The organism is Erwinia piriflorinigrans CFBP 5888, assembly GCF_001050515.1.
GTDB classification, from domain to species: domain Bacteria; phylum Pseudomonadota; class Gammaproteobacteria; order Enterobacterales; family Enterobacteriaceae; genus Erwinia; species Erwinia piriflorinigrans.
The window spans coordinates 288,358-403,291 of sequence record NZ_CAHS01000015.1 but is presented as its reverse complement, the minus strand read 5'-3'; the positions used below and the strand labels follow the sequence as shown (position 1 = coordinate 403,291).

The 114,934-nt window shown below is 51.8% G+C and carries 107 protein-coding genes, 1 tRNA gene, 2 other RNA genes, 1 pseudogene and 1 other annotated feature (1 of these 112 cut by a window edge); of the genes and pseudogenes, 57 read left to right on the top strand and 54 right to left on the bottom strand.

What is annotated here, in order from left to right; translation table 11 throughout:
- Positions 1-26: 26 nt before the first annotated feature.
- Positions 27-2,090: a S9 family peptidase gene (locus EPIR_RS10065; RefSeq protein ID WP_023655280.1), complete on the top strand. Its 2,064-nt coding sequence runs from the start codon at positions 27-29 to the stop codon at positions 2,088-2,090.
- Here EPIR_RS10065 and exoX read toward each other — a convergent pair.
- Both exoX and EPIR_RS10055 read right to left on the bottom strand, forming a co-directional pair.
- Positions 2,087-2,752: an exodeoxyribonuclease X gene (exoX, locus tag EPIR_RS10060; RefSeq protein ID WP_023655279.1), complete on the bottom strand. Its 666-nt coding sequence runs from the start codon at positions 2,750-2,752 to the stop codon at positions 2,087-2,089. The two genes, EPIR_RS10065 and exoX, sit on opposite strands and share 4 nt — an antisense overlap.
- 144 nt (positions 2,753-2,896) lie before the next feature.
- Positions 2,897-3,127 carry a DNA polymerase III subunit theta gene (locus EPIR_RS10055; RefSeq protein WP_012441245.1) on the bottom strand — a complete coding sequence of 77 codons (231 nt, stop codon included), beginning with the start codon at positions 3,125-3,127 and terminating at the stop codon, positions 2,897-2,899.
- Positions 3,128-3,292: 165 nt separating this feature from the next.
- On the opposite strand from EPIR_RS10055, the gene copC reads away from it, so the two are divergent.
- The 4 genes from copC (at position 3,293) to EPIR_RS10035 (ending at position 6,524) form a co-directional block, all read left to right on the top strand.
- The gene (gene copC, locus EPIR_RS10050) at positions 3,293-3,655 is read left to right on the top strand and encodes a copper homeostasis periplasmic binding protein CopC (RefSeq protein WP_023655278.1); all 363 of its coding nucleotides are present in this window, start codon (positions 3,293-3,295) and stop codon (positions 3,653-3,655) included.
- A 1-nt stretch (position 3,656) separates the two neighbouring features.
- Positions 3,657-4,592 carry a copper homeostasis membrane protein CopD gene (gene copD / locus EPIR_RS10045; protein ID WP_023655277.1) on the top strand — a complete coding sequence of 312 codons (936 nt, stop codon included), beginning with the start codon at positions 3,657-3,659 and terminating at the stop codon, positions 4,590-4,592.
- A gap of 13 nt (positions 4,593-4,605) precedes the next feature.
- A complete protein-coding gene (locus EPIR_RS10040) occupies positions 4,606-4,941 on the top strand; it encodes a YebY family protein (protein ID WP_023655276.1) in 336 nt (111 codons plus the stop codon).
- A gap of 548 nt (positions 4,942-5,489) precedes the next feature.
- Positions 5,490-6,524: a TIGR04086 family membrane protein gene (locus EPIR_RS10035; RefSeq protein ID WP_023655275.1), complete on the top strand. Its 1,035-nt coding sequence runs from the start codon at positions 5,490-5,492 to the stop codon at positions 6,522-6,524.
- A 129-nt stretch (positions 6,525-6,653) separates the two neighbouring features.
- On the opposite strand, the gene EPIR_RS10030 is transcribed toward EPIR_RS10035, so the two are convergent.
- Positions 6,654-7,772: an AI-2E family transporter gene (locus tag EPIR_RS10030; protein ID WP_023655274.1), complete on the bottom strand. Its 1,119-nt coding sequence runs from the start codon at positions 7,770-7,772 to the stop codon at positions 6,654-6,656.
- 108 nt (positions 7,773-7,880) lie between these two features.
- Positions 7,881-8,681 (bottom strand): spermidine synthase, encoded by an 801-nt coding sequence (locus EPIR_RS10025; protein WP_023655273.1) that lies wholly within the window; start codon positions 8,679-8,681, stop codon positions 7,881-7,883.
- A gap of 214 nt (positions 8,682-8,895) precedes the next feature.
- Here EPIR_RS10025 and EPIR_RS10020 point away from each other — a divergent pair, with 214 nt between their 5' ends.
- Positions 8,896-9,189: a hypothetical protein gene (locus tag EPIR_RS10020; RefSeq protein ID WP_023655272.1), complete on the top strand. Its 294-nt coding sequence runs from the start codon at positions 8,896-8,898 to the stop codon at positions 9,187-9,189.
- Between the two features lie 64 nt (positions 9,190-9,253).
- Here the strand turns inward: EPIR_RS10020 and rsmF are convergent, their stop codons facing one another.
- The 3 genes from rsmF to yebS form a co-directional block, all read right to left on the bottom strand.
- Positions 9,254-10,690, bottom strand: a complete 1,437-nt coding sequence (rsmF, locus tag EPIR_RS10015; RefSeq protein ID WP_023655271.1) for a 16S rRNA (cytosine(1407)-C(5))-methyltransferase RsmF — start codon at positions 10,688-10,690, stop codon at positions 9,254-9,256.
- A gap of 127 nt (positions 10,691-10,817) precedes the next feature.
- On the bottom strand, positions 10,818-13,451 hold the full coding sequence (locus EPIR_RS10010; RefSeq protein ID WP_023655270.1) for a PqiB family protein: 2,634 nt from the start codon (positions 13,449-13,451) through the stop codon (positions 10,818-10,820).
- Complete coding sequence (yebS, locus tag EPIR_RS10005; RefSeq protein ID WP_048697474.1) at positions 13,420-14,664, bottom strand: membrane integrity lipid transport subunit YebS; 1,245 nt, start codon at positions 14,662-14,664, stop codon at positions 13,420-13,422. Before yebS ends, EPIR_RS10010 begins: the two co-directional genes overlap by 32 nt.
- A 213-nt stretch (positions 14,665-14,877) precedes the next feature.
- Between yebS and EPIR_RS10000 the strand changes: the two genes are divergently transcribed.
- The 4 genes from EPIR_RS10000 to htpX all read left to right on the top strand — a co-directional run bounded on the left by EPIR_RS10000 (position 14,878) and on the right by htpX (position 19,303).
- Complete coding sequence (locus EPIR_RS10000) at positions 14,878-15,378, top strand: GAF domain-containing protein (RefSeq protein WP_023655268.1); 501 nt, start codon at positions 14,878-14,880, stop codon at positions 15,376-15,378.
- A gap of 96 nt (positions 15,379-15,474) precedes the next feature.
- Positions 15,475-16,167: an RNA chaperone ProQ gene (gene proQ, locus EPIR_RS09995; RefSeq protein ID WP_023655267.1), complete on the top strand. Its 693-nt coding sequence runs from the start codon at positions 15,475-15,477 to the stop codon at positions 16,165-16,167.
- A gap of 19 nt (positions 16,168-16,186) precedes the next feature.
- A complete protein-coding gene (gene prc / locus EPIR_RS09990) occupies positions 16,187-18,202 on the top strand; it encodes a carboxy terminal-processing peptidase (protein ID WP_023655266.1) in 2,016 nt (671 codons plus the stop codon).
- A 219-nt stretch (positions 18,203-18,421) separates the two neighbouring features.
- On the top strand, positions 18,422-19,303 hold the full coding sequence (gene htpX, locus EPIR_RS09985; protein WP_023655265.1) for a protease HtpX: 882 nt from the start codon (positions 18,422-18,424) through the stop codon (positions 19,301-19,303).
- Positions 19,304-19,438: 135 nt separating this feature from the next.
- Here htpX and EPIR_RS09980 read toward each other — a convergent pair whose 3' ends face one another.
- On the bottom strand, positions 19,439-19,675 hold the full coding sequence (locus tag EPIR_RS09980) for a YobH family protein (RefSeq protein ID WP_023655264.1): 237 nt from the start codon (positions 19,673-19,675) through the stop codon (positions 19,439-19,441).
- 229 nt (positions 19,676-19,904) lie between these two features.
- Between EPIR_RS09980 and EPIR_RS09975 the strand changes: the two genes are divergently transcribed.
- The 6 genes from EPIR_RS09975 to EPIR_RS09955 all read left to right on the top strand — a co-directional run bounded on the left by EPIR_RS09975 (position 19,905) and on the right by EPIR_RS09955 (position 24,923).
- The gene (locus EPIR_RS09975) at positions 19,905-20,180 is read left to right on the top strand and encodes a YebO family protein (protein WP_023655263.1); all 276 of its coding nucleotides are present in this window, start codon (positions 19,905-19,907) and stop codon (positions 20,178-20,180) included.
- Positions 20,181-20,200: 20 nt separating this feature from the next.
- The gene (locus EPIR_RS09970) at positions 20,201-21,211 is read left to right on the top strand and encodes an MBL fold metallo-hydrolase (RefSeq protein WP_023655262.1); all 1,011 of its coding nucleotides are present in this window, start codon (positions 20,201-20,203) and stop codon (positions 21,209-21,211) included.
- 395 nt (positions 21,212-21,606) lie between these two features.
- Positions 21,607-21,798 carry a DUF2627 domain-containing protein gene (locus EPIR_RS19285; RefSeq protein WP_072066028.1) on the top strand — a complete coding sequence of 64 codons (192 nt, stop codon included), beginning with the start codon at positions 21,607-21,609 and terminating at the stop codon, positions 21,796-21,798.
- Between the two features lie 81 nt (positions 21,799-21,879).
- On the top strand, positions 21,880-22,089 hold the full coding sequence (cspE, locus tag EPIR_RS09965; protein WP_001062678.1) for a transcription antiterminator/RNA stability regulator CspE: 210 nt from the start codon (positions 21,880-21,882) through the stop codon (positions 22,087-22,089).
- A gap of 173 nt (positions 22,090-22,262) precedes the next feature.
- Complete coding sequence (rlmA, locus tag EPIR_RS09960; RefSeq protein WP_023655261.1) at positions 22,263-23,081, top strand: 23S rRNA (guanine(745)-N(1))-methyltransferase; 819 nt, start codon at positions 22,263-22,265, stop codon at positions 23,079-23,081.
- Positions 23,082-23,369: 288 nt separating this feature from the next.
- Positions 23,370-24,923 carry a TerC family protein gene (locus tag EPIR_RS09955; protein WP_023655260.1) on the top strand — a complete coding sequence of 518 codons (1,554 nt, stop codon included), beginning with the start codon at positions 23,370-23,372 and terminating at the stop codon, positions 24,921-24,923.
- Between the two features lie 48 nt (positions 24,924-24,971).
- Here EPIR_RS09955 and EPIR_RS09950 read toward each other — a convergent pair whose 3' ends face one another.
- The 3 genes from EPIR_RS09950 to pabB all read right to left on the bottom strand — a co-directional run bounded on the left by EPIR_RS09950 (position 24,972) and on the right by pabB (position 28,459).
- Positions 24,972-26,339: an L-serine ammonia-lyase gene (locus EPIR_RS09950; protein WP_023655259.1), complete on the bottom strand. Its 1,368-nt coding sequence runs from the start codon at positions 26,337-26,339 to the stop codon at positions 24,972-24,974.
- Between the two features lie 187 nt (positions 26,340-26,526).
- Complete coding sequence (locus tag EPIR_RS09945; RefSeq protein ID WP_023655258.1) at positions 26,527-27,102, bottom strand: CoA pyrophosphatase; 576 nt, start codon at positions 27,100-27,102, stop codon at positions 26,527-26,529.
- A gap of 1 nt (position 27,103) precedes the next feature.
- Entirely contained in the window at positions 27,104-28,459 is a 1,356-nt protein-coding gene (pabB, locus tag EPIR_RS09940) for an aminodeoxychorismate synthase component 1 (protein WP_023655257.1), read from the bottom strand.
- A gap of 123 nt (positions 28,460-28,582) precedes the next feature.
- Here pabB and EPIR_RS09935 point away from each other — a divergent pair, with 123 nt between their 5' ends.
- Positions 28,583-28,810, top strand: a complete 228-nt coding sequence (locus EPIR_RS09935) for a YoaH family protein (protein WP_012441267.1) — start codon at positions 28,583-28,585, stop codon at positions 28,808-28,810.
- Between the two features lie 37 nt (positions 28,811-28,847).
- Here EPIR_RS09935 and EPIR_RS09930 read toward each other — a convergent pair whose 3' ends face one another.
- Together EPIR_RS09930 and EPIR_RS09925 are read right to left on the bottom strand one after the other, a co-directional pair.
- Complete coding sequence (locus EPIR_RS09930) at positions 28,848-29,192, bottom strand: RidA family protein (RefSeq protein WP_023655256.1); 345 nt, start codon at positions 29,190-29,192, stop codon at positions 28,848-28,850.
- A gap of 482 nt (positions 29,193-29,674) precedes the next feature.
- Positions 29,675-30,310: a DUF1796 family putative cysteine peptidase gene (locus EPIR_RS09925; RefSeq protein WP_023655255.1), complete on the bottom strand. Its 636-nt coding sequence runs from the start codon at positions 30,308-30,310 to the stop codon at positions 29,675-29,677.
- 761 nt (positions 30,311-31,071) lie between these two features.
- On the opposite strand from EPIR_RS09925, the gene EPIR_RS09920 reads away from it, so the two are divergent.
- The 5 genes from EPIR_RS09920 (at position 31,072) to rnd (ending at position 37,512) form a co-directional block, all read left to right on the top strand.
- Positions 31,072-32,982: a DNA repair helicase YoaA gene (locus EPIR_RS09920; RefSeq protein ID WP_023655254.1), complete on the top strand. Its 1,911-nt coding sequence runs from the start codon at positions 31,072-31,074 to the stop codon at positions 32,980-32,982.
- A gap of 60 nt (positions 32,983-33,042) precedes the next feature.
- Entirely contained in the window at positions 33,043-33,744 is a 702-nt protein-coding gene (gene tsaB, locus EPIR_RS09915) for a tRNA (adenosine(37)-N6)-threonylcarbamoyltransferase complex dimerization subunit type 1 TsaB (protein WP_193387541.1), read from the top strand.
- Between the two features lie 56 nt (positions 33,745-33,800).
- Positions 33,801-34,391 carry a Slp family lipoprotein gene (locus EPIR_RS09910; RefSeq protein ID WP_023655252.1) on the top strand — a complete coding sequence of 197 codons (591 nt, stop codon included), beginning with the start codon at positions 33,801-33,803 and terminating at the stop codon, positions 34,389-34,391.
- A 205-nt stretch (positions 34,392-34,596) separates the two neighbouring features.
- A complete protein-coding gene (gene fadD, locus EPIR_RS09905) occupies positions 34,597-36,282 on the top strand; it encodes a long-chain-fatty-acid--CoA ligase FadD (protein WP_157037527.1) in 1,686 nt (561 codons plus the stop codon).
- Between the two features lie 120 nt (positions 36,283-36,402).
- Positions 36,403-37,512, top strand: a complete 1,110-nt coding sequence (rnd, locus tag EPIR_RS09900; protein WP_023655250.1) for a ribonuclease D — start codon at positions 36,403-36,405, stop codon at positions 37,510-37,512.
- 51 nt (positions 37,513-37,563) lie between these two features.
- Here rnd and minE read toward each other — a convergent pair whose 3' ends face one another.
- Genes minE through minC form a run of 3 tightly spaced genes read right to left on the bottom strand, consistent with a single transcriptional unit; the run spans position 37,564 to position 39,392 of the window.
- Complete coding sequence (gene minE / locus EPIR_RS09895) at positions 37,564-37,839, bottom strand: cell division topological specificity factor MinE (protein ID WP_023655249.1); 276 nt, start codon at positions 37,837-37,839, stop codon at positions 37,564-37,566.
- A 3-nt stretch (positions 37,840-37,842) separates the two neighbouring features.
- The gene (gene minD, locus EPIR_RS09890; protein ID WP_023655248.1) at positions 37,843-38,655 is read right to left on the bottom strand and encodes a septum site-determining protein MinD; all 813 of its coding nucleotides are present in this window, start codon (positions 38,653-38,655) and stop codon (positions 37,843-37,845) included.
- A 41-nt stretch (positions 38,656-38,696) separates the two neighbouring features.
- On the bottom strand, positions 38,697-39,392 hold the full coding sequence (gene minC, locus EPIR_RS09885) for a septum site-determining protein MinC (protein ID WP_023655247.1): 696 nt from the start codon (positions 39,390-39,392) through the stop codon (positions 38,697-38,699).
- Positions 39,393-39,544: 152 nt separating this feature from the next.
- On the opposite strand from minC, the gene EPIR_RS09880 reads away from it, so the two are divergent.
- From EPIR_RS09880 to EPIR_RS09870, 3 genes are all read left to right on the top strand, one after another.
- A complete protein-coding gene (locus EPIR_RS09880; protein ID WP_023655245.1) occupies positions 39,545-39,820 on the top strand; it encodes a YcgL domain-containing protein in 276 nt (91 codons plus the stop codon).
- Positions 39,821-39,967: 147 nt separating this feature from the next.
- Positions 39,968-40,627 carry a fumarylacetoacetate hydrolase family protein gene (locus EPIR_RS09875; RefSeq protein WP_023655244.1) on the top strand — a complete coding sequence of 220 codons (660 nt, stop codon included), beginning with the start codon at positions 39,968-39,970 and terminating at the stop codon, positions 40,625-40,627.
- 64 nt (positions 40,628-40,691) lie between these two features.
- The gene (locus tag EPIR_RS09870) at positions 40,692-41,141 is read left to right on the top strand and encodes a YcgN family cysteine cluster protein (protein ID WP_023655243.1); all 450 of its coding nucleotides are present in this window, start codon (positions 40,692-40,694) and stop codon (positions 41,139-41,141) included.
- 89 nt (positions 41,142-41,230) lie between these two features.
- Here the strand turns inward: EPIR_RS09870 and dsbB are convergent, their stop codons facing one another.
- A complete protein-coding gene (gene dsbB / locus EPIR_RS09865; RefSeq protein WP_023655242.1) occupies positions 41,231-41,761 on the bottom strand; it encodes a disulfide bond formation protein DsbB in 531 nt (176 codons plus the stop codon).
- A 305-nt stretch (positions 41,762-42,066) separates the two neighbouring features.
- On the opposite strand from dsbB, the gene fadR reads away from it, so the two are divergent.
- The gene (fadR, locus tag EPIR_RS09860; RefSeq protein WP_023655240.1) at positions 42,067-42,783 is read left to right on the top strand and encodes a fatty acid metabolism transcriptional regulator FadR; all 717 of its coding nucleotides are present in this window, start codon (positions 42,067-42,069) and stop codon (positions 42,781-42,783) included.
- A gap of 45 nt (positions 42,784-42,828) precedes the next feature.
- On the opposite strand, the gene EPIR_RS09855 is transcribed toward fadR, so the two are convergent.
- On the bottom strand, positions 42,829-44,364 hold the full coding sequence (locus EPIR_RS09855) for a SpoVR family protein (protein ID WP_023655239.1): 1,536 nt from the start codon (positions 44,362-44,364) through the stop codon (positions 42,829-42,831).
- Between the two features lie 511 nt (positions 44,365-44,875).
- Here EPIR_RS09855 and EPIR_RS09850 point away from each other — a divergent pair.
- Positions 44,876-46,177 carry a D-amino acid dehydrogenase gene (locus EPIR_RS09850; protein ID WP_023655238.1) on the top strand — a complete coding sequence of 434 codons (1,302 nt, stop codon included), beginning with the start codon at positions 44,876-44,878 and terminating at the stop codon, positions 46,175-46,177.
- Positions 46,178-46,206: 29 nt separating this feature from the next.
- Positions 46,207-47,278, top strand: a pseudogene (gene dadX / locus EPIR_RS09845) (catabolic alanine racemase DadX).
- A gap of 1 nt (position 47,279) precedes the next feature.
- Here the strand turns inward: dadX and EPIR_RS09840 are convergent.
- The 7 genes from EPIR_RS09840 to EPIR_RS09810 all read right to left on the bottom strand — a co-directional run bounded on the left by EPIR_RS09840 (position 47,280) and on the right by EPIR_RS09810 (position 55,969).
- On the bottom strand, positions 47,280-48,470 hold the full coding sequence (locus EPIR_RS09840) for a multidrug effflux MFS transporter (RefSeq protein ID WP_023655236.1): 1,191 nt from the start codon (positions 48,468-48,470) through the stop codon (positions 47,280-47,282).
- Positions 48,471-48,632: 162 nt separating this feature from the next.
- Positions 48,633-50,102, bottom strand: a complete 1,470-nt coding sequence (wbaP, locus tag EPIR_RS09835; RefSeq protein ID WP_023655235.1) for an undecaprenyl-phosphate galactose phosphotransferase WbaP — start codon at positions 50,100-50,102, stop codon at positions 48,633-48,635.
- Between the two features lie 404 nt (positions 50,103-50,506).
- The gene (locus tag EPIR_RS09830; protein ID WP_023655233.1) at positions 50,507-52,228 is read right to left on the bottom strand and encodes a potassium/proton antiporter; all 1,722 of its coding nucleotides are present in this window, start codon (positions 52,226-52,228) and stop codon (positions 50,507-50,509) included.
- Between the two features lie 442 nt (positions 52,229-52,670).
- Positions 52,671-53,429: a carboxymuconolactone decarboxylase family protein gene (locus EPIR_RS09825; RefSeq protein ID WP_023655231.1), complete on the bottom strand. Its 759-nt coding sequence runs from the start codon at positions 53,427-53,429 to the stop codon at positions 52,671-52,673.
- Entirely contained in the window at positions 53,407-53,886 is a 480-nt protein-coding gene (locus EPIR_RS09820; RefSeq protein WP_023655230.1) for a (R)-mandelonitrile lyase, read from the bottom strand. The genes EPIR_RS09825 and EPIR_RS09820 overlap by 23 nt, the downstream gene beginning before the upstream one ends.
- A 48-nt stretch (positions 53,887-53,934) precedes the next feature.
- On the bottom strand, positions 53,935-54,945 hold the full coding sequence (locus EPIR_RS09815) for an alpha/beta hydrolase (protein ID WP_157037526.1): 1,011 nt from the start codon (positions 54,943-54,945) through the stop codon (positions 53,935-53,937).
- A 178-nt stretch (positions 54,946-55,123) separates the two neighbouring features.
- Positions 55,124-55,969: an oxidoreductase gene (locus EPIR_RS09810; RefSeq protein ID WP_023655228.1), complete on the bottom strand. Its 846-nt coding sequence runs from the start codon at positions 55,967-55,969 to the stop codon at positions 55,124-55,126.
- A 172-nt stretch (positions 55,970-56,141) separates the two neighbouring features.
- Between EPIR_RS09810 and EPIR_RS09805 the strand changes: the two genes are divergently transcribed.
- Positions 56,142-57,101 carry a LysR family transcriptional regulator gene (locus EPIR_RS09805; RefSeq protein ID WP_023655227.1) on the top strand — a complete coding sequence of 320 codons (960 nt, stop codon included), beginning with the start codon at positions 56,142-56,144 and terminating at the stop codon, positions 57,099-57,101.
- Between the two features lies 1 nt (position 57,102).
- Here the strand turns inward: EPIR_RS09805 and EPIR_RS09800 are convergent, their stop codons facing one another.
- Together EPIR_RS09800 and yeaG are read right to left on the bottom strand one after the other, a co-directional pair.
- The gene (locus EPIR_RS09800; protein WP_023655226.1) at positions 57,103-58,380 is read right to left on the bottom strand and encodes a YeaH/YhbH family protein; all 1,278 of its coding nucleotides are present in this window, start codon (positions 58,378-58,380) and stop codon (positions 57,103-57,105) included.
- A 72-nt stretch (positions 58,381-58,452) separates the two neighbouring features.
- A complete protein-coding gene (gene yeaG / locus EPIR_RS09795) occupies positions 58,453-60,387 on the bottom strand; it encodes a protein kinase YeaG (RefSeq protein ID WP_023655225.1) in 1,935 nt (644 codons plus the stop codon).
- Between the two features lie 546 nt (positions 60,388-60,933).
- On the opposite strand from yeaG, the gene EPIR_RS09790 reads away from it, so the two are divergent.
- Positions 60,934-61,683 carry a MipA/OmpV family protein gene (locus EPIR_RS09790; protein WP_048697296.1) on the top strand — a complete coding sequence of 250 codons (750 nt, stop codon included), beginning with the start codon at positions 60,934-60,936 and terminating at the stop codon, positions 61,681-61,683.
- A 121-nt stretch (positions 61,684-61,804) separates the two neighbouring features.
- On the opposite strand, the gene EPIR_RS09785 is transcribed toward EPIR_RS09790, so the two are convergent.
- Together EPIR_RS09785 and gapA are read right to left on the bottom strand one after the other, a co-directional pair.
- Positions 61,805-62,683: a D-hexose-6-phosphate mutarotase gene (locus tag EPIR_RS09785; RefSeq protein ID WP_048697293.1), complete on the bottom strand. Its 879-nt coding sequence runs from the start codon at positions 62,681-62,683 to the stop codon at positions 61,805-61,807.
- Positions 62,684-62,805: 122 nt separating this feature from the next.
- On the bottom strand, positions 62,806-63,801 hold the full coding sequence (gapA, locus tag EPIR_RS09780) for a glyceraldehyde-3-phosphate dehydrogenase (RefSeq protein WP_023655220.1): 996 nt from the start codon (positions 63,799-63,801) through the stop codon (positions 62,806-62,808).
- Positions 63,802-64,141: 340 nt separating this feature from the next.
- Here gapA and msrB point away from each other — a divergent pair, with 340 nt between their 5' ends.
- Both msrB and EPIR_RS09770 read left to right on the top strand, forming a co-directional pair.
- Positions 64,142-64,552 (top strand): peptide-methionine (R)-S-oxide reductase MsrB, encoded by a 411-nt coding sequence (gene msrB, locus EPIR_RS09775; RefSeq protein ID WP_023655219.1) that lies wholly within the window; start codon positions 64,142-64,144, stop codon positions 64,550-64,552.
- A gap of 9 nt (positions 64,553-64,561) precedes the next feature.
- The gene (locus EPIR_RS09770) at positions 64,562-64,840 is read left to right on the top strand and encodes a YeaC family protein (RefSeq protein WP_023655218.1); all 279 of its coding nucleotides are present in this window, start codon (positions 64,562-64,564) and stop codon (positions 64,838-64,840) included.
- A gap of 68 nt (positions 64,841-64,908) precedes the next feature.
- Here the strand turns inward: EPIR_RS09770 and pncA are convergent, their stop codons facing one another.
- From pncA to sppA, 3 genes are all read right to left on the bottom strand, one after another.
- Positions 64,909-65,523, bottom strand: coding sequence for a bifunctional nicotinamidase/pyrazinamidase (pncA, locus tag EPIR_RS09765; RefSeq protein ID WP_048697291.1), 615 nt, complete (start codon positions 65,521-65,523; stop codon positions 64,909-64,911).
- Positions 65,524-65,538: 15 nt separating this feature from the next.
- Positions 65,539-66,552, bottom strand: coding sequence for an asparaginase (ansA, locus tag EPIR_RS09760; protein ID WP_048697288.1), 1,014 nt, complete (start codon positions 66,550-66,552; stop codon positions 65,539-65,541).
- Between the two features lie 122 nt (positions 66,553-66,674).
- On the bottom strand, positions 66,675-68,531 hold the full coding sequence (gene sppA / locus EPIR_RS09755; RefSeq protein WP_023655215.1) for a signal peptide peptidase SppA: 1,857 nt from the start codon (positions 68,529-68,531) through the stop codon (positions 66,675-66,677).
- A gap of 193 nt (positions 68,532-68,724) precedes the next feature.
- Between sppA and EPIR_RS09750 the strand changes: the two genes are divergently transcribed.
- The 3 genes from EPIR_RS09750 to EPIR_RS09740 all read left to right on the top strand — a co-directional run bounded on the left by EPIR_RS09750 (position 68,725) and on the right by EPIR_RS09740 (position 71,635).
- Positions 68,725-69,276, top strand: coding sequence for an NAD(P)H nitroreductase (locus EPIR_RS09750; protein ID WP_023655214.1), 552 nt, complete (start codon positions 68,725-68,727; stop codon positions 69,274-69,276).
- 161 nt (positions 69,277-69,437) lie between these two features.
- Positions 69,438-71,363 (top strand): DNA topoisomerase III, encoded by a 1,926-nt coding sequence (locus EPIR_RS09745; protein ID WP_023655212.1) that lies wholly within the window; start codon positions 69,438-69,440, stop codon positions 71,361-71,363.
- On the top strand, positions 71,360-71,635 hold the full coding sequence (locus tag EPIR_RS09740) for a YnjH family protein (RefSeq protein ID WP_023655211.1): 276 nt from the start codon (positions 71,360-71,362) through the stop codon (positions 71,633-71,635). Before EPIR_RS09745 ends, EPIR_RS09740 begins: the two co-directional genes overlap by 4 nt.
- A 73-nt stretch (positions 71,636-71,708) precedes the next feature.
- Here EPIR_RS09740 and xthA read toward each other — a convergent pair whose 3' ends face one another.
- On the bottom strand, positions 71,709-72,515 hold the full coding sequence (xthA, locus tag EPIR_RS09735) for an exodeoxyribonuclease III (RefSeq protein ID WP_048697472.1): 807 nt from the start codon (positions 72,513-72,515) through the stop codon (positions 71,709-71,711).
- Positions 72,516-72,769: 254 nt separating this feature from the next.
- On the opposite strand from xthA, the gene EPIR_RS09730 reads away from it, so the two are divergent.
- Positions 72,770-73,183: a hypothetical protein gene (locus tag EPIR_RS09730; RefSeq protein ID WP_023655209.1), complete on the top strand. Its 414-nt coding sequence runs from the start codon at positions 72,770-72,772 to the stop codon at positions 73,181-73,183.
- A 117-nt stretch (positions 73,184-73,300) separates the two neighbouring features.
- Here EPIR_RS09730 and EPIR_RS18260 read toward each other — a convergent pair.
- From EPIR_RS18260 to EPIR_RS09715, 5 genes are all read right to left on the bottom strand, one after another.
- Positions 73,301-73,431: non-coding RNA, RtT sRNA (locus EPIR_RS18260), on the bottom strand.
- Positions 73,432-73,469: 38 nt separating this feature from the next.
- A non-coding RNA gene (locus EPIR_RS18255) (RtT sRNA) lies at positions 73,470-73,600 on the bottom strand.
- Positions 73,601-73,638: 38 nt separating this feature from the next.
- Positions 73,639-73,723 (bottom strand) — tRNA-Tyr (locus EPIR_RS09725).
- 145 nt (positions 73,724-73,868) lie between these two features.
- On the bottom strand, positions 73,869-74,717 hold the full coding sequence (purU, locus tag EPIR_RS09720; RefSeq protein WP_023655208.1) for a formyltetrahydrofolate deformylase: 849 nt from the start codon (positions 74,715-74,717) through the stop codon (positions 73,869-73,871).
- Positions 74,718-74,755: 38 nt separating this feature from the next.
- The gene (locus EPIR_RS09715) at positions 74,756-75,217 is read right to left on the bottom strand and encodes a YchJ family protein (protein ID WP_023655207.1); all 462 of its coding nucleotides are present in this window, start codon (positions 75,215-75,217) and stop codon (positions 74,756-74,758) included.
- Between the two features lie 520 nt (positions 75,218-75,737).
- Between EPIR_RS09715 and rssB the strand changes: the two genes are divergently transcribed.
- The 4 genes from rssB to EPIR_RS09695 all read left to right on the top strand — a co-directional run bounded on the left by rssB (position 75,738) and on the right by EPIR_RS09695 (position 80,247).
- Positions 75,738-76,751 (top strand): two-component system response regulator RssB, encoded by a 1,014-nt coding sequence (gene rssB, locus EPIR_RS09710; protein WP_023655206.1) that lies wholly within the window; start codon positions 75,738-75,740, stop codon positions 76,749-76,751.
- A gap of 198 nt (positions 76,752-76,949) precedes the next feature.
- Positions 76,950-77,858, top strand: coding sequence for a UTP--glucose-1-phosphate uridylyltransferase GalU (gene galU, locus EPIR_RS09705; RefSeq protein ID WP_023655205.1), 909 nt, complete (start codon positions 76,950-76,952; stop codon positions 77,856-77,858).
- Between the two features lie 26 nt (positions 77,859-77,884).
- Complete coding sequence (locus EPIR_RS09700) at positions 77,885-79,225, top strand: UDP-glucose dehydrogenase family protein (protein ID WP_023655204.1); 1,341 nt, start codon at positions 77,885-77,887, stop codon at positions 79,223-79,225.
- A gap of 14 nt (positions 79,226-79,239) precedes the next feature.
- A complete protein-coding gene (locus tag EPIR_RS09695; protein WP_023655203.1) occupies positions 79,240-80,247 on the top strand; it encodes an NAD-dependent epimerase in 1,008 nt (335 codons plus the stop codon).
- Between the two features lie 126 nt (positions 80,248-80,373).
- On the opposite strand, the gene hns is transcribed toward EPIR_RS09695, so the two are convergent.
- The gene (hns, locus tag EPIR_RS09690; RefSeq protein ID WP_023655202.1) at positions 80,374-80,781 is read right to left on the bottom strand and encodes a histone-like nucleoid-structuring protein H-NS; all 408 of its coding nucleotides are present in this window, start codon (positions 80,779-80,781) and stop codon (positions 80,374-80,376) included.
- A gap of 347 nt (positions 80,782-81,128) precedes the next feature.
- On the opposite strand from hns, the gene tdk reads away from it, so the two are divergent.
- Entirely contained in the window at positions 81,129-81,746 is a 618-nt protein-coding gene (gene tdk, locus EPIR_RS09685; protein WP_023655201.1) for a thymidine kinase, read from the top strand.
- Positions 81,747-82,288: 542 nt separating this feature from the next.
- Here tdk and adhE read toward each other — a convergent pair.
- Positions 82,289-84,982, bottom strand: coding sequence for a bifunctional acetaldehyde-CoA/alcohol dehydrogenase (gene adhE / locus EPIR_RS09680; protein ID WP_023655200.1), 2,694 nt, complete (start codon positions 84,980-84,982; stop codon positions 82,289-82,291).
- 593 nt (positions 84,983-85,575) lie between these two features.
- On the opposite strand from adhE, the gene EPIR_RS18715 reads away from it, so the two are divergent.
- The 8 genes from EPIR_RS18715 to oppF all read left to right on the top strand — a co-directional run bounded on the left by EPIR_RS18715 (position 85,576) and on the right by oppF (position 94,863).
- A complete protein-coding gene (locus tag EPIR_RS18715; RefSeq protein WP_157037516.1) occupies positions 85,576-85,842 on the top strand; it encodes a hypothetical protein in 267 nt (88 codons plus the stop codon).
- Positions 85,843-86,189: 347 nt separating this feature from the next.
- On the top strand, positions 86,190-86,837 hold the full coding sequence (locus EPIR_RS09675) for a YchE family NAAT transporter (protein WP_023655198.1): 648 nt from the start codon (positions 86,190-86,192) through the stop codon (positions 86,835-86,837).
- Positions 86,838-87,467: 630 nt separating this feature from the next.
- Positions 87,468-89,102: an ABC transporter substrate-binding protein gene (locus EPIR_RS09670; protein ID WP_048697284.1), complete on the top strand. Its 1,635-nt coding sequence runs from the start codon at positions 87,468-87,470 to the stop codon at positions 89,100-89,102.
- A gap of 174 nt (positions 89,103-89,276) precedes the next feature.
- Positions 89,277-90,908 (top strand): oligopeptide ABC transporter substrate-binding protein OppA, encoded by a 1,632-nt coding sequence (oppA, locus tag EPIR_RS09665; protein ID WP_023655195.1) that lies wholly within the window; start codon positions 89,277-89,279, stop codon positions 90,906-90,908.
- 85 nt (positions 90,909-90,993) lie between these two features.
- Positions 90,994-91,914: an oligopeptide ABC transporter permease OppB gene (gene oppB / locus EPIR_RS09660; protein WP_023655194.1), complete on the top strand. Its 921-nt coding sequence runs from the start codon at positions 90,994-90,996 to the stop codon at positions 91,912-91,914.
- 14 nt (positions 91,915-91,928) lie between these two features.
- On the top strand, positions 91,929-92,837 hold the full coding sequence (gene oppC, locus EPIR_RS09655; RefSeq protein ID WP_023655193.1) for an oligopeptide ABC transporter permease OppC: 909 nt from the start codon (positions 91,929-91,931) through the stop codon (positions 92,835-92,837).
- A gap of 11 nt (positions 92,838-92,848) precedes the next feature.
- On the top strand, positions 92,849-93,865 hold the full coding sequence (gene oppD, locus EPIR_RS09650; protein ID WP_023655192.1) for an ABC transporter ATP-binding protein: 1,017 nt from the start codon (positions 92,849-92,851) through the stop codon (positions 93,863-93,865).
- Positions 93,862-94,863, top strand: coding sequence for a murein tripeptide/oligopeptide ABC transporter ATP binding protein OppF (gene oppF, locus EPIR_RS09645; protein ID WP_023655191.1), 1,002 nt, complete (start codon positions 93,862-93,864; stop codon positions 94,861-94,863). The genes oppD and oppF overlap by 4 nt, the downstream gene beginning before the upstream one ends.
- A gap of 61 nt (positions 94,864-94,924) precedes the next feature.
- Here oppF and EPIR_RS09640 read toward each other — a convergent pair whose 3' ends face one another.
- Positions 94,925-95,248 carry an HI1450 family dsDNA-mimic protein gene (locus tag EPIR_RS09640; RefSeq protein WP_023655190.1) on the bottom strand — a complete coding sequence of 108 codons (324 nt, stop codon included), beginning with the start codon at positions 95,246-95,248 and terminating at the stop codon, positions 94,925-94,927.
- A gap of 45 nt (positions 95,249-95,293) precedes the next feature.
- Positions 95,294-96,754 (bottom strand): cardiolipin synthase, encoded by a 1,461-nt coding sequence (gene cls / locus EPIR_RS09635; RefSeq protein ID WP_023655189.1) that lies wholly within the window; start codon positions 96,752-96,754, stop codon positions 95,294-95,296.
- Between the two features lie 169 nt (positions 96,755-96,923).
- Between cls and EPIR_RS09630 the strand changes: the two genes are divergently transcribed.
- A complete protein-coding gene (locus tag EPIR_RS09630; protein ID WP_023655188.1) occupies positions 96,924-97,097 on the top strand; it encodes a YciY family protein in 174 nt (57 codons plus the stop codon).
- 42 nt (positions 97,098-97,139) lie between these two features.
- On the opposite strand, the gene EPIR_RS09625 is transcribed toward EPIR_RS09630, so the two are convergent.
- Complete coding sequence (locus EPIR_RS09625) at positions 97,140-97,436, bottom strand: YciI family protein (RefSeq protein WP_023655187.1); 297 nt, start codon at positions 97,434-97,436, stop codon at positions 97,140-97,142.
- Between the two features lie 202 nt (positions 97,437-97,638).
- On the opposite strand from EPIR_RS09625, the gene tonB reads away from it, so the two are divergent.
- Positions 97,639-98,370: a TonB system transport protein TonB gene (gene tonB, locus EPIR_RS09620; RefSeq protein WP_202813331.1), complete on the top strand. Its 732-nt coding sequence runs from the start codon at positions 97,639-97,641 to the stop codon at positions 98,368-98,370.
- Positions 98,371-98,425: 55 nt separating this feature from the next.
- On the opposite strand, the gene yciA is transcribed toward tonB, so the two are convergent.
- The 3 genes from yciA to EPIR_RS09605 form a co-directional block, all read right to left on the bottom strand.
- On the bottom strand, positions 98,426-98,854 hold the full coding sequence (gene yciA / locus EPIR_RS09615) for an acyl-CoA thioester hydrolase YciA (RefSeq protein WP_023655185.1): 429 nt from the start codon (positions 98,852-98,854) through the stop codon (positions 98,426-98,428).
- Positions 98,855-98,928: 74 nt separating this feature from the next.
- Positions 98,929-99,465 (bottom strand): septation protein A, encoded by a 537-nt coding sequence (locus EPIR_RS09610; RefSeq protein ID WP_023655184.1) that lies wholly within the window; start codon positions 99,463-99,465, stop codon positions 98,929-98,931.
- A 76-nt stretch (positions 99,466-99,541) separates the two neighbouring features.
- Positions 99,542-100,279, bottom strand: a complete 738-nt coding sequence (locus tag EPIR_RS09605; RefSeq protein ID WP_023655183.1) for a YciC family protein — start codon at positions 100,277-100,279, stop codon at positions 99,542-99,544.
- A gap of 384 nt (positions 100,280-100,663) precedes the next feature.
- On the opposite strand from EPIR_RS09605, the gene ompW reads away from it, so the two are divergent.
- Positions 100,664-101,296, top strand: a complete 633-nt coding sequence (gene ompW, locus EPIR_RS09600) for an outer membrane protein OmpW (RefSeq protein ID WP_023655182.1) — start codon at positions 100,664-100,666, stop codon at positions 101,294-101,296.
- Positions 101,297-101,347: 51 nt separating this feature from the next.
- Here ompW and EPIR_RS09595 read toward each other — a convergent pair whose 3' ends face one another.
- The 7 genes from EPIR_RS09595 to EPIR_RS09565 all read right to left on the bottom strand — a co-directional run bounded on the left by EPIR_RS09595 (position 101,348) and on the right by EPIR_RS09565 (position 108,341).
- Positions 101,348-101,662: a BON domain-containing protein gene (locus tag EPIR_RS09595; RefSeq protein WP_023655181.1), complete on the bottom strand. Its 315-nt coding sequence runs from the start codon at positions 101,660-101,662 to the stop codon at positions 101,348-101,350.
- Between the two features lie 150 nt (positions 101,663-101,812).
- Positions 101,813-102,619 (bottom strand): tryptophan synthase subunit alpha, encoded by an 807-nt coding sequence (trpA, locus tag EPIR_RS09590; protein WP_023655179.1) that lies wholly within the window; start codon positions 102,617-102,619, stop codon positions 101,813-101,815.
- A complete protein-coding gene (gene trpB / locus EPIR_RS09585) occupies positions 102,619-103,809 on the bottom strand; it encodes a tryptophan synthase subunit beta (protein ID WP_023655178.1) in 1,191 nt (396 codons plus the stop codon). Before trpB ends, trpA begins: the two co-directional genes overlap by 1 nt.
- Before the next feature lie 14 nt (positions 103,810-103,823).
- Positions 103,824-105,185, bottom strand: coding sequence for a bifunctional indole-3-glycerol-phosphate synthase TrpC/phosphoribosylanthranilate isomerase TrpF (trpCF, locus tag EPIR_RS09580; protein WP_023655177.1), 1,362 nt, complete (start codon positions 105,183-105,185; stop codon positions 103,824-103,826).
- A gap of 2 nt (positions 105,186-105,187) precedes the next feature.
- A complete protein-coding gene (trpD, locus tag EPIR_RS09575) occupies positions 105,188-106,186 on the bottom strand; it encodes an anthranilate phosphoribosyltransferase (RefSeq protein ID WP_023655176.1) in 999 nt (332 codons plus the stop codon).
- Positions 106,187-106,200: 14 nt separating this feature from the next.
- Positions 106,201-106,779 carry a glutamine amidotransferase-related protein gene (locus EPIR_RS09570; protein ID WP_023655175.1) on the bottom strand — a complete coding sequence of 193 codons (579 nt, stop codon included), beginning with the start codon at positions 106,777-106,779 and terminating at the stop codon, positions 106,201-106,203.
- Positions 106,779-108,341 (bottom strand): anthranilate synthase component 1, encoded by a 1,563-nt coding sequence (locus EPIR_RS09565; RefSeq protein ID WP_048697275.1) that lies wholly within the window; start codon positions 108,339-108,341, stop codon positions 106,779-106,781. Before EPIR_RS09565 ends, EPIR_RS09570 begins: the two co-directional genes overlap by 1 nt.
- Before the next feature lie 25 nt (positions 108,342-108,366).
- Positions 108,367-108,464, bottom strand: a sequence feature (Trp leader region).
- Positions 108,465-108,618: 154 nt separating this feature from the next.
- Between EPIR_RS09565 and rnm the strand changes: the two genes are divergently transcribed.
- From rnm to rluB, 3 genes are all read left to right on the top strand, one after another.
- Positions 108,619-109,530, top strand: a complete 912-nt coding sequence (gene rnm, locus EPIR_RS09560; RefSeq protein ID WP_048697273.1) for an RNase RNM — start codon at positions 108,619-108,621, stop codon at positions 109,528-109,530.
- Positions 109,530-110,150, top strand: a complete 621-nt coding sequence (locus EPIR_RS09555; RefSeq protein ID WP_023655172.1) for an L-threonylcarbamoyladenylate synthase — start codon at positions 109,530-109,532, stop codon at positions 110,148-110,150. The genes rnm and EPIR_RS09555 overlap by 1 nt, the downstream gene beginning before the upstream one ends.
- Before the next feature lie 784 nt (positions 110,151-110,934).
- Complete coding sequence (rluB, locus tag EPIR_RS09550) at positions 110,935-111,822, top strand: 23S rRNA pseudouridine(2605) synthase RluB (protein ID WP_023655171.1); 888 nt, start codon at positions 110,935-110,937, stop codon at positions 111,820-111,822.
- Positions 111,823-111,921: 99 nt separating this feature from the next.
- On the opposite strand, the gene EPIR_RS09545 is transcribed toward rluB, so the two are convergent.
- The gene (locus tag EPIR_RS09545) at positions 111,922-112,689 is read right to left on the bottom strand and encodes a YciK family oxidoreductase (protein WP_023655170.1); all 768 of its coding nucleotides are present in this window, start codon (positions 112,687-112,689) and stop codon (positions 111,922-111,924) included.
- A 222-nt stretch (positions 112,690-112,911) separates the two neighbouring features.
- Here EPIR_RS09545 and sohB point away from each other — a divergent pair, with 222 nt between their 5' ends.
- The gene (gene sohB / locus EPIR_RS09540) at positions 112,912-113,961 is read left to right on the top strand and encodes a protease SohB (protein ID WP_023655169.1); all 1,050 of its coding nucleotides are present in this window, start codon (positions 112,912-112,914) and stop codon (positions 113,959-113,961) included.
- A gap of 525 nt (positions 113,962-114,486) precedes the next feature.
- On the top strand, positions 114,487-114,934 hold the 5' end (the start) of the coding sequence (gene topA, locus EPIR_RS09535) for a type I DNA topoisomerase (RefSeq protein ID WP_048697270.1). Its footprint extends 2,150 nt past the window's final position; the window shows 448 of its 2,598 coding nt (coding positions 1-448); its start codon is at positions 114,487-114,489; its stop codon lies off the right edge, out of view.

Sequence of the window (114,934 nt, the reverse complement as noted above, 5' to 3'; positions counted from 1 at the left end):
ATCAACCCATCAACTGCGAACCTGATATGACACCACCAGAAGCAAAGAAAATACCCCACGTTATGAACTTGCACGGTGATACGCGCACTGACAATTATTACTGGCTGCGTGACGATAGGCGCGAAGATCCCCAGGTGCTGGCGCATTTACGTGCTGAAAACGATTTTTGTCAGCAGCAGCTTGAACCGCAACAGGCGCTTCAGGCGCAGTTGTTGACAGAAATTATTGAGCGTATCCCTGCGCGTGACCATTCGGTACCCTATGTGAAAAATGGTTACCGTTATCTGAGTCGCTATGAAGAGGGTAATGAATATACGCTCTATACCCGTCAGCCCGCTGAGACCAGTACACCGGAAGTCTGGGATACCTTGCTGGATGGCAACCAGCGTGCCGCTGATAGCGAGTTTTATACGCTCGGCGGCGTGGCCATTAGTCCGGATAATCAGACCATGGCAGTGGCAGAAGACTTTTTGTCGCGCAGAGTCTATGCCATTCGTCTGCGTAATTTAGACAGCGGCGAGTGGTATCCAGAGGTGCTCGAAGGCGTATCTTCAGGCATGGTATGGGCGGGTGATTCGCAGACGCTTTATTACGTGTTGAAGGATAAACAAACGTTACTGCCGTACCAGGTATGGCGGCATACGCTCGGCACCTCACAGCAGCAGGACCAGCTGGTTTATGAAGAGCAGGATGATACTTTTTATGTCGGTCTCGATAAAACCACCTCTGAGCAGTTTGTGGCCATCGTGCTGGGAAGCAGTACCACCACGGAGATTATGCTGCTGGATGCGCAGCAGGCCAATGCACAGCCACAGCTGTTTTGCCCACGTCGTAAAGATCATGAATACAGCGTCGATCACTATCAGGGCCATTTTTATATACGATCTAATCGCGAAGGGAAGAATTTCGCTCTGTATCGCAGCGCGGAGCCTGATGAACAGCAGTGGCAGACGGTGATCCCGGCCCGAGACGACATCGTGCTGGAAGGTTTTTCCCTGTTCCGCGACTGGCTGGTGGTTGAAGAGCGCCAGCGCGGATTGACCAGCCTGCGCCAGATCCACTGGCAGAGCGGCAGGAGTCGTGCCATTGCCTTTGACGACCCGGCCTATGTCACCTGGATTGGTTATAACCCCAGCCCTGAAAGCAGTAAGCTGCGCTATGGCTATTCGTCAATGACCACTCCCGACACCTTATATGAACTGGATCTCGACAGCGGCGAGCGTCAGATCTTGAAACAAACTGAAGTGAAAGGATTTGATGCATCGCTGTACCGCAGTGAGCATCACTGGATGACCATGCGCGACGGGGTTGAAGTGCCGGTATCTCTGGTTTATCGCCTTGACTGTTATCAGCCGGGAAGTAATCCACTGCTGGTTTATGGGTACGGCTCTTACGGAAGCAGTATGGATGCTGACTTCAGCGCCAGCCGTCTTAGCCTGCTCGACCGTGGGTTTGTCTATGCCCTGACACATATTCGTGGCGGGGGAGAAATGGGGCAGCAGTGGTACGACGACGGCCGTCTGTTAAACAAGATGAATACCTTCCACGACTTCATCGATATTACCGATGAACTGGTGGCGAGAAAATACGGTGATGCGCAAAAAGTCTACGCGATGGGCGGCAGCGCCGGGGGACTGCTGATGGGGGCGGTAATCAACATGGCGCCCGAACGCTTCCACGGTGTCGTTGCGCAAGTGCCCTTTGTTGATGTGCTCACCACGATGCTGGACGAAACCATACCGCTGACCACCGGTGAATATGATGAGTGGGGGAATCCAGCGGAAGAACACTATTACCGCTATATCCGTCAGTACAGCCCCTATGACAACGTGTCGGCGCAGTCCTACCCGCACCTGCTGGTCACTACCGGGCTACATGATTCCCAGGTACAGTATTGGGAGCCGGCAAAATGGGTGGCGAAGCTGCGCGAGCTCAGAACCGGAGACCATTTGCTGCTGCTTCACACCGATATGGACTCTGGACATGGCGGCAAATCCGGGCGCTTCAAAGCTTATGAAGGATTAGTGCTGGAATATGCCTTTCTGATTGCGTTGTCGACGGGCCTGCTGGGGCGTCCGGTGGCGGCTTAATCAGATTCGCTTAACGCCCGCTGTATCGCGCTGCGTAAGTCAGGCTTTAAATCCGGGATTTTTTTCAGCATCCACTGTAAATAGCCCGGATCTTTTTTAGCGATATCATCGACCTTTTGGCCACGATATTTGCCGAAGGGAAAACAGCTGCTGGAGCCTTTGATCTGCATCCGTCGCAGCATTTCTGCGGCATCCCAGCCGCTAAATGTCATAATTCGTATCAGTAACGCCGCAGTTACGTAACAGTCATATAACGCGCGGTGCGCATGTAGCTCAGGCGGTGGCGTTACTTCCAGCTGTAAAGCCTGACGTAGCGCCTCGTTGCCATATTTGAGCCCAGGCCACAGACGGCGAGATAAGGTCATGGTACAAATCCACTCCCCATTCATCTCCGGCAACATACGGCGGTCAAAGCTGGCGTTATGTGCCACGTAGTAAGGGCTACCGTGATAGCGAGCAATGGCCTGTTCGATGGTCGGTTTCCCCCTCACCATCGCTTCGGTAATTTTATGCACGTCCATTGCCTGACGGCTGATGGGGCGGTCAGGTGAGATCAGATCGCTCATCGGATTGACCATCTGCCCATTGATCACATCAACCGAAGCCACCTCGACGATCCCACCCTGTAAGCCGCAGGTTTCCGTGTCTATAACCCTTAACATAGCTTCTCCCGATGAAAAAATTGACGTGCAGGTTAACGAAAAGGCCTCTGCTTGCCAATGCCGATCATCAAATCAGGCAACCAGGACATGCTCAACCATCCCAACTTATTTTGTCCGGTGAATAAGTGAGTCCGGCAGATACGGCTACTTTTGTTTAGGTTCGTACGGCAATCGCGAGAGCGACAGCGAAGCCTGGCGATAGTGCATCAGGCGTTGGCGAAACCAGTCACGTAGCGCTTCCGGCTGTTCGCGTTCGACAATTTCGGCAACGACAGGCATATTGTAACGCTCTTTGAAAGCCACCCCGGCGGCGGCCAGATCGACGTTAATCTTATCTTTTTCTTCTTGTGGCAGCGTGGCCAGATTGCAGGTCATGGTGTTCTCCCGTAGTTTGAGGCAGAAAATAATGCACCGGGCGCGGATTAGCAAGTGTGCTGACGACCAGATAGTCTGGCCACCTCGACACGGCTTTTTAAGCGGAGTATTCTTTCGCCCTCTGACAGCAAACCGCTGCATCGCATACAAGGAGCATTGCGGATTATGCGTAATTTCTTCAGGATTTTCGGCCTCTTGATTGTCGCACTGTTTGCTCGTCAGGCCTGCGCGCATGCTCATCTGAACACGTATTATCACGCGGTTAACCCTCCGGGCAGCCCTTGGCCCGAAGCGCTTACGCTGGTTTTCAGTGAAGATGTTGAGCCAGCCTTCAGTGCGATTGAGGTAACAGGTAGCGATAAACAACAGGTTGATCGTTCACCTGCTGAAACCGATCCGCAACGGCACAACCTGCTACGTGTTCAATTTAAGCAGCCACTGGCCCGGGGTGAGTATCAGGTTAAGTGGCGGGTGCTGTCGGTCGATGGTCACAAGACCAAAGGAAACGACAGCTTCACCGTGAAATAGCATGTTGCTAATCAGCTGCTACATCCTTTGCCGTTTTCTGCATTTTACCTCGCTGATGTCGCTGGCCGGGGCGGGGATATACACCACATTGCTGGCCCCCGAGCGCCTGCGCGCCAGTCTCATCCAGAGTCTGCTGCCGCTGATCATGCTCACATGTTGGCTAACGCTGGTAACGGCGTTGCTGCTGCTGTTACTCACATGCGGGCTGATGGGTGATGGCTGGGCTGACACCCTGAAAGGGGATATCTGGCTGGCCGTATGGCAAACCCGGTTTGGTCGCGTCTGGCAGTGGCAGTTAATATTTGCAACGGCTGGCTGCCTGGCACTCGCATTGCGTGGACAAAGGCGTCAGAAGGTACTGCTACTCTGTGCACTGGCTCAACTCGGTGGGATGAGTTTTACCGGTCATGCCCTGATGCTGGATGGTTGGCAGGGTGCCCTGCAACGCATTAATCAGCTTGTGCATCTGCTTGCCGCCACCTTCTGGGCCGGAGGGCTGCTACCGCTGGTGTTGCTGATGCGCGCAGCGCGTGATATTACCCTGCGTGATGATGCGGTACGTACCATGATGCGCTTTTCGCGCTATGGTCATATCGCGGTAGGATTGGTGCTGATAAGCGGGATGCTGAATGCCTTACTCCTGCTCGGTTGGCCTGTTGCCAGCTTCACACTCTACAGCCAGCTGCTGGCAGTAAAAATCGTATTGGTCGCCATAATGATCGCGATGGCACTGTTTAACCGCTATTGGCTGGTACCCGGTTTTCAGCGCGGAGGAGAGCGTGTGCGGCATAAATTTATTACGGTCAGCATAGTGGAAATTTTCCTCGCCGCAGCGGTGCTGCTGATCGTTAGCGGGTTTGCCACGTTGGAACCCGGTCCGGCTGATAGCCGTACCGGGGCAATTATTGATCTTTCAAAGATGAGTCATATCGTTTGAGGTACAGAACAAGATGAAAAAATTGGTATTAGTATGCCTGGCGCTGGGCATCAGCAGCAGCGCAGTGGCTGGTATTGAAACCGTAAGTCGTTTTGATATGGGTAAAAACGACTGGCCGTTCAAGCGCGAAGAGATGATGTTGAGCTGTGAGAAGGGCAATGTGCTGTTTGCTATCAACGATGGCACGCTGGTGCAGTATCCGCTGAATGCCGCAGCCGAAGCCAAAGTGCAGGCGGGGCAGATGAAGGGCGTATCCATAACGACAGTTCTGGCAGACGATCCCAATAACCCGGGTCAGAAAAAGAGTCTGGCGCCGATCGTGGCCCGTGCCGAGAAGCTCTGCAACTGATAGTTTCAGCGTGCATGCCCGTAACGGTTAACGCTTGTGGTAAGCAATTGTGTCGCAGCGATCACAATCTGAAAAACAGCATGCCATCTTATTCTCCACCGGTTGGATTTCCTCCACGGCTGATACTATCTTTTAAGTACCGGGCGACAACGCCTACAATAATACCCATGTTTAGCGCACGGCTCTGCAAAGAGCCATTTACCTGGACTGAAGACAGGATTTGTCTTCAGTCTTTTTTTCTCTATTTTTTGACATTCATTTGCTTTAAAAGCCATTGCTAAGCCCCATCGAATCTCTGTCACTCTACCCGCAGAAAGCGTTATCTCATTTGTTCGTACACCGTGGCTAAAGACAACTGTTGAACTGCAAATTCGTCTCGGCCCTATACGGTGGCAGCTGCGCCTTTAGAGCGGATCGGAGGATGCCTGAGTGTAGCGGGCTGAAAAATTTAGAATTAATTTAGCTGATTCCAGGAAGAAACCGAATTGACATCTATACTGTAATCGCGAAATGAAGTTACTGATTGTTATATAAACCGGAGTGTAGAAATGGAACTTAGAAACGAACTTGCAATGACGAAACGTGTTTCCTGGGGCAGCATTATTGCTGGCGTGGTTACTGCAATAGCCGTATCACTTCTGCTAACCACCCTCGGTACAAGTCTTGGCTTATCCATGCTGTCTCCGAAATCTGACGATATTGTTAATGGCGCAGATACGGCCGTATTGGCATGGTCGGTCATTGGGGTGATTATCAGTCTTGCCTGCGGTGGTTTTATTACTGGGCGACTGGCAGGTGCTGATGGTGCCATTCATGGTTTTCTGATTTGGGCGACTTCATTATTGGTTGCCACCATTCTCGGCTTTGCAGCCGTAGGTGGAGTATTAAATACTGCGGGTAACGCGCTAGGCGGTATCGCTTCTGCAACCGGAAGCATGGCAAGCGGAATTGGCAGTGCTGCGGGGCAAGCTGCGCAGGGCACGGCCAATATTAGCGAGAAGGTTTATAACCGTCTCGGTCTTGATACAAAGCTACAGTCACAGGATGCTGATGGGCAGGTTATGCAAGCCCTGAAAAAAAGCGGCATCAAAGAACTTCAGCCGGAGTATCTGCAATCGCAGCTGGAAGCGGCCGGTGACGATCTGTCTGGCGCGGCGAAAGACCTTGCGATGAATCCAGAAAACAGTGATGCAATTACCCGTTCTCTTACCGACAAATTGAAAAGTCGTGCGGAAACTATCGGTAACGCCGTAGACAAAAATGACGTGAAAAAGGCGCTGGCGGAAAATACCTCTATGACGCCTGAGCAAGCCGACAAAGCGGTAGATAACTTTATTCAGACTCGTGATAAAGCGGTTGAGCAAGTTAAACAGCGTTTCTCCCAGCTGGAAGACAATCTCAACCAGGCTAAGGCACAGTACGCTGAATTGAAACAGCAGGCTAAAGAGAAAGCAGATGCAGCAGCCAAAGTGGGTGCTAAGGTTGCTCTGTGGTCATTCTTTGGTTTATTGATTGGGGCTGTCGTCAGTACGCTGAGCGGTTTATGGGGTGTCAATACCCTGCCTGGTCGTAAAAAAATGTAAGCCTGACGTCTGGCTAACCAAAGGCCCCGTGATTGGGGCCTTTTTTTTTATGGCATCAGCACAATATCAAATTAAACCACGGACGCTGCCGCAACAGGTTTGCGTGACTCACTCATTAGCATGATGAGTTTATTGCACGTCATTATTGGGATGATTCTGGCTTTCTTCCATAAAGTCACTGTCAATCTCATCAGTATTGCCTTTATGATCTCGACCAGAAAGCAGGTTCCAGCAGGAAATAAACAGTGCGGCGATCAGCGGTCCAATCACAAAACCATTAATGCCATAGATTTCCATGCCGCCGAGCGTTGAAATCAGGATCAGGTAATCGGGCATTTTGGTGTCTTTGCCGACCAGAAGAGGGCGCAGAATATTATCCACCAGCCCAATCACCACCACGAAGAAGAATGTCAGCACCAATCCTTTGACCACTGCGCCGGAGAAGAAGAAGTAAAGCACCACCGGTAACCAGATAATTGCCGAACCCACCGCCGGGATCAGCGACAGGAATGCCATCAACGAACCCCACAAAATACTGCCCTGAATGCCCGCAAACCAGAAAGCAATACCGCCCAGTGTCCCCTGTACCACCGCGACGACGACCGTTCCTTTTACCGTGGCGCGCGAAACTGCGGCGAATTTAACGAACAGATGATGTTTGACAAAACGTGACAGCGGGATGGCATCCAGCGCCATACCGACCAGATAAGCGCCATCTTTCAGCAGGAAGAACAGCAGGTAAAGCATGATGCCGAAACCGATGGTAAAGCTGAAGGTGCTTTTCCCTATCATCATCAGACTACCGGCAAAAAACTGTCCGCCTTTCATCGCTACGCCTGACAGCTTTTGCTGGATTGCATTGGCGTCATTCAGGTTATTCTCGGCGAGGAAATGGCGTAGCCAGTCAGGCAGATGATTGACGACGCTGGCAGCCACCGTCGTCAGCTCAGTCTGATTACCTTGAATACGGCTATAGAGCGCATTGAACTCCACCGCCAGTGAGGAGGCAACCACGGCCAGGGGGATAAACACAATCAGGCAGATGATTAAAAGCGTAATCATGGATGCCAGACCGTTTTTATCACGGCAGTATTTCCTGATTTTGCTTTTCAGCGGGTGGAAAATGATAGCCAGAATAGCGGCCCAAAGAATGGCGGAAAAATAGGGCCCCAGTATGTGAAGAAAACCCAGCGTGGTTGCCGCCAGAATAAAAATAAAAAATCCCTTACTTATGCCCTGAATAATCATTTTATCGTCTCTGCAATGAACTAATAATTTCCGTGCGCTAAAAGTAGACCACTGGCGGGTTGCCAGCAATATCAACTGGCGTTACGCCAGCAAAAATGTAGCGACTGGTCAGGTGCGCGCAATGCTACCCGGCCAGCGGCTAAGCTTTTGTGCCAGCGGGGTAAAGTCGCTGGCAAAATCGGCTCCGCTGTTTGTCATCATCTGTTTCAACTGCTGCAATGGATGGGGATAAGGTGATTGGCTGGCGAAGATCACCACATTACCGCTGGGGGCGATGGTGTAAAAAAGGCTGCTAAAAATGTCCATCAGTGTATGTGAGAAGGATGGATTCTGCGGCGGTAATTGAGGATGGTTCAGCACCAACCAGCCCCCGGGTTGCAGGCGGGTGGCACAGTCGTGCAGAAATTCCGCCGCAGACTGTATCGGAGCAAGGGCGTTGGCATTATACAGGTCGGAGAAGATCAGCTGATAGTTGCGCGGGCTACCCTCGTCGGCGACAAACCGAGCGGCATCGTCAATGAAGTAGCGAATTTTTTCACTTTGCGGCAGGTAAAAATAGTCCTGCGCCACGCTCATCACTGCCTGACGCAGCTCGACAACATCCACAGCTATTCCTGTATCGCGCGCATACAACGATCGTAGCAGACTGCCGCCGCCCAATCCCAGTAGCAGGATATCTTTCGCCTCAGTCAACGCCACCGCCATCAACATAGCGCGGATATAGTTATGGACTGGGAGTGTCGGTTGGCTTTTCAGCATTTTACTCTGCTCAAAAATCCGGTCGAAGCTCATGCTGCGGAAATCGCGATTATCAATCACCGTCACAGGGCCGTGCTCATCCTGCAGTGACGCAACCACTTTTCCACGGAGTTTAAACAATGGGGAGGAATCGAAATCAACATCGGACATATTATACTCCTGAAACGCCCAGACGGTGCCGTGGGCCGGTACAGCGGCCGGTGCGGGTTTTCTCCCTTTTATGGCAGCGCTCTATTTTGCATTCCCAGTTGATTACGGGCAATGACTATCTCAGCTTGTGCATATACGCCTGGCGTTCTACGATAGATAATGGCCCATTGCAGTAGATACCTGTTGCAATGAAAACTGGCCAGGAGCCTGTTGCATGAGAAGCGAGAAAGAGATTTCCATAGATCAGTTTACCGCAGACGAAAAAATTTTGGTGGAGCAGCGGGTAAAGCAGCTGACCGGCAAACTCAGTCATCTTGCCAGTAAAAAAGAAGAAAAAGAGATCCTCAAGGAAGCGAAGCGTTTGGTCATGAAAGAACGGGTTGTGCGCGAAAGCAGTAAAGCCCTGATGGCTAAAAAGCCGCGTAAACCCCCGGCAGCCAAAGAAAGTGAAATCAAAGATTTTAGCTGGACCGCATCGCTGCGCAAAAACCCTCGCGCATTAAAGTAATTTCCCGGAGTGGGCCGTAACAGCCTGGTTGAACCAGCGCGGCCCACATCAGGCCGCTCCAGGTTTACCGGGTAAATAACTTGCCGTCGCGTACCAGATCGCGCGGATAGTTGTTTTTGATGCGGCTTCCCACCTTCTTGGCAATACCAATCGGCTGCTGCTGGTGGCAGATAATCAGCTCGCTGGCGGGCAGGTCGCGCTCTGGATAGATATCGCGTCCGCGATACCACTCCTCTGCTTCGTTGTTGTTAAGCTCAAAAGCGTTAGCGCTACGGGTATCCGCCAGCGCCACGGCGGCATGATGCTGCCAGCGAAAGCCTTTAGGAAAGGTTTCCGCCAGTTTCAGACCAATGCGCGAGAAACGTACTCGCCCCAACAGTGGTTCTATCTCGGAAGGAAACAGCCACAGCTCTTTATCTCGCTGCCAGAGCTTGAGATCTGTTTTCCAATGCAGGCCAGCGTTAGCCGCAGCGGCAAGGACTTCCTGCTGCTGCAACCGATTCAGCGGCGTGAAGGGCGGTTTACCCACCTTGTAGCCGGGGTGTGGCATTTGCGGCACGCTCGCGGTCTTTCGCAGACGGGCAACGAAGAAGCCTTCGCTGTCGAAAATATGTGGAAACACATGCAGAAAACCTTCTGCGGTAGCGACCTGTTCAGCACCGCTGAACAACCGGTCTAAAGGCTCGATTTCAACCGCATCCGGATATTGCTCAAGCAACCAACTGACCACCTGCTGATTTTCGCGAGTATTGAGCGTGCAGGTCGAATAGACCAGCGTGCCGCCGGGGCGCAGGGCGTGGAATGCGCTGTTGATGAGATCTCGCTGGGTTGCGGCAATCTCTTCCGTGCTGTTTTCAGACCAGTTGCGCAGGGCATCAGCATCTTTGCGCACCACCCCTTCACCAGAGCAGGGCGCGTCGAGAAGCACAGCATCGAAGCATTCCGGCAGCGCCGGACCAAATACCCGACCGTCAAAATGGGTCATGGCGGTATTACTCACGCCGCAGCGGCTGAGATTAGCATGTAGTACTTTTACCCGGCTGGCTGAATACTCATTAGCGAGGATGGCACCGCGATTACCCATCAGTGCGGCTATCTGCGTGGTCTTGGAGCCGGGAGCCGCCGCCATATCCATGACCCGTTGCGGGAGGTCCCCGCCGTCAAACAGGGCACTGACCGGCAGCATGGAGCTGGCTTCCTGAATATAGAACAGTCCAGCCAGATGTTCGGCGGTGCTCCCCAGCGGCAGCGTGTCGGCATCATCGCGGCTGATCCAGAACCCTTGCGGGCACCAGGGGATTGGCGTCAACGCCCACTGATAAGGCTCAACCAGGCTGAGAAAATCATCAACGCTGATTTTTAGCGTGTTGACCCGCAGACTGCGGCGCAACGGCTGTTGGCTGATGGCGATGAAACGCTGAAACTGATTAGCATCGGGCAGCAGCTGCTGCATTTGCTCGATAAAGGCTGGCGGAAAAAACACGCGGGAGGTGTGAGACACAGGCTGGATCCACTAAAAAAAAGTGGAACCAGTTTAGCACAACTGTCCTGTCGGGCCGAGATCCCTGAGCTGACGTACCCGTAAAGCCAGCTGAGATGCAGCGGGGCATTGCCCCGCTGCCGGAGTATTACTGCGGCAGGGCGGTTCCCCATTGACGCCAGCCTGCGGGCTCCTCCTCCTCTAACAGGAAGTGTTTGCCGGAAGAGGCTTGCGGTGCCAGTGGCACGGTGGGAGGGGTAGCAAAGGCAATGCCTCCCTGAATAAACTGCTGGAAAGTGCCGGTTTTCACCACGCCGCCCGTCAGGCCAAACTTCAGGTTATAACCCGATGCTAACCAGAACACGGTATTGTTACGGATCAGGTGCTGATACTTTTTACTGATGCGCAGGGTGATTTGAACGCGATCTGCCATTGAACCCAGCGCTGTACCGGTTACGGTCCCCACTTCCACGCCACGGAACAATACCGGTGTCCCGACCGACAGTGAGCCACCTTCCGGTGCATCCACCACCACGTTCAGCCCGTCGAGATAACGCGCATCGGTAATCGTCGATTCCTGAAGCTCAAAGTTGCGCACGGCGCTACCTTTACCCGGATCGACGTTGATATAGGGCTGTAACAGTGTGTCCAGATGGTTAACCCCGGCGGCGGATATTTGAGGAGAGACCACCGAGAAGCGCGAGCCGGTGCGGGCAAAATCCTGTACATACTCAGGATACAGCACCGCCTTCGCGATGACCTGATTGTTGCCTTCCCCTAATGCCAACGACTCAAGCTGACCAATATCAATGCCCAGATAGCGGATCGGCATACCTGAAGAGAGCTTGCTGGCATCATAGGTGCGCAGCGTGATCTGGCTGCCCACGGCGCGTGCGGCCGTTTGTGATTCATACAGCACGCGTTTATCCCGTTGGCTCAAGCCGACGCCGGCACCATTCAGATTATCAAAGCTGATAGCCCCCTTCAACGCGCGATTCAGCGGGGAAGCCTGAACCGTCAGGCCGCTGCCGTTTAACTGAACGCGAGCTCCGCCTTCCGCCCAGAACACGCTTCCCGGCGTGAGCAGGCGACGGTATTCAGGTTTAATATGAACGTTCACATCAAAAGAATCAGCGCGTGGCGTGACGTTGACGATCTCACCCACCTGAAATTTACGGAACAGCACCACTGAACCGCTCTGGATATCGGGCAGGCTGTTGGCCGTCAGGGTGAGGGTGGTCGGCAGGCGATCGCCGGTGACACCTTCTGCGGCCTTTTCGGCATTGGCATACAGCGGATAGCTGCTCTTCGAAGCCCCTGTACTGCCGGGATCAAGGCGAACCCCGCCATCCACCCATTCCCGGGCGCTGGCACCCAGTACTTCCATACCATCAATACCCAACTTCACATCCAGGCGGCTATTGATGATGAATTTACTGTCAGCGTGCACCAGATGGCGATAGTCGGCAGCGACCACCACTTTGAAAGCGACCCCTTTTTCCGTCAGAGTGCGGCTAATGACCTGGCCAATGCGCATGCCGTGCAGCATCAGCGGCTGACCGGCATCAATGCCGTAGCTCTCGGCAGCGGTCAGAGAGAGCTCCAGTGAGCCAGGCTGCTGAAGTGGGGTCTCGTTGTCTGGCAGCACAACAAAGTGCGTCTGCGCATCCCCTTCTCCCGGGATCAGTTCGAGCGTATTGCCGGTTAACAGGCTGCTCAGGCTGGTGTCAGTGAGGCTGATTTTCGGGCCGCGCATCTCAATGCGCGTACCTGCACGCATCAAGCTGGTCACAGAAGGATCAAGAGTCAGTTCCCCACTGACTTTACCCTTAGGCAGCAGGGTCATTTTAGTCAGGGTGCCAACTTCCAGCCCCTGATACATTAATGGCGTGCTGCCTTCTTTGAGGTTCTTTCCGTCCGGTAAATCGAGCGAAATCATCACGCCACGTTGGCTTTGCGCCAGGTCGGGAAAGAGTTGGTAGCTATCGTCGGAGCTGGCGGGCTGCGAATCATTGGGAGAATCAAACGCAATCGCACCATTGACCAGCGCAGGCAGGCTTTCCAGCTCGACCTTTGCCCCTGCGAGCCCAACATTGGCCTTGATACCGGAAACATTCCAGAAACGGCTCTCTTTTTTTACCAGATTGGTGAAACGACGCTCGATGAGTACATCAACCGTCACGCCCTTGTTACCGGGATTAATGCTGTAGTCATAGACACGGCCGACCGGTATTTTACGGAAATAGACCAGTGAACCACTGCTCAACGCGGCGAGATCCGGGGTATTCAGATGGATAAGCATCTCGCCGGAATTCACGCGGTATTTAGGCTGGGTGTCGAGCGCCACGAAGTTTTCCTGTGGTTTACCTTCGCCCGGCATCATGCCGATGTAGTTTCCGCCCACCAACGCATCCAGCCCGGAAACTCCGGCTAACGAAGCTTTAGGTGTCACTAACCAGAACTGCGTATGGTCGCGCAGCGCGTCTCTCATATCGCTTTTGATGCTAGCTTTGATTTTAATGGTGCGGAGATCGTCCGTCATGCTGATCCCCTCCACCAGGCCCACTTCCACCCCCTGGTAGCGCACCGGGGTACGACCCGGCACAATGCCGTCCGCCGTGGCGAAATCAATGGTAACGGTGGTGCCACGCTGCTGATAATTGGTCCAGATAAGCCAGCCGGCAATCATCAGGGCAATAAATGGCAGCAGCCAAAACGGCGATATTCTGCGCCGATTTTTTAGGCGAGCGCTAGTCGGTGTAGTCGGCGTTTCCTGTTGCATGAGCATCCCAAAGTAAACGGCTATCCAGCCACTCAACGGCAAGAATAGTCAGTACGACCGCGCTGCCGAAATAGAAAGCAGCGGGCCCCATAGTAAAGGCCAGTAGCTGATCGCGATTGACCAGCGACATGGTTAATGAAATCACAAAGAGATCGAGCATTGACCAGCGCCCAACCCATTTCACCAGGCGCAGCAGGCGGATGCGGGTTTTAAGCCCCTGTTCACAGTTAAAATGAATGCTGAGCAGCAGAGTGGTCAGCACGATAATCTTAGTGAATGGCACCAGGATACTGGCGATAAACACCACCACCGCCACCGGGATATTCTCAGAGCCCAGCGAAAGAATGCCGGACAGGATCGTATCTTCTTTACGCGCGCCATTTAACCAGATCACCGATATCGGTAGCAGATTAGCGGGGATAAGAAAAATAATCGATGCAATCAATGCAGACCATGACTTTTGCAGGCTGAGGGGGCTGCGTGAAAATAACGGCGTATGGCAGCGTGGGCAGCGTCCGCTTTCGTCCGGCGTACCGGTATGGTGACAGTTAAGGCAGACCTGCAATTTAGTCAGCGCGACGGTGGGCACCGGCTGTGGATAGAAACGGTGCCAAAGCTGCTCGACGTTGAGATGGATCATTGTCACCACGCTCAGCAGCGTTAGCGCAATAAATGCCGTCAGTCCGATCCCGGGAGTGATAGCGGCATAATCCTGAACTTTAATAGAGGCAACGGCGATGCCGACCAGATAAATATCCAGCATTATCCACTCTTTCAGCCGGTCGAGCATGAGCAGTATGGGGCGAAGATTCATGTCGAGTTTGTGGCCAATAAAAAGTCCGCCAATGGCGAGCACCAGAGAGACCGGTGCGCCTATGGTGCAAAACGCGACCATTGCTGCGGTAATCACGTCACCTTGCTGCGCCATCTGCAGGATCCCCCCCGTCAGACTGGCGTAAATATTAGTCCCCAGCAGCCGGATGGACATAATCGATTCATTGAATGCGAACGGCATTAGTAACACCATAGTGACCGCCATGGCGGTTAAACGCGTCATTGACCAGTCACGTCCATTAAGTATCCGCGCATTGCACCGTGGGCAGTGTGCGGACTGGTTGGACTTCACATCAGGTAAGCAAAAAAGGGTATCGCATTCGTGACATCGCTGATAACGTGCCTGCGGCAGAGCATGACGGATAGCGTGTATTTTCATATTACCGATCGAACTTAGCCCAGGGCAGGGCGGGATTAGGCTGATTAATGCCATGCTGAGCAAGACTGACTGTGGCCATGCTTTCGTGTGCAGGTCAATCTAAGCTTATATTAAATAAAAAGAAATTCCACCTTGCCCGTAAAGCTTTTTACGCCTGATACTATCAGGTGAGGCAAAAGGCGGCATAAGCACATTTTCAACTATGGTTAAACGATGACTAAAGCAGAATTTTATACAGACCTCAATCGAGATATGCACGCGCTACTGAACGGCGAAACCAGCTTTTTGGCGGTGATGGGTAATTGTAGCGCGCTTTTGTATGAACGTCTTGAAGGGGTGAACTGGGCGGGTTTCTATCTGTTAACGGAAGAGAACACGCTGGTGCTTGGGCCTTTTCAGGGGAAGATAGCCTGCGTGCGTATTCCCGTCGGACGCGGTGTGTGCGGCACCGCCGTGTCGGAGAATAGTGTACAGCGTATAGATGATGTGCATGCGTTTCCTGGGCATATTGCTTGCGATGCCACCAGTAATGCAGAAATTGTGCTGCCGCTGTTGGTAAATGGCCATGTAATTGGCGTGCTGGATATCGACAGCGTGGAATATAACCGCTTCGATAGTGAGGATGAAAAGGGGTTAAAAGCGTTGACTGACGGGCTTTGCGCAGTGCTTTCCGGGTCGGATGTGGAAAAATTTATTCACATGAATCGCACCTAAAGTGTTTGATCACGTAGCAATTGCTGAAGGGCGCATTATAATGTCGCCTGTTCATGCCTGCGCTGTTTGGCAAACCCGTTGTAATCAGGAAATTTCATGGAAAATCAACCCAAGTTGAATAGCACTAAAGAAGTCATCGCCTTTCTGGCAGAGCGTTTTCCACAATGCTTTAGCGCCGAAGGCGAAGCACGCCCCCTGAAGATCGGCATCTTTCAGGATTTAGTCGAACGTGTGCAGGGCGAAACGAGCCTGAGTAAAACTCAGCTCCGCTCGGCACTCCGTCTTTATACCTCCAGCTGGCGCTATCTGTACGGCATCAAGGCTGGAGCGGCTCGTGTTGACCTTGATGGCAATGCCTGTGGTCAACTGGACGAGCAGCATGTTGAGCATGCGCGCAAACAGCTTGAAGAAGCGAAGGCCCGCGTGCAGGCCCAACGTGAACAGCAGCAAGCGAAAAAGCGTGAAGCCGGTGAAGAGACCACACCTCGCCGTCCGCGTAAGCCAGCGCGTAAACCTGCCGTTGCAGGTGAGCAGCCACGTAACGTGCGCAGCAAACCCGCACGTCCGCAGGCAGAACGTTCTTCTCCCGCACCGCGTGTTGAGCCGCAACCGGAGCAACGTAAGCCAGTTACTGACACCGCAGCATTGCAGGTGGGTCAAAGCATCAAAGTCACCGCGGGTAAAAATGCGATGGATGCCACTATTCTTGAGATCTCTAAAGATGGCGTCCGGGTTCAGCTTGCTTCCGGCCTGGCAATGATAGTACGCGCAGAACACTTGCAGTTCTGATACGGAGGCTAAACAGGGCATGAACACTCTTCTTAAAAGCACTATCGTGGCGGGCCTGCTGCTGGCAGGTAACGTATTCGCAGCTGAATTGATTACCCGCGCTGACCAGATCCCCCAGCTGCATCAGGAAGCACAGCATGCGACCGTCAGTGAACGCGTGACTTCGCGTTTTACCCGTTCACATTATCGCCAGTTCGATCTTAATCAAGAATTCTCCGTTAAGATATTTGAACGTTATCTTAACCTGCTCGACTACAGCCACAACGTGTTGCTGGAATCTGACATTGCCCAGTTTGCCGATAAGAAAGCTACTGTGGGCGACGGTCTGAAAAATGGCCAGCTGTCTGTATTTTACGATCTGTATAACCTGTCACAACAGCGCCGTTTTGAACGTTATCAGTATGCATTGTCCGTATTGGACAAGCCGATGGACTTCACCGGCAATGACACGATTGATATTGACCGCAGCAAATCGCCTTGGCCTAAAACCAACGCCGAGCTGAATGCGCTCTGGGATGCAAAAGTCAAATTTGACCAGCTAAGTTTAAAACTGGCTGGCAAAGACCCGAAAGATATTCGGGACGTTCTTACCAAACGCTATCAGTTTGCCGAGCGTCGGCTGGCGCAAAGTAACAGCGAAGATGTATTCCAGCTGGCAATGACAGCGTTTGCGCATGAAATCGATCCGCATACTAACTACCTTTCGCCACGCAATACCGAGCAGTTTAATACCGAAATGAGCCTGTCTCTGGAAGGTATTGGTGCCGTGCTGCAAATGGACGACGACTACACCATGATTAACTCAATGGTGGCCGGTGGACCCGCAGCGAAAAGTAAAAGCATTACCGTAGGCGATCGCATTGTTGGCGTAGGCCAGCCGGGTAAACCGATGGTTGACGTGATTGGCTGGCGCCTGGATGATGTGGTGGCTCAGATAAAAGGCCCTAAGGGCAGTAAGGTACGTCTTGAGATCCTCCCCGCAGGCAAAGGCACCAAGACCCGCATCGTTACCCTGACGCGTGAAAAGATCCGTCTTGAAGATCGTGCGGTGAAAATGAGTGTGCATAACGTCGGCAAACAAAAAGTTGGCGTGCTCGATATCCCAGGTTTCTATGTGGGCCTGACCGATGACGTGAAAGTTCAGCTACAGAAATTGCAAAAGCAAAACGTTGACAGCGTAGTGATCGATCTGCGTACCAACGGCGGCGGCGCGCTCACCGAGGCAGTCTCTTTGTCAGGCCTGTTTATTCCTAGCGGCCCTGTGGTTCAGGTACGTGACAATAATGGTAAAGTGCGCCAGGACAGCGATAATGATGGCGTAACTTACTACAAAGGTCCGCTGGTGGTGATGGTTGATCGTTTCAGTGCATCGGCCTCTGAGATTTTCGCCGCAGCCATGCAGGATTACGGACGGGCATTGATTGTTGGTGAGCCAACCTTCGGTAAGGGCACCGTGCAGCAGTATCGCTCATTGAACCGCATTTACGACCAGATGCTGCGCCCTGAATGGCCAGCCCTGGGGTCTGTGCAATACACCATCCAAAAATTCTACCGTATCAACGGTGGTAGTACTCAACGTAAAGGCGTCACGCCAGATTTGTTGATGCCGACGGGTGTGGAAGCGGTGGAAACCGGTGAGAAGTTTGAAGATAATGCGTTGCCTTGGGACAGCGTGAATGCGGCGACCTATGAGAAAACCGGTGATTTGAAGCCTTTAGAGGCTGAACTCCTGAAGGATCATGAGCAACGCATCGCGAAGAACGCTGAGTTCCAGTACATCATCAGTGATATTGCTCGTTTTAACGCCAGCAAAGATAAACGGAATATCATTTCTCTTAATCTTGCTAATCGCGAGAAAGAAAATAATGAAGATGATGCACGGCGTCTGGAGCGTATCAATACGCGTCTGAAAGCAGCGGGTAAAAAACCGCTGGTGAAACTTGACGATCTGGCAAAAGATTATCAAGAGCCGGACCCGTATCTTGACGAAACGGTGCAGATAGCCAATGATCTGGCGCGACTGGAAAAGAAATAAACTCCACTCCTCTGCAAGCGCATTCAGCTTTAAAGGCACAGCGTCCGCTGTGCCTTTTTTATCTGCTGTTATTACGCACTCAATGAGGTGGAAAAAATCACTCTAAGTGTAAAGTTATGTTTTTTTAGACACTTAAAGATTAAGTGTGCTTGAAAAGCAGCGGATTGACCTTACGATGGTACAACGCGAACAGCGAATAACTAAGGAAGATTAAATTTTATGATGCGTATTGCTCTTTTCCTGCTCACCAACCTCGGGGTTATGGTGGTTTTCGGGCTGATCCTCAGCCTGACAGGGATCCAGTCAAGCAGTGTTATGGGCCTGATGATCATGGCAGGTCTGTTTGGCTTTGGCGGTGCGTTTGTTTCACTGCTGATGTCGAAATGGATGGCGCTCCGCTCCGTCGGCGGTGAAGTGATTGAACAACCGCGCAACGAAACCGAACGCTGGCTGCTGGATACCATTGCACGACAGTCTAAACAGGCGGGCTTCGCCATGCCACAGGTGGCTATCTATCACGCGCCGGACATCAATGCTTTCGCCACTGGCGCACGGCGTGATGCATCTCTGGTCGCTGTCTCCACCGGACTGTTGCAAAATATGAGCCGTGATGAGGCTGAAGCGGTACTGGCACACGAAGTCAGCCATATTGCTAATGGTGATATGGTCACTATGACGTTGATTCAGGGTATTGTGAACACCTTTGTGATCTTCATTTCCCGTATTCTGGCACAGTTAGCCGCAGGCTTTATGTCGGGTGACCGGGAAGAGGAAGGGAACAGCAACGGTAACCCGATGGTTTATTTCGTGGTTTCTATGGTGCTTGAGCTGGTATTTGGTATCGTTGCCAGCACCATCACCATGTGGTTCTCTCGTCACCGTGAGTTCCATGCGGATGCCGGTGCTGCTCGTCTTGCCGGGTCTGAAAAGATGATTGCCGCACTGCAACGCCTGAAAACCAGCTATGAACCTCAAGAGGCCAGCAGCATGATGGCCTTATGTATTAACGGCAAGTCCAAGTCGATAAGTGAGCTGTTTATGTCACATCCACCGCTGGATAAACGTATTGAGGCGCTGCGCAGCGGTCAATACACCAGATAATGCTGTTTTTATAAATGAAAAACCCGCCGGTGGCGGGTTTTTTTTTACAGCGTTCAATTTAAAGCTGTGCTGAAGTAAGCGTTCGAGTTGACCCTTGCATCAGGCGGGTAGTCAGCGTTTTGACACATATTTTGCTTAGTTATCTACCACTTCACTGCTTTTTCTGAATATTGGGCAGTCCGTTACGCCAATAACTCCGCTGTCGGTATGCAGATACTGCGCAATGACTATTCCCCGTGCAGTCAGATACTTACATTGCAGACCAACGCCAGCAATGTTTTTGTTGCTTCCTGTCAACACACCGTAACCGGTCAAAAGCATGGCAAGCCAGATAATGACCAGTAACGCGACAAGGCGTAGTAAAAATTTCATGATTCTCTCCTTAAAGTCTGAGCAGGCGTTTTCACCGCCGCTTCCAGCATAGCAGAATGCTGTTAACGAGCGGTTTAATCGATAAGAGTATGCTGAATTACCTCATAAATTTCTCTGCTAATAAACGGTTTAGCGACTCAATCCCACTGTCAATAAATGCTTGAACAGGTAAAATCTCTATTGCGGCATTGCCATTATCCGGTGGTGCAATTTTAGCTTTGAGGCAGGAATGAACGAGCTGACAAACGGCGCGATAAGTATGGCGTCAACTGGAATCATTGTAATAACGATCGTGATAAGTTTGATAGCGTGGTTTTTTGTCAACAGGGCAAGCGTCAGAGCCAATCAGCAGATCCAGCTGCTGGAATCGTTGTTGGCAGAGCAAAAACGCCAGAATCAGTTATTGCAGCGGCTGACAGACGGTTTAATCGGCGAAAATCAGTCTACTGAAGGGAGCTCTTCGGGAGCGAATCAGGACTATACCCGCTTGATACCCGAACGCTAATCTTCCAATAAGGAGCTTGTATGGCCTGGAAAAATCCCTGGTATGATCCCTCGCAGAGTCATCACACTCCGGAAGGATTTCGTAACCTTGAACCTATTGCACATCAGAAAGGCGATTTGCAACGCTGGCGGCGCGAACGCAAGGCTCTGGGAATGCCACGGCCTCCGGCAAGGGGCTATGAACATTTTATCCAACAGTGGTGGCAAGCTGCCGACCTGAGCGGTGATAAAGACTGTGTCTGGTGGTTAGGACACGCTTGCCTGCTGTTGCGTAATGCTGGGCGCTATACGCTTGTCGATCCGGCGCTATCTTTGCGCGCTTCCCCGTTAAGTTTTTATGGGCCTCGTCGCAAAACACCGCCTGCGTTAGCGATAGAGGATCTGCCATCGCTTGATGTCGTGCTGATCTCGCATAATCATTATGATCACCTTGACCGCCGCACCATCAAAAAAATACTGGCTTATTTCCCAAAAGTGACCTTTGTCGTGCCGCTCGGACTGAAAAAATGGTTTCGGCGACTCGGTGCGCAGCAAGTCGTGCAACTGGACTGGTGGCAGCAAACCCAGACTGGCGGACTTGATATTTATGCCGTACCCGCCCGTCACTGGAGCATGAGAACGCTTTGGGATCGTAACCGCTCATTATGGTGTGGTTGGGTGATTAAAGCCGGAAAGCTTAACCTGTGGTTTAGTGGTGATAGCGGCTACTCAGATAATTTGTTGGAGATTGCTCGCCGTCTCGGGCCGTTCAATCTGGCTGCTCTACCGGTCGGCGCATATGCACCAAAATGGTTCATGCACGCTCAACATATGGATCCGGACCAGGCAGTCTCTCTCTATCAGGCAATAGGCCAGCCGGTGACAATGCCTATTCACTGGGGGGTATTTGAGTTAGCTGATGAATCCCTGGATGAGCCTCCGGGCGCACTGGAAGGGGCGATGCGGGCGGCAGGATTGGATGCAGGTCTTTTTAAAACGTGGAAAATCGGCGGGAAAATGTTGCTGGAGAATATCACCGATGAAGATTCCTAAAGTATCTATATTATAACCTTGTGGTAATAACAGATAACCCGATTAATTTCAGTACCAGGTTGATGATATAAATTTTAATAAAAAAACGTCAGTCAATGCGTTTAAATGAGGCATGTGGCAAGACAAGCTCCTGATTTTGGTGCGAACAGTTTATAAGTCTGTACTTGCGATGTTTTTTTGTACAAAAAAAGTCGAGCAGGCTTATTTACTAATGGGATAATCCCAATGATTTATCTTGAATTAGCTTTGCCAATATTATGCAATATTGCCGGACAAAAATAATAGCAGCAGGGACTGCCGCCGTTGCGCATAATGCCGCGCAGCGCGCGTATGCCGCCATTCAGTCTGTTTTTCGAGGGGGGGGGGGGGCAATGAGGCGTGTTGCAAACTAAGCAATGGGGCAAACATCGTTTCAAATGTGTGCGACAAATCTTTACCCCATTAAAAATGACTTGCCATTAATTTGCGGATATGTGATAAACATTCGGGTAAAACGAGGTACAGTTCTGTTTATGTATGGCATCTTCAGTAAAGAAGTTCCGAGTAAAAACGTTGACGTTGAATACCGCTTCCTTGCCGAGCCTTAATTAATGCCTCATGCAGTAATGTCTCTGGTTTTTCTGAATGTAAAGCCCACGGGCTAATAAACTCTCTAAGGAATTTGCAAAATGGCAAAGATTAAAGGTCAGGTTAAGTGGTTCAACGAGTCAAAAGGTTTTGGTTTCATTACTCCTGCTGACGGCAGCAAAGATGTGTTCGTACACTTCTCTGCAATCCAGGGTAATGGCTTCAAAACTCTGGCTGAAGGCCAGAACGTTGAGTTCGAAATTCAGGACGGCCAGAAAGGCCCAGCGGCTGTGAACGTTACCGCTATCTAATTTCGACCTGGGCTTGTTATTACCGCGTTGCGTGTAATCCAGTCCACTATCTGAATATTTAAGCCCTGTCAGAAATGACGGGGCTTTTTTTACTGTTTTCCCGGAGCCGATCAGCGGGATTTTGCCGTCGCTTTGCAGTAAACTGCCACATCTTATGTTTATGGAGTGTTGTTATGTCGTACCAGTGTCCTCTTTGCCAGCAGCCGCTGACCTTCGAACGGCATACCTGGCGCTGTGAGAATAAGCATCAGTTCGACCAGGCCAAAGAGGGTTATGTCAATCTGCTGCCGGTACAGCATAAACGTTCTAAACAACCCGGAGACAGTGCGGATATGATGCAGGCAAGGCGTAATTTCCTCGATGCAGGACATTATCAGCCGTTGCAGCAGCGGGTAGGTGACTGGTTGATGCAGCTGTTGCCTGAAGTTCCGGTCAACGTACTGGATATTGGCTGTGGGGAAGGGTACTACACGCAGCATGTCGCTAGCCGTCTTCAGGCGCGTGGTTTGGCACAGGTTCACGGACTGGATGTGGCAAAAATCGCGGTGCGCGCGGGTGCCAGGCGGTATCGTAACGTCCAGTTCTGTGTGGCTTCCAGCCATCGCCTGCCGTTCAGCGATAGCCAGTTTGATGCCATATTGCGTATCTATGCGCCGTGCAAGGCAGCAGAGCTGGCGCGGGTAGTCAAGCCACAGGGCTATGTACTGACCGTCTCACCCGGCCCCAGGCATCTGTTGCAGTTTAAAGCACTGATCTATCAGGATGTTCAGCTACATGACGACACCCCTGAACAAATGCCGGGCTTCACGCTCATTGAACAGCAACGGCTAAGTTATGATATGACGCTCAACAGCGAAGAGTCAGCAGCACTGTTGCAGATGACCCCGTTCGCCTGGCGTGCCCGTCCTGAAGTCTGGGGGATTTTAGCCACCAGCGAACGGTTCGCCTGCGAGACGGACTTTACCCTGCGTTTGTGGCAGCGGGACGGCTAAATCCTGTGCAAAACCGACTGCGCAATGGCTCAATGTTGCGCAGTGTAAGAAATTATTTTGACCTGTATGTGTCAACTGATAGAGTAGAGATCCTTTTTTTATACAGGAGTAACGGGCCTCAACCCTTCCTATGGACTGTCACCGAAGTCGCTTAACCATGCAACCGGGCTACCCGGGATCTTTATCAACGTCCCCAGACGTGACTCTTAACACTATCCATTGTCATATTCGTCGCAGGTTCAACCGAACGTTTGCTGCGCTTTCCCGTTCCTTTTTCCGGAGTCTTTCATGGAATTTCTCTTAGACCCCTCAATCTGGGTCGGTCTGCTGACGCTGATCGTTCTTGAAATCGTCTTGGGCATCGATAACCTGGTCTTTATTGCCATACTGGCTGACAAGCTTCCCCCTAAGCAGCGCGATAAGGCCCGTCTGATCGGCTTGTCGCTGGCGATGGTGATGCGTTTAGGTCTGCTGTCACTGATATCGTGGATAGTCACTCTGACCCGTCCATTATTCAGCCTGGGCGATTTCAGTTTTTCGGGGCGTGACCTCATCCTGCTGGCGGGGGGGCTGTTTCTGTTATTCAAGGCCACTATGGAGCTTCACGAGCGGTTGGAAAACCGCGAGATGCATGGCGGAGGCAATAAAGGCTACGCCAGTTTCTGGTCGGTAGTGGTACAAATCGTTATTCTTGACGCCGTGTTTTCGCTAGATGCAGTGATCACGGCGGTAGGTATGGTAAACAACCTTCCCGTGATGATGACGGCTGTTGTGGTTGCTATGGGTGTCATGCTGCTGGCGTCGAAACCGTTGACTAACTTTGTTAACGCTCATCCCACGGTGGTCGTACTGTGCCTTAGCTTCCTGCTGATGATTGGTCTTAGCCTGGTGGCTGAAGGTTTTGGATTCCATATTCCGAAAGGTTACCTTTATGCCGCAATCGGTTTCTCAATATTGATTGAGTTGTTTAACCAGATTGCGCGGCGGAATTTCGTGCGCCATCAAGAGCGTCGGCCAATGCGCGCGCGTACCGCCGAGGCGATACAACGGCTAATGGGCGGCCGTCGGCAGAACGAAAGCCATAATAGTGAAAGCAGCGAAGTTACCACCGTTATGCCTCAGGAAGCGTTCAAAGACGAAGAGCGTTACATGATCAACGGTGTGCTGACCCTGGCTTCGCGCTCGGTACGTAGCATCATGACGCCTCGTGGTGAAATCTCCTGGGTTGATGCAACCCTTCCCGTTGATGCAATTCGTATTCAACTATTGGATACGCCGCACAGCCTGTTCCCGGTTTGCCGTGGTGAGCTGGATGAGATTGTCGGTGTGGTGCGTGCAAAAGAGTTACTGGTCGCTTTAGATCATGGGGTCGACGTTGCCACATTCGCCGCCGCCACGCCGCCAATCATCGTGCCGGAGACCCTTGATCCGCTGAATCTTTTGGGGGTACTGCGCCGTGCCAAGGGCAGTTTTGTCGTGGTAACCAACGAGTTTGGTGTGGTACAGGGCTTGATCACCCCGCTGGATGTGCTGGAAGCGATTGCCGGTGAATTCCCGGACGAAGATGAAACGCCGGACATCATTGCTGATGGAGATGGTTGGTTGGTGAAGGGCGGGACGGACCTGCACTCACTACAGCATTTGCTGGATAATCAGGATTTGGTCAAGCCGGAAGACGATCACGCTTCCCTGGCGGGTCTGTTGATTGAACAAAAAGGTCAGTTGCCTAAGCCTGGAGATGTCATCGAGTTGCCGCCTTTGCGCTTCCAGATTGTCGAAGCTACCGACTATCGTGTGGATCTGGTGCGTGTCACCAGGCAGCAGGATGAAGAAGAGCATTAATCGCCATCAATAAAAAAACCGGGGATTTCCCCGGTTTTTTTGTCTTTATTAATCGCACTGAACTTTTATTGCCAACCCACCACGAGAAGTCTCGCGGTATTTGGCATTCATATCCTTGCCGGTTTCGTACATGGTTTCGATCACTTTATCCAGCGATACACGCGCTTCACTGGTGCGGCGCATCGCCATACGCGCAGAGTTAATCGCTTTGACCGAGGCAATCGCATTACGCTCGATGCAGGGAACCTGAACCTGGCCCGCGACGGGGTCACAGGTGAGTCCTAGATTGTGTTCCATACCGATTTCAGCCGCAACGCACACCTGTTCAGGACTGGCTCCCAGCAGCTCTGCCAATCCTGCTGCGGCCATTGAGCAAGCAACGCCAACCTCTCCCTGACAGCCGACTTCAGCGCCAGAGATAGAAGCATTCATCTTATACAGGATGCCTATCGCACCGGCCGCCATAAAGTAGCGGATGAAAATATCCGGGCTGACGGATTCAATAAAGTGATCATAGTAGGCCAAAACCGCCGGCACAATGCCACAGGCACCGTTGGTTGGGGCAGTCACAACGCGTCCACCGGCGGCATTTTCTTCGTTAACCGCCAACGCAAACATATTTACCCAGTCTATGACGTTCATTGGGTCGCTGGAGAGTTTGTCGGAAGAGACCAACAGGCGGCGCAGGGCAGAGGCACGGCGTGGCACGCGCAGCGGGCCGGGCAGCACGCCTTCGGTATTTAAACCGCGATCGATACAGTCGCGCATGGTTTGCCAGATATCAGCAAAATAGCGTTCAATGTCTGCACGACTGTTGTGGATGGCAAGTTCGTTTTTCAGCACCATGCCAGACAATGACAATCCGGTCATTTGGCAATGGGCCAGCATCTCTTTTGCAGAATGGAAAGGATAAGGCACGGACACCTCATCCAGTGTGGTCTGGCCGAAATGCTCTTCATCGACAATAAAACCCCCGCCGACCGAATAATACGTCTTGCTGTAGATTTTTAGATCGCCAGCAAAAGCATGGATACTCATGGCGTTTTCATGGAGAGAAAGATTGTCGCTGCGGAATACCATGCCGCCTTCCCGTGGGAAGTCGACCTCATGCGCACCGTCGGCCAGCAGCAGGCGTTGACGCTGCTCAACATCGCGAATAAAGCCGGGTATGGCGTCAATATCAACGCTTTGCGGCGAAGCGCCAGAAAGCCCCATAATAATAGCGATATCAGTGTGGTGGCCTTTACCCGTCAGAGAAAGAGAACCATAGACATCGACAGCAATGCGCGTCACCGAGGAGAGCTGATGATTGTTCACCAGATCGTCGACGAACTGTTTGCCGGCTTTCATTGGGCCTACCGTATGAGAACTCGACGGGCCTATGCCGATCTTAAACATGTCGAAAACGCTAATCACGCTAGTGCTCCTTAAAGGATTTATATGTTCTGGTGGGAGGGGTAAGTCAACACCCTCCAATTCTGCGAGGAATATAAATGAAATCCAGCCATATTGCAGTGATTAGGATCGAAAGAAAGCCCTATTTTGGTGAAAAATAATGTAAAGATAGCCTGGTGCAGGATATGGCTACATTGTGGTTGTCTTATCAGGGGATGGCGGTTTGCAGACTAAGCTGACGGATAATATTGGCAGTCATGCCCCAGATAAAGTAGTCGTCAAACCAGGAAAGCCATACGCGATGATGGTGACCTGCGCGTTGGATATCCAAAGGTGAATAGCGACTCAGACGCAACGCCTCTTCTAACGGCATCTCAAATACCGACTCAACTTCCCCCGGGTTTGCGTGCCAGCGAATACCTGTAGGTAAAATCCCAACGACCGGTGTGACCTGAAAACCGGTACTGCTGGTCACCGGGGGCAGGATGCCGATCACACTCACCGCATTGGGGGGAATAGCCACCTCTTCCTGCGCTTCTCGCAGAGCGGTTGTGATGGGGAAATTGTCGTTAGCGTCTCTCATTCCTCCCGGGAAAGCCACCTGACCCGCATGCTTACGTAGCGTGGCAGCACGTCGAGTCAGCAGCAGGGTCGGCACAGGACGTGCAATAATAGGAACCAGCACCGCCGCCTGGCGTCGGGGTAAACCATAGTGCTGACTGGCCGGCATTTGCAGCAGAAAACGTGACAGGAAAGGTTCCAGCCCGGGCTGGCTATGGCTCATCTTAATGGGACTCCAGACAGGGCAGAATACGGTTCACCTTATCAAAGGTTTCCTGATATTCCGCCGCTTCATCACTGTCGGCAACGATCCCGCCTCCTGCCGCACAGTAGAAGGTGCCACGTTCGGCGATCAGCGTGCGGATGGTAATACTGGTGTCCATGCGCCCGCAGACACTGAGATAGCCAATGCTGCCACACCATGCGTTGCGCCGCTGCGGCTCCAGAGCTTCGATAATTTCCATCGATCTGACCTTAGGTGCGCCAGTAATCGAGCCGCCGGGAAAGCTGGCGCGTAGAAGATCGCTGGCGGTTAATCCGGGTTTCAGTTTAGCCGTAATGGTACTGACCAGGTGATGAACGGCCGGGAATGGCTCCACCACGAACAGTTGGGGGACTTCAACACTACCCGGTGTGGCAACGCGACCGATATCATTACGCAACAGGTCAACTATCATCAGATTTTCACTGCGGTCTTTAGGCGACTGCGCCAGCTTCTCTCCCTGCAGGCGATCGGCGGTGGGATCGGCGAGGCGCGGCAAGGTTCCTTTGATCGGTCGGGTTTCAATCTGCTGCTGTTCAAGCTTAATGAAGCGTTCGGGGGACAGACTGAGAATAACGCTGTCAGGCAGGCGCAAAAATGCGCTGAAAGGAGCACGGTTAGCCTGGCACAGCCTGCAAAATGCCTGCCACTCATCCCCGTGGTAGGTTGCAGCAAAACGCTGTGCCAGATTGACCTGATAACAGTCGCCAGACAGCAGCCATTGCTGAACCTGGCGGAATTTTTCGCCATACTCGGCGCGAGACATATTTGCCTGCCAGCGGCTGGTGAGCCTGAATGGCTCAGACCGTGGTGGACGCTGCGCTGTCAACCATTGCAGTCTGCTGCCAATGTCGCCGTGCACGACAAGAGTCAGGGTGTGGCGATGGTGATCGGCAATGAGCGCCCAGTCATAGATGCCAACGGCCATATCCGGCGTGGTGAGCTGTTGCTCGGCTCGCTCGGGCAATTTCTCAAAACGGCGACCGAGATCGTAGCCAAACAGGCCGAGCGCGCCGCCCTGAAAAGGCAGATCGTCGTGATGCCCTGCCTGCAAACCACAGTCGTCCAGCTGCTGTTGGAGCAGCAGCAGAGGATCTTCGCCGCTGTTCACCAATTGCCCCTGTGACGCAATCTCCGTTTGCTCTCCACACGTTGTCAACGTTACAAGCGGCTCGGCGACCAGAATATCGAAACGGTTATCGCTATGATCGGCAAATCCTGAATGCAGCAGCATTGCCCACGGTAAATGGGAGAGAGCGGCGAACTGATGCTCAACGGCCTCGGGGGCGTAGGGGAGAGGATGATAAACAGGTGGCATGTTTTTTCAGCAGTCGTGATGATTACGGTTACAGGTGGATAAGCCTGACATATTTTTATCCTGCTGGCATCTCTTTGTCACCCGTGAAATAATCCGCGTCGCAAAAACACCGAGGAATGACTTATGTTCACAGGATTACCCGCGCTGTCATATGAACAGCAGCAACAGGCGGTAGAACGCATCCAGCAGCTGATGGCCGAGGGAATGAGCAGCGGTCAGGCGATCGGCATGGTGGCGGCAGAAATCCGTGAGAACCATACCGGTGGGCATGTTGCCGTGATGTTCGACGAAGACGAAGAAGATTACATGGGCGACAACAACCACGACGAAGAAGAGCCGGAAGAAGAATAAATCGTTAAACCCCTGCCAGAGTTGGCAGGGGAACAGACTATTTTGCCGCAATAATTTTAATTTCCACCCGATACTTTTCATTCATCAGGTTTGACTGCACGGTGCAGCGTACCGGTGCGTTGCCCGGCGATACCCACGCATCCCATGCACGATTCATTGCTGCAAAATCCTCTTTGTGTACCAGAAACAGGGTAGCATCCAAAATTTTGCTTTTATCGGACCCAACGCGGGTGAGCAGCTTATCGATGGTGGCAAGTGCATTCGCCGTCTGTGCTTCAGCGTCGTCATCCAGATTATCCGGCACGCTGGTGTAGTACACAGTATCATTGTGGATTACTGCTTCGGACATGCGGTGTTCGGGGTCAATGCGTTCGATGGTCATACTGGTTCCTTTTCATCTCGACTAAAACCGCATCAGACTGGCACAGATGGGTATGACCTGTCATCTGAAGGGTGGAGTGTGTAGGCAGATATATATGAGGATATAACTACAGAGTAGATGTTTTAAATATAAGAAAATCAATGCCTTATATAGACAGGGGTATGGATTTCGCCGCTTCTCTCGCTTTGAACTATGGCCTTAAGTTTTTTTTTATACGGGCTCTCCGCTTTGGGGTAACGAAGCTGGGCCAAAAGCGCTTTCGGAACGGTATCAGTACTTGTGGGAGGCGCTTTTCCATTGTTACTGCTTAGATAATATTTTGGCTTCACCATAAAAAAACTGCACCTTAATCAGTTAGGTGTCCAACTTTTTGGGGGCAGTTCGCTGGAGAAATATTTTTCAACGTTTTTCATAAATATTTGACTTACTATGAAATACGTTTAGCTTGAAATCACCTATCAATTGTTATCGAACGAAACCTGTCACATCACTTCCAGTGCATTATTGATAATTAATTCCCAACCTTCTTTTGAGTAGTTGTCGGCAGTGCTGTAGTCTGCGAAACGGGTAATGTATGAAACATAAAGATTGTCAGAGTGTTTTTCAATATTACCTAGCTGGCTATCAGTATTGCTACTTTTAACATATAAGATCTTACAAGCGCCAATGGTTGATAGGTATTCGGATAACTCTAAAACCTCAGTATCAATGGTGTTATCATTGCGTTTCACAACAAAAATTTTTTCTTCATTGACTATGCTTTTTCTAATTTTTTCGATCAGGTAATTAATTTTTTGAGTTTCGTTATTATGAATTTCTTTATTTTTATCTGAAGAGTAACGCCAAGTCCATTCGCCATTAACTTGATCGCTAAACATCTCTGTGTGAAAACAAATATCATTCTCTTTGTCCAAAACCATGTCACTCCATGAAGGTTCAAGATTTTCGAGTTGATAAAGGTTTTTGAAGTCATTTTTAACTAAATTTAGCAACGAATTGTAGTTTTTAATTAACGTCCATTTGAACAAGCTTCCATTGTCAATGCCTTGATCTCTGAGGAAAAAGGAGAATTCGCAATTGTCGCCCAAACTTTCAAATCTTTCATAGGAACTGTTCATAAATCACTCTACTTTTCATCAGGTTAATCATTGATTTATGCATTAACTTGTTGCCAAAAGTCAAGTGAAAGTTTCGTTGCTAATTTTTATAAGGTTACAATTTATTTCATATTCAAATAACCTATCATGCAGAACCTATCACTTAAAAAATGAAATTACCATAAAAGCATAGAATAACCGTCGATTTATAGTCTGTATTGAACTGATTTAGCCTGAATTTTCTTTTAGGTGATCATCTGTGTTTATATATAATGATTTATGGCTTTAGCTATACGAAAATGTTGTCAATTCATCCTTATTTTTAACATGTAAATATGAGGTGTCGGGCAAGGCATGGTCGCATTCTCAATAACCCAAGTTGGGGGTGGATAGATAGTATCACTTCCAAATCTTTTGATATAACAGCGATATAAGAGGGAGGGGGTATTGCTGCATTCAGTTTATAACAAAATGGTGGATGTCTATAATGAGCCTTAGAGGTTTGATCATTATTATACTTCACATCAATTACTCTATTATAGTAATTAAGGGTTGGAAATTTAGGCAACGCCACAAGTTTATTATTAACTAACAAAGTTGTGTTGATATTTCCTTTTAAGTGGCATCTAAAGTACTATTACCTGGTTTTTATGCAGTGAAATGCAGGCATGCGCCGGCTACATCCGATTAAAGTTCGTGTTCAATTTTCTAATTCCAATTATTTTGCATATGTAAAAACCTACTGACATAATTACAGCCGTTTCTACCGCCCGTGAGGATATGTGACAGACGATTTTGCAGCAGATGGCGCCTTGGCGCAGGCGATACCAGGCTTCCGGCCGCGAGAACCCCAGCGTGAGATGGCCGCTGCGGTGGCACGCGCCATTGACAGTAAAAGTGAGCTGGTGGTTGAAGCCGGCACCGGCACCGGTAAAACCTATGCTTATCTCGCGCCTGCCTTACGCTCCGGTAAGAAGGTGATTGTTTCCACCGGCTCCAAAGCGTTGCAGGATCAGCTCTACAGTCGCGATCTGCCAACGGTGGCAAAAGCGCTGAAATTCAAGGGCAATATGGCGCTGCTAAAAGGGCGTTCCAACTATCTCTGCCTTGAGCGTCTGGAACAGCAATCAATGGCGGGAGGTGAGCTGGCGGTGCAGGCGATGAGCGATCTGGTTCATCTGCGCGGTTGGTCAAACGAAACCGTTGATGGGGATATCAGCACCTGCGGCGGCGTGGCCGAAGACAGCGTTATCTGGCCGCTTGTCACCAGCACCAATGATAATTGCCTCGGCAGCGATTGCCCGCAATATAAAGACTGCTTTGTGGTAAAGGCACGCCGCAAGGCGATGGATGCCGATGTGGTGGTGGTCAATCATCATCTCTTCCTTGCCGATATGGTGGTGAAGGAGGGGGGATTTGCCGAGCTTATCCCGGACGCGGATGTGATGATTTTCGACGAAGCCCACCAGGTGCCGGATATCGCCAGCCAGTATTTTGGCCAGCAGTTATCCAGCCGTCAGCTACTCGATTTGGCGAAAGATATCACTATCGCCTACCGCACGGAAATACGCGATGTCCAGCAGTTGCAAAAAGCGGCCGATCGTCTGGCGCAAAGCGCCCAGGACTTTCGCCTGTCATTGGGCGATCCCGGGTTTCGCGGCAATCTGCGTGAGCTATTAAGCGATGCGAATATCCAGCGTGCGCTGTTGCTGCTCGATGATGCGCTGGAGCTGTGCTACGACGTGGCTAAACTCTCTCTGGGGCGTTCTGCACTGCTCGATGCGGCGTTTGAACGCGCCGCGCTCTATCGTGGGCGGCTAAAGCGTCTGAAGGACATCAGTCAGCCAGGCTTCAGCTATTGGTATGAATGCAACTCGCGTCATTTTGTGCTGGCACTGACGCCTCTTTCGGTGTCCGATCGCTTTCGTGAAGTGATGGATGAGCGTCCCGCCAGCTGGATTTTTACCTCTGCAACGCTGGCGGTCAATGAACAGATGACCCATTTTGTCGATCGTCTCGGCGTTGGACAGGCAGAAACATTGATCCTCTCCAGCCCATTTGATTTTTCCAGCCAGGCATTGCTGTGCGTGCCGCGTTATCTGCCGTCCCCTAATCAGCCCGGCGGCGCACGCCAGCTGGCGCGCATGTTGCGGCCGTTGATTGAAGCCAATAACGGCCGCTGTTTTTTCCTCTGCACATCGCACCAGGTGATGCGCGATTTGGCGGCGGAATTTCGTGCCACCCTGACCCTGCCGGTACTGTTACAGGGAGAAACCAGCAAAGGTCAGCTGCTGAAACAGTTCGTGACGGCAGGCAATGCCTTACTGGTGGCGACCAGCAGCTTTTGGGAGGGGGTCGACGTGCGTGGTGATGCGCTGTCACTGGTCATTATCGATAAGCTGCCGTTTACTTCTCCCGAAGACCCGCTATTGAAAGCACGTATGGAAGACTGCAAGGTGCGGGGGGGCGATCCTTTCGCGGATGTTCAACTGCCGGACGCGGTGATTACCCTGAAGCAGGGAGTCGGTCGACTGATCCGTGATGTCAACGATCGGGGAGTGTTAGTGATTTGCGACAATCGTCTGGTGATGCGCCCTTACGGCGAAGTCTTTGTTAACAGTCTGCCACCGACACCGCGAACCCGCGATTTGCAAAAAGCCGTGGCTTTTCTCGCTGCTGGCGTGCAGCAGTAATGAAAAATCCTGCAATATGATATGCTACGCGCCCAAATTTCCTTACCCCCTGAGGTGGCAATGTCCACGCGAATATTAGCGATTGATACGGCAACTGAAGCCTGTTCGGTTGCACTACTGAATAATGAGCATCAGTTGGCCCATTTTGAACTTTGTGCGCGTGAGCATACGCAGCGAATTCTCCCGCTGGTTCAGCAACTGTTGCAGGAGGGTGGGGTGGCTTTAAAGGAGCTAGATGCGCTGGCTTTTGGTCGTGGCCCCGGCAGTTTTACCGGCGTGCGTATTGGTATTGGTATCGCTCAGGGTCTGGCGCTGGGGGCGGGTCTGCCATTAATCGGTGTTTCAACCTTGAAAACGATGGCGCAAAGCGCATGGCGACTAAATGGAGCCAGCCGCGTGCTGGCGGCGATTGATGCGCGCATGGGCGAGGTCTACTGGGCTGAATATCAGCGTGACGAAAACGGCGTCTGGCACGGCGAGGAGTGTGAAGCGGTACTGAAACCGGAAGCCGCTTTGCAACGTATGGCCGCGCTCAGCGGGCAATGGAGCTGCGTCGGTACGGGCTGGAAAGCCTGGCCGCAGTTAGCGGAGTTTGACCCGCTTGATCTGGTGCTGACAGAGGTCGAGCTACCCCGCGCAGAAGACATGCTTCCGCTGGCGCAGCAGGCGCTGGCAGAGGGATTAACGGTAGCTCCTGAACAGGCCGAACCCACTTATTTACGTAATGAAGTCGCCTGGAAAAAATTACCGGGACGTGAGTAAGCATCGGCAACTATTTAACACGGACGCAGTCAAACTAGCATAACCAAGGGGATCATATGCGTACAACAAAGTTTTGGCAGTTCAGTGGCTTGTTATTTATTTCGCTGCTGTTAAGCGGGTGCATATCGGTGCCGAATTCGATTAAAGGCAACTCTGCAACCCCACAACAGGATCTGGTGCGTGTGCTTAGCGCACCCCAGCTTTTCATGGGTCAGGAATCGCGCTTCGGTGGTAAAGTCATTAAGGTGGTTAACAGCAACGGCAAGACTCGTCTGGAAATTGCTGCCATGCCGCTGGATGAAGGTGCCACACCGATCCTCGGCGCGCCGTCCATTGGACGTATCTATGCAGATGTGAAGGGATTTATTGACCCGGTAGACTTTAATGATCAGATGGTCACCGTGGTTGGCCCCATCAGCGGCGTTGAAAAAGGAAAAATCGGCGAGGCTCAGTACAGCTTTGTGGTGATTAGCGTCACCGGCTATCAGCGCTGGCACCGTAGCCAGCAGATTATTTCGCCTGCACCTATTGACCCCTGGATTTGGTATGGCCCCGGCTACGGCCATCACCGTGGTGGTTACTGGGGGCCTGCTCCCTGGGGCTATAACCCAGGGCCGGCACGAGTACAGACTATTCTAACTGAATAACTGAACCCGATCCGATGAATATCACTGCATATCCGCACGATGGGATATGCAGTTTTTATTTTGTTGAGTAAAAATTTTAGTGATGGACTTCGCAACCCCGTAAGCGGGTACGGGGCAAGCTGGTATGCTGAGTTAAAATAATGTTAACAGATGCTGGCTAGTTGAGACTGTCATGATGACAAATATTAAGTTTCGAGGTACTTCCTTGCATAAGGTTTGGTTAAATCGTTATCCCCCCAATGTACCGCCAGAGATCAGTCCCGATCGCTACGGCTCGTTAATCGACTTGTTTGAACATGCCGTACTGCGTTATGCCGGGCAAGCGGCGTTTATTAATATGGGGCAAAGCCTCTCATTTCAGCAATTAGACACCCGCAGTCGGGCATTTGCGGCCTACCTGCAACAGGGGCTGGGTTTGCAGAAGGGCGACCGCGTTGCACTAATGATGCCTAATCTGTTGCAGTACCCGATAGCCCTGTTTGGCGTGTTGCGGGCGGGTATGATTGTCGTTAATGTTAATCCGCTTTATACCCCACGAGAACTGGAGCATCAGCTGAAGGACAGCGGTGCCAAAGCCATCGTCATCGTTGCCAACTTTGCCCATACGCTGGAAACGGTGGTAGATAATACCGAAGTGAAACACGTGATCCTGACCCATCTTGGCGACCAGCTGTCGATGATCAAAGGAACGTTGGTCAACTTTGTGGTTAAACATATAAAGAAAATGGTGCCAGCGTATCATCTGCCTGGGGCGATATCTTTTCGTCAGGTTCTGCAATCCGGGTTGCAAATGAACTATGTCAAACCGCATATTGTCAACGACGACTTGGCGTTCCTGCAATACACCGGGGGAACAACGGGCGTTGCGAAAGGGGCCATGCTGACTCATCGTAATATGCAGGCCAACCTTGAACAAACCAAAGCGACCTATGGTTCACTGCTGAAAGCGGGTGAGGAAACTGTGGTTACCGCACTGCCGCTTTACCACATATTTGCTCTGACCGTGAACTGTCTGCTGTTTATTGAATTGGGTGGAGCAAACCTGCTCATCACCAATCCGCGCGACATCCCGGGCTTGGTCAAAGAATTGGGCAAATATCCTTTCACCGCTATCACCGGCGTCAACACCCTGTTTAACGCGTTACTAAACGATGAGGCTTTTAGTCGGCTTGATTTCTCCTCGCTCAGTCTTTCAGCCGGTGGCGGCATGGCAATTCAAAAAGCGGTGGCGGAGCGCTGGGAGAAATTAACCGGTCACTATTTGCTGGAAGGCTATGGAATGACGGAGTGTTCGCCGCTGGTTTCGGTCAACCCTTATGATATTGAGCGCCACAATGGCAGCATCGGTTTACCGGTGCCTTCTACTGATATCATGCTGGTCGATGATGCCGGAAATGAAACGGCCCCGGGAGAGCCGGGTGAGCTGTGTATCAAAGGCCCACAGGTCATGTTGGGATATTGGCAGCGTCCGGATGCAACAGATGAAGTGTTAAAAAATGGATGGCTTCGTAGTGGCGATATTGTTACCGTTGACGAAGAGGGCTTCCTGCGCATTGTCGACCGTAAAAAAGATATGATTCTGGTCTCTGGTTTCAATGTTTATCCTAATGAAATTGAAGACGTACTGATGCTACATGCGAAAGTCGGTGAGGCGGCAGCCATCGGTATTCCTGGTGACGCAGCCGGGGAAACGGTAAAAATATACGTCGTGAAGAAAGACGCTTCGCTGACCGCAGATGAACTGATTGCCCACTGTAAAAAACATTTGACAGGATACAAAATCCCCAAAATTGTTGAGTTCCGCGCAGAATTGCCGAAAACTAACGTGGGTAAAATCCTGCGGCGTCAACTGCGTGAAGAAGCCATCAACTTAGCGCAGCCGTCAAGCTGATGGCTCAAGATATCCGTCTTGATATACCATGCCGGGCTGCCGGCATCTTTTCTAAGCACTTACCATTAACCACGGCTGCTTTCTGGCCGGTGGCGAGAGAATGTTAATTTGAATTACACCATGATCACCACGAATGCCGCGTTGTCCGAAGTTTGCCAGCGCGCACGTCAGGTGTCGGCACTGGCGCTGGACACTGAATTCGTACGTACCCGCACTTACTATCCTCGCCTGGGGCTGATTCAGCTGTACGATGGTGAAACTATCTCCTTAATTGATCCACTCCCCATTACCGACTGGACCCCATTCAGCGATCTCCTTCAGGACCAAAAGGTCATCAAGTACCTGCATGCCGGCAGTGAAGATTTAGAAGTGTTCAGTCATGAGTTTGGTGTGCTGCCTCAGCCGATGATTGATACGCAAATCCTGGCCGCGTTTAGCGGGCGTCCACTATCCTGCGGCTTTGCTACCGTCGTTGAGTCTTTTACCGGGGTCGCCCTGGATAAGAGTGAGTCACGCACCGACTGGCTGGCTCGCCCATTAAGTGAAAAGCAGTGCCAGTATGCAGCGGCAGACGTGTTCTATTTACTGCCGATTGCCGGCAAGCTGGTGGCTGAAGCTGAATCGGTAGGTCAGATGGACGCAGCGCTTGATGAGTGCCGTCTGCTCTGTCAGCGTCGCACCACCATAACAGACCCACAGGAAGCCTACCGGGAGATCACCAATGCCTGGCAGCTGCGTCCCCGTCAGCTGGCTGCATTACGCCTGATGGCCGCATGGCGGCTGGAAATGGCGCGAGAAAAAGATATGGCGGTTAATTTTGTCGTGCGTGAAGAAAACCTGTGGAAGGTTGCGCGCTTTATGCCCGGTTCACTTGGGGAGCTGGATCATTTAGGGTTATCAGGGCAGGAAATTCGTTTTCACGGCAAAGTGCTGTTGGCGAAGGTTGCCGAGGCTGAAGCACTAAGTGAAGAGCAGTTACCGCAACCGGTAGCCAATCTTATCGACTATCCGCAGTATAAGCAGGTATTTAAAAGCCTGAAAGGTCTGGTTGCTGAAGCGGCGGAAAAGCATGGCGTGAGCCAGGAGCTGCTGGCGTCCAGGCGTCAGATTAATCAGCTACTAAGCTGGCACTGGCAGCTGAAACCTCAACTGGCTAAACCTGAACTGGTCGATGGCTGGCGTGGGGAACTGCTGGGTTCAGGTATCGCAGAGATTCTCGCGGCACACTGACTCAACGAAATTTCCCCTGCAAGGCAGGGGAAGATCATGAGCAGGAAGAGATCATTTATGGACTTCTTCCGCTTCTGTTTCTGGCAGCGTAACGTTCAGCTCCAGAATAGAGATGTCGTCATCTTTCTGATCCAGCTTAACGCTCAGCATCTCTGGATCAATTTTTACGTATTTACAAATCACTTCCAAAATATCCCTTTTCAGCTGTGGCAGATAGTGGGGCTCACAGTCACCCCTCCTGCGTTCCGCCACAATAATCTGTAGCCGTTCCTTGGCTATATTGGCTGTGCTCTTTTTACGGGATAAAAAGAAATCGAGTAAGGCCATGGTTTATCCCCCAAACAGGCGTTTCAGGAAACCCTTCTTCTCTTCTTCAATGAAGCGGAAGGGACGTTCTTCTCCAAGAAGACGGTCGACGGTATCAGAATAGGCTTTACCTGCATCTGATTCAGCATCAAGGATCACCGGCTCACCTTGGTTTGATGCGCGTAGTACCGACTGGTCTTCCGGAATAACACCGGCCAGAGGAATACGCAGTATTTCCAGCACGTCTTCCATGCTGAGCATGTCACCACGATTAACGCGCCCCGGGTTGTAACGGGTCAGTAGCAGATGCTCTTTGATCGCATCCTGCCCCTTTTCTGCCCGACGAGACTTGGAAGAGAGAATGCCTAGAATACGGTCAGAGTCACGCACGGAAGAGACTTCCGGGTTGGTGGTGATAATGGCTTCATCAGCGAAGTACAGCGCCATCAGTGCACCGGTTTCGATGCCTGCCGGGGAGTCGCAGACGATGAAGTCAAACTCCATCTTATTAAGATCGTCTAACACTTTTTCTACGCCATCGCGAGTCAAGGCATCTTTGTCACGAGTTTGTGAAGCAGGCAGGATAAAAAGATTCTCGGTGCGTTTGTCTTTGATCAGCGCCTGATTCAGCGTGGCGTCACCTTGAATGACGTTAACAAAATCATAGACGACGCGGCGCTCACAGCCCATGATAAGATCAAGATTACGCAGACCGATATCGAAATCGATAACAACGGTCTTTTTACCTTTCTGAGCAAGACCGGTTGCGATGGCCGCGCTGGACGTAGTTTTACCCACGCCTCCCTTACCCGATGTAACAACAATTATGCGTACCATAAAGTGATTTCCTTAAAAAAGAAAAAGCTGGTGAGCATGGCTCAGTTCAGTGTCTGTATTGTCAATGCGCCATCTTCAAGACAAAGACGCGACGCTTTTCCGAAAAATTCTGCCGGGATCTGATCCATAATCCAGTAATTCCCGGCAATAGATACCAGCTCTGCGGATAGGCTGGTACAAAAAATTTGACAGCTCTTATCACCGTTTGCTCCTGCGAGCGCACGTCCACGCATCATCCCATAGATATGGATGTTGCCGTCGGCAATCAGTTCAGCACCGGCACTGACACTGCTGGTAATGATCAGATCGCCATCTTTAGCGTAAATTTGCTGGCCGGAACGTACCGGAGTAGAAATAATCCGCGTTTTTGTGAGCGCTGGTGCAGGCAAAGCAGCGGCAGCAGGAGGTGTGTTGACCGTTTTTTTATGCTCTTTGCCTTCATTCAGCACGGGCAAGCCAGACCGTGTGATGATGTATTTTAACTGCTCATCTTTACAGCCGCTAACGCCAACGATAAGCAGGCCGGTCTCCAGTATAGCCTGCTGCATTTGCCGCCAGTTCACCTCGCGGCTCAGGGCGGCAACATTGATGACAACCGGTGCATTTTTGAGAAAAGCAGGTGCCTGGCTGACCTTTTCCTCAAGTGCTTTTCGCACGATGGCAGGATCGGCGTGATGTAAATGAATAACCGACAGCGTAAAACTGCTGCCTTTCAACTCGATTGGCGATTGTGACATCTGTCCCGCTCTGTCCTGTTATTTCTCATCACGGATAAATTTTGCCGCTAACGGCGCCCCATCCGGACAGGTAATATTAAGAAGTTCTGCAAGCATGTTATAGTTACTGTTATATTCAGGCAAGCCACCATCTGGTTAATTCGAGTAAAAACATGTTTTGTGTGATCTACAGAAGTCCCCAGCGCGACCAAACCTATCTTTATGTTGAAAAAAAGGACGATTTCTCGCGCGTACCTGAAGCCCTTCTTAAAGGGTTCGGCAAACCTAAGCTGGCGATGATACTGCCGCTGGACGGCAGCAAAAAGCTGGTGGGTGCCGACATAGAAAAAGTGAAAACGGCTTTGCGGGAAGACGGGTTTTATTTGCAGCTGCCACCACCGCTGGAAAGTCTGCTTAAGATACATCTTAGTGATGCCACAAAAGATTAATCAGCCATTTTCAGCAAACTATTTCCCCGCCGGTTAATAACTGCGTTTGTTCATTTCGACATTTCCCGGCGGATATCGCAATGAGTTGACTCGGGCAGGGGAAAATCCTGAGGGGTTGCTCAAACATCAATCAGACAGGGGAACAGCATGTATCAGCACCATAACTGGCAAGGCGCACTGTTGGATTTTCCGGTAAGCAAGGTGGTATGCGTCGGCAGTAATTATGCGCAACATATTAAAGAGATGGGCAGTGCCACTCCGGCTGAGCCAGTACTGTTTATTAAACCGGAAACGGCAATTTGCGATCTCCGCCAGCCACTGTCCATTCCACAAGGCCTTGGTGCTGTGCACCATGAAATCGAACTGGCGGTGCTGATTGGATCGACGCTCAAACAGGCCACTGAGCAGCATGTTGCGCAGGCGATAGCGGGTTATGGCGTGGCGCTCGACCTCACGCTCCGTGACGTGCAGGCCGGATGCAAACAGGCCGGACAGCCGTGGGAAAAAGCCAAAGGATTTGATAACTCTTGTCCGCTGTCGGGCTTTATACCGGCCAGCGAGTTTACTGACGATCCCCAAAGCGTAAAGCTACAGCTGAAGGTCAACGCAGATGTTCGTCAGCAGGGCAGTACCGCCGATATGATCCACAAGATCCTGCCGCTTATTGCCTATATGAGCCGCTATTTCACCTTGCGAGCCGGGGATGTCATCCTTACCGGTACGCCGGAGGGCGTTGGCCCTCTGCTGTCTGGTGATAAACTGGAGCTTTCATTAGGCAATCGCAGCCTTTCAACCCGCGTGCTGTAAGGCTTGCATCTTAGGCCCAAACCCCTTATAAGGTGCGGGTTTTTAAATTTTACCGGATGCTAACATGACTGATAAGCCGTTCTGGCAACATAAAACGCTGGAGAAAATGAGCGACGAGGAATGGGAGTCGTTATGTGATGGTTGTGGTCAGTGTTGTCTGAATAAGTTGCAGGACGCCGATACGGATGAGGTCTACTTCACCAATGTGGCCTGTAATCAGCTCAATATTAAGACCTGCCAATGCCGTCACTATGAGCAGCGATTCGAATTAGAAGAAGATTGCATTAAGCTCACCCGTGAAAATTTACCAACTTTCCAGTGGTTACCGCCAAGCTGTGCTTATCGCGTCCTCGCCGAGGGCAAGACCCTGCCGCCCTGGCATCCCTTGCGCAGCGGCTCGCGTGCTGCCATGCACGCTGCACGGATTTCCGTGCGTCATATCGCCGTGCATGAAAGTGAAGTTGTCGATTGGGAAGAGCATATTATCAACCGCCCACGCTGGTACGGGAAATAATCCTGCTTCTTGATGTGACGTCCGTAAAGCGGAACCTGTCTGATTTTTTCCTCGTAGCAGGGGCCGGTCATTGCGGCCCCTGCTGTCATTTATCGCGAGAACAGGTCGCGTTTTTTCGTCACAAATGGTTGTGCAATCAGTATCAGGGCCGCTACCAGCAGGTAGGCTGCGAATATTCCTGCCATCCACTGCGGCATAGAAAGCGTGAGGAATGACCAGGATTTTACTGCGCAGTCGCCACTGGCAACAAATACCGAAGGTAACCATTTATCCAGTGGCAACCAGGATGGGAAGCGTGCGGCAAAATCACAGGTGACGAAGGGAGAAGGGTGAAGCTGCATCATGGTGTGTTCCCATGAAAGACGCAGACCTTCCCAGGCACTGTATAACCAGATCAAAACAGCAACCCAGCGTAGTGGCGTTTTTGGCGCAATGGCACCAACGATGCCCGCTCCCATGACGCCAAACAAGGCGCAGCGCTCATAAATACACATTACGCAGGGAGGGAGCTGCATAACGTGTTGAAAAAAGAGCGCGCTCATTTCCAGAGCAAAAGCAGTTAGTGCTAACAAAAGCCAAGCTCCCCGGCCTTTAGAACAGCGATTAAGGTATCTCAACATGAGTCAGTCCGTTAATTAAGAGGCATTTATTCGGCAGTTTAAACCAAAAGCGGCGGCGTGCCATCCCGCATCGGATAAATTTAAGTCGGAAAATACCTTAATTAAATTCATAACAGAATCCATGCCCGGCTTATTTCGTTATCAGTGACATGATTCTTGAGAAAGGTCGCTATGCAGAAACAGATAAAATATCTGAATTTTGTCAGCGATCGCCTTTTGGCCGCATGGCTGGTTAGGTGATGCCGGGGGCCTCTGTTATGATGAGCGCAATTTTCAGGTTATAAACGTAACGGAAATAAAACGCTATGGTCATTAAGGCGCAGAGCCCGGCAGGTTTCGCGGAAGAGTACATTATCGAAAGTATCTGGAACAGTCGCTTCCCTCCGGGATCGATTCTGCCCGCAGAACGTGAACTCTCCGAACTGATAGGTGTTACCCGGACAACGTTGCGCGAAGTTCTGCAACGACTCGCGCGTGACGGCTGGTTGACTATACAACACGGCAAGCCAACGAAAGTGAACAACTTCTGGGAAACGTCCGGGTTAAGCATCCTTGAGACACTGGCACGCCTTGACCATGACAGCGTGCCGCAGCTGATCGATAATTTGCTCTCCGTGCGCACCAATATCTCTTCAATCTTTATACGGCGTGCTATCCGAACCCATCCTGAAAAAGCGCGTGAGGTGCTGGAAACGGCAAGCGAGGTTGAGGATCATGCTGAAGCTTATACCCATCTCGACTACAGCATTTTTCGCGGGCTGGCATTTGCTTCCGGCAATCCCATTTATGGCCTGATCCTTAACGGGCTGAAAGGGCTGTATACCCGGGTTGGTCGTCACTACTTCTCGAATCCCGAGGCGCGTCGCCTTGCTCAAGGTTTTTATCAGCAGCTACTGCATATACTGCACACTAAACAGTACGAACAGATCGTTGACAGCGTTCGTGACTACGGCCGCCGTAGCGGTGAAATCTGGCATGGCATGCAGATCAGTATGCCTGCCGAATTGCCCCCGTCCCGCTGATATGCCTGTGAGGTGAGTAGAGACACTCACCTCACAGAGCTGATATTAAGTTGTGCCGGGCCGGGGTGGGCAGCGATCGAGGCTCTCAAGGTTGCCATCCTCATTCTGTTGTTCAAGTTTAATATCAAAGCCCCAAAGTCGATGCACGTGTTTCAGCACCTCGCGTCGACTGTTGTCCAGAGGCGCGCGCTTTTGAGGGACATAGCGCAGTGTCAAAGAACGGTCACCGCGTAAATCCACGTCATATACCTGAATATTAGGCTCCAGATTACTCAAATTATACTGAGCAGACAGCTGCTGGCGAATTGCGCGGTAACCTGCCTCATCATGAATGGCGGAAATTTCCAGGTAATTATTACGGTCGTCATCCATTACGGTAAACAGGCGCAGGTCACGCATCACTTTTGGCGACAGGAACTGACTGATGAAACTTTCATCTTTAAATTCACGCATGGCGAAGTGCAGGGTATCCAGCCAGTCTGAACCAGCAATATCAGGGAACCAGTGGCGATCTTCTTCAGTAGGCTGCTGACAGATACGCTTAATATCCTGAAACATGGCGAAACCCAGTGCATAAGGATTAATGCCGTTATACCACTGACTGTTATAGGGAGGCTGGAATATCACGTTGGTATGGCTATGCAAAAACTCCAGCATAAAGCGCTCGGTCACTTTCCCTTCATCATAAAGATGGTTAAGGATCGTGTAATGCCAGAATGTCGCCCATCCCTCATTCATAACCTGAGTCTGCTTTTGCGGATAGAAATATTGGCTAACTTTTCTGACAATGCGCAAGCATTCCCGCTGCCACGGCTCCAGCAGGGGAGCATTTTTCTCGAGGAAATAAAGCAGGTTTTCCTGCGGCTCGGCGGGATAACGCGTGCTGGCATGATGGGCTTCTTCATGCTCACGGCGAGGCAGGGTGCGCCACAGCATATTGACCTGACTTTGCAGGTACTCCTCACGGCTTTGCTGACGCGCCTTCTCTTCCTGTAGTGAAATTTTTTGTGGACGTTTATAGCGGTCAACGCCGTAATTCATCAGTGCGTGACAGGAATCAAGCAGACGTTCAACCTGCTCGATGCCATACCGCTCCTCACACTGGGTGATGTAATTACGGGCGAAGATAAGATAGTCAACAATTGAACTGGCATCAGTCCAGCTGCGGAACAGATAATTGTTTTTAAAGAAGGAGTTATGACCGTAACAGGCGTGTGCTATGACCAGCGCCTGCATCGTCATGGTGTTTTCTTCCATCAGATAAGCGATACAGGGATTAGAATTGATCACGATCTCATACGCCAGACCCTGCTGCCCATGTTTATAGCGCTGCTCAGTTTCAATGAATTTCTTGCCGAAGGACCAATGGGCATAATTTATTGGCATGCCAACGCTGGAATAGGCATCCATCATTTGTTCAGAGGTGATCAATTCGATCTGATGGGGGTAGGTTTCCAGCCGGTAGGACTTTGCTACGCGGTCGATCTCTTTAAGGTAGACCTCAAGCAATTCAAAGGTCCAGTCTGGTCCGTCATTGAGGCGTTGATTGTCCTTAACAGGAAGGTCAAAAATCGTAGTCATAGCGCACCCCTTTTTTACAAACCTGGACCGGCAGGCAGGAAACGGTCCGTTTGCAGATCGACCTGCCAGCCCGAAATTGCAGCGCTGACTCAGTCCTGAAGTAAACCCAATGTCTCAAGATTAGTTCAATGTCTCTTATCCCTCGCGTGAAAACAATGGAATTTTCGATAAAAAATACAACAGGGAGATAAAAAAGAGTGTCGAATAAGGTTAAAGGCCATATCGGTATCATTTTTCAGGATAATATCCTGTCCTATTGGTTAATTTTAATTTTAGAGAGAATATGCTGGCGCTTGCGCATATATGCTTTTTATAAGATATTACATGCTAAAAAACCTATAAATTAAGTATTTATGACTAAACTCGTTGGCCATTATTGTATTTATCTGGCTTTCAGGTGAAAAATAATCAAAAAATGTCAGCTATTTCGAACGTTTCACTTCGGTGCATTTATCCATTTCCAAGTGATAATTTCAGCAGATTATTCTATTTTCAACCTGATGAGGTCGGTATGCGTGTTGTCATTCTGGGTAGTGGAGTGGTTGGCGTTGCAAGCGCCTGGTATCTGGCTCAGGCCGGTCATGAGGTGACGGTGATTGATCGTCAGCCCGCCCCGGCGCTGGAAACCAGTGCGGGAAACGCCGGACAAATATCACCCGGCTATGCGGCTCCGTGGGCCGCACCCGGCGTGCCGCTTAAAGCCGTTAAGTGGATGTTTCAGCGCCATGCACCATTAGCTATACGTCTCGATGGCAGCCGTTACCAGCTGGAATGGATGTGGCAGATGCTACGAAACTGCGATATGCATCACTATCAGCAAAATAAAAGTCGTATGGTGCGCATTGCCGAGTACAGTCGCGATTGCCTTAAAGCGCTACGCCAGCAGACGGGTATTGCCTATGAAGGCCGTCAGGGAGGAACGCTGCAACTGTTCCGTACCGCCCAGCAATTCGAGAGCGCCGCCAAAGACATCGCCGTATTACGCGAAGCGGGTGTTCCTTACGAGCTACTTGAAGCGGCGCAGCTGATCCATGCGGAGCCTGCGCTGGGCGCTACGCAGCACAAGCTGACAGGAGGGCTACGCTTACCTAACGATGAAACCGGTGACTGCCAGCTCTTTACTCAACGCCTGGCAGAAATGGCGGCCGCCGCAGGGGTTAACTTTCGTTTCAATACTCCGGTTGATGGGCTGTTGCAGGACGCCAACCAAATCTGCGGCGTACAATGCGGCAGCGAACGGGTGACCGCAGACGCCTATGTAGTGGCGTTAGGTTCATTCTCAACGGCGTTACTTAATCATATTGTTAAACTTCCGGTCTATCCACTGAAGGGCTACTCGCTGACCATCCCGATTAAAGATGAAAAATCGGCGCCTCTGTCAACCGTGCTTGATGAAACCTACAAAGTGGCCATTACCCGTTTCGATAACCGTATTCGCGTGGGAGGCATGGCGGAAATTGTCGGCTTTAATACGCAGCTGTTGCCTGCACGCCGTAAAACGTTGGAAATGGTCGTTCGCGATCTCTATCCACACGGGGGAGATATCGAACGGGCAACGTTCTGGAGCGGATTGCGCCCGATGACCCCGGATGGCACGCCTGTTGTTGGTCGTACCCCATTGAAAAACCTGTACCTTAATACCGGTCATGGTACTCTTGGCTGGACAATGGCCTGCGGTTCAGGTCAGCTGCTGGCCGACATCATCTCCGGGCGTACTCCGGCTATTTCTGCTGACGATCTGTCGGTTATGCGTTATCTGCCTGGCTTTTATCCGGCTCCTGCACGCACGCTGCACAGTGCCAATGTTCGTTAACTCATCGCTAAATTCTACAAGGAAAGGGTATGTCTCGTCCGATTGTCGCAACGATTAACCGCGCCGCGTTGCGGCAAAACCTGGCAATAGCGCGCCAGGCTGCTGGCGGCTCACGCCTGTGGTCGGTGGTCAAAGCTAACGCTTATGGTCATGGTCTTGACCGCGTATGGCAGAGTCTGGCTGAAACCGATGGTTTTGCCTTGCTCAACCTTGAAGAGGCGATACTACTGCGCGAGCGTGGCTGGAAAAAACCCATTCTTTTACTGGAAGGTTTTTTTCACCCGACCGATCTGGAGATCCTCGACCGTTATCGTCTGACAACCAGCGTGCACAGCAACTGGCAGATTAACGCGTTGTCACAGGCAAAGCTCTCGGCTCCGTTAGATATTTATCTTAAAATGAACAGCGGTATGAACCGGCTTGGTTTCCAGCCTGACCAAGTCAATAACGTCTGGAAGAAGCTGCGTTCGCTGGAAAATGTTGGCGAGCTGACGCTGATGGCCCACTTTGCCGGCGCAGAGAGTGCGGAGGGCGTTGCCGAACCGCTGAAGCGTATTGAACGGGCAGCCGAAGGGCTTGAATGCCCCCGTTCGCTGGCTAACTCTGCCGCCACGCTATGGCATCCACAGACGCATTATGACTGGGTTCGTCCCGGTATTATCCTGTATGGCGCTTCCCCCAGCGGAAAGTGGCAAGATATTGCCGGTACTGGCTTGCAGCCTGTCATGACGCTCACCAGTGAAATTATCGGCGTTCAGCAGCTCGTTGCTGGTTCCGGTGTGGGCTATGGCAGCCGCTATCGCGCGAGGCGGCAGTCAGCGCATTGGCGTGGTGGCGTGCGGCTATGCCGATGGCTATCCGCGTCATGCTCCCACCGGAACGCCTATCAGGGTTGATGGGGAAATGACTCATGTCGTGGGGGCGGTTTCGATGGATATGATTACGGTTGATTTGACACCATGCCCGCAGGCGGGCATTGGCAGTCAGGTTGAGCTGTGGGGAAACAGCGTCAAAATCGATGATGTGGCGGCGGCATCCGGCACCGTGGGTTACGAGCTGATGTGCGCGCTCGCCCAGAGGGTGCCGGTGCAGACAGAGTAAGCTAGAGTGCGGTCAGCGTACCGCGCACTGAGTGGCTCATTCGCCAGGCGAGCAACGCCAACAGCGCCCCGATGACCATCATCAGCCCCAGGGCTGATTTTTCCGCCACGGGAAGTGCCATCGCTATCAAACCCGCCGATGCACCTCCCGCCATTTGAATACATCCCGCCAGTGCGGAAGCGACACCTGCCTGTTGTTGGTATGGCTCAAGAGCATAACTCGTGGCCGGGCCGACGATAAATGCCAGACCGGCCACGGCGATAGCAACCGGCAGCATATAAAGCAGCCAATGTGTCTGCCAGCTTCCCGGTAACAGGATAACTCCAGCCATCAAGACGACGGCCCCCAACACCATCGCCACGGCCCCCGTAGCCAGGCAGAATGGGCGGCCCACACGACGAATAATCTTATTGACCAGCACGCTGACCAGCATGATCCAGAAGCCATTTGCGCCAAAAACCATCGAGAATTGCAGGGCGCTGAGCTGACCTTCAGTCATCAGCACATGTGGTGCCAGCGAGACATAGGTCAGTACCATGCCGAGCGCTCCCGCATTAGCAAAGGCAAAAGCCAGAAATCGTGGCTGCCGCAGTATCTTCCCGTACTGGGCTAATGGCAGACCCTTAACTTTTTGCGTATCAAATGGGCGCGTTTCCGGCAGGAAGAGGGCAATCATAATGCCGATAAACACGGCGTAGGCCCCCAGGAACCAGAAATTGGCACGCCAACCAAACGCATCAGCCATAAAACCACCCAGCATCGGTGCCAGTGCAGGGACGATATTCAACGCCCCATTGAGGAAACCATAGGCACGAGCCGCATCGTCACCGTCAAGACGATCGCGGACGCCGCTGAACGCAACCACGGCGGTGCAGCACACGGCACAACCCTGAATAATGCGGGCACAAAGGAATTGAGGCCAGCCGCTGGCAGTCGCTGCCAGCACGCTTCCGGCAACGTAAAGCAGCAGGCCAATCAGTGCGATCGGTTTGCGACCGAAATTATCGACCAGTGGGCCAGCAATGATTTGCCCCAGGCCCATTACCAGCAGGAAAAGAGGAATGGTGGTCTGGATCGTGGTAACGGGCGTGTTCAGTCCGAGGGCGATATCGGGCAGCGTGGGCAGATAGAGATCGATTCCCAACGGGGCAAGCAGGATCAGGCTGAGCAGTAGCAGGGTAAACTTTCGCATAACAGAGGTTGTGTCCGGATTAAAGCAAGCCAGACAGGGTAGAGTTAACTGACGAAAAAGAAAAGCGGGAATTTTGGAACCTGCCTGAAGATGGCGACGGTGATACCCAATATTAAGGCACCACCATCACCATCACCATCGCCAGCAGTGAGCAAGGGTAATTTAATAAGCTCCGTCGCGTTGCAGCACCACGCCGACGGTTTTAAATAAAATGGCAATATCGGTCCACAACGCCCAGTTTTTGACATACCAGGAATCGAAATAGACGCGAGTATCGTAGTCGATGTCGTTGCGCCCGCTCACCTGCCATAGCCCGGTCATACCCGGCTTCGCCATCAAATAATAATCGACATCTCCGGCATAGCGCTCAAGCTCGGCTTCAATAACCGGACGTGGCCCCACCAGACTCATGTTTCCGCGGATCACATTCCACAGCTGTGGCAACTCATCCAGGCTGGTTTTGCGCATCAGCGCGCCGATTTTCGTGACGCGAGGATCGTTTTTCAGCTTGAAGTCTTTATCCCATTCATTACGAGCGGCTTCATCCGTAGCCAGCAGTTTTTTCAGAACTTCCGGTGAATTGATCACCATTGAGCGAAACTTCAGGCATTTGAATTTCTTACCCTGCTGCCCAATGCGTTCATGGCCATATATCGGGTTGCCGCCATCACGGCTGACCAACCAACAAATCACCCCGAAGACCGGGGCAAGAAAGAGCAGCAGCAGAGAGGCGACCACGATGTCGAAGGTACGCTTCAGGAAGCGCGATGAGCGTTTAGCCAGATTATTACTGACGCGCAGCAACATCACTTCATGGCTGAAGACAAACGACATGTCTGTGCCATACAGCGGTACGCCACGTAATGTGGGAACCACGGAAACTGAGCGGCATTTCTTACTGGAAAGCAGCTTTAGCCATTGATCGCGCATGGCACGCTGTTCGTTTTCAACCGCCACAATAAACTGGGTGTTATTAAGGTCAACCGTTTCCCAGAGAATATCCTGGTGGCCGATCACCGGAATACCGTTAAAACTGTTCTCGGTAACCATGCTGTCTGCCGGTGCGACAAACGCCTTGACGTCATACCCGAGCAGCTCTTCACTTTGCAACGCGGCGAAAGCCTCGTGGGCATTTCTGCCACAGCCAATAATAATGGTATGCTTCTGCCAATGGCCCGTTTTCAGAATGGTATTTTTGACGCAGGAACGCAGAAGCGGCACGAGGATCAGTGCATACAGCCAGGTGAAGCTCCATAGCGTGCGTGAGAAATCCCATTTGGAAAACGCAATCAGTGCCAGATCTAATAAAGAAAAGATGACGAGTGTTTTAATAATCTCTTTTAATTCAAACCAAAAAGGTTTTCTATAAGTATAGTGCCGTAGTCGCATCCAGAACCAGGAAGTACATAATATGGACATGGCCGCTTGAGCAATAAATCGAACTTCTATTTGCTGGGCTGGAATAAATATATCCAGTTCGCCCCAAATTCCTTGTACGGTTGCTACGGAGAGAAAAAGGGCTAAATTGATTGAGAATAAATCAGATAAACTTAGCGCGACTTTGGCAATAACATTTTTTTGCAAGCCGCTTAATGTTCGTCGACTATCTTTGATTACCAGAGTACTTGTCATATTGTCTGCTCTCTTTGATGAGTGAACAACAGGCTGCGTAAGAAAACTTCCTACCCGGAAGCCGATATATTAAACCCTCAGGTTGGTGAACCTGTCTGGATTTGCTCTTTTTTCTAGAGGTCTTAAGATGAATAAAGCTAAAATAACCGGCTACTTCACGGTATCGTACATTTTATAGAGGGCAGTATGCAGTAATGGGTGGTTTTCGTTAATACGGGAAATTCCTAAAAGAACATAATAATTCAATTATAGATAAATCTCATTTTAATAAAAGAGTCGGTGTATTAAAAAAAATGAAATTAGCTTCTTTGACAATAGGATAAATGCAAAACCGCCGGATAAAACAGGCGGTTCACAACAGCATTTTTAACGGAGAAGGAATAATTCTGCCTTCACATTCAGGGCTATTCTTCCTGTACCTTGACGCCGATCTTGATGATTTCGTTGGCTTCCTTCTCTGCAACCGTCCACAGCATATTTTTCCATTCCACCTGGTCGCCCACCACCGGCGCGCCGCCGATAAAGCTGGAAATCAGTTGGCCCAGCGTTTGTCGCAGATCCGTGTCTTTATCGAGTTCAATGCCGTAAATTTGTGAAACATCCTGCAACAGGGCATCCGCCTGTAGAATAAAGTCACCAAAGAAACGCTGATCTAACGACACCGGAGGAGACTGGCTAAACAGTTTACCCAGTGCGGCAAGATCGCGCTCCCGACCAATGACACACAACACATCATTCTCTTTCAGACGAGTGCTGCCGGTCGGATGGAGCAGCAGATTATCGCGGAACAGCGCGGCGATACGCGTTTCGCGCGGCATACGCAGATCGCGTAGGGCGGCACCAATGCACCATTTATCCGCGCTCAGCTGGTATACAAACTGCTCCCAGGGATTTTCCGGGTGAATATCCAGCCCGACGCGGGAGATGGGAGACGCCAGTGGTGGAACGACCACCCGAGCTTTACGTGCCGCCCATCCGAGAGACGTCCCCTGAACCATAAGTGAAACCAGTACGACAAAGAAGGCGATGTTGAAAAACAGTGCCGCATGCGGCAAGCCTGCCATCATCGGAAAGACCGCGAGGATAATGGGTAATGCACCGCGCAGCCCTACCCAGCTGATAAATATACGTTCGCGAATATTAAAGCCACGGAAGGGTAACAGTCCGATGATAACGGAAAGTGGACGCGCCACTAGAATCAGGCAGAGTGAGAGCAGGGTGGCAGGTAGCGCGATATGCCACAGGTCAGCAGGATTAACCAGCAGGCCCAGCACCAGGAACATACCGATTTGGCTCAGCCATGCCATGCCATCAAAGGTTTGCAGGATCCCATGACGGTTACGAATGGGGCGGTTGCCTAAAATAAAACCACACAGATAGACGGCAAGGATACCGCTGCCTTCCAGCACAGTGGTGAGCGAGAAAACCAGTATGCCGCCACTGACGGCCAGCAGAGGGTAGAGGCCGCTGGCTAAGGATACGCGGTTAATCACCTGTAGCAGTGCCCAGCCGCCGCCCAGGCCAAGTACAATACCCAGTCCAAATTGCTGAACCAGATGAACGACGAACATCCAGCTAAGCCCCGTTTGCCCCTGCTGGATCATTTCAATAAGAGTGATGGTCAGAAAAACGGCCATCGGGTCATTGCTGCCTGATTCAATTTCCAGCGTGGCGCTGACGCGTTCATTAAGGCCTTTCCCGCCCAGCAGGGAGAATACGGCGGCGGCATCGGTAGAGCCAATGATTGCCCCAATAAGAAAACCATTGAGCAGATTGAGATCGAACAACCACGCGGCGGCCAGTCCGGTCAGTCCGGCGGTGATCAGCACGCCAACGGTAGCCAGAGAGAGCGCGGGGCCTAAAGCTACCCGAAAAGAGCTGGCCTGGGTGCGCATACCGCCATCCAGCAGGATCACGGCCAGGGCAAGGTTGCTGATCAGGTATGCAGCGGGATAATTATCAAAGGCGATGCCGCCGATGCCGTCGACGCCAGCCAGCATGCCAAGCGCGAGGAAAATAACCAGTATGGGGATCCCCAGTTTTGACGAAAAAGAGCTAAGCAGTATGCTTGCGGCGACCAGCACTGAACCAATGATAAAGAGACTGTAGATCGCGCTGGCTTCCAATGGGCTTTCTCCTGTTTAAATAAGAACTGATTTGCAGTGGGTTGTAGCACAAGGTTAATTGTCAAAACTGCGGGTGAATCAAGCGAAATTGTTCACTAGACCCGTGGCGCAATATAATAGCGTAAAATGCAGAGGAATAAATGCTTCTTATTGAAGCAGAAAGGGCAGAGGATGGCGAATGGCCAGCCAGCGATCGTGAATGCAGCGGATGGGATAAAGGTGACGAATTTATGATATAGATCTCTTTGAAAAGAGAAAAGCGTGAGACACGTTATTCTAATCTGTCTCATTAACCGACGATAAATGTCGCGAACCGCGACAAATTTATTGATTTGTTGATATCAAGCCCGCCACGATGCGCGTTGTTCTGGCCCAATTTGCGCTGTCTGAAAATTTTATGCCACCCGGCGTGGCATCATCCTTTATATGAAGAGTGCTGCACTCACGACTTTGTCGCCTGTTGCAGTGCCAGTGCGGCTCGCGTTGCGGCATCATTCTCGCCGTGTTGCCGCAAAACCTGAACCAGCTGGAGCAGCTGTCTGTTCGTCAGCCCAACGCGTAAACTACCGCGCATATGCGATAGCAGCTGCGCTTCGACACCCGGCGTGGCGGCTAAAGCCCCGACCGTTGCCAGCTCACGGCTTTGCCAGTCCAGATTATCACGGGCAAAAATGTCGCCAAACAGATGGGTCTGCAAAAACTGATTAATCTCGGGGGCAAACTCAAACAGCGGCCCTTTTACCGGAGTACCGGCAATTTTAGTCTGGTTTGCCGTGCCAACGCGTCTTAGCTCATCACCAACCGGAATGGCAGCGACAGGTTCCTTACCCTGTACATCCTGTATCCCGTGCTGTTGACGAGATTCGACAACCTTCATCAATTCTGTGAGCGCATTCAAACTACGAGGGAAACCGGTATAGGCGTAAAGCTGTACGAGGATTTCTTTGGTTTCATTGACCGTTAGTCCGGCATCAAGTCCCTGATTGAGAGCTGCCTTGAGTTTGTCCATTTTACTACTGGCCATGTAGCAGGCTATCAGTGGAATAAACTGCTGCTGTGCTGAAAGCCCATCGCTAACCCTTTGCTGGATATTCATATCTGCACCCTCCGGCTTGATGGTCGCGGCATCAGACGTGAAATAAGAGCTGATGAGGGTTAAAGCCGCCGCCGCGACTGTTTTAATGCGCGTTGTATTGTTCATCGTTTACCTTTTCCATCCATTTAACGCTCTTTCCATTGACCACACCGGTTATCGCCAGATGCGTCATGGCGCTGCCGGGCGCAGCCCCGTGCCAATGTCTGACTCCCGGCGGACAAGACACGACGTCACCTGGGCGAATAACCCGCACAGGCTGCCCCTCTTGCTGAGTAAGGCCTATACCGGAGGTGACGATCAGTCGCTGCCCAGCCGGGTGCGTATGCCATGCTGAGCGTGCACCCGGTTCGAAAGTGACACAGGCGGCAGAAACGCTGATGTCGTGATCTGCCGCAAATAACGCTTCAACACGAACGCGTCCGCTAAAATTATCAGACGAGCCATAAACCGCATTGCGGGTTACGGCTGGATTGACGGGTACGCAGTCGTTTAGCGGGTCTGCCGATGAGGAAACGGCATTAAGAGACAATAACAGTCCTAAATAGATTCTTTTTCCTGTCATTGAAAGCGCCTTTTTAGTCAAAAAAATAAGATGCAGACCGTATCAGGATCATAATTCTTTATGATAAAAACCGATCAGGTCCTCGGAAATTTCATTCACATAGGGCTGTTTCCAGTAGGTTTCGATATGACTTGCGCCATTGATTTTCACCATTTTCTTATCTTTCGTTCCTGTCGCTTTGGCAAAAGCCTGTTCGGTCATATATAAGGTGTCAGCCTTGGAACCAGCAATCATCAATAAGGGCTGTTGAATAAGGTTAATATGGTCGGTGGCGTCAAACGTCATCAAATCCATTAAGCTGCTGGTGGTGTATCGGGGTGTGGAATTGGGATGGTAGTGCGTTTTCCCATAATACTCGAAGCCTTCGCGGTACAAGCCAGCCGGCATTTTCGCTATTTCTTCACTGGACAGATTTTTCAAATCGACATCGGCGCTATATTGCACATCACCCTTAAAATCTGATGTACTAGCCGCGCTGGCCTGCTGTAAGCGTTGTTGAATGGTATCGATTTGGCTATCCTGCAACCCATTACGACGGACAAGCCCACTATTAAACATACTTACCGTGGCAACGGCTTTGACACGTTTATCACTTTGTACTGCCGCCAGGGTATAACCGCCACCGCCGCAAATGCCTAATGCACCAATGCGCGTACTGTCAGCACCGGGATAAGTCTCGATAAAATCGATCATCCCATGAATATCGTTGATACGATTGAAAGGTTTATCCGTGTTACGTGGCTCCCCGCCGCTTGCTCCCTGATAAGCGGCGTCCGCCGTCACGGCAATATATCCCTTCTCAGCCAGACGCTGAGCATACAACCCGGCCACCTGTTCTTTCACGCCGCCATTAGGATGCGCCACAACGATTGCCGGATATTTTTTTTCAGGATTATAGTTTGCAGGCGTATAGACATTGGCAGCAATATCTATACCGTTAACTTTATAATGAACCGTATGGATATTGACCTTGCCCGCTTCATTTTTTGTAATGGCACCCTCGTAGGCGAGGGTAAATGGATTTTTTTTATAATCAGCGGCAATAACATCGCCTGTCATTATTATAGCAGTCGATAAAATGAGGGTTGAAATAATGCTTTTCGAATTCATGAGTCCACCTCTAATCAATTAAAATCTGCACGGCAGCGCGTTTCACCGACATCGCTGGTGCCGCAACATGGCCTGTTTACTGTTTCAATAAATAATGGAATAAGATGTTGCTAATATGAACTCAAGATTAGCGATCGCATTCAGGGTAATCAGCGCTCAGAGACAAATCGGCCCACTGTTTAAATTCGGTGTCGAGCGTGGTGAGTTTTTCCCGCACCATCTTCAGCCCGGGTTTACCGAGTACCAGATGGAGCGGTGGTGTGGAACTGTTGAGCGCAGTGACAATCGCTTTTGCTGCCCGGGCTGGGTCTCCGGGCTGTTGACCACTGTGCATATTCATATATTTAACACGGTCGTGTACGGTTTCTTTGTAGGCAGCGACAGGATGCTTAGCCATCTGGAGAGAACGACCGGCCCAGTCAGTACGGAACGGCCCCGGCAGCACGACGGTGACTCCCAGCCCTAGGGGAACAACTTCATTGGACAATGATTCCGAAAAGCCTATGAGGCCAAATTTCGTAGCGGCATAGTAGCCAGATCCAGGGTTGCCAATCATTCCACCGATGGAAGATATGTTAACGATATGCCCCAAGCCCCTTTTTCTCATGCCCGGAAGCACAGCACGGGTCAGTGCAATAGGAGCAAAAACGTTAGTTTCAAATAATTTTCGGTAGTCATCCTCATCCGCCTCTTCAATCGCGGCAATGTACCCATAGCCGGCATTATTGACCAGCACGTCCACACCGCCGTGCTGCTCGACGAATTCCACCGCGGCCTGAATATCCGACTGACGGGTCACATCCAGCGTGATGGCATGGGCGTTATCGTGACCTTGTGTCAGTTTAGACAGGCTGTCTGCATTTCTTGCCGTCGCAAAGACTTGATCACCGTTGGCGATCAGATAGTCGGCCAGAGCATATCCCAGTCCTGATGAACATCCTGTTATCAGCCAGTTGCGCTGTTTTTGCTTCATGAGAATGTCCTCTTTCTTTTATCGTCTGATTTGCAGCAGTTGTGGATGCCTTCAAACTATAATTGATTAATAATTTCTGACAATCAGCAGAATGATTGATGATGTGTTGAACAATATTCAACAATAGGGTTAACTTGAGCCTTGCAGCAAAATAGCGAGAGAACCCGGAACAATGTCACGGATCACCTTACCTGAGCTAAGTGTCTTTATCTCCCTGGCCGAGCAGCTCAATTTCAGTGCATCGGCACGTGAATTAGGGGTATCGACCTCGGCTTTAAGCCATTCGATTCGTAAGCTTGAAGCGCGAATGGGCATGCAGTTATTTATCCGCACCACGAGATCCGTGGCACTGACGGAGGCAGGCGCGCAGCTTTTCAGGCGCGCTGCACCAGCAATTAATGAACTGGAACAAGCCATCCATGAAGTCAACTCTTCCAGGGATCGGCCTTCAGGTACCATCAGGATCAGCGCGGCGGAAGCCGGCGCAAGGCCACTTATCCAGCATATGCTGCCCGATTTTTTCAAAACCTACCCGGATATCCATGTCGAATTTGTGGTGGATACGCGTTACGTCGATATCGTGGCGGATGGGTTCAATGCCGGTATTCGTCTGCTGGAGGATGTTCCACTGGATATGGTGGCGATCCCGTTTGGCCCGGAAGCGATCCGTATTGCTGCCGTGGCGTCACCGGATTACCTGGCAAAGCATGGTAATCCGATGACGCCGGACGATCTCAGAAATCATCAATGCATACGCTTTCGTTTTCTCAGCGGAGCGCTTTACCATTGGGATTTGGAATATCGCGGGCGCAGTACTAATGTGAACGTCAACGGCCCCATGACGTTGGGAAATACTAATTTGATGGTGGATGCAGCGCTGGCGGGTATTGGTATTGCCTGGGTGCCCGATTACCACGTTTATCAACATCTCCGCGATGGACGTCTGGTTCAGGTTCTACCCGAGTGGAGTCCTTCTGTGAGCCGAGTCTGTCTGTATTACCCGGTTAATCGCCATCAGCCGTTAGCGCTCAAGCTGTTCTGTGACGCCGTCAGGGAGTGGGCGAAAACACCCCTGAGCAACCCTGGCCAGAACAGCACCCCGACCGACGGAGCGTCGGCCGAGGCAGGGTAGTCTAGTAATTCTCTTCGACCTGTTTTTTGAACAATGCGCGGAACACCGGATAAATATCCTCCGGTTCGCGAATATGCTGTATGGCAAAATTACTAAAGGAGGTCTGAAGATGTTCATATTCACGCCACAGGGTTTGATGGGCGCGCCGGGTAATCTCAATGTAGCTGTAGTAACGCACCACGGGCAGAATCTGTTTGGACAGAATTTCATGGCACAGTGGAGAGTCATCAGCCCAGTTATCGCCATCAGACGCCTGTGCGGCATAGATATTCCATCGCGCCGGGTCGTAACGCTCTTTCACGACTTCATCCATAAGTTTTAGCGCGCTGGAAACGATGGTGCCGCCAGTTTCCTGTGAATAAAAGAACTCCTGCTCATCAACTTCCTTCGCCTGGGTATGATGGCGTATATACACCACGTCGACGTTTTTGTAGGTTCTGCTTAAAAACAGGTAGAGCAGAATATAGAAACGCTTGGCCATGTCTTTGGTGGGCTGATCCATCGATCCGGAGACGTCCATCAGGCAGAACATCACTGCCTGGCTGGAAGGTTCAGCACGCTTTTCAAAGTTTTTGTAACGCAAATCGAAGGTATCAATAAAGGGGACGCGCTTGATCCGCGCGCGCAAATCCGCGATTTCATTACGCAGACGCTGCTCTTCGAGGAGTTGGGCGGGTTCGCTGTTTTCCACCCGCAGCAGATTTTCTTCCAGTTCAGCCAGCTGACGCCGTTTAGCTGACGTCATGGCGGTGCGCCGTGCCAGCGAATTCTGTAATGAGCGAACTACGCTGATGTTGGCCGGCACGCCGTTAGCGGTGTAGCCTGCACGATGAGACTTATATTCATTAAGCTGTCGATGCTGATTTTTCTTCAAGTTCGGCAGTGCTAAATCCTCGAATAGCAGGTCGAGATATTCGTCTTTAGAAATATTGAAAACGAATTCATCCTCTCCTTCACCATCATTTCCTGCGTTGCCCTGACCACTTCCGCCAGCGCCGCCTCCCGCAGGACGGTCAACCCGGTCATTCTGAACAAAATGATCGTTGCCCGGATGGACGCGATAGCGCTCTCCACCACGCCCCTGGTGGAAACTGGGTTCATTAATATCTTCGATGGGTATTGAGACCGATTCGCCGCTCTCAATGTCGGTAACCGAACGCTTATTGATGGCCTCGGCGATCGACTGTTTAATTTGCGACTTGTAACGGCGCAAAAAACGCTGACGATTGACCGCGCTTTTGTTTTTGCCGTTAAGACGCCGATCGATAAAATAGGCCATAGCTCCCCCAAACATGGTTGCAAGCCGGGAAGGGGTTTACACCCTTTTCCCGGCTGGATGCGACTGCCGGAATCAGGACGATTTTCTTACGCGCAAATACCATTCGCACAGCAGGCGAACTTGTTTGCGGGTATAACCTTTCTCCATCATTCGGTCGACGAAGTCATCGTGCTTTTTCTGCTCGTCGCTGGACGTCTTAGCGTTAAACGAAATGACGGGCAGCAGCTCCTCCGTATTTGAAAACATTTTTTTCTCAATCACGGTGCGCAGCTTTTCGTAACTGGTCCAGTTAGGATTGCGTCCACTGTTATGAGCGCGTGCTCGCAGCACAAAGTTGACGATTTCGTTGCGGAAGTCCTTGGGATTACTGATCCCAGCCGGTTTCTCTATTTTCTCCAGCTCTGCGTTTAACGCTTCGCGGTCAAACAGCTGGCCGGTATCCGGATCGCGATACTCCTGATCCTGGATCCAGAAGTCAGCATAAGAGACATAACGGTCGAAAATGTTCTGTCCATATTCTGAATAGGACTCGAGATAAGCCGTTTGTATCTCTTTACCGATAAACTCGGCATATTTGGGGATCAGATAGCCTTTCAGGAATTCAAGGTATTTTTCTGCCTGTTCCTGTGGGAACTGCTCACGATCGATCTGCTGTTCCAGCACGTAGAACAGATGGACCGGGTTGGCAGCCACTTCGGCATGGTCGAAATTAAACACGCGCGAAAGGATTTTAAAGGCAAAACGCGTAGACAGTCCGTTCATCCCTTCGTCGACGCCAGCGTAGTCACGATACTCCTGATAGGATTTCGATTTAGGATCGGTATCCTTCAGGCTCTCACCATCATAGACGCGCATTTTTGAATAGGTACTGGAGTTTTCAGGCTCTTTCAGGCGTGACAGGATGGAGAAGCGGGCCAGCGTTTCCAGTGTGCCTGGCGCACAGGGCGCATGCGCCAGCTCACTGTTCACCAGCAGTTTTTCATAGATTTTCATCTCTTCAGACACGCGCAGGCAGTACGGCACTTTGACAATGTAAACACGGTCAAGGAAGGCTTCATTATTTTTGTTGTTACGGAACGTGACCCATTCTGATTCATTAGAGTGCGCCAGAATAATACCGTTGAAAGGCAGAGCAGAGATGCCTTCCGTGCCGTTATAGTTACCTTCCTGAGTGGCGGTAAGCAGCGGATGCAGCACCTTGATAGGGGCTTTAAACATCTCAACGAATTCCATAATCCCCTGGTTTGCCCGGCATAACGCGCCAGAATAGCCATAAGCATCCGGATCGTTCTGCGCGTGGTTCTCAAGCTTACGGATATCGACTTTACCCACCAGCGCCGAGATGTCCTGGTTATTTTCATCGCCAGGTTCAGTTTTGGCGATGGCAACCTGTTCCAGTATCGACGGCCAGACCTTCACCACTTTGAAGCGGGTGATATCACCACCGAAGTCGTTCAGGCGTTTGGCGGCCCAAGGCGACATGATGGTGCCAAGATAACGGCGGGGCACGCCATACTCTTTATTAAGGATATGGGCATCCTCATGAGGGTTAAACAGGCACAGAGGATGATCGTTTACCGGGCTGCGTTCACCGTCGGCGGTGAGTATGTAGATGGGCACGCGCTGCATCAGTGATTTCAGCCGTTCAGCAAGAGAGGATTTACCCCCGCCAACCGGCCCCAGCAGATAGAGGATTTGCTTCTTCTCTTCAAGCCCCTGCGCAGCATGTTTGAGGTAGGCGACGATCTGCTCGATAGCTTCTTCCATGCCATAAAATTCTTCGAACGCCGGGTAGCGTGCGACTACGCGGTTTGAGAAAAGCCGTGAAAGGCGAGGCTCAAGAGCGGTATCAACCATTACTGGTTCACCAATGGCCATTAACAGTCGTTCCGCCGCATTGGCGTATGCACTGCGATCCTGGCGGCATACGGTCAGGAACTCCTGCAGTGTGAACTCTTCGTCCTTGGCAGCTTCATAACGCTGACGATAGTGATCGAATATATTCATGGCGATGCCCGTCCTTTCGGTTTTATACCGGTCATAGTCCGTGCTGCAGGGAGATGGCTGTCGTTGATAACCCGGCGTCAACTCATCGGGCCTCACCTGTCAACTGCCTTCCTGTAACTCGAATTACTTGGGTATAGCACTGGTAGCAGGAGCTGAAGAGATAACGACTCCTGAAGAATTTATATCTGAGTACAGCAACCCTTATGCCAACCTGGTGTCGATTTACGGCCTGCTTTAAAAAAATTGTGGTTGCTCTGCTCGATAAACTGGGAGGTTCATTATTAAGCGTAGAGCGCATTCAGAAAATTTCCTAATGTAGTGCCTGTTTTCAAAGAAATTTCAGTAGCAAAGTTAGAATGTAGCTAAGGACTCGCCTTGTTCACCCCGGCCTTGAACGGCCTGTTGCCCGCATTCTGAACTTCTGCCTCCCCCCTGAATTGCTCAGTATGGATTATGAGTGCTAAAGTTTGGGTGATTTTGTGACTTACAGAACACTTCATGCCTAAAATATCAGGCTGATTGTTATATTTATGGATTGAATAAATTGTGAACTATTTCAAAGTTACCGCGCTTTCTGCTTTTTTACCCTGTTATTTTATCGCTTCAATGGCCCAGGCCAATCCCTTAACGTTGGGAGCGGGCCTGCTTTACAGTCAAAGTCCGTATAAAAGCGGACAGGATCGCTATTATCCATTCCCTGTTATCAACTATGAGGGGGACAGCTTCTATATTCATAGCCTGCAGGCGGGATACTACCTGTGGAAAGACCAACAGGATCAGCTATCACTGACCGTGTTAGGTTCACCGCAAAATTTTGATCCTGATGATGTCGACGATAGCGATATGAAGTCGCTGAATAAGCGTCGTATGACGGTAATGGGCGGCCTTGCATATCGCCATACGGCAGACTGGGGCATTATGCGCACCGCGCTGGTGGGCGATATGCTTAATAACAGTAACGGCATTATCTGGGATGTGGCCTATCTTTATCGCTTTGAATTTGGCCAGTTCAGCCTGACGCCTGGCATCGGTGCTTTATGGAACAGTGCGAATCAGAACCGCTATTATTACGGCATCAACTCGGATGAATCTCGCCGCAGCGGTCTTAGCAGCTACCGGCCAGATAGCAGCTGGAGCCCTTATCTTGAACTCAGCGCAGGCTGGAAGATCGATGATAACTGGAATGCAACGTTGTCCGGGCGCTATTCAAGGCTTGGCGGGGATATTAAAGACAGTCCGATGGTCGATAATAATGCACAAATGCTGCTAATGACCGGGGTGAGTTACACATTCTGACCCGGCACCTATGCCCTGATTCAGGGCATAGGCTTCTATTACACTCTGGTTATGCCCTAAAACAGGGCGGAGTCGGTGACGCATTGGGCGTCTTTTAATGTGTTAAACGCCCCGGTCAAACTCACTTTTTGCTACGCACCAGAAGGGTGGTTGCCAGTCGGGCAGGCCGATCGTCGGCGCTTTTCATGGGTTGACTGATATGCGCCGTTTCCACGCAAACCATCGTTTTATACCCTTCATTGGCCATATCTGCCATGCTGCAAGACAGCTCTGCCCCAGGATTCCAGGTGACAACGTCACTATGATGGTGGTGGTGCACTTCAATTGTTCGCTGTCCTGCCTTATCGTCAATGATGCTGCAATCTGTAGGCTCGGTGAAGATGCGATCCGTCCGCTGCGCATAGGTCTGTGTGCCGTTCTCTGACGTTCCCGTGACGCCATTGTTCACTTTATCGATATAGCTCGGCCCGAGGCCGCTGACGGATACGCCCGCGATATCAGCCACGGCAAAGTAACTGTGCAGGGCGGCGGTTGCTTCAAATTCACCATGTGCTTCCAGCTCAATTTCACAGCGTTCGCCGAAGCGGAATCGGGCAAACAGGGTAAAGTCATGTGGCCATAACTTCCTGGTTTTCTCATTGCTTTCCAGTACCAGCGTCAGCATGACGCACCGTTCGTTTTCATCGTGTGCGGAAAGCTTCCACGGCAGGTTACGGGCGAAACCGTGTGCGGGTTCTCCGGCCGGGCCAAACCAGGGCCAACAAACAGGGATGCCGCCACGAATGGCTTTACCATCGGCCCAGGGCGTTTTATCGCTTACCCAGATGACGGGTTGCTCTCCGGCTGGCTGCCAGGCCACCAGCTGAGCACCTTGCAAAGTGACGGCTGCGCGGACCTTAGGGTGAGTGATGACGATAACCGGCAGCTCTCCCATCTGACGCTGTGAAAGCCAGGGGGTTAACTGGTGGATCACCGGCAGGGTAAAGAGTTTCTCGTTCACAGGTTTGCCTTTTGAAAATGAGCGATAAAAAAAGGGCGACCTGCGTCGCCCTCCGATTCGTTTCACATCCAGCCTTTAAACTTGAAACTGCCTGAAGCCGTTTCCGTTTTGCGGCGGAGCGCTTATTTAGCGATGTGAGCAACCAGGTCCAGAACCTTGTTGGAGTAGCCTGTTTCGTTGTCGTACCAGGATACCAGCTTCACGAAGTTGTCGTTCAGGGCGATACCGGCTTTCGCATCGAAGATAGACGTCAGGGTTTCGCCGTTGAAATCAGTAGAAACCACTTCGTCTTCAGTGTAGCCCAGAACGCCTTTCATCTCACCTTCGGCAGCGGCTTTGATCGCTGCACAAATTTCTTTGTAAGAAGCCGGTTTTGCCAGACGAGCAGTCAGATCGACAACGGAAACGTTAGGGGTAGGCACACGGAACGCCATACCGGTCAGTTTACCGTTCAGCTCTGGGATCACTTTACCTACCGCTTTAGCAGCACCGGTAGAAGAAGGGATGATGTTCTGAGATGCGCCACGGCCGCCACGCCAGTCTTTGTGTGACGGGCCATCAACGGTTTTCTGCGTCGCTGTAGTCGCGTGAACGGTGGTCATCAGTGCTTCAACGATGCCGAACTTGTCGTTGATCACTTTTGCCAGCGGTGCCAGGCAGTTGGTGGTACAAGATGCGTTAGACACGATATCCTGACCGTCGTAAGACTTGTGGTTTACGCCCATAACAAACATTGGGGTGTCGTCTTTAGACGGGCCAGTCAGTACGACCTTCTTCGCGCCTGCTTCGATGTGTTTACGTGCTGTTTCGTCGGTCAGGAAGATACCTGTTGCTTCGGCAACCACATCAACACCAACTTCATTCCACTTCAGGTTTGCCGGATCGCGCTCAGCGGTAACACGAATGGTTTTACCGTTAACAACCAGATGGCCGTCTTTGACTTCTACAGTGCCGTTAAAACGGCCATGAGTTGAGTCATACTTCAGCATGTAAGCCATGTACTCTGCGTCGAGCAGATCGTTGATAGCAACGATTTCTACATCAGAACGTTCCTGAGCAGCACGGAAAACGATGCGGCCGATACGGCCAAAACCGTTGATACCTACTTTGATAGTCATATATTCCACCAGCTTGTTGATAGTGAATAAAAGGTTGGTTGTAAAATTACAAAAACCTTACCAGGCGTCAAGCGGAATCGTGTCAATCATTGCGACAAATCAATCCTCGAACAGGAATTATTCAATCTAAATCCGGCTACATGACGCGTGGTAAAGTACATTTTGGGGCACTTTAGCCTAATCTAAAGGGGGGGATGCTCCAAATGGTGATCTGCATCACAATTTTAACCGCGACTGGAGACGGTTATCTGGCGATCGGTAAAATTTTGCCAGATGTTGTTAAGTGTTTGTTAGAATAGCTGCAGAGATTAACAGTTCAATCGCGCCAGAGAGTCCAGATATGGCTAAACAAGATAATACCTCATCATCCGAAAGCACCCTGACTGAAATGCAGCGCTACGTGACTCAAGAACACGGCACTGAACCTCCCTATTCGGGCAAGCTCCTTCATAACAAAAACGATGGCATTTACCACTGCCTGATTTGCCGTGTACCGCTGTTTTTGTCCGAATCCAAATATGATTCCGGTTGCGGTTGGCCCAGTTTTTATCAGCCTTTCAGCCCGGAGGCTATTCGCTATATTGAGGATGACAGCCACGGTATGCAGCGTATCGAAATCCGCTGCGGCAGCTGTGATGCGCACCTCGGTCACGTATTTCCTGATGGCCCGCAGCCAACCGGCGAACGCTTTTGTGTCAACTCGGCCTCGCTGAGTTTCACCGATGATAATGGCAATAACACGTTGGGCTAAGGAGACATGATGCAACTGGATGAAATGATCGCCAGCATGACGCCGGAGGTTTATCAGCGTTTGGTCACCGCCGTAGAAACCGGTAAGTGGGCCGATGGTGTCGCGCTGACTCCTGAGCAGAAAGAGCACAGCCTACAGCTGGTGCTGCTGTGGCAGGCGAGAAACAACGATAATCCGCAGCATATGAGCGTGGCAAAGGGCGGGGAGATGGTGATGAAAAGTAAAAAACAGCTGAAAGACGAGTTTGGCATCCGCGATGATGCCGTCACGCGTATCAAGCTACAGTAGATTATTCCTCCAGGAATAATTTGCGCTAACCCAGGCGGGGCCGACCGTACGCGACCCCGCGTGGGCGTTTAAATCAAGCGGGCACCCGCTTGAGCCATATCGAGCAAGGCATTTTTACTGTCATCAGGATGTAGATTGACCCCGCGACAGCCCGCGCTCACCACCGTGACCTGATAACCCAGCGTCAGCGCGTCCAGCACGCTAAACTTAACGCAGTAATCGGTAGCCAGCCCCATGACGGTGAGAGCCGTCACGTCGTGTTCCTGCAACCAGGCGTGCAGGATAGTGTGCTGGCGCTGGCCGTTATCGTAAAACGCACTGTAGCTATCGATTTCGGCATTCTCGCCTTTGTGAACCAGCAGGTTGATTGCCGTGTGCGCCAGTTCAGGATGCAGCTGCGCGCCGTGGCTCTGTTGCACACAGTGATCCGGCCACCATATCTGTGGCAAACCGTGTAACTGGCCGAGCGTGCCCGGTATGGTCCCGGCGCTGGAGGCGAAGCTACCGTGTCCTGCGGGATGCCAGTCGAGAGTGGCTATCACCGCTTCGCCGCGCTGCTGAAATTCTGCAGCAAGGCGGTTAGCGACGGCAATGGTCTGTTCTCCTTCTTTCACGGCTAGTGCACCGCCGGGACAAAAGTCATTTTGCAGGTCGATCAATAACAGTGCCTGGCGTCCACTCATCGTCATTTCATTCTCTCAGTCAGGGGTCAATTCGCCGCGCAGATTTTGTTTCATCAGCTGGCGGATTTCATCGCTGGTCAAATCCTGGCTCAGCAGGTAATGCAGTTTGGTCAGCGTGGCTTCGACGGTCAAATCGGCTCCGCTCACCACGCCAGCATGTGCCAGCGCATTTCCTGTGGCATAGCCTCCCATATTGACCTTACCGGACATACACTGGGTGAGATTGACTACCACAATGCCGCGTTCGGTAGCGGCCTTCAGCTCTTGAAGGAACTCTTTATTCTGCGGGGCATTGCCGACGCCATAAGAGCGCAGGATCAGCGCTTTTACCGGCTGCTGTAGGAAATTGCGCACCACTTCGGCCGAAATTCCCGGGTAGAGGGTGACCACCCCGATCGGCTGCGGCGTGATGGGATGCACCACCAGATCACCCACGCCAGTTGGGGCGGGAGCGGTGTTCAAACGACGAATATGAATGCCAGCTTCCAGCAGCGGGGCAAGGTTTGGCGAGGCGAAAGCATTAAAGCCGTCGGCGTGTGCCTTGGTGGTACGATTACCACGGTACAAGGTGTTATTGAAGAACAGCGTCACTTCGTTAACCGGATAGTTAGCGGCGACAAACAGAGAATTCAACAAATTCTGTTGCCCGTCGGAGCGCAGCTGCTCAAGGGGGATTTGTGACCCTGTCACAATCACCGGTTTGGCTAAGTTTTCCAGCATAAACGAAAGCGCCGAGGCGGTGAATGCCATCGTGTCGGTGCCATGCAGAATGACAAATCCATCATAGTGATCATACTTTTGACGGATATCGTCGGCGATGATTTGCCAGTCCTGCGGCGTCATATCTGAAGAGTCAATCAAAGGCTGATATTCATGGATGGTGAAATCAGGCATTTCTGGCCGGTGAAACTCTGGCATGTTGGCCAGCTGGTGCTGAAGATGGCCGGAAACCGGAACAAAACCATGCTCGGAGCGCTGCATGCCGATAGTGCCGCCCGTGTAGGCGACGTAAATGGATTTCTTTTGCATTGGTAAACTCAGGAATGACTCAAAGAGCGCAGTATAAGGGGAAAGCATAAGGAAAGCAGCCCGATCGGTAACGATCGGGCTGAAGTGACGTCACACAAATGACTCTTGTGTAACGCGACTGCTTATTTCACATCACCGCAACTCAGGCAGAGCGCATAGCGATTTTGCGGATCGTTCAGGTTATCCATCAGGCCGGGCTGTTTTTGCATTGCCGACATAATATCCATCACCGGAGCAGGGAAGTAGGCTTTCAGGGTGGCGGGTAGCGCCGCATGAGCAGAGGCCTGTACTTGGTTGAACAGCAGATCCAGCAGACCTGGCTCATCCTGATACCAGCTCAACTGGGGCTTGCTCAGTTTTGCCAGCTGCGCTGCTTTAGCTACCGCATCATCAAAATCACCTAGCGCATCGACCAGACCATTCGCTTTAGCATCATTGCCGGTCCACACGTGTCCCTGAGCTATCTGGTCAATTTCCTCGGTGGTTTTGTTGCGTGATTTCGCGACCAGGCCAATAAAGTTCTGATAACCCTTATCAATGCTCAACTGCATCATCTGCTGGACTTCCGGCGGCAGGGCCTTAGTGCTGGCGATATCAGCCAGCGGGGACGTTGCCACGCCGTCAGTATGAACGCCAATCGCATCCAGTGAATTCTCTACGGTGTTAATCACGCCGAAGATGCCGATGGAGCCTGTCAGCGTCGCCGGGCTGGCAATCACATAATTGGCTGGGGTTGATACCCAATAGCCGCCGGATGCTGCCATACCGCCCATAGAGACCACCACAGGCTTGCCAGCGTCTTTCGCCGCAGCCAGCTCTTCGCGAATCGTTTCAGACGCGGTGACGCTACCGCCAGGGCTGTTCACACGGAAGACAATGGCTTTAATTTTTGGATCAAGGCGTGCCGCGCGAATTTCCAGGGCGGTAGTATCGCCGCCAACGCTGCCAGGCGTTTCTTCACCATCCATGATCGCGCCACTGGCCAAGATCACCGCCACATTCGCGTCGCCCGTGCTGGTATCTTTTACCTCATAGTCATAGATACTGGTGCCGCGATAGTTCTTAGCCTCTTTATCCCAGCCGAAGGTTTTAACCAGGTCACGTTCGACCAGCGATGGAGAAGCCAGCTCGTCTACCAGTTTGTTATCCCTGGCATACTGAGCAGTATCCCCTCCAAGTTTTTTCAGCGAGTCCAGTACGCCCTGCGCGCCTGGGAATACCTGATTTGGAGTGATTTGGCGGTTTGCGGCCAGTGTATTCAGGTAATTCTCCCACAGCTCACCCACCCAGCGGCCGTCGGCATCGCGTGCCGCCGGAGACATATTGTCTCGCAGGAAAGGTTCTACCGCCGACTTATAAGTGCCTACGCGGAATACGTGTGAGCTGACTTTTAGTTTGTCAATCAGCGTCTTATAGTACAGGCTGTTCGTGGCAAAACCATGAAGGTCAACATTACCTTGCGGGGAGAGGTAAATCTTGTTGGCGTAGCTTGCAAGGTAGTACTGTGCCTGGCTGTAGCTTTCTCCGGTGGCGAAGATCGGCTTGCCGCTATCACGGAATTCGCGAAGCGTCTTGCCAATGTACTGCAACGATGGCTGGTCGGCCCCGGCAAAATTACGCAGGTCAAGCACCATGCCGGTGATATTGGCATCATCTTTTGCCTGGCGGATGGCATCCACGATATCAAACAGCGAGTTTTCCTTCAGGCGGTCGCTGCTGGCCCCTAGCAGCTGGCGACCAATTTTACTCAGTTTGTGACTGACGGTGGGTTTATCCACCACCACACCACTCAGGTTGACAACCAGTGCGCCTTTTTGCGTTTCGGCTGGCGTGCTGGCGCTCTTAAACTGGAACCAGATCCCCAGGGCAACAACAATCAGCAGGACCAGGAACAGGTTAAGAATAAATTCACGAACAAAATTCAGTACCCGCCATGACCACTTAAAGATAGTAGCGATAATTCGCCATAATACGTGCATAGTCTCTCCATATTGGCAATCAAATGCCCGCCAGGGGAATGCTGTGTCGCAGGGCATTCGCAAAACCGGGCCATAATGCTTCACATCCTAATTAGCAGGGGCGGAATTGTCAGCAGGAAAAAGCGCAATGCTGTAACAAAACATCATCCTGTGCTAGTTTCTGCCCTGCACAAATGATTAACAGGAGGACTCAATGGATGCTCTGGAACTACTGATGAACCGCCGCTCCGCATCCCGTCTGGCTGAGCCAGCCCCGTCAGGCGAGGCCTTGGAGAACATTTTACGCGCCGGTCTGCGCGCTCCTGACCACGGCACGCTCAAGCCCTGGCGTTTTATCATTATTGAAAATGAGGGGCGCGATCGTTTTAGCGCGTTACTGGAAAAACTGGCGCGTGACGAGCAGCAGGATGATAAAGCCATTGAAAAAGCACAGCGTGCGCCCTATCGGGCACCGATGATCATTACCGTGGTGGCACATTGTGAAGAGCACCCTAAGGTGCCGCGCTGGGAACAGCTGGTTTCCGCCGGATGTGCGGTGATGGCAATGCAAATGGCTGCCGCCGCGCAGGGATTCAACGGTATCTGGCGCAGCGGCGCATGGACTGAAGCAGAGCCGGTTCGTGAGGCGTTCAACTGTCGGCACCAAGATGCGATCGTCGGATTTCTCTATCTGGGAACGCCGCAGCTCAAATCTTCAGCCAGCATCGTACCGCCTGACAGCGCCTCCCTGATTAGCTACTTTTGAATGATAGTCACAGATAATAATAGATGTGCCTGCCACCTGAAACGTGTGTGGGCATGACCAGCGCTCAGCCTGTTTTGCTAATGCGCTGGTGCGGAAGTCTGAAAAGGCTGGCCGGAAAAGCCATTATTGATACCAAACCTTGAGCAGGAAGTTCCCCCCGGATGCGTTTGTTTATTGCCGAAAAACCCAGTCTCGCCCGCGCCATTGCGGATGTCCTGCCTAAACCCCACCGCCGTGGTGATGGGTATATTGCCTGCGGCGGCGATCAGGTCGTCACCTGGTGCGTCGGCCATCTGCTGGAGCAGGCGCAACCTGACAGTTACAACAGCCGTTTTGCGCGCTGGTCACTCGCTGATTTGCCGATTGTGCCGGAAAAATGGCGGTTGCAGCCTCGCCCATCTGTGGCGAAACAGCTCAATGTCATCAAAGGGTTGCTGCAGCAGGCCAGCGTGGTGGTTCATGCGGGGGACCCGGATCGCGAAGGTCAGCTGCTGGTCGATGAAGTGCTTGACTACCTGACGCTACCCGCTGAAAAGCGCGCACAGGTTCAGCGCTGCCTGATCAACGACCTCAACCCCCAGGCGGTAGAGAGGGCAATCGGGCGGCTGCGTGCAAACCGCGAGTTTATTCCATTGTGTGTTTCTGCTCTGGCACGTGCGCGCGCCGACTGGCTGTACGGCATCAATATGACGCGTGCCTACACGTTGTTGGGGAGAAACGCCGGTTATGATGGCGTGCTCTCCGTCGGGCGTGTTCAGACTCCGGTGCTGGGGCTGGTGGTGCGCCGTGATGAAGATATCGAAAACTTCGTGGCGAAAGACTTCTTCGAAGTGAGGGCGCATATCGTCACACCCGCAGATGAACGCTTTGTTGCCCTGTGGCAGCCGAGCGACTCTTGTGAGCCTTATCAGGATGAAGAAGGGCGTCTCTTACATCGTCCACTGGCGGAGCATGTGGTGGCACGGATTAACGGACAGCCAGCCCATGTCACCAGCTACAACGATAAGCGCGAAAATGATACGCCACCGTTGCCGTTTTCGCTCTCTGCCCTACAGATTGAGGCGGGAAAACGTTTTGGACTTAGTGCGCAGACGGTGCTGGATACCTGCCAGCGACTTTACGAAACGCATAAACTGATCACTTACCCACGTTCAGACAGTCGTTACCTGCCCGATGAACACTTTGCCGGGCGTCATGCGGTGCTGAATGCCATCAATGTGCATCAACCGGAGCTGTCAACGCCGGGTGATTTTAACAGCGATAAGAAAAACCGCTGTTGGGATGATAAAAAGGTGGATGCTCACCATGCGATTGTCCCGACCGCACGCAGCAGTCAGGTCAGACTGACGGATAACGAACAGCAGATCTATCGCCTGATAGCTACCCAGTATCTGATGCAGTTCTGCCCCGATGCGGTCTATCGCAAATGTGTTATTGAGATGGATATCGCCGGGGGTAAATTCCTCGCCAAAGCGCGCTTTCTGGCAGAGGCCGGTTGGCGTTCGCTGCTTGGCAGCAAGGAGCGTGACGAAGAAAATGACGGTACGCCGCTGCCAGTGGTGGCAAAGGGGGATGAGTTGTTGTGTGAACGCGGAGAGGTGCTGGAGAAACAGACTCAGCCGCCGCGCCCCTTCACCGATGCGACTCTGCTGTCGGCAATGACCGGTATAGCACGATTTGTACAGGATAAAGATCTCAAGAAAGTGTTGCGTGCGACCGATGGTTTAGGAACGGAAGCCACGCGCGCCGGTATCATTGAGCTGTTATTTAAAAGAACGTTTTTATTTAAGAAGGGGCGTTACATTCATTCCAGCCCTGCCGGGCGGGCACTGATCCATTCATTGCCAGAGATGGCGGCTCGCCCGGATATGACCGCCCACTGGGAATCCACGCTGACAAAAATCAGTGAGAAGCAGTGTCGCTATCAGGACTTTATGTCTCCGCTGGTGGAAACCCTGCACAGTTTGATTCATCAGGCCCGGCAGCAGCCTGCTGCGCATGCGTTTCGTGGCTTGCCGGCTCCGGCAGCGGACAAAGTGAAAAAGACCCGCCGTAAAACGGCTAAAAAGAAGGAAAGCGAAGCATGAAACTTCACCTGACGCTGGTATTGCTGCTGGCAATAAGCGCTCCGGCGCTGGCCGGGCGTTATATCAGTAACGGCGGCGGAAATACCGATGTGGTGGTGGATATGCCGCGAGAAGTCGGGACGACACCGCCGCCATGCCAGCGCTGCTGCATCTATGATAACCGTAACTACAGCGAAGGGGCAGTGCTGAAAAGCGAGGGCGTATTGCTACAGTGTGTGCGCGATGAAAATACGCTGGGCACCAACAACCTTATCTGGCGCATGGTGAAATAATCACAGTGCGCAGCCGGATGCAGGTGGATCGGCTATCTACCTGCATTCGGCATCTTTAACCGCTTCCGGCGAATTACAGGCTGAACTGTGCCCAGATAGGGGCATGATCTGATGGTTTCTCCATCGCGCGAATGTCGTAATCAATACCGGTCGCGATACAGCGTTCAGCCAGTGGCCTGCTCGCCAGCACCAGGTCAATACGCAGCCCACGATTGTCATCAAAGCCCTTTGAGCGGTAGTCGAACCAGGAAAAACGATCGTTAACTTCCGCATTCTGTGCGCGCCAGGTATCGACTAATCCCCAGTTCATTAGACGATCCATCCACTCGCGCTCTTCGGGCAGGAATGAACATTTCCCGGTTCGCAGCCAGCGTTTACGGTTTTCATCGCCGATGCCGATATCCAGATCGCTGCTGCTGATATTCATATCTCCCATAATCAGCACCTGATTATCGGCTTTCTGCTGCTGCTCAAGATAGCTTTGCAAATCGCGATAGAATTTCTCTTTTGCCGGGAATTTAGTCGGATGGTCACGGCTTTCTCCCTGTGGGAAGTAGCCGTTAATCACCGTGAGAAGCCCGTCAGAAGTCTGGATATCCGCCATGATAATGCGGCGCTGTGCGTCTTCATCATCGCCGTCAAAACCCCGCCGTACGGAAATCGGTTGCTGTTTGCATAACAGCGCCACGCCGTAATGGCCTTTTTGACCGTGGTAAAACACGTGGTAGCCAAGGCTGGCGACATCTTCGAGGGGGAACATGTCGTCGTGGACTTTGGTTTCCTGTAGTCCAATGACATCGGGCTGATGCTGTTCAACAATCGCTTGCAGTTGATGGGGGCGGGCACGCAGCCCATTGATATTAAAAGAAACAAATTTCATCGCGCGGGCCATTTTGCCGGGTAAAGGATGGCCAGATGGTAGCAGAATTTTGGCGAATAAAGAAATGCCGCCCTACCTGTGGATCGTTGCTTTCCGTCCTTTCCTGTGGGGAACAGAGAGGGGGGGGGCTTGTGGATAAGCTGCATATGCAGGCCGTCCGTCAGTTTTTCAGCTCTAACAGGAAAATAGTGTCTATTATATTTAAATGGCAATTATCCTGATATCAACAGGCTACCAGGTAACGGAGTTTTTTAATGTTTTCCAGAGATCCAAGATTAAACATGCATCTCAATAACGGGGCGTTTAACCTTTATCCACTATACATTCACTACACGACTTTGCAGGGGTATCGGGCCATCAAAGCTGCTGGGTGTATCTCAGCAAATCCTAACAAGGAACGGCGTGGTTCAGCGGCAAAAAAAGGCGTCTACCTGGCTCTTGCTAAAGATGCGATGAGTAATGAAGATGCGCACAGCATCCTGTTTCTCGGGGAAGAAAAGTATCTGGCCAGCGCGACTTATTGCTTTGTTTTTTATTTCAATCAGGACCCCTACCTCCCCGCCAGACCCGTCAGCCACGGTAGCTATTCTCATGAGGTAATCTGCCCACAAGACATTAATTTTAAACAGATTAATATTATTTATGATGGCCTGAATCCCTTCATTTGAATCCGTTCCACCTGCACGCATGGCGTTCGACTCAAACCTTCGGGTCGAAGCCTCTCGTCCTTCCCCGTGGGGAATATAAAATATGCAGTGAATTTGAAAATGAGAGGACATCTGAACTGGTGGTGGGGGAAGGATAACTCGTCACTGCGTTCCTCGCCCTGCGGGCCGCCATTGCATGGCGTTGTCTCACTGCGTTCGACTCAAACCTTCGGGTCGAAGCTTCTCATCCTTCCCCGTGGGAACATAAAAGTATGCAGTGAATTAGGAAATGAGAGGGCATCTGAAATGGTGGTGGGGGAAGGATAACTCGTCACTGCGTTCCTCGCCCTGCGGGCCGCCATTGCATGGCGTTGTCTCACTGCGTTCGACTCAAACCTTCGGGTCGAAGCTTCTCATCCTTCCCCGTGGGAACATAAAAGTATGCAGTGAATTAGGAAATGAGAGGGCATCTGAAATGGTGGTGGGGGAAGGATTCGAACCTTCGAAGTCGATGACGGCAGATTTACAGTCTGCTCCCTTTGGCCGCTCGGGAACCCCACCACTGGCCTTGCTTGCTGTGCTTGTTAAGCGGGGTGCATCATATCAAATGAATTCACCCTGTAAAGCGCCGTATAAGGTAATGAAGTGTGTTTGCCGTTTTTTTATCCATGATGCTGTTTTGTCAAACAAAACAGCATCATCATCATCAAAGAATGATAGTGCGGTTGCCGTAGACAAACACCCGCTGGGCCAGAACTTCATACAGAGCACGGCTCAGAGCATTCTTCTCAACGTCACGACCGGCGCGCATCATATCCTCCGCTGAATAGGTGTGATCAACATGAATAACGTCCTGCATAATGATCGGACCTTCATCAAGATTGTCATTCACGTAGTGCGCGGTAGCGCCGATAATCTTCACTCCGCGCTCGTAGGCCTGATGATAAGGGCGTGCGCCGATAAATGCGGGCAGGAACGAGTGGTGAATATTGATGATCTGATTCGGGTAGCGCTGAACAAATGCCGGCGTTAATACACGCATATATTTCGCTAACACTACATAATCAGGCTGATACCGGTCAATTTCAGCAGCCATATTATTGTCATGTTCTTCACGCGTCAGTCCTTCATGGCTGGAAAGAATGAAGGGAACGTCAAAACGCTCAACCAGCGTGCGCAGCGTTTCGTGATTGCCAATGACGGCGGCAATTTCCACGTCCAGGCCGCCATAGGCGCTTTTCATCAGCAGATCGCCCAAGCAATGTGCCTCTTTAGTCACCAAAATAACGATACGGCGGCGACCGGCGGGATGCAGTTCACGCACTGATCCGGCGGGCAAGGCACCGTCGAGATCGGTCAACAAGGTACTGTCGTTGAAAATGCCTTCCAGCTCGGTGCGCATAAAAAAACGACCGGTGCGATGATCGACAAATTCATTGTTTTGCACGATGTTGAGTTCGTGTTTGTAACAGATGTTGGTGATTTTAGCGATCAACCCTTTGGCATCCGGGCAGATGGTGCGTAGAACTTTTCGTTGCAGTATTTGCGCTTGCATTGCGATGGTGATCCTGTCGATACAAAGGGAAATCAGGGTCAATTCTGACCACAGCATTTCTTATATTTTTTTCCGGAGCCGCAAGGACACCGATCGTTGCGTCCCGTTGGCGGAAAGGTTCCGTCAATATAATACCAGCGTTGCTCCTCATGAAGAAAGCGCGAACGTTCATGAAGAAAACTTTCCTGCTGATTTTCAGAGAAACGGGCGAAAAATGTCACGTATCCTGTATTTTCTTGAGGAATAATTTCAGTGGATATGACTCTGAGGCCGTGCCAGCGTGTGTTGGCAAAGCTTTCTTCCAGACTATCGGCAAAATTTTGCGCATTGCAGGAAGGGTGCCAGCTGGCAATCAGATATCGTGAATTCTGTTGGACGTAGGCGCTGTAACGTGAGCGCATTAAGGCTTCTGGCGTATCAGGATACGCGTCTCCCCTTAGATACGGTTCGCAACATAGGCTATACTGCAATCCGCTACCGCACGGACAAGATTCAGACACATTGACTCCGGAAGTTTTACAAAATGCTTTATATTCAGTTTTCATGGTACCCGAGCACGTCTGGTGATGCCATTTTGTTCGTTAAACTCAGAACCGGAATGCAATGATACAGGTTAAGATCGGGCGGAGGCAGAGGAAAGTGGCCGTCAAAGGCGGTTTCCTGGAGGTTGCCGTGGCTGGGGTTCTACCGTCAGCTTCCCCAGTGCGGGTGCTGAGATCAAATAGTGTTCATGTTGACCTGCGGCAGCAGGAAACCTATCAGATACCACGTCTATCCCGTTCCGCTTCCTTCAAAATGTGTTGTTTCCCCTCATTGTTCCAGAACTCAGCCAGTAAAAAGATGGTTCTGCGCAGGTGGTCAGGCCCGCCTTCAAGCCACGATGAGTCTGGACTCAGGCGCTGGTGGTGGATAACACACAATAAAATTGGGTCGATAAAGCATGCAATTTAACGTCATGCTGAGAGGCGTAAAGTCCGTTTATAGGCCACTATTGAGGTATCTTTTATGCAGGGGGAAGGAATGGAAAAACCACTAACAGGAAAACATATTCTCATCGTTGAGGACGAGATCGTTTTCCGTTCCCTGCTGGAAAATTTTGTCATTGAGCTGGGTGCGCAGGTGACTCACGCTGACGATGGTGTAGATGCGATTCAGTGCATGTCACGTCAGGCTCCCGATCTGATGATCTGCGATCTGGCGATGCCGCGTATGAACGGCATTAAGCTGGTTGAGCATATCCGCAGTACCGGTAACGCAGTACCGATCCTGGTGATTTCTGCAACGGATAACATGGCCGATATTGCTCACGTATTGCGCCTGGGCGTGCAGGATGTGCTCCTGAAGCCGGTGAAAGACCTTGCCCGGCTGCGGGAAGCGATATTTGAATGCCTTTATCCCTCCATGTTCACGTCGAAAGTGGAAGAGGATGAACAGCTTTTTCAAGACTGGGGCGCACTGGTTAACGATCCGCAGGCTGCCGCCAAATTACTCAAACAGCTTCAGCCTCCGGTTCAGCAAACTATTGCCAACTGCCGCATTAATTATCGCCAACTGACAATGGCCGAGCAGCCTGGACTGGTGCTGGATATTGCGGCGCTTTCTGATAAAGATCTGGCTTTCTATTGTCTGGATGTCACTCGAGCAGGTGATAATGGCGTGCTCGCTGCACTGTTGCTGCGCGCGCTGTTTAATGGCCTGCTTCAGGAACAATTATCGGGGCAGGGGCAGCGTTTACCCGAGTTGGGGGGCTTGTTAAATCAGGTCAATCTGCTGCTGCGTCAGGCTAACCTCCACGGACAGTTTCCGTTGCTGGTTGGCTATTATCATCAGGGACTAAAAAACCTGATCCTGGTTTCCGCAGGCTTAAATGCCACGCTCAATATACATAGCCACCAGATCAAACTTAGCAACGGCGTGCCACTTGGGACGCTTGGCAGCACGCATTTTAATCAAATCAGTCAGCGCGGCGATGCCTGGCAATGTCAGGTATGGGGCGCTGGTGGGCGCTTGCGCCTGATGTTGTCTACGAAGTAATCACTCCTCTCTTTTTTTTTTTACTGGCCTGCGCAGACAGGGCCAGTAATTACCTTTAAAATTGGGCAATAGTCTTAAATTACTATTAATTGTCCTAACCAGGATAAATCCGCGTGGGTTCAACTGGTATACTCACTTCGTTTTTTAAATCGACATATCAAGTAAGCACTTGAACGGCCTATAAAGAGAGGTATTTTGATGTCTGCCTATAACTCAAAAGTAAAAAAAGCGGTTATCCCGGTCGCTGGTTTGGGAACGCGTATGTTGCCTGCGACAAAAGCAATTCCAAAAGAGATGTTACCGCTGGTTGATAAGCCGTTAATTCAGTATGTCGTTAACGAGTGTATTGCTGCGGGGATCCACGAAATTGTGCTGGTTACGCACTCTTCTAAAAACTCAATTGAAAACCACTTTGATACCAGCTTCGAACTGGAAGCCATGCTGGAAAAACGCGTTAAGCGTCAGCTGCTGGAAGAGATCCAGTCTATCTGCCCGCCACACGTGACCATTATGCAGGTTCGTCAGGGGCTGGCTAAAGGTCTGGGCCATGCGGTCATGTGTGCATGGCCAGTGATTGGTGATGAGCCGGTCGCTGTGATCCTGCCCGACGTGATCCTTGATGAATATGAATCCGATCTGTCGAAAGATAACCTGGCAGAGATGATCAAACGCTTCGATGAAACAGGTCACAGCCAGATCATGGTTGAACCGGTTGCCGACGTCACCGCTTACGGCGTTGTTGACTGCCAGGGCGCTACGCTGAACCCGGGTGACAGTGCGCCTATGGTGGGCGTGGTGGAAAAACCTAAAGCGGATAAAGCGCCTTCTAACCTTGCCGTTGTCGGCCGCTACGTGCTGTCTGCCGATATCTGGCCACTGCTGGCGAAAACGCCTCCGGGAGCGGGTGACGAAATTCAGTTGACCGACTCTATCGCCATGCTGATGGAGAAAGAGACAGTGGAAGCTTATCACCTGAAGGGCGTAAGCCATGACTGTGGTAACAAGCTGGGCTATATGCAGGCTTTCGTTGAATATGGTGTGCGTCACGAGACGCTGGGCAGCGATTTCAAAGCCTGGCTGGAAAGCACCGTGGGTATTAAAAAGTAAGTTTCATTTCTAACCGGGACAATTCAATGAAAGTCACCGTATTTGGTATCGGCTATGTGGGTCTGGTTCAGGCTGCTGTTCTGGCTGAAGTTGGGCATGACGTGCTTTGCATCGATATCGACGAAAATAAAGTCGAAAATCTGAAGAAAGGGATCATTCCAATTTTTGAACCGGGGCTAACGCCGCTGGTTATGCAGAACTATGAAGCCGGTCGTCTGAAGTTCTCTACCAACGCTGAAGAGGGCGTTAATCACGGCGTCATGCAGTTTATTGCTGTTGGTACACCGCCGGATGAAGATGGTTCTGCGGATTTGAAATATGTAACAGCCGTGGCGCGTACCATCGCTCAACATATGCAAGACCATAAAGTGGTGCTTGATAAATCCACCGTTCCGGTGGGAACAGCCGATCGTGTACGGCAGGTGATGGAAGAGACATTGCAAGGGCGCGGCGTTAAGTTAAGTTTTGATGTCGTCTCCAACCCGGAGTTTCTGAAAGAGGGTGCGGCAGTCAGCGACTGCATGCGTCCAGAGCGTATTGTGATCGGTACAGATAATGATGATGTGGTCGAACTGCTGCGTGAATTGTACGAGCCGTTTAACCGTAATCATGATCGAATGATCCTGATGGATATCCGCAGTGCCGAGCTCACCAAGTATGCAGCAAACTGTATGCTGGCGACCAAAATCAGCTTTATGAACGAAATCTCCAATCTGGCTGAGCGTCTTGGTGCCGACGTTGAAAAAGTGCGTCAGGGGATTGGTTCTGATTCACGCATCGGTTACTCATTTATCTATCCTGGCTGCGGTTACGGCGGCTCCTGTTTCCCGAAAGATGTGCAGGCCTTAATCCGTACCGCCGAACAGATCGGCTACCAGCCGCGCTTGTTACAGGCTGTGGAAGACGTCAACGATTCACAAAAACACAAGCTGCCGACCTTTATCAAACGTCACTATGGTGAAAACCTGCGGGGCAAAACGTTTGCCTTATGGGGGCTTTCATTTAAGCCGAATACCGATGATATGCGTGAAGCTTCCAGTCGGGTATTGATGGAAGCCTTGTGGCAAGCTGGTGCCACCGTGCAGGCTTTCGATCCGGAAGCGATGGACGAAGCGCAGCGTGTCTATGGTCACCGTAGCGATCTGAAGCTGATGGGAACCAAAGAAGCAGCGTTACAGGGGGCTGATGGACTGGTGATCTGCACCGAGTGGCAGAACTTCCGCGCACCTGATTTTGACATAATTAAAAACGCACTCAAAGAACCCGTGATTTTTGATGGTCGTAACCTGTATGATCCAGAAAGGATCAGCAAGCGCGGTTTTGTTTATTATGCAATTGGCCGCGGAGCATCTTTGAACATTGCATAATTAATGAGGGTAGTATGAAATATCTGGTCACCGGCGCAGCGGGCTTTATTGGCTTCCATGTCACCCAAAGCCTGCTAAACGCCGGTCACCAGGTTGTCGGGCTCGACAACCTGAATGACTATTATGATGTTAATCTTAAAACGTCCCGCCTGGCGCTTATCGCTGAACACTCCGGTTTTACTTTTATCAAAGGTGATCTTGCCGACAGGGAAGGTATGGCAGAGATATTTCGCTGCCACCGCTTTCAACGCGTCATACATCTTGGTGGACAGGCCGGCGTGCGTTATTCGTTGGAAAACCCTTTGGCTTATGCTGACGCTAACTTGGTGGGCCATCTTAATATCCTTGAAGGTTGCCGCCACAATCAGGTAGAGCACCTGCTATATGCCTCATCCAGCTCCGTATATGGTCTCAATCGCAAAATGCCATTCTCCACGGATGACTCCGTCGATCATCCGGTCTCTCTGTATGCGGCAACGAAGAAAGCCAATGAACTCATGTCTCATAGCTATTCTCACCTGTATGGGATCCCGACTACCGGTTTGCGTTTCTTCACCGTTTATGGTCCGTGGGGGCGTCCGGATATGGCGTTATTTAAATTCACCCGTGCGATGATTGCCGGTGAAAAAATAGACGTATATAACCACGGTCAGATGCGGCGCGACTTTACCTATATCGACGATATTGTTGAATCCATTATTCGTTTGCAAGATGTGATACCGCAGCCTGATAAAGAGTGGACGGTTGAAAAAGGTAGCCCGGCTGCCAGCTCCGCGCCTTATCGGGTTTATAATATCGGTAACAGTCAGCCTGTCACGCTAATGGCTTATATTGAAGCGTTAGAAGGGGCATTGGGGATAGTAGCGGACAAGAATATGCTACCGATGCAATCCGGTGACGTGGCCGAAACCAGCGCAGATACACGCTCTTTGTATGAGGTCATCGGTTTTAAACCGCAAACTTCCGTCGAAGAGGGCGTTGCGCGTTTTGTGGCCTGGTATAAAGAGTTTTATCAGAGGTAAATCAAAAAATTCATTTCAAAAAAAGGAAGCCCTGCGGGCTTCCTTTTTTATACCTGGTGGCAGCGACTAAAGTTATCGCAGCAAAAGGTTAATATCTAAACTGCCAGAAAGGGACTTTGAGTAAAATTACAGCAGGAAGTCTTCCAGCTTTTTACCTTTCTCTTCGATAGCAGCTTTAATCACGGCTGGAGTACGGCCCTGACCAGTCCAGGTTTTGTTTTCGCCATTCTCATCGATATAAGAATACTTAGCCGGACGAGCGGCACGTTTAGCTTTACCCGGTGCTTTTGCCGCAGCAAGAGTAGAAAGTAATTCGTTAGGATCAATGCCATCTGCAATCAGCATATCACGGTACTGCTGAAGTTTACGTGTACGCTCTTCAACTTCTGCCTGTACCTGGCTTTCTTCTTCGCGGCGTTCATTGACTACCACTTCCAGTTTTTCCAGCATCTCTTCAAGAGTTTCCAACGTACATTCTCTTGCCTGCGCACGCAGTGTACGGATGTTGTTCAGAATTTTAAGTGCTTCGCTCATAGTCCGATTCTCTAAATTATATTGATAGGGATGATTCTGCCTAATAATAGTGTTGGTGGTTGGGAACTGCAATAGTTAATTTTGTCATAAGTCCGTTGAAGCTAATAATGGGTTAACAGAATGGTAAAAGTGTCGGTCAAAATAGGTCGGTGTGATTAATAATGCGGAGTGGGGTGGACTTGCTATCCCCGGCATGAGGCAGATATAGCATTTATTAATCGTAAAAAGTTTCACCGATGTGCTTGCAGCTCTACATCTCTCTCCCTTCTTTGGCCTGCGCGGGGCCGTTCCATTAGATGGATTATGATATACTTCTGCCATCTTTAGTGAACTGGGAGTAAGGGCCGATGGCTCAGCTTTATTTCTATTACTCGGCAATGAATGCCGGGAAATCGACAGCTTTGTTACAATCTTCCTATAATTACCATGAACGTGGGATGAGAACGTTAGTGTATACCGCCGAAATCGACAATCGTTTCGGCGCAGCTAAAGTGAGCTCGCGTATAGGCCTTTCATCCCCTGCGACGTTATATAATAGCAGTACGTCACTATTTGATGAGATTAACATGGAACATCAACGGGCATCGGTCCACTGCGTACTGGTGGATGAGAGTCAGTTTCTGACGCGTGAACAGGTTAAATCATTATCCGAAGTTGTTGATATATTGGATATACCTGTACTTTGCTATGGGTTGCGTACAGATTTTCGCGGCGAGTTATTTACCGGGAGTCAGTATTTATTAGCATGGTCTGATAAGCTCGTTGAATTAAAAACGATCTGCCATTGCGGCAGAAAGGCGAGTATGGTTCTACGTGTTGATCAACATGGTAAGCCGTTCAAAGAGGGTGAGCAGGTGCAAATTGGCGGTAATGAGCGTTATGTTTCCGTTTGCCGCAAACATTACACAGAAGCGATGGCAACAGGTTCTCTACAGGCTATTTATGGCAATCAGCACCCTGGATAAAATTGAAACGTATCTTTTTATTTGCGCCAGTTAACTGGCTTTCAAAGCTAAAGTGTCCATAAGTATTACTTACTTTTTTTTTTGAAGAAATACCTCCTATGGCGAAAATTATCTGATTTGACGCTGTACGTGACGGTTGTTCTGTTAGCCTTCCTTGCCATTTGAATAATGCTCCCTGCCATGATGAGAGGGAGCATTGTTATCTTTTCGGCATTCAGATTACCCTTAAAAAAACGGTTTTCGCAGCTTGTTACCTTCACGGCATTATTAAATCTCCGCCAATGACTTTAGCCTGTAAGGGGCATAACAGCTATGTCATCCTGATGTGTCACTCATTTAAGGTTTGTTACCTCGAGTATAACGAAGTGGCGAGGCCAGCTGAGTATTTCCGAGGTTTAAAGAGATGCAGGCCCGGTGGGTTGGGCCTGTTGGCAAGCCAATAAAGTGCGGGAGGGGGAAGTATTGGTTAAGCTGAAACGGCACTTTGTTTATTAGTCCGATTGAAATCACCCGCAGCGCAGTTGGCTGCGAGTTTTATCGGGTCATGCCTGACTCAATCCTTTCAGCTTTTTATCCACTTTTTTTACAGCAATCTGCGGCGTGACGCCCCCGGTTGGATTATCCCGATTTTCGCAAAATTTGCGACCATAGAAACTGTCCAGTAAGACCTGCTTCAGCTCGGCAATCAATGGGAAACGGGGATTCGCTCCGGTGCACTGATCATCAAGAGCATCTTCGGTCAGCTTGTCGACTTTTGCCAGGAAATCAGCTTCCTGTACGCCCGCTTCACGAATGGATGCCGGAATGCCGAGCTCGGTTTTTAGGTTATCCAGCCACGCCAGCAGTTTTTCAATTTTCTGCGCGGTTCGATCCGATGGTGCACTCAGATGCAGATGGTCAGCAATTTCTGCATAGCGGCGGCGCGCCTGTGGGCGATCATACTGGCTGAAAGCGGTCTGCTTAGTGGGATTATCATTGGCGTTATAGCGGATCACGTTACATATTAGCAGCGCGTTGGCCAGACCGTGCGGCAGATGAAACTCCGATCCGAGTTTATGCGCCATTGAGTGACATACGCCGAGGAAAGCATTGGCAAAGGCGATGCCGGCAATGGTGGCGGCATTATGCACCCGCTCACGCGCCAGCGGGTTTTTGGCCCCCTGGTGATAGCTGGCCGGGAGGTTCTCCTGTAGCAGCTTCAACGCCTGTAGCGCCTGGCCGTCCGAATATTCATTAGCCAGTACGGAAACATAAGCCTCCAGCGCATGGGTAACGGCGTCCAGTCCCCCGAAGGCGCAGAGGGATTTTGGCATATCCATCACCAGATTGGCATCAACAATGGCCATATCAGGCGTCAGAGCATAGTCTGCCAGCGGATATTTCTGCCCGGTCGCGTCATCGGTGACGACGGCGAACGGCGTGACTTCAGAACCGGTACCCGAGGTGGTGGTGACGGCAATCAGCTTCGCTTTTACGCCCATCTTCGGGAAGCGGTAGATGCGTTTGCGGATATCCATAAAACGCAGCGCCAGGTCGGCGAAGTGGGTTTCGGGATGTTCGTATAGCACCCACATGATTTTTGCCGCATCCATCGGTGAACCACCGCCCAGCGCGATAATAACGTCGGGCTTAAAAGAGTGCATCTGTTCTGCGCCCTTACGCACGATGCTCAGTGTCGGGTCGGCGGCCACCTCGGAAAACACTGCTGTTTCCACCCCACGGGCTTTGAGCACCTTAATAATCTGTTCAGCATAGCCCTGATTAAATAAGAAACGGTCAGTGACGATAAACGCACGTTTTGCACCGTCATCGGCGACCTCTTCCAGTGCAATGGGCAATGAGCCTCGACGGAAGTAGATTGACTTAGGAAGTTTATGCCACAACATATTTTCTGCTCGTTTGGCGACGGTTTTCTTGTTGATAAGGTGTTTGGGACCGACATTCTCTGAAATTGAATTCCCCCCCCAGGAGCCGCAGCCGAGAGTTAGCGAGGGCGCGAGTTTAAAGTTATACAGATCGCCAATCCCGCCTTGGGATGCCGGCGTGTTGATCAGAATACGTGCGGTTTTCATTCTGCCACCGAAGGCATGCACACGATCCGGCTGATTATCCTGGTCGGTATAAAGGCAGGATGTATGGCCAATACCGCCCATTGCCACCAGCTTTTCCGCTTTAACCAGCGCGTCGGAGAAATCTTTTGCCCGATACATCGCCAGCATGGGTGACAGTTTTTCGTGAGCAAAAGGCTCTGACTCATCAGTCTGTTGCACTTCACCAATCAGAATTTTTGTGCTCGCGGGGACGTCAATCCCGGCCAGTTCGGCAATTTTTACCGCTGGTTGGCCGACAATAGCGGCATTTAATGCACCATTTTTCAGGATGATCTCCTGTACCGACTGCAATTCTCTGCCTTGCAGCACATAGCCACCGTGAGTGGCGAAACGTTCACGTACCGCGTCATAGATGCTTTCCACAATAATCACCGACTGCTCTGAAGCACAGATCACGCCGTTATCAAAGGTTTTCGACATCAGGATAGAGGCCACGGCGCGCTTAATATCCGCGTACTCATCAATGACCACCGGCGTGTTACCTGCCCCAACGCCGATGGCAGGCTTCCCTGAACTGTATGCCGCTTTGACCATGCCTGGCCCGCCGGTGGCAAGGATCAGATTAATATCCGGATGGTGCATCAGTTGGTTCGACAGCTCAACGGAAGGCTGGTCAATCCAGCTAATAATATCTGCGGGTGCCCCGGCGGCAATGGCTGCCTGTAGCACAATGCTCGCCGCCTGATTAGTGGCATCTTTCGCGCGTGGGTGAGGCGAGAAGATAACCGCGTTACGAGTTTTCAGGGCGATCAGCGCTTTAAAAATAGCCGTTGAGGTGGGGTTAGTGGTGGGGACGATAGCGCAGATAAGGCCAACCGGTTCCGCAATGGTGATAGTACCGAAGGTGTCATCACTTTCCAGGATGCCGCAGGTTTTTTCATCTTTGTACGCATTATAGATATATTCCGAGGCGAAATGGTTTTTAATCACTTTATCCTCAACGATACCCATGCCTGATTCAGCAACCGCCATTTTAGCCAGCGGAATACGGGCATCGGCTGCTGCCAGTGCCGCCGAGCGAAAAATTTTGTCGACCTGCTCTTGGGTAAAGCTGGCGTAAGTGCGCTGGGCTTTTTTAACCCGTTCAACCAGCGCGTTGAGTTCAGCAACATTCGTTACGGTCATCATGCTCTCCTGCAAATTAAACTTAATGAGTAAAACTGCAAAATTCATCGTTTAAGGCCTGCTGCGGTCTGGATGTACGGGCGGCGGGTCTGAACGGTCCCTACAGCTTTACTCAAAGAGTCTGCGCATCAGAGACAGCCGAGGGGCTTAGCGTGCCTTCATGCGGGTACGTGTCTGAGCATAGCGTTTGCTTAAAGGTGGGAAGATGACCCAGATCATCAATGTTATAAGCTGGCACCATTCAGCCTCGCGATTGGTTTTTCCCTTATTCTGATATCCAGCGAGCGGATCGCTTTCCAATGTCTGAACCAGTGAAGCTTTTACCCATCCGGCGGTGAAAAATTAAAAACAGTAATTTTTAATTATCTCCCCTGTGATAAATATTTAAGCCGCTTGTAAAATACGCCAATAATCTCGACTTTATTCAGCTGATAAACAGACAGGATAAAGGGCGCGAGTTGCATAGAGATATGACTTTTTAAATTGACTTCTGTCTGTTAGTTATTCAGTACATGCCGCGCTAAGCACAGCTTACTTTTGGGTATGCTCTTTTTAAAATAAAGTCACCATTTCATATCAATGGGTAAAAGTTCATGGGCATTGAACCCGTAGGCGAATTGTTTGGCTCAGAACGGATAGATATTACCCAAAAATTTCAGCAGCATCTCAATACCATCGCACAGCATGGGGCTGGATACGGCGATTTTCTCCCGGCGGAAACCCATCGCGATCTGCTTAAGATCTTTCTTTTCTCATTGTATTCATTAGTAATTATATCTCTGTGTGGTTTACTCCCTTTGCCTGATCGTGAGAGAAAGTTTGTTTATACCTTATTTTTTCTTATTGACTGCTCTGTATGAGATCGTAATTTTAATGTGACGGTGGGCGCTTGCCTGCCAATCGCTTTCGGAGGCGCTAGCGCTGGTAATATTTTAATGAATATTTGAAATGGTCGATAATGTATTAGCGAAAGCGTAAATAGCAACAGGTCATAAAAATACGCGAAAAACGCCAACCACACCGATGATAAAACTAAAGTGTTTTTATATTTGACATGAAGTTTCTCCAACTTAGATAATTAGTTCCCATACGGGCATCCTGACAGAACGATGGGGCAGCGATAACGTCATTGCCGCAGGGATGGTCAGCAACGTGAATTTCCATTACATTAGCCGCCATCAAGCTGTCCTCGCCCACGGAGCGTGCTGTGAACACTGCACTGTTAGATCTTTCTGTTTATATTAAATTCTTTGTTGGCCTGTTTGCCCTGGTGAATCCGATTGGCATTATTCCGGTATTCATCAGTATGACGCGCGATCAGATCCCGGTAGCCCGCCACAAAACCAACCTGACGGCCAATTTGTCGGTGGCGATCATTTTGTGGACCGCACTGTTTCTCGGGGATGGCATCCTGCATATCTTCGGTATCTCAATAGATTCATTTCGCATCGCTGGCGGCATACTGGTGGTGACCATTGCTATGTCGATGATCAGCGGCAAACTGGGCGAGGATAAACAGAACAAGCAGGAAAAGTCAGAGACGGCTATTCGCGAAAGTATCGGCGTTGTTCCTTTGGCGCTTCCGTTGATGGCGGGGCCAGGGGCGATCAGTTCTACCATTGTCTGGAGCACACGCTATAACAGCTGGCAGAATCTGCTGGGTTTCAGCCTGGCCATTGCCCTGTTCGCCGGCTGCTGCTGGTTGCTGTTCCGTGTTGCGCCTTTGTTAGTCAGGGCGCTGGGGCAGACCGGTATCAACGTGGTGACGCGTATCATGGGCCTGTTGCTGATGGCGTTGGGGATTGAGTTTATGGTGACCGGTATTCGTGCTTTGTTTCCAGGGTTAGTCAGTTAGCTAGTTTTTAATTCTAGCTGAACGAATTTTAAGCGCATATTATGCGCTTTTTTTTTGCCTGGAGTAACACTTATGAACCATAACAGTGCAAAGCACCTTTTTGAAGCACCTTAAAAGTGCATTTATTCATTAATCTTAATTTAAGTAGTAAATTATTAATGTAATTACTGCAAAAGCCTGTTTGTTATTAACTTCGGAAGAAAATGTTATTTGAATGACATCATACATTGCAGCTTTAATTGACAAAAAGGCAGTTTTTATCACTTTATGAGAGGTTTTTTTTAGTGGAGATGAGCAAATTTGATGAATTGAACAGTTTTTTGTTCAAATAACACGCCCTTTGTCGGTTATTTGTGCGAATTGCGCAGTGAATTACTTTTAAACTGTTCAATTTCATGGTGTTAAGCATTATTTCTCGAAAATAAATAACGATATGCCCCTGGCTTTTATCATGTTAAAAGAGAAGTGGTTAACATTTTTGCAACATGCTATTAGGTTAACCCGGAACATTCTGATAATTTTTGATAAATTGGCAAAGATTGGCATCAGATGTGCAAGTTATATGAGTGCCTTAGGATCGTACACTGCCACTCTGTTCGGCTGGCTTTCACTATAAGGGGTTAATCACTGATGAGAGATGTTAAATCATGGGGCCGGACAGCTTCGGGTACGGGAATGCTGCTGAGTGTACTGACTATGCCAGCCTTTGCCGCCGATATTCCTGCTGGGGTTAAACTAAACGACAGCCAGCAACTGGCGATCAATAACGGCACGGAACCTTCTTCGCTGGACCCGCAAAAAAGTGAAGGGGTGCCAGAAAGCGATATAATCCAGAACCTGCTGGAAGGGCTGGTCACCACGGATAATCATGGCAAGCTGGTACCCGGCATGGCGCAAAGCTGGGAAAACCAGCAGGGCAAGGTGTGGGTCTTTACCCTGCGCCCTGACGCGCGCTGGAGCAACGGTGAGCCGGTCAGCGCAGCCGATTTTGTTTACAGCTGGCAGCGACTGGTCAGTGCTGAAACCGCGTCACCTTATGCCAGCTTTGCCCAGGCGGCGCATTTGCTTAACGCCGATAAGATCCTGACGCATCAACTCCCGGCAAGCGCGCTGGGCTTCAGGGCGCTGGATACACATCATCTTGAAGTCACGCTCAGTGAACCCGTGCCTTATTTCCTCTCGATGGTCGCTCATACCGCCTTTAATCCTTTGAATCGTCGCGCTGTTGAAACCTGGGGCGAGAAGTGGACACAGCCCGCGCACTATGTAGGCAACGGAGCCTACACGCTAAGTGACTGGGTGATTAACGAAAAGATCGTGCTGAAGCGCAATCCGCAGTACTGGAACAATGACAAAACGGTCATCGAACAGGCGACATTTTTGCCCATTTCTTCGGAAACCAGCGACGTTAATCGCTACCGTAGTGGCGAGATTGATATCACCAATAGCGCACTGCCACCGAATCGCTTCCGACAGCTTAAACAGCAGCTGGGCGCACAGGTTCACGTCAGCCCCTATCTATGTACCTTCTATTATGAGTTGAATAACCGCCGCCCGCCGTTCAACGATGCGCGAGTTCGCGCAGCGGTGAAAATGACGCTGGATCGCACCATTATCGCCGAAAAAATTATGGGACAGGGGCAGATCCCGGCTTACAGCCTGACGCCACCCTATACCGATGGGGTCGAGTTAACGCCTCCAACGTGGTTCACGCTGAGCCAACCGCAGCGTAATCAGCAGGCCAAAGATTTGCTGGCAGCGGCGGGTTACAGTGCGGCTAACCCGCTGCGCTTCTCGCTGCTGTATAACACCTCTGATGTGAATAAACAGCAGGCGATTGCTGCTGCATCAATGTGGAGCAAAAACCTCGGCGCACAGGTGACGTTACAGAACCAGGAGTGGAAAACCATGCTAGACACGCGGCACCAGGGTAACTATGACGTGGCGCGTGCCACCTGGTGTTCGGACTATAACGAACCGTCCACTTTCCTCAATATAATGATCGGTAATGCTTCAACTAATACCGCATTTTATCGTAGCGCGCTCTTTGACCGCCTGATGAAACAGTCACTCACCGTTGCCGATGATGCGCAGCGTGCGCAGATTTATCAGCAGGCCGAAGGGCTGCTGGATAAGGATTCGGCGCTGGTTCCGGTCTACTACCGCGTCAGCGCCCGCCTGATAAAACCTTGGGTGGGCGGCTACAGCGGCAAGGACCCGCAGGATCATATGGACGTGAAATATTTCTATATAACAAAACACTAAAGCGTCTGGCGGTTGCCAGACGCTTTATGGTGATAGCAAGCAAAAGCGCATATATAGCGCATATAAAAAAACTAACCGGGCAGACTCGTTCCGTTGCCCGGCAAAGTTTTCCCGACAGTGGACAACCACGGTGCCCGCACTCGTTGGTAAAAATAAAACAGGAGTCTCTCAACAATGAAACATATCACCAAGAAAACGCTGATCGCCGCTGGCGTGATGGTCGCGCTGACCGGCAACCTGGCATGGGCTGCTGAGGTTCCGACCGGCGTGCAGCTGGCGGATAAGCAGGAGCTGGTCAGGGGTAATGGCGCGGAGCCGCAGTCGCTCGATCCGCACAAGATTGAAGGCGTAACGGAATCAAATATCAACCGCGACATTCTGGAAGGCCTGGCTATCACCGATGCTAACGGCAAAGTGATCCCAGGCGTGGCGGAAAGCTGGGAAAGCAAAGAGGGCGGCAAAGTCTGGATTTTCCATCTGCGTGACACGGCGAAATGGTCAAACGGTGAGCCGGTCACCGCGCAGGACTTCGTTTACAGCTGGCAGCGACTGGCCGAGCCAAAAACCGCCTCGCCTTATGCCAGCTATCTGCAATATGGTCACCTGCTGAACGTCGATGACATTATTGCCGGCAAAAAGTCGCCGGATACTCTCGGCGTCAAGGCAGTCGACCCCCACACGTTACAGGTGACGCTCAGTGACGCCGTACCCTATTTCTATAAGCTGCTGATCCACCCATCGATGTCACCGGTTTATAAGCCAGCGGTAGAGAAGTTCGGCGAAAAATGGACCCAGCCGGCGAATTTTGTCGGCAACGGCGCGTATAAGCCCGCAGAGTGGGTGGTCAACGAACGTATCGTGTTGCAGCGTAATCCGCTGTACTGGGATAATGCGCACACCGTGCTGAACAAGGTCACTTTCCTGCCTATTTCATCGGAAGTGACCGACACGAACCGCTATCGCAGCGGCAGCAGCGATATGACCTTTAACTATTTACCGATTGAACTGTATCAGAAGCTGAAAAAAGAGATCCCGGCTGAAATTCACGCCGAACCCTATCTCTGCACCTACTATTACGAGATCAACAATCAAAAGCCGCCTTTTAACGACCCGCGCGTGCGCACCGCGTTAAAACTGGGCCTGGATCGCGATATCCTGGTGAATAAAGTGAAGGCGCAGGGGGAAGATCCCGCTTACAGCTTTACGCCGCCTTATACCGATGGCATTAAGCTGACTCCGCCAGAGTGGTTCACCTGGTCCCAGGACAAGCGTAATGAAGAAGCGAAAAAACTGCTGGCCGCAGCGGGCTATACCGCCGACAAGCCGCTGACCTTTGACCTGCTGTACAACACCTCCGATTTGCACAAAAAGCTGGCGATTGCCGCAGCCTCCATCTGGAAAAAGAACCTCGGGGTGAATGTTAAACTGCAAAACCAGGAGTGGAAGACCTACATCGATACCCGCCATCAGGGCAACTATGACGTAGCGCGTGCCGCCTGGTGTGCGGACTATAATGAACCCAGCAGTTTCGTGAATATGCTGTTGTCGGACAGCAGCAATAATACCTCTCACTATAAGAGCCCAGCTTTTGATCAGGCCGTGAAGGCAACGCTACAGGCAAGCGATGATGGCAAACGTGCCAGTGACTATGCCGCAGCTGAAAAAGTCCTGGACAGTGATTCAGGGATTGTTCCGGTTTATTACTACAAAAACCTGCGACTCGTGAAGCCCTGGGTTGGCGGCTATAACGGGAAAGATCCGTTGGATAATATCCACGATAAAGATCTGTATATTATTAAACACTAAGCAGGTCGGGCAGCGTGCTGCCCGCTTAACGCAATGTCACCGCAGCGGTTGTGCCGCTGCGGCTTAAAGCCAGCAGGTACGGGCAATGATAAAATTTATTCTGCGTCGTTTTCTCGAAGCGATCCCGACGCTCTTTATTCTGATTACCATCTCTTTCTTTATGATGCGGCTGGCACCCGGCAGTCCGTTTACCAGCGAACGTGCGCTGACGCCGGAAGTGATGGCTAATATTGAAGCCAAATATCATCTTAATGATCCGATGTGGAAGCAGTATCTCAACTATCTTCAGCAGCTGGCGCACGGGGACTTTGGCCCCTCGTTCAAATATAAAGATTACTCGGTTAACGACCTGGTAGCGGGTTCCTTCCCGGTATCCGCTAAGCTGGGGGCGGCGGCCTTTCTGTTCGCGCTGGTCTTTGGCGTGAGCGCCGGAGTTATCGCCGCCCTCAAGCAAAACAGCAAATGGGATTACGCGGTGATGGGGGTGGCGATGACCGGCATTGTTATTCCGAGCTTTGTGGTGGCTCCGCTGCTGGTGCTGCTGTTCTCCATTACCCTCAAATGGCTGCCCGGCGGAGGCTGGAACGGGGGGGCGTTGAAATATATGATCCTGCCAATGGTGGCGCTGTCGCTGGCATATATTGCCAGTATCGCGCGTATCACCCGTGGCTCAATGATTGAAGTCCTGCACTCCAACTTTATCCGTACCGCCCGCGCCAAAGGCCTGCCGATGCACCGCATCGTGCTGCGTCATGCGCTGAAACCCGCGCTGCTGCCGGTGCTTTCCTACCTCGGCCCCGCTTTTGTCGGCATTATTACCGGCTCGATGGTGATTGAAACGATTTATGGCCTGCCCGGCATTGGCCAGCTGTTTGTTAATGGGGCGCTTAACCGCGACTATTCACTGGTGTTGAGCCTGACCATTCTGGTCGGCACATTAACCATTTTGTTTAACGCGATTGTTGACGTGCTGTACGCCGTAATCGATCCAAAAATTCGCTACTGATTCTGGAGCTGGCAATGATGTTAAGAAATAAAAACAGCGAAGCCCTGGATAACTTCAGCGAAAAGCTTGAAATAGAAGGGCGCAGCCTGTGGCAGGATGCGCGTCGCCGCTTTATCCATAACCGCGCGGCGTTGGCCAGCCTGTTTGTACTGCTGCTGGTGACGCTGTTCGTGGTGCTGGCACCAATGCTGTCGCCGTTTGCCTATGACGACACCGACTGGGCGATGATGTCAGCCGCGCCGGACATGGCTTCCGGTCATTATATGGGCACCGACTCCTCCGGGCGCGATCTGCTGGTGCGGGTGGCGATTGGCGGGCGTATCTCGCTGATGGTTGGTGTTGCCGCCGCGCTGGTGGCGGTGGTCGTCGGTACGCTGTATGGCACCCTGGCGGGCTATCTTGGGGGCAAAAGCGATTCGATAATGATGCGCCTGCTGGAGATCCTCAACTCTTTCCCGTTTATGTTCTTCGTAATCCTGCTGGTGACGCTCTTCGGCCAAAACATCCTGCTGATATTTGTCGCCATCGGCATGGTTTCTTGGCTGGATATGGCGCGTATCGTGCGCGGCCAGACTCTGAGCCTGAAGCGCAAAGAGTTTATTGAAGCCGCCGAGGTGGGGGGCGTTTCCACCCTCAATATCGTGATGCGCCATATCGTGCCAAACGTACTTGGGGTCGTGGTGGTGTACGCCTCGCTGCTGGTGCCGAGTATGATCCTGTTTGAATCGTTCCTTAGCTTTCTCGGCCTGGGCACCCAGGAGCCGTTAAGCAGCTGGGGCGCGCTATTGAGTGATGGGGCTAATTCGATGGAGGTCTCGCCGTGGCTCTTGCTTTGGCCAGCATCATTTCTGGTGGTTACCCTGTTCTGTTTCAACTTTATCGGCGATGGTTTACGTGATGCCCTCGACCCGAAAGATCGTTAAGGAGTTTCCCAATGAGCGTAATTAAATTAAAGCCAGCGATGGCGAAGCCCCAGGGAAGCGAACCTCTGTTGGACGTGAAAGATCTGCGCGTCACCTTCAGCACCCCGGACGGTGATGTGACGGCGGTCAACGACCTGAATTTCAGCCTGCGTGCCGGAGAAACGCTCGGTATCGTCGGCGAGTCCGGTTCAGGCAAGTCGCAGACCGCTTTCGCCCTGATGGGCCTGCTGGCCAGCAACGGCCGCATTGGTGGCTCAGCGCGTTTCAACGGATCAGAGATCCTTAATCTGCCGGAAAAGCATCTGAATAAACTGCGCGCAGAGCAAATCGCCATGATTTTCCAGGACCCGATGACTTCGCTTAATCCCTACATGCGTGTGGGTGAGCAGCTGATGGAGGTGTTGCAGCTGCATAAAGGGCTAAAAGGTGCCCAGGCGTTTGAAGAGTCGGTGCGTATGCTTGATGCGGTGAAAATGCCGGAAGCGCGTAAACGGATGAGGATGTACCCGCACGAATTTTCCGGCGGCATGCGTCAGCGCGTGATGATCGCTATGGCGCTGCTGTGCAGGCCGAAACTGCTGATTGCCGATGAGCCAACCACCGCGCTCGACGTGACCGTTCAGGCGCAAATCATGACCCTGCTGAATGAACTGAAGCGCGAGTTTAATACCGCAATTATTATGATTACCCATGACCTCGGCGTGGTGGCGGGCATCTGCGACCGCGTGCTGGTGATGTATGCCGGACGCACGATGGAATACGGTGATGCGCGCCATGTCTTTTACCAGCCTACTCATCCTTACTCGATTGGCCTGCTGAATGCGGTGCCGCGTCTCGATGCACAGGATGGGGAATCGCTGTTGACTATCCCCGGTAATCCGCCGAACCTGCTGCGTTTGCCTGAAGGCTGCCCGTTCCAGCCGCGCTGCCCACATGCGATGGATATTTGCGCCACGGCTCCGCCGCTCGAGGTCTTTGCGCCGGGCCGCATGCGCGCCTGCTTCAAACCCGTGGAGGAGTTGGTATGAATAGCGTGGCAGAAAAAAAAGTCCTGCTGGAAATTGCCGACCTGAAGGTTCATTTCGATATCAAAGACGGTCGGCAGTGGTTCTGGCAGGCACCCAAAACGTTGAAAGCGGTTGACGGTATCAGCCTGCGGTTATACGAGGGCGAGACTCTCGGCATCGTCGGCGAGTCCGGCTGCGGTAAGTCCACGCTGGCACGCGCGATTATCGGGCTGGTGAAAGCCACCGACGGGCGTGTGGCGTGGCTGGGGCGCGATTTGCTGGGGCAGAGTGCTGAACAGTGGCGCGCTGCGCGCAGTGATATTCAGATGATATTCCAGGACCCGCTGGCTTCACTTAATCCGCGTATGACCATCGGCGATATTATCGCAGAACCCTTGCGTACCTATTATCCGAAGATGGATCGCGAGGAAGTGAAAGAGCGCGTGAAAGGGATGATGATGAAGGTGGGGTTACTGCCCAATTTGATTAACCGCTACCCACACGAGTTCTCCGGGGGGCAGTGCCAGCGTATCGGCATCGCGCGCGCCCTGATCCTTGAACCTAAACTGATTATCTGCGACGAGCCGGTTTCGGCGCTGGACGTGTCGATTCAGGCACAGGTGGTCAACCTGCTGCAAAATCTACAGCGTGAGATGGGACTGTCCTTGATTTTTATTGCGCACGATCTGGCGGTAGTGAAGCATATCTCTGACCGCGTGCTGGTGATGTATCTCGGTCACCCGGTGGAGTTGGGCACCTACGACGAGGTCTACCAAAACCCGCAGCACCCCTATACCCGTGCGCTGATGTCAGCTGTTCCGATCCCCGATCCCGATCTGGAGAAAAATAAGACTATCGAGTTACTGGAAGGGGAGCTGCCGTCACCGATAGATCCTCCTTCAGGCTGCGTTTTCCGCACCCGCTGCCCGATTGCCGGGCCTGAATGCGCGATAACTCGCCCACTGCTCGAAGGCAGCTTCCGCCATGCGGTTTCCTGTCTGAGGGTCGATCCGCTCTGACAGGGCGCTTACTGGCATGAAACGTGGCTGCATCGCAGCCACGCTCAACTCGCCGGATGACTCACTCTTTCCACAGAATGTGGCACAGCTTGTGGTCTTTCTCACGGCAGATCAGCACGCGGGCAAAGACGTCGTTAATCGGCTCTCCGTCAGCTTCGCCAAGACCAATCAGCACCTCGGCAAAAAAATCCGGGTTAAGATCGAAGTCGACATGTTCTGCCCAATCTTCGGCGGGATCGTGCAGCTCAGCACCGCCACGCTCCTCAAACTGAAGATTAAACAGGATCACATCGGCAGGATCGAGATTATCGACGGCCAGCTCAAGGAAAATATCGTAAGCCTGTTCCAGCGTTTCATCTTCGCTAAGGCGGTTGTTCAAATCCATAATCGTTCCTGTGGTGCCCGGAGGCGCTGTGCATTTCGGCTCGTTTTACAGCAATGGACTGAAGAAGTAAAACAGTCGTTCAACAATACGTTGCCAGTAGGCGCGGTGCGCCCAACGTTTAGCATCGACCAGACGGGAGCGGGCCATATAATCCTCCTGAACCCGTGCCAGGTCGCTGCCGAATCCGTCGTCATCAATCACCAGCGTGATCTCAAAGTTGAGCCACAGACTGCGCATATCAAGGTTGACGGTGCCGACAAGACTGAGCTGCCCGTCGACTAAAATACTTTTGCTATGTAGCAGGCCGCCTTCAAACTGATAGATTTTCACGCCCGCAGCCAACAGCTCACCAAAGAATGCTCTACTGGCCCAGCGTACCAGCAGCGAGTCAATATGGCGCGGCACGATAATGCTCACCTCAACGCCGCGATAAGCCGCCGTGCAGATGGCATGCAGCAGATCGTCGCTGGGCACAAGGTAGGGAGTGGTCATAATCAGCTGCTCGCGTGCCGAGTAGACTGCCGTGAGCAACGCCTGATGGATCATATCTTCCGGGAAACCTGGACCTGAAGCGATGACCTGAATAGTGTGGCCACTCTCCTGTTCAAACGGCATCACGTTATCATCGGGTGGGGGCGGCAGAATACGTTTGCCGGTTTCAATTTCCCAGTCGCAGGAGTAGATAATCCCCATAGTCGTTGCCACCGGGCCTTCCATGCGCGCCATCAGATCGACCCACTGACCGACCCCGGCATTCTGTTTAAAGAAGCGCGGGTCGACCAGATTCATGCTGCCGGTATAGGCAATATAATTATCGATCAGCACCACTTTGCGGTGCTGGCGCAAATCCATGCGGCGCAGAAACACGCGCAGAAGGCTGACTCTTAGCGCTTCCACCACATCAACGCCAGCATTACGCATCATCGCAGGCCACGGACTGCGGAAGAAATTGACGCTGCCTGCGGAGTCGAGCAGCAGACGGCAGTGCACGCCACGGCGTGCTGCGGCCATCAGCGCTTCCGCCACCTCATCAGCGTGCCCGCCGGGTTGCCAGATATAAAACACCATCTCAATGTTGTGACGCGCCAGTTGAATATCTCGCACCAGCGTAAACAGCGTTTCATCGGTGCTGGTTAGCAGTTGTAGCTGATTGCCCTTGACGCCGGCAATGCCCTGGCGTTTTTCACACAGCTGGAAAAGCGCTTGGGCAACGTCACTGTTATCTTTGGCAAAGATATGATGACTGGATTTCAAATCGTTCAGCCAGCGAGCGGTAGAAGGCCACATGGTGCGAGCCCTCTCGGCCCGACGCTTGCCCAGATGCAGCTCCCCAAGAGAAAGGTAAGCGATAATACCCACCAGCGGCAGGATATAGATAATCAGCAGCCATGCCATGGCTGAGGGCACCGCGCGCCGCTTCATCAGAATGCGCAAGGTGACGCCGGCAATCAATAACCAGTAACCGAATACCAGCAGCCAGCTCATCACGGTGTAAAAAGTGGTCATTAAGTGAATAGTCCCGTTCACACATAAGTGTTGTGAGTTTACGTGCAGATCACCGCGCTGCAAACCTTAAAGCGCCAAACTGCGGAAAGAGATCGGACCTGACAACGTGCCGTTAAGGTCTATAATGCGCCGCGAGTTTCCTTATACAGATATTCAGACAGAGGCTGCTATGAGACGAAGTAAAACAGAAGTAGCGCGTTGGCGCATGATACGCCAGGTTCAGCGCCGCCGGGCGCGCTGGTTAGAGGGACAATCACGTCGTTATGGGCGCATGCATTCGTTCCGACATCAGCTCAGTCAGCAGCAGCGCCGCTCGATTCTGTTTATCACCCAGATCCCTTGATCGCCTGACCCGGCCCGGTTTCACCGTCGGGGCTGCGATCGGTCAGAAAGTGCGTTTGAAAGGTTTCACCGTGACCTGCTTGTAGACACCCGCCGCAATGTACGGATCGTCCTGTGCCCACGCCTGTGCCGCTTCCAGCGAAGTGAATTCAGCAATGATAGTTGATCCACTGAATCCCGCGACACCCGGTTCGTTACTGTCAACCGCTGGCATCGGCCCGGCGATGATCAGGCGTCCTTCGTCTCGCAATACCTGTAGGCGGGCAACATGAGCAGGGCGCACGGCACCGCGTTTTTCCAGAGAGTCGGTATTATCTTCTGCGTAAATGACGTACAGCACGTTGAGAACTCCTGTCGGGGGTGAAATTCGGGTTCACGTTAAGCGATCGATAACATTTGTGCAAACTAAAGATTATCCAGCGGTTATTAAGGGCGGTTTGATAAACTTTAAGGTGCGAACCATCGATTATCGTAGCGGCCTTATTGAAATTGATTGCTATTTGCATTTAAAATCCTCGCTTCACATGTTGACCAGAAAAATTATGACGACGCTGATAAACGATTTACCCCGCCGCTCACCGCTGCCGCTGCTTGGCTCGATCGTATTGCATGGAGCGGTCATCGGAGCCATGCTGTATGCCTCCTTCCATCAGGTCGTAGAAATGCCCAAAGCGTCTCAGCCCATTAGCGTATCGATGGTGGCACCTGAAATTCAGCCGGAGCCACAGACAGCGCCGCCTGATATTGCGCCAGAACCTGAAGCGCAAGCCGAACCCGAACCCGTGCCTGAACCTCCTGTTCCGGAGCCGGTCGCTATCCCGAAACCTGAGCCCAAGCCGGAGCCAAAACCAAAACCTAAGCCTAAGCCGGTGAAGAAAGAGGTGGTGAAGCCGAAGCCGCAGGTTAAGCCGCACCCATCCGCGCCGCTCGAGACCCGGCCAGCCGAACAGACTAAACCCGCAACCGCGCCGAAAAATTCGCCATCTCCGTCCAGTGCGGTATCCAACGGACCGCGTGCGCTGAATGTTGGTAAGCCGTCTTATCCTGCCCGTGCGTTTGCCTTACGCATTGAAGGAAAGGTGCGCGTGCAGTTTGATGTTGACAGTGCGGGGCAGGTGGACAATATCCGGATATTGTCGGCAGAGCCGCGCAATATGTTTGAACGTGAAGTGAAGCAGGCGATGCGCAAGTGGCGTTATGAAGTGGGCAAACCTGGGAAAGACCTCACCATGAACATCCAGTTTAAGATAAATGGTGGGTCGAGCATCGAGTAAGCCAGCAGACTGCGGGCGCAGATTGTGTCAGCGCCCGCAGCGGTAAGAGGGGGAGTTATTTTGCTGTATCCGGGGCCTGATGGCTTTTCCCCTGCGGCAACGGGCGGGGTTTCCCTTCTTTATCGACCGCAACGTAGATAAATACCGCTTCGGTGGTGCAGTAGCGTTGACCAATCGGTTCCGATGACACTTTTTTGATCCACACTTCAATATTAATCGTGATAGAACTTGTGCCCGTGCGAATACAGCGTGCGTGGCAGGTCACCACATCACCTACCGCCACCGGCTTCAGAAAGGTCATGCCGTCAGCCCGCACGGTAACCACACGTCCTCCGGCAATTTCCTTAGCCAAAATCGCACCGCCCATGTCCATTTGTGACATCAGCCAGCCGCCAAAAATATCACCGTTAGCATTGGTATCGGCCGGCATGGCTAGCGTGCGCAGCACCATTTCGCCCTGCGGGGTTCTCTGTGATTCGCTCATGATATGCTCTTTAAATGATTTGCAGGTGTTGTCTTATTATTCACCCGGCGAGCGGCTTGCCGGGTGGTTGTCGATTATTTTTCGTCTTGTGGCATCAGGCGATAAATATAGATACCGCTCAACAGGGTAAACAGCAGCGTCAGGCCGCTTAGGCCAAAGACTTTGAAGTTCATCCATGTATCCTGGGAAAGCCAGAACGCCACGTAAATGTTGGCTAAGCCGCAGGCAAGGAAAAAGAAAGCCCAGGCCAAATTCAGGCGTCGCCAGGCCGATGCCGGCAGATTGATCTCTTTACCCAACATCTTCTGGATCAGCGGCTGTTGCATAAACCATTGGCTGAAAAGCAGGGCGATAGTGAAAAGACCGTAAATAATGGTCACTTTCCATTTAATAAAATCAGGATTGTGCAGGGCTATCGTCAGGGTGCCGAAGATGGCAACCAGGGCAAAGGTGAATAGCGCCATCTTTTCTACTTTGCGATAAAGCAGCCAGCTGACGGCGAGGGCGATAGCCGAAGCAACGATCAGCGCGCCGGAAGCGACGAAGATGTCGTAAAGCTTGTAGAAAATAAAAAACACCACGAGGGGGAGAAAGTCGAGTAACTGCTTCATAGCGGCTTCCAGGTAACAGGCGAATGCGAAATATCATTATCCCATGAAATGCCTCTGTCGAGGCATTCACGATTCATTAACGTAACAGCATATACAGACGAGACAAATAGATAATTATTATGGCTGAGAGCAGGTTGCTCAGCGCGTTAAGCACCACCGATGCAACGTCCGGTGGCAGCACCAGCAGCGCAGAGGCCAGCAGCAGCAGTATCAGTTTTGCCACTATCCACAAAATGACCGCCGGGGCGACCAGTTTCATCTGGCTCCAACCGAGGCGAACGCTGGTACGCATTGCCGCGAATACGCCGACCTTCTCTGTGGTTATAATCATCGGGGACAATGCCAGAGTGACCGCCAGCAGTACGCCCGGAACCACCAGAACCATAAAGCCGAGCTGGATAATCAGCGTCATCAGGAAGGTCAGCAGCAGCAGGCGCGCCAGATAAGGGGCGGATGCGCCAATAGCGCGGAGTGCACTGACCCGCTGCCCGGACGAAACCATCGGGATCAGGCTTAGCATACCGCCCAGCAGCAGCACATTCCCCACCAGAGAGGCAAAAGTACCAGCGGCCGAAGCGTGCAGCAGTACCTGCTGCTGCTCTGGCGACATGCTGCGCACCATCTCCATCAGGCTGCTGGCGGAACCCGCCGCCCCATCACCGAGGATCTGCATCTCGTCGATGCCCGGCGTCAGTGCCTTGCCGATAAGCATGGTGATAAATGAAGTCAGCAACGCCATCAGAACAATGGTGACCAGCTGATGACGGAAAAAATTCCCCGTGTCACGGTATAGCGAACCCGCCGTGATAGACATGTACTCTCCTTGAAAAAGCCGGTTTAAAGACCCGGCGATTGTACATGCTCCGAAGGGGTACTGGCACTCTGATTGACATAACTTTCGTTTAAAGAGGGATTTGCGCCGACGGGTGCCAGAACGGCGCGCAATGTCATCGTATATTGCCAATGATCAACTGGCGAAAAGAACGCCAATATATGCGCCTTCAGACAGGTTTTTGTTTTCTACGGCATTGTCGAAATTGATCTAAATCAACGCTATGTTTTATATCGACTTTATGGCTATCAATTCGCATGATTTTTGGCATAAATCCGGGTAAATATGTGTCGTCTAATTTGGCTTACGGCCTCCATGCAGGTCATGTCAGAGCAATACGATAATATTTAAAGCAGAGGAGTGGTGATGAAGTTAAGAGCATTAGCACTGGCGGTCATCGCCATGCTTCCGGTCGTCGCGTCGGCCCATCAGGCCGGAGATTTCTTTATGCGTGCCGGTTCGGCAACCGTGCGTCCAACCGGCGGGTCTGATGATGTGCTGGGCCTGGGCGAATTCAGCGTTGATAACAATACCCAGCTTGGTCTGACCTTTACTTGGATGGCAACCGACCATATTGGTATTGAATTACTGGGAGCCACACCGTTTCGCCACAAAGTGGGACTCGGCCCAACCGGCACGCTGGCGACGGTGCGTCAGTTGCCGCCGACGCTGATGGCACAGTGGTACTTTATGGACGATGTCAGCAAATGGCAGCCTTATGCGGGGGTTGGGGTCAACTACACCATGTTCTATGACACAGACTTTAACCAGACCGGGCGTGATGCCGGGTTGAGCGATCTGAGTGTCAAAAACAGCTGGGGGATCGCCGGACAGGTGGGGTTGGACTATCAACTGACGCCTGAATGGATGCTGAACGCCTCGCTGTGGTATATGGACATCAACACTAAGGTGAGATTTAACGCGGGAGAAAACCGGCAGAGCATTGATACCCGAATCAATCCGTGGGTGTTCTTTATCGGTGCCGGCTACCGCTTTTGATATGATGCAAAAAAGGCGCGTTCAACGCGCCTTTTTGAAGGTTATTGCTGATTACTTAATCTGCATGTTGTTAACCACAGATTTCACCCCGGCTACGCCACGGGTGACTTCCACCGCGCGATTTGCCGACTGAGGTGAGCTAACAAAGCCGCTAAGCTGCACGCGACCTTTAAACGTTTCGACATTAATTTCAGTCGACTTCAGTGATTTATCGCCCACTAACGCCGTTTTGACTTTGGTGGTCACCACCGTATCGTCAATATAACCACCCGTTCCTTCTTTGGTCGCGGTCGGTGCACAGGCACTGACTGATAATGCGACGACGGCTGCAATCACGGCACCTGACAAGACTTTAATCAATTTCATTGCTGACTCCCTGTTATTAATAACATTGCGTGTTACCGACAAATGGCGGTGTGCAGTAAGTTTTGTCGATGAATGCAATAAATGCAAATTCCAGACACAACAAACAGAAAGAAAATAATGCCTTATGGTCAAGATAAGGCATCGCAGGGATCAGCTTCGCGTTCCGGCTTTAAGGCTCGTGGCAAAGGCAGTCAGTTCTGACAGCATCAGCGCAGGCTCGTCCAGATTTTTCTCAATGATTTTGACCACGGCTGAACCTGAAATTGCGCCTGCCGCCCCGGCCTCAATCGCCTGCCTGACCTGTGAGGCTTCTGAAATACCAAAGCCTTGCAGTGCCGGAGCAGCATGATACTCGCGCAATTTATCCACCAGATGTTTGAGCGGTAGGCTGGCGCGGGTTTCTGAACCCGTCACCCCGGCACGCGACAGCAGGTAGGTGTAACCCCGGCCGTGAGAGGCAATTTCACGCAGCAAATCGTCACTGGCGTTGGGTGGGCAGATGAAAATCGGCGCGATGTTATGGCGCATGGCCGCCTGGCGGAAAGGAGCAGACTCTTCAACTGGCACATCGGCCACCAGCACCGAATCGACGCCAACCTGCTGGCAACGGGCATAGAAGTTATCGATGCCGTTGGAGAACACCAGGTTAGCATACATCAGCAGGCCAATCGGCATCTCTGGGTATTTGTGACGAATAACCGCCAACATGTCGAAACATTGCTCTGGCGTCACCCCGGCAGCGAAGGCGCGCAGGTTAGCATTTTGAATGGTGGGGCCGTCTGCCAGCGGGTCGGAGAAGGGAATACCCAGCTCGAGGGCATCGGCACCGCCTGCGACCAGCGCATCAATAATCTGCAAAGAGAGTTCGGGCGTCGGGTCGCCAAGGGTGACGAAGGGCACAAACGCGCCCTCCTTTTTTGTGGCCAGGCGTTTGAAACAGAGATCGTAGCGCTCCATCAGATTTCTCCCTTAGCGGTAAGGATGTCGTGCACGGTGAAAATATCTTTGTCACCCCGTCCGGAAAGATTGACCACCAACAGCTGCTCTTTCTCCGGCTCCTCGCGTATCATCTTCAGCGCATGGGCCAGCGCATGTGAGGATTCCAGCGCCGGAATAATCCCTTCACTGCGGCACAGCGCTTTAAAGGCGTCCAGCGCCTCTTCATCGGTAATCGACACATAGTTTGCACGTCCGATACTGTTGAGATGCGCATGCTGCGGGCCGACGGAAGGGAAGTCGAGACCGGCAGAAATCGAATAAGATTCTTCAATTTGCCCGTCTGTGGTCTGCATCATCGGCGATTTCATACCGAAATAAATGCCGACGCGGCCGTGCTTGAGCGGAGCGCCGTGTTCGCCGCTGTCAATACCGTGACCGCCTGGCTCCACGCCAATCAGTTCTACGCCCGGCTCATCGATAAAGTCGGCAAACATGCCGATGGCGTTGGATCCACCGCCGACGCAGGCTATCACGGCATCCGGCAGGCGGCCTTCCTGTTGCAGGATCTGGGCTTTGGTCTCTTCACCGATCATGCGCTGGAATTCGCGCACGATGGTTGGGAACGGATGCGGGCCTGCCGCCGTACCCAGCATATAGTGTGCGGTTTCATAGCTGCCCGACCAGTCACGCAGCGCTTCATTGCAGGCATCTTTCAGCGTGGCGGAACCGCTGTGCACCGGGATCACTTCCGCACCCATCAGGCGCATACGGAACACATTAGGAGACTGGCGTTCAATATCCTTTGCGCCCATATAGATCCGGCATTTCAGGCCGAGCAGCGCGCAGGCGAGTGCCGAGGCAACGCCATGCTGACCGGCTCCCGTCTCGGCAATAATTTCTTTTTTGCCCATGCGCTTTGCCAGCAGCGCCTGGCCAAGGACCTGGTTAGTCTTGTGTGCGCCGCCGTGCAGCAGATCTTCACGCTTGAGATAAAGGCGCGTTTTGCTGCCTTCGGTCAGATTCTTACATCGCGTCAGCGCGGTGGGACGCCCGGCATAATTTTTCAACAGGTCGGTAAATTCGGCCTGGAATGCCGGATCGCTTTGTGCGCTGATAAACGCCTCTTCCAGCTGTAACAAAGCAGGCATCAGGATCTGCGGCACATACATGCCGCCAAACTCACCAAAATAAGGATTTAAACGTGTCATGTTATCTCTCTTGATCAGTAGGCTTTCAGCGTCTGAAACACAGAAGCCATTTTTGCCGCATCTTTTATTCCGGGGGCGCTCTCCAAACCGGAATTAAAATCGAGACCGGCGCAGCCCTGCTGTGCGGCCAGAACGCAGTTGTCCGCACCCAGGCCACCAGCCAGCAGGACGTTATCCAGCTTTTCACCCTTTAACAGCGACCAGTCAAACGCTTTACCGCTGCCGCCATTTCCCTGGTCGAATACATAGCGATCGACGTGCGGCCAGTCGCGTGCGGGCAGGCTGGTGCTGATGCTAAAGGCTTTCCAGATCTGCACCTTTTCAGGCAGGTCGGCCCGCAGCTGACTAATATATTCACGATCTTCATCGCCATGCAGCTGTACCGCATGCAGGTTGAGTTGCTGCGCGACAGTGACAACGTCACTCATGCTGTCGTTGCGGAATACGCCAACATACTTCAGTGCGGCGGCGGCGATAACTTCCTGTGCTTGCGCTGCATTAATCTGACGCGGCGAGCCGACGGCAAAGATCAGCCCACCGTAAATAGCTCCGCACTCCAGCGCTTTGCGCGCATCCTGTGGGCGGGTGAGTCCGCATACCTTGTTCTCACCGAGCATCACCCGCCTGACGGCGGCGGCGAGATTGTCTTCAGACATCAGCGCCGAACCGATCAGGAAGCCGTTGGCGAAATGACTTAGCTCACGCACCTGGGCATAGCTGTTAATACCGGATTCACTGATTACCGTGACGCCATGTGCCACTTTCGGGGCCAGGCGGCGGGTGCGGTCCAGGTCGATCGACAGATCGCGCAGATCGCGATTATTAATGCCGACCACTTTAGCGCCCAGCGCGGTGGCGCGCTCCAGCTCTTCATCGCTGATGGCTTCCGTCAGTACGCCCATATTCAGGCTGTGTGCCACGGCCGCCAGCTGGCGATACTGCTCATCGTTTACTACCGAGAGCATCAGCAGAATGGCGTCAGCCTGATAATAGCGCGCCAGATAGATCTGATACGGGTCGATAATAAAGTCTTTGCACAATACCGGCTGACTGACTGCTGCACTGACGATGGGGAGAAAGTCAAAGCTTCCCTGAAAGTACTTCTCGTCGGTCAATACTGAAATAGCGGAGGCGTAATGCCGGTAAACGCCAGCAATCACCGCCGGGTCAAAGTCCTCACGGATCACGCCTTTAGACGGGGAGGCTTTTTTGCACTCCAGAATAAAGGCAGTACGCGCGCCTTTCAGGGCGTCGTAGAAACTGCGCGTTGCCGGCACTATCTCATTCTGAAATGAAGCCAGCGGCTGCTGCTGCTGGCGTGTCGCCAGCCAGACGGCTTTATCGCGTACGATTTGGTCAAGTACGGTTTCCTGCATGATTATCCTCTTTCTGCCAGTGCGACCACATGCTGCCAGGCTTTGCCGCTGCGAATGGTTTCAAGCGCCTGTTGAGCATTGCGCCGTAGATCCTCATGGCCAAACATTTTCAGCAGCAGGGCGACGTTTGCCGCCACGGCTTCTTCGTGAGCCAGCTGGCCTTTACCCTGGAGTAAACGCGTCAGAATGTCACGGTTTTCTTCCGGCGAACCCCCGGCCAGCGCATCCTGCGGGTGACTGCTCAAACCAAAGTCATCTGGTGTCAGCTGATAACGGGTTATCTCGCCGTCGCGCAGTTCTGCCACCTGTGTGGCACTGTGCAGCGCCACTTCATCCATGCCGCCGCCGTGTACCACCGCCGCACGCTGGTAGCCCAGCATCTTCAGCGTCTCGGCAATCGGCAGAACCAGCTCGGGGCTGTAAACGCCGATCACCGCCAGCGGTGGACGAGCCGGGTTAATCAGCGGGCCGAGCACATTGAAGATAGTGCGGGTTTTCAGCTCCTTACGCACCGGCATCGCATGGCGGAAACCGCTGTGATACTGCGGGGCAAACAGAAAACAGACGTTCAAATCATCCAGCGCCCGACGCGCCTGTTCAGCCGGTAAATCGAGGCTGATACCAAAGGCCGCGAGTAAATCTGACGAGCCGGACTGGCTGGAGACGCTGCGGTTCCCGTGCTTCGCCACTTTCAAGCCGCAGGCCGCCGCGACAAAGGCGCTGGTGGTAGAGATATTGATGCTGTTACTGCCATCACCGCCGGTGCCAACGATATCGGCAAAAGGATAATCCGGACGCGGGAAGGGTTTTGCATCCGCCAGCAGGGCGGTCGCCGCCCCGGCAATCTCCTGCGGCGTTTCTCCGCGCACTTTCATCGCTATCAGCGCGGCAGCCAGCTGGGTGGGTGCCAGCTGTCCGGTAATAATGGCGGTGAACAGCTGCTGGCTTTCCGCCTGCGTCAGGATCTCTGACTGGTATAACTTTTCCAGTATGGTATTCATCAATGGCTCCTTGATTACGCCAGCGCCCAGGCGAGGGTTTGTTCCAGCAGTCGTGCCCCCTGGCTGGTCAGAATGGATTCCGGGTGGAACTGGAAGCCGCATACGCGGTTAGCATCATCGCGCACCGCCATCACCATATCGTTAAAGGTGGCATTGACGGTCAGTTCGGCGGGAATATTGCTGCCGACCAGCGAGTGATAGCGTGCCACCGGCAGCGGGTTGCTCAGGCCGGCAAACATGCCCAGATCGTCATGAAGGATGGCGGAGGCCTTGCCGTGCAGGATCTCCCCGGCCTGACCGACGTGACCACCGTAAGCCTCAACGATCGCCTGATGTCCCAGGCAGATACCAACGATCGGCAAACGACCGCGCAGCTGCTGGAGCAGTTCTGGCATACAGCCCGCATCCGATGGGGCTCCGGGGCCGGGTGACAGCATCAGTACCGGATTTTCCATCTGTTGCAGGCGAGCAATCAGGGTATCTGCCGGGACGTTATTACGGTAAATCGTCACCTGATGGCCGAAGGTGCGTAGCTGGTCAACGAGGTTGTAGGTGAATGAGTCAAAGTTATCGAGCAGCAGAATATCGGCCATCAGAAAATCTCCTGGCAGTGATGAGCGGTGGCGATGGCGCGCAGAACCGCACGCGCTTTATTGCGGCTTTCGTCCGCTTCCGCCTGCGGATTGGAGTCCAGTACTACACCGGCTCCGGCCTGAACCGTTGCCACGCCATCTTCCACGTAAGCCGAGCGGATAACGATACAGGTGTCGAGATCGCCGCTGGCGGTGAAGTATCCGACCGCGCCGCCATAGCTGCCGCGCCGTGTGCCTTCAGCTTTAGCAATCAGCTGCATGGCGCGTACTTTCGGTGCGCCGCTCAGCGTGCCCATGTTCATGCAGGCGCGATAGGCGTGCAGCACATCAATATCGTTGCGCAGCTGTCCGACAACCCGTGAGACCAGGTGCATCACGAACGTGTAGCGATCGACTTTGGTCAGATCGGCAACATAACGCGTGCCGGGCTGACAAATGCGTGCCAGATCGTTACGCGCCAGATCCACCAGCATCAGATGTTCGGCCATCTCTTTATGGTCTGTGCGCATTTCCAGCTCTATGCGGCTGTCAAGATCGCGGTCGAGTGAGCCATCCGCGTGCCGGCCACGCGGACGCGTTCCGGCAATCGGGTAGATTTCGATTTGGTTGCTGACAGCTTCGTATTTCAGCGAACTTTCCGGCGAGGCACCAAACAGGCTGAAGTCACGATCCTGCATAAAAAACATATACGGACTGGGGTTACTGTTTTTCAGCGTGTCGTAAGCGGCCAGCGGTGAAGGGCACGGCAAAGAAAAGCGGCGTGAGGGCACGACCTGGAAAATTTCACCAATGCGGATCGCCTCCTGCATCTGGCGCACCACGGCGCAGTACTCCTCATCGCTCTGGCTGACGCTAAGCTGCATGCTGTCCACCTTCTGCACTGGTAAGGCGCTGGCGGGCTGTGTCATCTGATCATGAAGCTGTTTTATACGGCTTTGCAGACGCATAAACTCAGACGCTTCCGGGGTAAACAGGCTGGCCTGTAGGCGGGCAGTCTGCGTCTGATGGTCGATAACCAGCAGCGTTTCCGCCAGATAGAAGCAATAATCCGGGCAGCGTTGCTGGTTGTTGAGTTCAGGCAACTTTTCAAAACCGGCCACCAGGTCGTAAGCAAACAGCCCGCCAAGCAGCATGGCTTCGCGCTCTTCCTGCGGCGACTGAACCAGAGCAGGGATAAGGCGCAGCGCATCAAAAACTGACAGGGCGCGCAGGTTAGCATCTTCATCCTGGATCCGATCATTGTGCGGAAACACCAACTCACGGCGATCGGGATGCACACGGTTGGTCACCGATGAAGGCAATGCGGCATCCAGCAGCGGCAACAGTGCACGCCCATTGGCCGACAATGCCTCGATCTGCACGCGATTATCCAGTGCGCTAATGCGCAGGGCGCTGTCAACAATCAGCAGGCTTTTCAGATTGCATTTACTGTCGACATCGGCAGACTCCAGCAGCAGCGTCTCGGAACGCGCCGCGCAGAGCTGATGGAAAACCGCAGCCGGATCTTCGCGGTAAGGCGCGCTGGCGGTAATCAACTTCACTGTTGGTTTGGCATTTTGCATAAATGATGTTCTCTGTATTTTGCTCAAAAAAAAGCCCGCGTTATGCGGGCCTGAGTATCTGCACATCGTTATAACCGTGCATGACAACTTCGCCCGTCAGGGAGAAGTGCGCCACCAGCCAGTGATTGAAGTGAATAAGTTTGCCATAAGACAGATACCCTGTTTGTGAACTTTCGTACTAGTTAACTAGTTCGCAGTAAAAAAGTCAATACTCTTTTTTACTTAGCGGGATTCACGCTATCATAATGCACTACGTTTCTGTATGCCCGGAGTTGTTTTGACAGCTGTTACTACCCCAGTCAGTGCTTTTCCTATCTACGATCTCCATAGCCACACGCGTGCCTCCGATGGATTACTGACGCCGGAGCAGCTGGTATTGCGCGCGGTTGAGCATCGGGTGGGTGTGCTGGCCATTACTGACCATGATACGACAGATGGCATCATCCCGGCACGGGAAGCCATTGCGCACCATCAGCTGCCGCTGCAATTGATAAGCGGGGTGGAGATATCCACCCTGTGGGAAAACCATGAAATTCATATCGTTGGGCTGGGCATTGATATTGCTCACCCGGTGATGATGGCTTTCCTGGCCGGGCAGGGCGAACGGCGGCTGGCACGGGCAAAGCTTATCGCCGAACGGTTAGAGAAAGCGCATATTCCCGGCGCACTGGCCGGGGCGCTGGCGCTGGCAGAAGGAGGGGCCGTGACGCGCGGGCATTTTGCCCGTTTCCTTATTGCCGCAGGTAAAGCCGACAACATGCAGCAGGTATTCAAAAATTATCTCGCTCGCGGCAAAACCGGCTACGCCCCGCCACAGTGGTGTACAATTGAGCAAGCCATTGATGCCATTCATCAATCCGGTGGTCGGGCGGTGGTGGCTCATCCGGGGCGTTACGGCCTTTCTGCCAAATGGTTGAAACGCCTGTTGGCGCATTTCAGCGAGCAGGGTGGAGAGGCGATGGAAGTTGCCCAGTGTCAGCAGGCACCCAACGAGCGTCAGCAGCTGGCACGTTATGCCCAGGATTATCAGCTGGCAGCCTCGCAGGGATCTGACTTCCATCAGGCATGCCCGTGGATTGAACTGGGCAAAAAATTATGGCTTCCCGGCGGCGTAGAGGCCGTCTGGCAGCGGTTCCCTGATATTACAGGATCGGCTTATAGCCAGGAATCTCAGATAAGAGGTGAGTAATGAGTCAGTTTTTTTATATCCATCCCGATAACCCCCAGCCGCGTCTGATTAAGCAGGCGGTGGAAATGTTGAATAAGGGCAGTGTGATCGTCTATCCGACAGATTCGGGTTATGCCCTGGGCTGTAAGTTGGAAGATAAAAACGCCATGGAGCGTATTTGCCGCATTCGTCAACTTGATGGTAACCACAACTTTACCCTGATGTGTCGCGATCTCTCCGAGCTGTCTACCTACGCTTACGTCGACAACACCGCGTTTCGTCTGATTAAAAACAATACGCCGGGTAATTACACCTTTATTCTCAAAGCAACGAAAGAAGTGCCGCGCCGCCTGATGAGCGAAAAACGCAAAACGATTGGCCTGCGTGTCCCTTCTAATCCGATCGCCCTGGCTCTGCTGGAAGCGCTGAACGAGCCGATGATGTCAACGTCGCTGATGTTGCCGGGCAACGACTTTACTGAATCTGACCCGGAAGCGATTCAGGATGAGATTGGCAAGCTGGTGGACTTGATTATTCACGGCGGTTATCTCGGGCAGCAGCCAACCACGGTGATCGATTTAACGGAAGATGCCCCGGAAGTGGTGCGTGAAGGCGTGGGCGATATTCAGCCATTTCGTTGATGACAAAAAAAGTTCGCCTTGGGAAACGTCATAGATAAATCCAGTAAGCCTGATTTTGTACAACAGATGCAAGTAGGACCGCCCAACCTAAAGAGGTGGACGTTTATTAAAGAAAAGGGAGCCTTTTGGCTCCATTTCTACGTTTTGTTGGACTGATAGCTATGGCGTATCTTTGAGATGATTGTCATCATTATGAATGACACGATCAGCATAAAGATACCAACCACCCAAAGGAATGACGGGTCAGCCTCACCGTCTGCAAATCCACGTCAGGTCTTGTTTAAGAAGTCATTACTGATTTGGGAAAGGTAATCTACCCACCCGCCTAATGGCAACATAACAATGAAAAATGAAGCCACTAAGCACAACAAGCCAACCAGAATATCAGTTCTTAACATTACATGACGCATAATCAGCCCTTCCTGTTACATCTACACGCCCGTATGCCATTAAACCTTTGCCTTCAGGAACCCTAACATGAGTTTCGTTCTGTACAAGAGAGCCAAAAGGACGGTTCTGACTTATAACCAAATCAGCTTGTTCAGTACCGTTGGTCCCTGAAGATTGACCTATAAAACGAGCAGAAGCATTGGTATTGAAATTGGTGTACCATTGTCGCCCACGTAAATAGGCGTGTCTGATTTTGTACAGGTGTTGTAACGTGATTTATGACACCCTTAGAGTAAAAATTCACATACATAACAAATAGTTATTGTGATTCATCTTTAACTTATTGTTTGCAAGTATATATTGACGCCTGGGAAGGCGACACAGAGGTAGCTCCATGAGCGAAAAGTTACAAAAAGTATTAGCACGCGCCGGACACGGTTCCCGTCGTGAAATCGAAACCATGATCTCCGCCGGACGCGTCAGCGTCGACGGCAAGCTGGCCACGCTGGGCGACCGCGTTGAGCCAAGCGCATCCTTGAAAATCCGTGTTGACGGCCACGTTGTGCCGGTCAGTGAGTCCATCAGCGAAGTGTGCCGCATACTGGCTTATTACAAGCCGGAAGGTGAGCTTTGCACCCGTAATGACCCGGAAGGTCGCCCGACGGTGTTTGACCGCCTGCCTAAACTGCGCGGCGCACGCTGGATTGCAGTAGGGCGCCTGGATGTGAATACCTGTGGTCTGTTGCTGTTCACCACAGACGGTGAGTTAGCGAACCGCCTGATGCATCCCAGCCGTGAAGTTGAGCGTGAATACGCCGTACGCGTATTTGGCGCGGTAGATGATGAAAAAATTAAACAGCTGAGTCGTGGCGTACAGCTGGAAGATGGCCCGGCGGCGTTTAAAACGCTGAAGTTTACCGGGGGTGAAGGCATTAACCAGTGGTACAACGTCACCCTGACAGAAGGACGTAACCGTGAGGTTCGTCGTCTGTGGGAAGCGGTTGGCGTGCAGGTCAGCCGCCTGATCCGTGTTCGCTACGGCGATATTGATTTGCCGAAAGGCTTACCGCGCGGTGGATGGACCGAGCTGGATCTGGCACCGACTAACTATCTGCGCGAACTGGTTGGCCTTGCACCTGAGACCGTGAGTAAAGTTCCGGTGGAAAAAGATCGCCGACGCACCAAAGCGAATCAAATCCGCCGTGCGGTGAAACGCCATACCACCACCAAGGTGAGTAAGCCAGGCAGCGGTCGCCGCCCGTCGAAGCGTCAGCAGGGTTAACTACCAGCACACATCCCAGGGGCCTTCCGGCCCCTTGTTTTTTTTAGCCCGTTTTTTGCGCGGAACAGGCTTATTCCCATCGCAACAAAAAGTCAGCGTTTATTCTGCTGCTCCAGGTTTACGCCCGGGCTGAGCATCAAAGCTGATCCCGCTCTTATTTTTGCTGTCGTCGCCCATTAGCCAAAGATAGAGTGGCATGATGTCAGCAGGAGTTTTCAGTTTAATGGCATCTTCCTCAGGGAAGGCACTGGCGCGCATCTTGGTGCGCGTACCGCCGGGGTTGATACAGTTAACGCGCAGCTGAAGCGGATCATACTCCTGCGCCAGAACCTGCATCATGCCCTCGGTAGCGAATTTGGACACGGAATAAGCGCCCCAGCCGGCACGCCCATGACGGCCCACGCTGGATGAAGTAAAGACCAGAGAGGCGGCTTGCGATTTCAGCAGCAGCGGCAGCAGAGCCTGGGTCAAAAAGAATGTCGCATCAATATTAACACGCATCACCTGCTGCCAGATGGCGGGGTCTTGTTGCTCCATAGGAACGACTTCACCCAACAATCCGGCATTGTGCAGCACCCCGTCCAGGCGAGGGATTTTCTCTGCCAGGGTAGACGCCAGCTGCTGACAGTCTTCCGCCGTCGCCTTTTCCAAATCAAGTGAAAACCAGATCGCAGGTTGTTTCGATGGGCTGCAGGCAGCCACCTCTTTACTGACCCGCAGCAGTTTTTCTTCATTGCGCGCCAAAAGTACCACCTGTGCGCCATAGCGGGCATAGGTCAGAGCCGCTTCGCGCCCGATACCATCGCTGGCTCCTGTTACCAGTATGATGCGGTTATTAAGCAGATCGTTTTTAGGTTGATAATGCACGAAAAATTCCTTAGCAACGGGCCTGTACGTGGCTGTCTGATTGCTTTATTTGCGGTAACCCCTTGCAGGGATTGGAGAAAGTGAGTTATGCCTGAAATTAGCGATTCGTTCAATGATTTTGAATACCCGTTCATCTTTGGTTAACGGGTTGCAGGAGACGCCAGGCTATGACTCAGCTACACTAAGCCTATCTCTAACATAATGTAATTTAAGGCGGATTGAGTGGAACTACTCTCTTATTACGGACTTTTCCTCGCGAAAGTCGTCACCGTGGTGGTGGCGATTGCGGCTATCGCGTTGATCATGACTAACCTTGCGCAACGTAAGCGCGGCGGCGCCGGGCAGCTCAATCTTACCCGATTGGATGAGAATTATAAGGTAATGCAGGACAGGATGCGCCTGGCAAAAATGAAACCCATACAGCAGAAGTCGTGGAACAAAGAGCAGAAAAAAAAGGACAAGCAGGAGGCAAAAGTTGCCAAGCAGCAGGCGAAGTCCGGGGTGGTGTTGACAGATGAAAAATCCACACTGTATGTGATTGATTTCAAAGGTAGCATGGACGCCGGTGAAGTCTCTTCATTACGTGAGGAAGTGTCTGCGGTAATGGCGGCGGCAGAAAAAGGTGATGAAGTTCTGCTGCGTCTCGAAAGCCCCGGTGGCGTGGTGCATGGTTATGGCCTGGCGGCATCGCAATTGCAGCGTCTGCGTGATAGAGGCATCCCGCTCACGGTGGCCGTAGACAAAGTCGCTGCCAGCGGGGGGTATATGATGGCCTGCGTGGCCGATCGTATCGTTGCCGCGCCATTCTCAATCATTGGTTCCATCGGGGTTGTGGCGCAGATCCCCAACTTCAACCGCCTGCTGAAACGTAATGAAATCGACGTTGAACTGCATACGGCCGGAGAATACAAGCGCACCTTGACGCTGTTTGGTGAGAACACCGAAGAGGGGCGTGAGAAATTCCGCGAAAACCTGAATGAAACACATCTGTTGTTCAAGCAGTTTGTTCATCAAATGCGCCCAACATTGGATATTGACAGCGTCGCCACGGGTGAACACTGGTACGGCACTCAGGCGCTGGAGAAAGGCCTGGTGGATGCCATCAGTACCAGTGACGATCTGATTATCGATAAGATTGCAAAGCACCAGGTTATAGGGGTCCGTTACGCCCGTCGTAAAGGTATGATAGATCGCTTTACCCAGAGCGCAACTTCCAGCCTGGAGCGCCTGCTGCTGCGTATCTGGCAGCGTGGCGATAAACCGCTGCTATAGGGCGTATGAGGCCCGTTGCGGCGGGCCTCATAATTAGCAATGGATAAATGAAAGGCTTGTCGGCTACAGCCCCCCCGGCTTGTGTAAAGCAGAAACCACTAAGAGAGTGACAGCGCTCCGCCTTTCTCATTTATCACTTCTACGCGGTGAAATAGCCTTTCCTCCAGGATAAAAGTGAAAACTTAGCGCTCTGTGGCAAATTGTGTCTCTTTCAGACTTCCTTTTCTGGCGTAAATTGCGCCTTAATGCTAATTAAGTTGCGTAACAGATTTTATCAGGTAGAGTGTGGGCGTTTCGGGTTCCGGGCGTAAAACAGACTTTACGCTTTGTTAGATATTCGCTTAACAGGTGGTAAAAAATGCCGTTAATCAATATGTTGTATCGAAACTTTGCGCACTGACTTTGATGAAAGGTTGAGCGGGTTGAATTCGTTTCCCCCAGTAACCTTATGCCTTTAGTGCGCGGCGAGACTTCAGAAAGACGGTAAAAATTACTCTCGGATGTTTTAAACAGGTAAAGGTAACTATGGGAAAAGCTCTCGTAATAGTTGAGTCCCCGGCAAAAGCCAAAACGATCAATAAATATCTCGGTAATGACTACGTGGTGAAGTCCAGCGTTGGTCATATCCGTGATTTGCCGACAAGCGGGTCAACAGTTAAAAAGAGCGCTGACTCTACAACCAGTAAAACCACTAAAAAGGTCAAAAAGGACGCCAAAACGGCGCTAGTCAGCCGCATGGGCGTTGACCCTTTTCACGACTGGGAAGCAAATTACCAGATCCTCCCCGGCAAAGAAAAAGTTGTCGCTGAGCTTAAAGCGTTGGCGGAAAAAGCCGACCATATCTATCTCGCTACCGACCTTGACCGCGAAGGGGAAGCCATTGCATGGCACCTGCGGGAAGTGATCGGCGGTGATGAATCGCGCTACAGTCGCGTGGTGTTTAACGAAATCACCAAAAATGCCATTCACCAGG

What these genes read in the sequence shown, in the direction of transcription:
- EPIR_RS10065 (WP_023655280.1), top strand. Translation starts at nt 27, where the DNA reads ATGACACCACCAGAAGCAAAGAAAATACCCCACGTTATGAACTTGCAC.
- exoX (WP_023655279.1), bottom strand. Translation starts at nt 2,752, where the DNA reads ATGTTAAGGGTTATAGACACGGAAACCTGCGGCTTACAGGGTGGGATC.
- EPIR_RS10055 (WP_012441245.1), bottom strand. Translation starts at nt 3,127, where the DNA reads ATGACCTGCAATCTGGCCACGCTGCCACAAGAAGAAAAAGATAAGATT.
- copC (WP_023655278.1), top strand. Translation starts at nt 3,293, where the DNA reads ATGCGTAATTTCTTCAGGATTTTCGGCCTCTTGATTGTCGCACTGTTT.
- copD (WP_023655277.1), top strand. Translation starts at nt 3,657, where the DNA reads ATGTTGCTAATCAGCTGCTACATCCTTTGCCGTTTTCTGCATTTTACC.
- EPIR_RS10040 (WP_023655276.1), top strand. Translation starts at nt 4,606, where the DNA reads ATGAAAAAATTGGTATTAGTATGCCTGGCGCTGGGCATCAGCAGCAGC.
- EPIR_RS10035 (WP_023655275.1), top strand. Translation starts at nt 5,490, where the DNA reads ATGGAACTTAGAAACGAACTTGCAATGACGAAACGTGTTTCCTGGGGC.
- EPIR_RS10030 (WP_023655274.1), bottom strand. Translation starts at nt 7,772, where the DNA reads ATGATTATTCAGGGCATAAGTAAGGGATTTTTTATTTTTATTCTGGCG.
- EPIR_RS10025 (WP_023655273.1), bottom strand. Translation starts at nt 8,681, where the DNA reads ATGTCCGATGTTGATTTCGATTCCTCCCCATTGTTTAAACTCCGTGGA.
- EPIR_RS10020 (WP_023655272.1), top strand. Translation starts at nt 8,896, where the DNA reads ATGAGAAGCGAGAAAGAGATTTCCATAGATCAGTTTACCGCAGACGAA.
- EPIR_RS10010 (WP_023655270.1), bottom strand. Translation starts at nt 13,451, where the DNA reads ATGCAACAGGAAACGCCGACTACACCGACTAGCGCTCGCCTAAAAAAT.
- yebS (WP_048697474.1), bottom strand. Translation starts at nt 14,664, where the DNA reads ATGAAAATACACGCTATCCGTCATGCTCTGCCGCAGGCACGTTATCAG.
- EPIR_RS10000 (WP_023655268.1), top strand. Translation starts at nt 14,878, where the DNA reads ATGACTAAAGCAGAATTTTATACAGACCTCAATCGAGATATGCACGCG.
- proQ (WP_023655267.1), top strand. Translation starts at nt 15,475, where the DNA reads ATGGAAAATCAACCCAAGTTGAATAGCACTAAAGAAGTCATCGCCTTT.
- prc (WP_023655266.1), top strand. Translation starts at nt 16,187, where the DNA reads ATGAACACTCTTCTTAAAAGCACTATCGTGGCGGGCCTGCTGCTGGCA.
- htpX (WP_023655265.1), top strand. Translation starts at nt 18,422, where the DNA reads ATGATGCGTATTGCTCTTTTCCTGCTCACCAACCTCGGGGTTATGGTG.
- EPIR_RS09980 (WP_023655264.1), bottom strand. Translation starts at nt 19,675, where the DNA reads ATGAAATTTTTACTACGCCTTGTCGCGTTACTGGTCATTATCTGGCTT.
- EPIR_RS09975 (WP_023655263.1), top strand. Translation starts at nt 19,905, where the DNA reads ATGAACGAGCTGACAAACGGCGCGATAAGTATGGCGTCAACTGGAATC.
- EPIR_RS09970 (WP_023655262.1), top strand. Translation starts at nt 20,201, where the DNA reads ATGGCCTGGAAAAATCCCTGGTATGATCCCTCGCAGAGTCATCACACT.
- EPIR_RS19285 (WP_072066028.1), top strand. Translation starts at nt 21,607, where the DNA reads ATGGGGCAAACATCGTTTCAAATGTGTGCGACAAATCTTTACCCCATT.
- cspE (WP_001062678.1), top strand. Translation starts at nt 21,880, where the DNA reads ATGGCAAAGATTAAAGGTCAGGTTAAGTGGTTCAACGAGTCAAAAGGT.
- rlmA (WP_023655261.1), top strand. Translation starts at nt 22,263, where the DNA reads ATGTCGTACCAGTGTCCTCTTTGCCAGCAGCCGCTGACCTTCGAACGG.
- EPIR_RS09955 (WP_023655260.1), top strand. Translation starts at nt 23,370, where the DNA reads ATGGAATTTCTCTTAGACCCCTCAATCTGGGTCGGTCTGCTGACGCTG.
- EPIR_RS09945 (WP_023655258.1), bottom strand. Translation starts at nt 27,102, where the DNA reads ATGAGCCATAGCCAGCCCGGGCTGGAACCTTTCCTGTCACGTTTTCTG.
- pabB (WP_023655257.1), bottom strand. Translation starts at nt 28,459, where the DNA reads ATGCCACCTGTTTATCATCCTCTCCCCTACGCCCCCGAGGCCGTTGAG.
- EPIR_RS09935 (WP_012441267.1), top strand. Translation starts at nt 28,583, where the DNA reads ATGTTCACAGGATTACCCGCGCTGTCATATGAACAGCAGCAACAGGCG.
- EPIR_RS09930 (WP_023655256.1), bottom strand. Translation starts at nt 29,192, where the DNA reads ATGACCATCGAACGCATTGACCCCGAACACCGCATGTCCGAAGCAGTA.
- EPIR_RS09925 (WP_023655255.1), bottom strand. Translation starts at nt 30,310, where the DNA reads ATGAACAGTTCCTATGAAAGATTTGAAAGTTTGGGCGACAATTGCGAA.
- tsaB (WP_193387541.1), top strand. Translation starts at nt 33,043, where the DNA reads ATGTCCACGCGAATATTAGCGATTGATACGGCAACTGAAGCCTGTTCG.
- EPIR_RS09910 (WP_023655252.1), top strand. Translation starts at nt 33,801, where the DNA reads ATGCGTACAACAAAGTTTTGGCAGTTCAGTGGCTTGTTATTTATTTCG.
- rnd (WP_023655250.1), top strand. Translation starts at nt 36,403, where the DNA reads ATGATCACCACGAATGCCGCGTTGTCCGAAGTTTGCCAGCGCGCACGT.
- minE (WP_023655249.1), bottom strand. Translation starts at nt 37,839, where the DNA reads ATGGCCTTACTCGATTTCTTTTTATCCCGTAAAAAGAGCACAGCCAAT.
- minD (WP_023655248.1), bottom strand. Translation starts at nt 38,655, where the DNA reads ATGGTACGCATAATTGTTGTTACATCGGGTAAGGGAGGCGTGGGTAAA.
- minC (WP_023655247.1), bottom strand. Translation starts at nt 39,392, where the DNA reads ATGTCACAATCGCCAATCGAGTTGAAAGGCAGCAGTTTTACGCTGTCG.
- EPIR_RS09880 (WP_023655245.1), top strand. Translation starts at nt 39,545, where the DNA reads ATGTTTTGTGTGATCTACAGAAGTCCCCAGCGCGACCAAACCTATCTT.
- EPIR_RS09875 (WP_023655244.1), top strand. Translation starts at nt 39,968, where the DNA reads ATGTATCAGCACCATAACTGGCAAGGCGCACTGTTGGATTTTCCGGTA.
- EPIR_RS09870 (WP_023655243.1), top strand. Translation starts at nt 40,692, where the DNA reads ATGACTGATAAGCCGTTCTGGCAACATAAAACGCTGGAGAAAATGAGC.
- dsbB (WP_023655242.1), bottom strand. Translation starts at nt 41,761, where the DNA reads ATGTTGAGATACCTTAATCGCTGTTCTAAAGGCCGGGGAGCTTGGCTT.
- fadR (WP_023655240.1), top strand. Translation starts at nt 42,067, where the DNA reads ATGGTCATTAAGGCGCAGAGCCCGGCAGGTTTCGCGGAAGAGTACATT.
- EPIR_RS09855 (WP_023655239.1), bottom strand. Translation starts at nt 44,364, where the DNA reads ATGACTACGATTTTTGACCTTCCTGTTAAGGACAATCAACGCCTCAAT.
- EPIR_RS09850 (WP_023655238.1), top strand. Translation starts at nt 44,876, where the DNA reads ATGCGTGTTGTCATTCTGGGTAGTGGAGTGGTTGGCGTTGCAAGCGCC.
- EPIR_RS09840 (WP_023655236.1), bottom strand. Translation starts at nt 48,470, where the DNA reads ATGCGAAAGTTTACCCTGCTACTGCTCAGCCTGATCCTGCTTGCCCCG.
- wbaP (WP_023655235.1), bottom strand. Translation starts at nt 50,102, where the DNA reads ATGACAAGTACTCTGGTAATCAAAGATAGTCGACGAACATTAAGCGGC.
- EPIR_RS09825 (WP_023655231.1), bottom strand. Translation starts at nt 53,429, where the DNA reads ATGAACAATACAACGCGCATTAAAACAGTCGCGGCGGCGGCTTTAACC.
- EPIR_RS09820 (WP_023655230.1), bottom strand. Translation starts at nt 53,886, where the DNA reads ATGACAGGAAAAAGAATCTATTTAGGACTGTTATTGTCTCTTAATGCC.
- EPIR_RS09815 (WP_157037526.1), bottom strand. Translation starts at nt 54,945, where the DNA reads ATGACAGGCGATGTTATTGCCGCTGATTATAAAAAAAATCCATTTACC.
- EPIR_RS09810 (WP_023655228.1), bottom strand. Translation starts at nt 55,969, where the DNA reads ATGAAGCAAAAACAGCGCAACTGGCTGATAACAGGATGTTCATCAGGA.
- EPIR_RS09805 (WP_023655227.1), top strand. Translation starts at nt 56,142, where the DNA reads ATGTCACGGATCACCTTACCTGAGCTAAGTGTCTTTATCTCCCTGGCC.
- EPIR_RS09800 (WP_023655226.1), bottom strand. Translation starts at nt 58,380, where the DNA reads ATGGCCTATTTTATCGATCGGCGTCTTAACGGCAAAAACAAAAGCGCG.
- yeaG (WP_023655225.1), bottom strand. Translation starts at nt 60,387, where the DNA reads ATGAATATATTCGATCACTATCGTCAGCGTTATGAAGCTGCCAAGGAC.
- gapA (WP_023655220.1), bottom strand. Translation starts at nt 63,801, where the DNA reads ATGACTATCAAAGTAGGTATCAACGGTTTTGGCCGTATCGGCCGCATC.
- msrB (WP_023655219.1), top strand. Translation starts at nt 64,142, where the DNA reads ATGGCTAAACAAGATAATACCTCATCATCCGAAAGCACCCTGACTGAA.
- EPIR_RS09770 (WP_023655218.1), top strand. Translation starts at nt 64,562, where the DNA reads ATGCAACTGGATGAAATGATCGCCAGCATGACGCCGGAGGTTTATCAG.
- pncA (WP_048697291.1), bottom strand. Translation starts at nt 65,523, where the DNA reads ATGAGTGGACGCCAGGCACTGTTATTGATCGACCTGCAAAATGACTTT.
- ansA (WP_048697288.1), bottom strand. Translation starts at nt 66,552, where the DNA reads ATGCAAAAGAAATCCATTTACGTCGCCTACACGGGCGGCACTATCGGC.
- sppA (WP_023655215.1), bottom strand. Translation starts at nt 68,531, where the DNA reads ATGCACGTATTATGGCGAATTATCGCTACTATCTTTAAGTGGTCATGG.
- EPIR_RS09750 (WP_023655214.1), top strand. Translation starts at nt 68,725, where the DNA reads ATGGATGCTCTGGAACTACTGATGAACCGCCGCTCCGCATCCCGTCTG.
- EPIR_RS09745 (WP_023655212.1), top strand. Translation starts at nt 69,438, where the DNA reads ATGCGTTTGTTTATTGCCGAAAAACCCAGTCTCGCCCGCGCCATTGCG.
- EPIR_RS09740 (WP_023655211.1), top strand. Translation starts at nt 71,360, where the DNA reads ATGAAACTTCACCTGACGCTGGTATTGCTGCTGGCAATAAGCGCTCCG.
- xthA (WP_048697472.1), bottom strand. Translation starts at nt 72,515, where the DNA reads ATGAAATTTGTTTCTTTTAATATCAATGGGCTGCGTGCCCGCCCCCAT.
- EPIR_RS09730 (WP_023655209.1), top strand. Translation starts at nt 72,770, where the DNA reads ATGTTTTCCAGAGATCCAAGATTAAACATGCATCTCAATAACGGGGCG.
- purU (WP_023655208.1), bottom strand. Translation starts at nt 74,717, where the DNA reads ATGCAAGCGCAAATACTGCAACGAAAAGTTCTACGCACCATCTGCCCG.
- rssB (WP_023655206.1), top strand. Translation starts at nt 75,738, where the DNA reads ATGGAAAAACCACTAACAGGAAAACATATTCTCATCGTTGAGGACGAG.
- galU (WP_023655205.1), top strand. Translation starts at nt 76,950, where the DNA reads ATGTCTGCCTATAACTCAAAAGTAAAAAAAGCGGTTATCCCGGTCGCT.
- EPIR_RS09700 (WP_023655204.1), top strand. Translation starts at nt 77,885, where the DNA reads ATGAAAGTCACCGTATTTGGTATCGGCTATGTGGGTCTGGTTCAGGCT.
- EPIR_RS09695 (WP_023655203.1), top strand. Translation starts at nt 79,240, where the DNA reads ATGAAATATCTGGTCACCGGCGCAGCGGGCTTTATTGGCTTCCATGTC.
- hns (WP_023655202.1), bottom strand. Translation starts at nt 80,781, where the DNA reads ATGAGCGAAGCACTTAAAATTCTGAACAACATCCGTACACTGCGTGCG.
- tdk (WP_023655201.1), top strand. Translation starts at nt 81,129, where the DNA reads ATGGCTCAGCTTTATTTCTATTACTCGGCAATGAATGCCGGGAAATCG.
- adhE (WP_023655200.1), bottom strand. Translation starts at nt 84,982, where the DNA reads ATGACCGTAACGAATGTTGCTGAACTCAACGCGCTGGTTGAACGGGTT.
- EPIR_RS18715 (WP_157037516.1), top strand. Translation starts at nt 85,576, where the DNA reads ATGGGCATTGAACCCGTAGGCGAATTGTTTGGCTCAGAACGGATAGAT.
- EPIR_RS09670 (WP_048697284.1), top strand. Translation starts at nt 87,468, where the DNA reads ATGAGAGATGTTAAATCATGGGGCCGGACAGCTTCGGGTACGGGAATG.
- oppA (WP_023655195.1), top strand. Translation starts at nt 89,277, where the DNA reads ATGAAACATATCACCAAGAAAACGCTGATCGCCGCTGGCGTGATGGTC.
- oppB (WP_023655194.1), top strand. Translation starts at nt 90,994, where the DNA reads ATGATAAAATTTATTCTGCGTCGTTTTCTCGAAGCGATCCCGACGCTC.
- oppC (WP_023655193.1), top strand. Translation starts at nt 91,929, where the DNA reads ATGATGTTAAGAAATAAAAACAGCGAAGCCCTGGATAACTTCAGCGAA.
- oppD (WP_023655192.1), top strand. Translation starts at nt 92,849, where the DNA reads ATGAGCGTAATTAAATTAAAGCCAGCGATGGCGAAGCCCCAGGGAAGC.
- oppF (WP_023655191.1), top strand. Translation starts at nt 93,862, where the DNA reads ATGAATAGCGTGGCAGAAAAAAAAGTCCTGCTGGAAATTGCCGACCTG.
- EPIR_RS09640 (WP_023655190.1), bottom strand. Translation starts at nt 95,248, where the DNA reads ATGGATTTGAACAACCGCCTTAGCGAAGATGAAACGCTGGAACAGGCT.
- cls (WP_023655189.1), bottom strand. Translation starts at nt 96,754, where the DNA reads ATGACCACTTTTTACACCGTGATGAGCTGGCTGCTGGTATTCGGTTAC.
- EPIR_RS09630 (WP_023655188.1), top strand. Translation starts at nt 96,924, where the DNA reads ATGAGACGAAGTAAAACAGAAGTAGCGCGTTGGCGCATGATACGCCAG.
- tonB (WP_202813331.1), top strand. Translation starts at nt 97,639, where the DNA reads ATGACGACGCTGATAAACGATTTACCCCGCCGCTCACCGCTGCCGCTG.
- yciA (WP_023655185.1), bottom strand. Translation starts at nt 98,854, where the DNA reads ATGAGCGAATCACAGAGAACCCCGCAGGGCGAAATGGTGCTGCGCACG.
- EPIR_RS09610 (WP_023655184.1), bottom strand. Translation starts at nt 99,465, where the DNA reads ATGAAGCAGTTACTCGACTTTCTCCCCCTCGTGGTGTTTTTTATTTTC.
- EPIR_RS09605 (WP_023655183.1), bottom strand. Translation starts at nt 100,279, where the DNA reads ATGTCTATCACGGCGGGTTCGCTATACCGTGACACGGGGAATTTTTTC.
- ompW (WP_023655182.1), top strand. Translation starts at nt 100,664, where the DNA reads ATGAAGTTAAGAGCATTAGCACTGGCGGTCATCGCCATGCTTCCGGTC.
- EPIR_RS09595 (WP_023655181.1), bottom strand. Translation starts at nt 101,662, where the DNA reads ATGAAATTGATTAAAGTCTTGTCAGGTGCCGTGATTGCAGCCGTCGTC.
- trpA (WP_023655179.1), bottom strand. Translation starts at nt 102,619, where the DNA reads ATGGAGCGCTACGATCTCTGTTTCAAACGCCTGGCCACAAAAAAGGAG.
- trpB (WP_023655178.1), bottom strand. Translation starts at nt 103,809, where the DNA reads ATGACACGTTTAAATCCTTATTTTGGTGAGTTTGGCGGCATGTATGTG.
- trpCF (WP_023655177.1), bottom strand. Translation starts at nt 105,185, where the DNA reads ATGCAGGAAACCGTACTTGACCAAATCGTACGCGATAAAGCCGTCTGG.
- trpD (WP_023655176.1), bottom strand. Translation starts at nt 106,186, where the DNA reads ATGAATACCATACTGGAAAAGTTATACCAGTCAGAGATCCTGACGCAG.
- EPIR_RS09570 (WP_023655175.1), bottom strand. Translation starts at nt 106,779, where the DNA reads ATGGCCGATATTCTGCTGCTCGATAACTTTGACTCATTCACCTACAAC.
- EPIR_RS09565 (WP_048697275.1), bottom strand. Translation starts at nt 108,341, where the DNA reads ATGCAAAATGCCAAACCAACAGTGAAGTTGATTACCGCCAGCGCGCCT.
- EPIR_RS09555 (WP_023655172.1), top strand. Translation starts at nt 109,530, where the DNA reads ATGAGTCAGTTTTTTTATATCCATCCCGATAACCCCCAGCCGCGTCTG.
- rluB (WP_023655171.1), top strand. Translation starts at nt 110,935, where the DNA reads ATGAGCGAAAAGTTACAAAAAGTATTAGCACGCGCCGGACACGGTTCC.